89 protein-coding genes, 2 tRNA genes, 1 other RNA gene, 2 pseudogenes and 1 riboswitch are annotated in these 96,865 nt (G+C 39.7%); of the genes and pseudogenes, 65 read left to right on the top strand and 29 right to left on the bottom strand.

What is annotated here, in order from left to right; genetic code table 11:
* The 5 genes from ABJL82_RS07890 to ABJL82_RS07870 all read left to right on the top strand — a co-directional run.
* A partial coding sequence (locus ABJL82_RS07890) for a hypothetical protein (protein WP_347274182.1) occupies positions 1-243 on the top strand: 243 nt, incomplete at its 5' end.
* Between the two features lie 287 nt (positions 244-530).
* Positions 531-728, top strand: a complete 198-nt coding sequence (locus tag ABJL82_RS07885) for a PAS domain-containing protein (protein ID WP_347274181.1) — start codon at positions 531-533, stop codon at positions 726-728.
* Positions 706-1,962: an ATP-binding protein gene (locus ABJL82_RS07880; protein ID WP_347274180.1), complete on the top strand. Its 1,257-nt coding sequence runs from the start codon at positions 706-708 to the stop codon at positions 1,960-1,962. Before ABJL82_RS07885 ends, ABJL82_RS07880 begins: the two co-directional genes overlap by 23 nt.
* 1,559 nt (positions 1,963-3,521) lie before the next feature.
* Positions 3,522-4,739 (top strand): MFS transporter, encoded by a 1,218-nt coding sequence (locus ABJL82_RS07875; protein WP_347274179.1) that lies wholly within the window; start codon positions 3,522-3,524, stop codon positions 4,737-4,739.
* Between the two features lie 675 nt (positions 4,740-5,414).
* A complete protein-coding gene (locus ABJL82_RS07870; RefSeq protein ID WP_347274178.1) occupies positions 5,415-6,005 on the top strand; it encodes a TetR/AcrR family transcriptional regulator in 591 nt (196 codons plus the stop codon).
* Positions 6,006-6,018: 13 nt separating this feature from the next.
* Here the strand turns inward: ABJL82_RS07870 and ABJL82_RS07865 are convergent, their stop codons facing one another.
* Entirely contained in the window at positions 6,019-6,882 is an 864-nt protein-coding gene (locus ABJL82_RS07865; RefSeq protein WP_347274177.1) for a 2-oxoacid:ferredoxin oxidoreductase subunit beta, read from the bottom strand.
* A gap of 2 nt (positions 6,883-6,884) precedes the next feature.
* A complete protein-coding gene (locus tag ABJL82_RS07860) occupies positions 6,885-8,597 on the bottom strand; it encodes a 2-oxoacid:acceptor oxidoreductase subunit alpha (protein WP_347274176.1) in 1,713 nt (570 codons plus the stop codon).
* Positions 8,598-8,957: 360 nt separating this feature from the next.
* Here ABJL82_RS07860 and ABJL82_RS07855 point away from each other — a divergent pair, with 360 nt between their 5' ends.
* The 9 genes from ABJL82_RS07855 to ABJL82_RS07815 all read left to right on the top strand — a co-directional run bounded on the left by ABJL82_RS07855 (position 8,958) and on the right by ABJL82_RS07815 (position 19,852).
* On the top strand, positions 8,958-11,288 hold the full coding sequence (locus ABJL82_RS07855) for a diguanylate cyclase (RefSeq protein ID WP_347274175.1): 2,331 nt from the start codon (positions 8,958-8,960) through the stop codon (positions 11,286-11,288).
* A gap of 425 nt (positions 11,289-11,713) precedes the next feature.
* Positions 11,714-12,520: an AsmA family protein gene (locus tag ABJL82_RS07850; RefSeq protein WP_347274174.1), complete on the top strand. Its 807-nt coding sequence runs from the start codon at positions 11,714-11,716 to the stop codon at positions 12,518-12,520.
* 18 nt (positions 12,521-12,538) lie between these two features.
* Positions 12,539-12,934, top strand: coding sequence for a transposase (locus tag ABJL82_RS07845; protein ID WP_347274173.1), 396 nt, complete (start codon positions 12,539-12,541; stop codon positions 12,932-12,934).
* 569 nt (positions 12,935-13,503) lie between these two features.
* Positions 13,504-13,577: transfer RNA gene (locus ABJL82_RS07840), tRNA-Arg, on the top strand.
* Between the two features lie 12 nt (positions 13,578-13,589).
* The gene (locus ABJL82_RS07835) at positions 13,590-14,231 is read left to right on the top strand and encodes a histidinol phosphate phosphatase domain-containing protein (RefSeq protein WP_347274172.1); all 642 of its coding nucleotides are present in this window, start codon (positions 13,590-13,592) and stop codon (positions 14,229-14,231) included.
* A 13-nt stretch (positions 14,232-14,244) separates the two neighbouring features.
* On the top strand, positions 14,245-14,895 hold the full coding sequence (locus ABJL82_RS07830; RefSeq protein WP_347274171.1) for a tetratricopeptide repeat protein: 651 nt from the start codon (positions 14,245-14,247) through the stop codon (positions 14,893-14,895).
* Positions 14,892-15,899 (top strand): RluA family pseudouridine synthase, encoded by a 1,008-nt coding sequence (locus tag ABJL82_RS07825; protein WP_347274170.1) that lies wholly within the window; start codon positions 14,892-14,894, stop codon positions 15,897-15,899. The genes ABJL82_RS07830 and ABJL82_RS07825 overlap by 4 nt, the downstream gene beginning before the upstream one ends.
* Positions 15,900-16,043: 144 nt before the next feature.
* The gene (gene tatA / locus ABJL82_RS07820; RefSeq protein ID WP_099326339.1) at positions 16,044-16,277 is read left to right on the top strand and encodes a twin-arginine translocase TatA/TatE family subunit; all 234 of its coding nucleotides are present in this window, start codon (positions 16,044-16,046) and stop codon (positions 16,275-16,277) included.
* Between the two features lie 968 nt (positions 16,278-17,245).
* On the top strand, positions 17,246-19,852 hold the full coding sequence (locus ABJL82_RS07815) for an AsmA family protein (protein ID WP_347274169.1): 2,607 nt from the start codon (positions 17,246-17,248) through the stop codon (positions 19,850-19,852).
* A 69-nt stretch (positions 19,853-19,921) separates the two neighbouring features.
* Here ABJL82_RS07815 and larE read toward each other — a convergent pair whose 3' ends face one another.
* Both larE and nadA read right to left on the bottom strand, forming a co-directional pair.
* On the bottom strand, positions 19,922-20,731 hold the full coding sequence (gene larE, locus ABJL82_RS07810) for an ATP-dependent sacrificial sulfur transferase LarE (RefSeq protein ID WP_347274168.1): 810 nt from the start codon (positions 20,729-20,731) through the stop codon (positions 19,922-19,924).
* Between the two features lie 65 nt (positions 20,732-20,796).
* Positions 20,797-21,705 carry a quinolinate synthase NadA gene (gene nadA / locus ABJL82_RS07805; RefSeq protein WP_347274167.1) on the bottom strand — a complete coding sequence of 303 codons (909 nt, stop codon included), beginning with the start codon at positions 21,703-21,705 and terminating at the stop codon, positions 20,797-20,799.
* A 550-nt stretch (positions 21,706-22,255) separates the two neighbouring features.
* Here nadA and ABJL82_RS07800 point away from each other — a divergent pair.
* From ABJL82_RS07800 to ABJL82_RS07790, 3 genes and pseudogenes are all read left to right on the top strand, one after another.
* A complete protein-coding gene (locus ABJL82_RS07800) occupies positions 22,256-22,675 on the top strand; it encodes a hypothetical protein (protein ID WP_347274166.1) in 420 nt (139 codons plus the stop codon).
* A gap of 8 nt (positions 22,676-22,683) precedes the next feature.
* A complete protein-coding gene (locus tag ABJL82_RS07795) occupies positions 22,684-23,367 on the top strand; it encodes a hypothetical protein (RefSeq protein ID WP_347274165.1) in 684 nt (227 codons plus the stop codon).
* Positions 23,349-25,166, top strand: a pseudogene (locus ABJL82_RS07790) (DNA translocase FtsK). Before ABJL82_RS07795 ends, ABJL82_RS07790 begins: the two are co-directional and overlap by 19 nt.
* Before the next feature lie 253 nt (positions 25,167-25,419).
* Here the strand turns inward: ABJL82_RS07790 and ABJL82_RS07785 are convergent.
* The 5 genes from ABJL82_RS07785 to ABJL82_RS07765 all read right to left on the bottom strand — a co-directional run bounded on the left by ABJL82_RS07785 (position 25,420) and on the right by ABJL82_RS07765 (position 28,772).
* The gene (locus ABJL82_RS07785; protein ID WP_347274164.1) at positions 25,420-25,806 is read right to left on the bottom strand and encodes a clan AA aspartic protease; all 387 of its coding nucleotides are present in this window, start codon (positions 25,804-25,806) and stop codon (positions 25,420-25,422) included.
* 491 nt (positions 25,807-26,297) lie between these two features.
* The gene (locus ABJL82_RS07780) at positions 26,298-26,609 is read right to left on the bottom strand and encodes a type II toxin-antitoxin system RelE/ParE family toxin (protein WP_347274163.1); all 312 of its coding nucleotides are present in this window, start codon (positions 26,607-26,609) and stop codon (positions 26,298-26,300) included.
* Positions 26,606-26,812, bottom strand: coding sequence for an addiction module protein (locus tag ABJL82_RS07775; RefSeq protein ID WP_347274162.1), 207 nt, complete (start codon positions 26,810-26,812; stop codon positions 26,606-26,608). The genes ABJL82_RS07780 and ABJL82_RS07775 overlap by 4 nt, the downstream gene beginning before the upstream one ends.
* Before the next feature lie 75 nt (positions 26,813-26,887).
* Positions 26,888-27,976, bottom strand: coding sequence for a hypothetical protein (locus tag ABJL82_RS07770; protein WP_347274161.1), 1,089 nt, complete (start codon positions 27,974-27,976; stop codon positions 26,888-26,890).
* Between the two features lie 82 nt (positions 27,977-28,058).
* A complete protein-coding gene (locus ABJL82_RS07765) occupies positions 28,059-28,772 on the bottom strand; it encodes a methyltransferase domain-containing protein (protein WP_347274160.1) in 714 nt (237 codons plus the stop codon).
* Positions 28,773-29,188: 416 nt separating this feature from the next.
* On the opposite strand from ABJL82_RS07765, the gene ABJL82_RS07760 reads away from it, so the two are divergent.
* The 6 genes and pseudogenes from ABJL82_RS07760 (at position 29,189) to ABJL82_RS07735 (ending at position 35,348) form a co-directional block, all read left to right on the top strand.
* The gene (locus tag ABJL82_RS07760) at positions 29,189-29,425 is read left to right on the top strand and encodes a hypothetical protein (RefSeq protein ID WP_347274159.1); all 237 of its coding nucleotides are present in this window, start codon (positions 29,189-29,191) and stop codon (positions 29,423-29,425) included.
* Between the two features lie 183 nt (positions 29,426-29,608).
* On the top strand, positions 29,609-29,836 hold the full coding sequence (locus tag ABJL82_RS07755; RefSeq protein ID WP_347274186.1) for a phage integrase N-terminal SAM-like domain-containing protein: 228 nt from the start codon (positions 29,609-29,611) through the stop codon (positions 29,834-29,836).
* 453 nt (positions 29,837-30,289) lie between these two features.
* A complete protein-coding gene (locus tag ABJL82_RS07750) occupies positions 30,290-31,048 on the top strand; it encodes a hypothetical protein (RefSeq protein ID WP_347274158.1) in 759 nt (252 codons plus the stop codon).
* A gap of 113 nt (positions 31,049-31,161) precedes the next feature.
* Positions 31,162-31,593, top strand: coding sequence for a hypothetical protein (locus ABJL82_RS07745; protein WP_347274157.1), 432 nt, complete (start codon positions 31,162-31,164; stop codon positions 31,591-31,593).
* A gap of 332 nt (positions 31,594-31,925) precedes the next feature.
* The gene (locus ABJL82_RS07740) at positions 31,926-32,405 is read left to right on the top strand and encodes a hypothetical protein (RefSeq protein ID WP_347274156.1); all 480 of its coding nucleotides are present in this window, start codon (positions 31,926-31,928) and stop codon (positions 32,403-32,405) included.
* 46 nt (positions 32,406-32,451) lie between these two features.
* Positions 32,452-35,348: pseudogene (locus tag ABJL82_RS07735) on the top strand (DEAD/DEAH box helicase family protein).
* 72 nt (positions 35,349-35,420) lie between these two features.
* Here the strand turns inward: ABJL82_RS07735 and ABJL82_RS07730 are convergent.
* The 3 genes from ABJL82_RS07730 to ABJL82_RS07720 all read right to left on the bottom strand — a co-directional run bounded on the left by ABJL82_RS07730 (position 35,421) and on the right by ABJL82_RS07720 (position 37,669).
* On the bottom strand, positions 35,421-35,954 hold the full coding sequence (locus ABJL82_RS07730) for an intradiol ring-cleavage dioxygenase (RefSeq protein WP_347274155.1): 534 nt from the start codon (positions 35,952-35,954) through the stop codon (positions 35,421-35,423).
* A gap of 80 nt (positions 35,955-36,034) precedes the next feature.
* The gene (locus ABJL82_RS07725) at positions 36,035-36,460 is read right to left on the bottom strand and encodes a carboxypeptidase-like regulatory domain-containing protein (RefSeq protein WP_347274154.1); all 426 of its coding nucleotides are present in this window, start codon (positions 36,458-36,460) and stop codon (positions 36,035-36,037) included.
* Positions 36,461-37,201: 741 nt separating this feature from the next.
* Complete coding sequence (locus ABJL82_RS07720; RefSeq protein ID WP_347274153.1) at positions 37,202-37,669, bottom strand: glycosyltransferase family 9 protein; 468 nt, start codon at positions 37,667-37,669, stop codon at positions 37,202-37,204.
* A 675-nt stretch (positions 37,670-38,344) separates the two neighbouring features.
* Here ABJL82_RS07720 and ABJL82_RS07715 point away from each other — a divergent pair.
* Both ABJL82_RS07715 and ABJL82_RS07710 read left to right on the top strand, forming a co-directional pair.
* Positions 38,345-39,829 carry an aldehyde dehydrogenase family protein gene (locus ABJL82_RS07715; protein WP_347274152.1) on the top strand — a complete coding sequence of 495 codons (1,485 nt, stop codon included), beginning with the start codon at positions 38,345-38,347 and terminating at the stop codon, positions 39,827-39,829.
* Between the two features lie 161 nt (positions 39,830-39,990).
* Positions 39,991-40,446 carry a VanZ family protein gene (locus ABJL82_RS07710; RefSeq protein ID WP_347274151.1) on the top strand — a complete coding sequence of 152 codons (456 nt, stop codon included), beginning with the start codon at positions 39,991-39,993 and terminating at the stop codon, positions 40,444-40,446.
* A 163-nt stretch (positions 40,447-40,609) separates the two neighbouring features.
* Here ABJL82_RS07710 and ABJL82_RS07705 read toward each other — a convergent pair whose 3' ends face one another.
* From ABJL82_RS07705 to ABJL82_RS07685, 5 genes are all read right to left on the bottom strand, one after another.
* Positions 40,610-41,410, bottom strand: coding sequence for a DNA methyltransferase (locus tag ABJL82_RS07705; RefSeq protein ID WP_347274150.1), 801 nt, complete (start codon positions 41,408-41,410; stop codon positions 40,610-40,612).
* A gap of 73 nt (positions 41,411-41,483) precedes the next feature.
* On the bottom strand, positions 41,484-42,149 hold the full coding sequence (locus ABJL82_RS07700) for a transposase (RefSeq protein ID WP_347274149.1): 666 nt from the start codon (positions 42,147-42,149) through the stop codon (positions 41,484-41,486).
* Positions 42,150-42,372: 223 nt separating this feature from the next.
* Entirely contained in the window at positions 42,373-42,573 is a 201-nt protein-coding gene (locus ABJL82_RS07695) for a cold-shock protein (protein ID WP_347274148.1), read from the bottom strand.
* Positions 42,574-43,811: 1,238 nt separating this feature from the next.
* The gene (locus ABJL82_RS07690; RefSeq protein WP_347274147.1) at positions 43,812-45,287 is read right to left on the bottom strand and encodes a sigma-70 family RNA polymerase sigma factor; all 1,476 of its coding nucleotides are present in this window, start codon (positions 45,285-45,287) and stop codon (positions 43,812-43,814) included.
* A gap of 897 nt (positions 45,288-46,184) precedes the next feature.
* Positions 46,185-46,376 carry a hypothetical protein gene (locus tag ABJL82_RS07685; RefSeq protein ID WP_347274146.1) on the bottom strand — a complete coding sequence of 64 codons (192 nt, stop codon included), beginning with the start codon at positions 46,374-46,376 and terminating at the stop codon, positions 46,185-46,187.
* A gap of 223 nt (positions 46,377-46,599) precedes the next feature.
* Here ABJL82_RS07685 and ABJL82_RS07680 point away from each other — a divergent pair, with 223 nt between their 5' ends.
* From ABJL82_RS07680 to ABJL82_RS07670, 3 genes are all read left to right on the top strand, one after another.
* Positions 46,600-46,881, top strand: a complete 282-nt coding sequence (locus ABJL82_RS07680) for a hypothetical protein (protein WP_347274145.1) — start codon at positions 46,600-46,602, stop codon at positions 46,879-46,881.
* A gap of 3 nt (positions 46,882-46,884) precedes the next feature.
* Entirely contained in the window at positions 46,885-47,325 is a 441-nt protein-coding gene (locus tag ABJL82_RS07675; RefSeq protein WP_347274144.1) for a GatB/YqeY domain-containing protein, read from the top strand.
* A gap of 159 nt (positions 47,326-47,484) precedes the next feature.
* The gene (locus tag ABJL82_RS07670; protein ID WP_347274143.1) at positions 47,485-48,888 is read left to right on the top strand and encodes a response regulator; all 1,404 of its coding nucleotides are present in this window, start codon (positions 47,485-47,487) and stop codon (positions 48,886-48,888) included.
* Here the strand turns inward: ABJL82_RS07670 and ABJL82_RS07665 are convergent.
* Positions 48,860-50,629 carry an adenosylcobalamin-dependent ribonucleoside-diphosphate reductase gene (locus ABJL82_RS07665; RefSeq protein ID WP_347274142.1) on the bottom strand — a complete coding sequence of 590 codons (1,770 nt, stop codon included), beginning with the start codon at positions 50,627-50,629 and terminating at the stop codon, positions 48,860-48,862. The genes ABJL82_RS07670 and ABJL82_RS07665 overlap by 29 nt on opposite strands.
* A 120-nt stretch (positions 50,630-50,749) precedes the next feature.
* On the bottom strand, positions 50,750-51,841 hold the full coding sequence (queA, locus tag ABJL82_RS07660) for a tRNA preQ1(34) S-adenosylmethionine ribosyltransferase-isomerase QueA (RefSeq protein ID WP_347274141.1): 1,092 nt from the start codon (positions 51,839-51,841) through the stop codon (positions 50,750-50,752).
* Positions 51,842-52,309: 468 nt separating this feature from the next.
* Between queA and mraZ the strand changes: the two genes are divergently transcribed.
* The 24 genes from mraZ to mdh all read left to right on the top strand — a co-directional run bounded on the left by mraZ (position 52,310) and on the right by mdh (position 77,104).
* On the top strand, positions 52,310-52,750 hold the full coding sequence (mraZ, locus tag ABJL82_RS07655) for a division/cell wall cluster transcriptional repressor MraZ (protein ID WP_099326359.1): 441 nt from the start codon (positions 52,310-52,312) through the stop codon (positions 52,748-52,750).
* Between the two features lie 117 nt (positions 52,751-52,867).
* A complete protein-coding gene (gene rsmH / locus ABJL82_RS07650; protein WP_347274140.1) occupies positions 52,868-53,767 on the top strand; it encodes a 16S rRNA (cytosine(1402)-N(4))-methyltransferase RsmH in 900 nt (299 codons plus the stop codon).
* A 7-nt stretch (positions 53,768-53,774) separates the two neighbouring features.
* Positions 53,775-54,134: a hypothetical protein gene (locus ABJL82_RS07645; protein ID WP_347274139.1), complete on the top strand. Its 360-nt coding sequence runs from the start codon at positions 53,775-53,777 to the stop codon at positions 54,132-54,134.
* A 258-nt stretch (positions 54,135-54,392) separates the two neighbouring features.
* Positions 54,393-56,108, top strand: a complete 1,716-nt coding sequence (locus ABJL82_RS07640) for a penicillin-binding protein 2 (protein ID WP_347274138.1) — start codon at positions 54,393-54,395, stop codon at positions 56,106-56,108.
* A 207-nt stretch (positions 56,109-56,315) separates the two neighbouring features.
* The gene (locus tag ABJL82_RS07635) at positions 56,316-56,579 is read left to right on the top strand and encodes a hypothetical protein (RefSeq protein WP_347274137.1); all 264 of its coding nucleotides are present in this window, start codon (positions 56,316-56,318) and stop codon (positions 56,577-56,579) included.
* A 26-nt stretch (positions 56,580-56,605) separates the two neighbouring features.
* Entirely contained in the window at positions 56,606-58,075 is a 1,470-nt protein-coding gene (locus tag ABJL82_RS07630; protein ID WP_347274136.1) for a UDP-N-acetylmuramoyl-L-alanyl-D-glutamate--2,6-diaminopimelate ligase, read from the top strand.
* Positions 58,076-58,088: 13 nt separating this feature from the next.
* A complete protein-coding gene (locus tag ABJL82_RS07625; RefSeq protein WP_347274135.1) occupies positions 58,089-59,606 on the top strand; it encodes a Mur ligase family protein in 1,518 nt (505 codons plus the stop codon).
* Between the two features lie 21 nt (positions 59,607-59,627).
* Positions 59,628-60,704 carry a phospho-N-acetylmuramoyl-pentapeptide-transferase gene (gene mraY, locus ABJL82_RS07620; RefSeq protein ID WP_347274134.1) on the top strand — a complete coding sequence of 359 codons (1,077 nt, stop codon included), beginning with the start codon at positions 59,628-59,630 and terminating at the stop codon, positions 60,702-60,704.
* A gap of 24 nt (positions 60,705-60,728) precedes the next feature.
* The gene (gene ftsW, locus ABJL82_RS07615; protein WP_347274133.1) at positions 60,729-61,928 is read left to right on the top strand and encodes a putative lipid II flippase FtsW; all 1,200 of its coding nucleotides are present in this window, start codon (positions 60,729-60,731) and stop codon (positions 61,926-61,928) included.
* Positions 61,929-62,142: 214 nt separating this feature from the next.
* Positions 62,143-63,267, top strand: a complete 1,125-nt coding sequence (gene murG / locus ABJL82_RS07610) for an undecaprenyldiphospho-muramoylpentapeptide beta-N-acetylglucosaminyltransferase (protein ID WP_347274132.1) — start codon at positions 62,143-62,145, stop codon at positions 63,265-63,267.
* Between the two features lie 21 nt (positions 63,268-63,288).
* Positions 63,289-64,797 carry a UDP-N-acetylmuramate--L-alanine ligase gene (murC, locus tag ABJL82_RS07605; protein ID WP_347274131.1) on the top strand — a complete coding sequence of 503 codons (1,509 nt, stop codon included), beginning with the start codon at positions 63,289-63,291 and terminating at the stop codon, positions 64,795-64,797.
* Positions 64,798-64,841: 44 nt separating this feature from the next.
* Positions 64,842-65,846, top strand: coding sequence for a D-alanine--D-alanine ligase (locus ABJL82_RS07600; RefSeq protein ID WP_347274130.1), 1,005 nt, complete (start codon positions 64,842-64,844; stop codon positions 65,844-65,846).
* Entirely contained in the window at positions 65,827-66,747 is a 921-nt protein-coding gene (locus ABJL82_RS07595; RefSeq protein WP_347274129.1) for a hypothetical protein, read from the top strand. The genes ABJL82_RS07600 and ABJL82_RS07595 overlap by 20 nt, the downstream gene beginning before the upstream one ends.
* A 294-nt stretch (positions 66,748-67,041) precedes the next feature.
* Positions 67,042-67,128 (top strand) — tRNA-Leu (locus ABJL82_RS07590).
* Between the two features lie 124 nt (positions 67,129-67,252).
* Positions 67,253-69,259 carry a type II secretion system secretin GspD gene (gspD, locus tag ABJL82_RS07585; protein ID WP_347274128.1) on the top strand — a complete coding sequence of 669 codons (2,007 nt, stop codon included), beginning with the start codon at positions 67,253-67,255 and terminating at the stop codon, positions 69,257-69,259.
* Positions 69,260-69,271: 12 nt separating this feature from the next.
* Positions 69,272-69,739: a type II secretion system protein gene (locus ABJL82_RS07580; protein ID WP_347274127.1), complete on the top strand. Its 468-nt coding sequence runs from the start codon at positions 69,272-69,274 to the stop codon at positions 69,737-69,739.
* The gene (locus tag ABJL82_RS07575) at positions 69,732-70,535 is read left to right on the top strand and encodes a prepilin-type N-terminal cleavage/methylation domain-containing protein (RefSeq protein WP_347274126.1); all 804 of its coding nucleotides are present in this window, start codon (positions 69,732-69,734) and stop codon (positions 70,533-70,535) included. Before ABJL82_RS07580 ends, ABJL82_RS07575 begins: the two co-directional genes overlap by 8 nt.
* A gap of 128 nt (positions 70,536-70,663) precedes the next feature.
* Positions 70,664-71,461, top strand: coding sequence for a general secretion pathway protein GspK (locus ABJL82_RS07570; RefSeq protein WP_347274185.1), 798 nt, complete (start codon positions 70,664-70,666; stop codon positions 71,459-71,461).
* A gap of 246 nt (positions 71,462-71,707) precedes the next feature.
* Positions 71,708-72,973, top strand: a complete 1,266-nt coding sequence (locus ABJL82_RS07565; RefSeq protein WP_347274125.1) for a PilN domain-containing protein — start codon at positions 71,708-71,710, stop codon at positions 72,971-72,973.
* Positions 72,974-72,978: 5 nt separating this feature from the next.
* Complete coding sequence (gene gspM, locus ABJL82_RS07560; protein WP_347274124.1) at positions 72,979-73,581, top strand: type II secretion system protein GspM; 603 nt, start codon at positions 72,979-72,981, stop codon at positions 73,579-73,581.
* A 249-nt stretch (positions 73,582-73,830) separates the two neighbouring features.
* A complete protein-coding gene (locus tag ABJL82_RS07555; RefSeq protein ID WP_347274123.1) occupies positions 73,831-74,865 on the top strand; it encodes a tetratricopeptide repeat protein in 1,035 nt (344 codons plus the stop codon).
* A gap of 216 nt (positions 74,866-75,081) precedes the next feature.
* Positions 75,082-75,372, top strand: a complete 291-nt coding sequence (locus tag ABJL82_RS07550) for a hypothetical protein (RefSeq protein WP_347274122.1) — start codon at positions 75,082-75,084, stop codon at positions 75,370-75,372.
* Between the two features lie 3 nt (positions 75,373-75,375).
* On the top strand, positions 75,376-76,074 hold the full coding sequence (locus ABJL82_RS07545) for a class I SAM-dependent methyltransferase (protein WP_347274121.1): 699 nt from the start codon (positions 75,376-75,378) through the stop codon (positions 76,072-76,074).
* An 88-nt stretch (positions 76,075-76,162) separates the two neighbouring features.
* A complete protein-coding gene (gene mdh / locus ABJL82_RS07540; RefSeq protein ID WP_347274120.1) occupies positions 76,163-77,104 on the top strand; it encodes a malate dehydrogenase in 942 nt (313 codons plus the stop codon).
* A gap of 329 nt (positions 77,105-77,433) precedes the next feature.
* Here the strand turns inward: mdh and ABJL82_RS07535 are convergent, their stop codons facing one another.
* Positions 77,434-77,784: a hypothetical protein gene (locus ABJL82_RS07535; protein ID WP_347274119.1), complete on the bottom strand. Its 351-nt coding sequence runs from the start codon at positions 77,782-77,784 to the stop codon at positions 77,434-77,436.
* 157 nt (positions 77,785-77,941) lie between these two features.
* Between ABJL82_RS07535 and ABJL82_RS07530 the strand changes: the two genes are divergently transcribed.
* Both ABJL82_RS07530 and ABJL82_RS07525 read left to right on the top strand, forming a co-directional pair.
* Positions 77,942-78,463, top strand: a complete 522-nt coding sequence (locus ABJL82_RS07530) for a FapA family protein (protein WP_347274118.1) — start codon at positions 77,942-77,944, stop codon at positions 78,461-78,463.
* Between the two features lie 29 nt (positions 78,464-78,492).
* The gene (locus ABJL82_RS07525) at positions 78,493-79,044 is read left to right on the top strand and encodes a FapA family protein (protein ID WP_347274117.1); all 552 of its coding nucleotides are present in this window, start codon (positions 78,493-78,495) and stop codon (positions 79,042-79,044) included.
* 232 nt (positions 79,045-79,276) lie between these two features.
* On the opposite strand, the gene ABJL82_RS07520 is transcribed toward ABJL82_RS07525, so the two are convergent.
* Positions 79,277-79,666 carry a PIN domain-containing protein gene (locus tag ABJL82_RS07520; RefSeq protein WP_347274116.1) on the bottom strand — a complete coding sequence of 130 codons (390 nt, stop codon included), beginning with the start codon at positions 79,664-79,666 and terminating at the stop codon, positions 79,277-79,279.
* Entirely contained in the window at positions 79,656-79,871 is a 216-nt protein-coding gene (locus ABJL82_RS07515; protein ID WP_347274115.1) for a hypothetical protein, read from the bottom strand. Before ABJL82_RS07515 ends, ABJL82_RS07520 begins: the two co-directional genes overlap by 11 nt.
* A 468-nt stretch (positions 79,872-80,339) precedes the next feature.
* Between ABJL82_RS07515 and ABJL82_RS07510 the strand changes: the two genes are divergently transcribed.
* Positions 80,340-81,002, top strand: coding sequence for a hypothetical protein (locus tag ABJL82_RS07510; protein ID WP_347274114.1), 663 nt, complete (start codon positions 80,340-80,342; stop codon positions 81,000-81,002).
* A 75-nt stretch (positions 81,003-81,077) separates the two neighbouring features.
* Here the strand turns inward: ABJL82_RS07510 and ABJL82_RS07505 are convergent, their stop codons facing one another.
* Positions 81,078-81,359: a hypothetical protein gene (locus ABJL82_RS07505; RefSeq protein ID WP_347274113.1), complete on the bottom strand. Its 282-nt coding sequence runs from the start codon at positions 81,357-81,359 to the stop codon at positions 81,078-81,080.
* Positions 81,329-81,460 (bottom strand): hypothetical protein, encoded by a 132-nt coding sequence (locus tag ABJL82_RS07500; RefSeq protein ID WP_347274112.1) that lies wholly within the window; start codon positions 81,458-81,460, stop codon positions 81,329-81,331. Before ABJL82_RS07500 ends, ABJL82_RS07505 begins: the two co-directional genes overlap by 31 nt.
* A gap of 31 nt (positions 81,461-81,491) precedes the next feature.
* Between ABJL82_RS07500 and ABJL82_RS07495 the strand changes: the two genes are divergently transcribed.
* From ABJL82_RS07495 to ABJL82_RS07475, 5 genes are all read left to right on the top strand, one after another.
* A complete protein-coding gene (locus ABJL82_RS07495; RefSeq protein WP_347274111.1) occupies positions 81,492-82,307 on the top strand; it encodes a hypothetical protein in 816 nt (271 codons plus the stop codon).
* Between the two features lie 650 nt (positions 82,308-82,957).
* A riboswitch (cyclic di-GMP riboswitch) is annotated at positions 82,958-83,040 on the top strand.
* 264 nt (positions 83,041-83,304) lie between these two features.
* Complete coding sequence (locus ABJL82_RS07490; RefSeq protein ID WP_347274110.1) at positions 83,305-84,441, top strand: hypothetical protein; 1,137 nt, start codon at positions 83,305-83,307, stop codon at positions 84,439-84,441.
* Between the two features lie 227 nt (positions 84,442-84,668).
* Positions 84,669-84,860, top strand: a complete 192-nt coding sequence (locus tag ABJL82_RS07485; RefSeq protein ID WP_347274109.1) for a hypothetical protein — start codon at positions 84,669-84,671, stop codon at positions 84,858-84,860.
* 626 nt (positions 84,861-85,486) lie between these two features.
* The gene (locus ABJL82_RS07480; RefSeq protein ID WP_347274108.1) at positions 85,487-87,625 is read left to right on the top strand and encodes a ChaN family lipoprotein; all 2,139 of its coding nucleotides are present in this window, start codon (positions 85,487-85,489) and stop codon (positions 87,623-87,625) included.
* Between the two features lie 12 nt (positions 87,626-87,637).
* Positions 87,638-87,817 (top strand): hypothetical protein, encoded by a 180-nt coding sequence (locus ABJL82_RS07475; RefSeq protein WP_099326387.1) that lies wholly within the window; start codon positions 87,638-87,640, stop codon positions 87,815-87,817.
* A gap of 25 nt (positions 87,818-87,842) precedes the next feature.
* On the opposite strand, the gene alr is transcribed toward ABJL82_RS07475, so the two are convergent.
* From alr to ABJL82_RS07455, 4 genes are all read right to left on the bottom strand, one after another.
* The gene (alr, locus tag ABJL82_RS07470; protein WP_347274107.1) at positions 87,843-88,967 is read right to left on the bottom strand and encodes an alanine racemase; all 1,125 of its coding nucleotides are present in this window, start codon (positions 88,965-88,967) and stop codon (positions 87,843-87,845) included.
* Positions 88,968-88,981: 14 nt separating this feature from the next.
* Positions 88,982-90,157, bottom strand: coding sequence for an 8-amino-7-oxononanoate synthase (bioF, locus tag ABJL82_RS07465; RefSeq protein WP_347274106.1), 1,176 nt, complete (start codon positions 90,155-90,157; stop codon positions 88,982-88,984).
* A gap of 190 nt (positions 90,158-90,347) precedes the next feature.
* Entirely contained in the window at positions 90,348-91,349 is a 1,002-nt protein-coding gene (gene bioB / locus ABJL82_RS07460; protein WP_347274105.1) for a biotin synthase BioB, read from the bottom strand.
* 124 nt (positions 91,350-91,473) lie between these two features.
* Entirely contained in the window at positions 91,474-92,541 is a 1,068-nt protein-coding gene (locus ABJL82_RS07455) for a hypothetical protein (protein WP_347274104.1), read from the bottom strand.
* A gap of 132 nt (positions 92,542-92,673) precedes the next feature.
* Between ABJL82_RS07455 and ssrS the strand changes: the two genes are divergently transcribed.
* The 4 genes from ssrS (at position 92,674) to ABJL82_RS07435 (ending at position 95,274) form a co-directional block, all read left to right on the top strand.
* Positions 92,674-92,855: non-coding RNA, 6S RNA (gene ssrS, locus ABJL82_RS07450), on the top strand.
* Between the two features lie 352 nt (positions 92,856-93,207).
* A complete protein-coding gene (locus tag ABJL82_RS07445; RefSeq protein WP_347274103.1) occupies positions 93,208-93,798 on the top strand; it encodes a sigma-70 family RNA polymerase sigma factor in 591 nt (196 codons plus the stop codon).
* Positions 93,795-94,616, top strand: a complete 822-nt coding sequence (locus ABJL82_RS07440) for a hypothetical protein (RefSeq protein WP_347274102.1) — start codon at positions 93,795-93,797, stop codon at positions 94,614-94,616. The genes ABJL82_RS07445 and ABJL82_RS07440 overlap by 4 nt, the downstream gene beginning before the upstream one ends.
* Before the next feature lie 31 nt (positions 94,617-94,647).
* Positions 94,648-95,274 (top strand): cyclase family protein, encoded by a 627-nt coding sequence (locus tag ABJL82_RS07435; protein ID WP_347274101.1) that lies wholly within the window; start codon positions 94,648-94,650, stop codon positions 95,272-95,274.
* A 175-nt stretch (positions 95,275-95,449) separates the two neighbouring features.
* Here ABJL82_RS07435 and ABJL82_RS07430 read toward each other — a convergent pair whose 3' ends face one another.
* A complete protein-coding gene (locus ABJL82_RS07430; protein ID WP_347274184.1) occupies positions 95,450-96,418 on the bottom strand; it encodes a cation diffusion facilitator family transporter in 969 nt (322 codons plus the stop codon).
* A gap of 342 nt (positions 96,419-96,760) precedes the next feature.
* On the opposite strand from ABJL82_RS07430, the gene ABJL82_RS07425 reads away from it, so the two are divergent.
* The coding region (locus tag ABJL82_RS07425; protein WP_347274183.1) for a 2Fe-2S iron-sulfur cluster-binding protein at positions 96,761-96,865 on the top strand (105 nt) is incomplete at its 3' end.

Below are 96,865 nucleotides of genomic sequence, written 5' to 3'. Positions count from 1 at the left end.
AAGAAGATAGGTATTGGTGTTGTTATTTCAGGGGCGTTAATGTTTAGTTATTTTGGATTAAACACAGCATTCATTAGCCCAGTAATCGCAGAAGAGGAAGAGAAAGACATTGAGAAGAAGACTGATGGGTTGATGGGTAGTTATAAAACAGGAAGTGCTTCATATGTTAGTGCTGACGTTTCCAATGAGGATGTTTGTGAAAAATGCGGAAAAAAGAAAGCTGATTGCACCTGCGAGGAATAATAAGCAGTAAACAATTGATACATTCGTCATACAGGAGTATTCATTGTATGTAAGCTGACGTCGAGCTAATTGGTGACATATGAAAACAATTGGCGAAAGAAAACATTTATAGCATCTCGCTTTGCGAAGTAGCGGGCGGATGTTTCCCAATAGCGCCAGTGGCTTGCATTTATTTGTTGGATTTTCAGGATGGCATGGACAAACAGGGTTTGTCCGTGCCATCAGTCGTGTAGGGGAGGGCATTATCCGCAGAGAAATAAACAACGTGTACACGGAAGAGTGATATTTTGTTGGGTAATGCCTTGTCCTATCAGGTTCGCTTAATAGAAGTGGGATACCTTATTCTTAATGAGAAAGGGTTCATTCTGGCGGCAAACTTTGCAGGAGCTTTCATGCTGGGCATAGAGCCGCATGCGTTAACAAATAAACCTCTATCGAAATACATCGTAAAGGAGGATACAGATGCATCATACAAGGGCGTCTGAAATGGGAAACAAGGAAACCTGTGAACGGAGAATGCTTAAAGGAGATCAACCGTTTAATGCACAGCCTGAAAGCGTTGCGGTTGAGGATGCAGAGGGAAACATCATTCAATATCTTGTCACTATAACAGATATTTCTGACTACAAAGATTTGGAAATAAAATTAAATAGTTTGTTAAAGTTCCCCAGTGAGGACACTAATCCGGTGTTGCGGGTATCAAGTGAGGGAATAATTTTCTATGCCAATAATGCCGGTTCTCACATATTGAATTTGTTGGGCTGCCGTGTATATCAAATACTTCCTGAACCATGGTTGAAAATGGTTGATAACGCCCTACACAATGGCAGAACTATAACGTTTTACGGCGAATTTCCCCCCCATGTGTATTCTTTTACGTTTACGCCAGTGAAAGAGGAAGGTTATGTTAATATTTACGGGCTTGACGTCACCCAACAACGCAAGCGGATGGAACAAGAACTGCTGCATGCGCAGAAATTACAGGCAATAGGTGTTATGACAACAGGGATTGCGCATGAGTTAAACAACATGCTTGCAATCATAGACGGAAAGATACAGATGTTGATGCAGGAAAATAAAGGCAGAAAAAAATTACTTAATGAATTACGTTTAATTCAAAGTTCAATCAAGGATGGCGCTGAAATTGTCCGCCGTATGAATAAATTTACTACGGAGAAGGAAGATCGTGAAGGGTTTGTAACAATTGACTTACGGGAAGAGATAAAAAACACAATTGATTTAATTCGCCCAAAATGGAAGGAACACTCAGAGAGAAAAGGAATTACCTACACCATAAATTTGGACGGCGTTAAACACGTTTCATGCATAAATGGCAATCCTTTGGAGTTGCGGGAAGTATTGATTAACATCATCTATAATGCTCTTGACTCAATGCCAGAGGGAGGAACGCTTTCCTTTTCTACAAGGGAAGAAAACGGAAGCGTCGTTTTAGAGATTTCAGATACAGGCATTGGCATGGATGAAGAAACGCAGGCAAAAATCTTTGACCCTTTTTTTACCACCAAGGAATATGGCATGGGTTTGGGAATGAGTATTGTTTATGGGACTGTCAACCGGCATGGAGGCAAAATAACGGTGCAAAGTAAAAAGGGAAAGGGCAGTACCTTTATTCTAAGCTTTCCCATAGTGAAAGGGTCGCAAGGTATAACGAAGAATTATGCGCCTGGCAAAGGGATGTCAGATAAAAAGGGCGGGTGAAACCGCATACTTATCGTAGATAATATGGTGTCCCTTCGTTTCCTAAGACAGGGCTCTTGGGCTTATCCAGTGACTTCATGCTTATACCCTTGTTCTTGCCCTTGAAATCGTATCATGGAAACCTGAAATCTTGTTTGAAGTTTAGGAGCTTTATCCTCACCCAGCCTCACTTCAAGCTTCCCTCAAATGATTTTTTTGACGTAGCCAAGCGCGGAAGGGAGTCCTTCCGGAAGGTGGTGAAGGTTTCAGGCGTAACCACATATTACACAGATTAAAAAATTCGTTACAATCTTACAATTGACCAATGACCAATGGCCAAACAAATTCTAATGACAAAATGATTTGAAATTCTAAATGAGTGCATCTTTCGTATTTCGTGCTTTGTGCCTGCTTGCTTCTGGCTATGCCAGTTTAGGGGCAAAATGGTTTACAAAAAGATTTGAGAAGATGCCTGATCGAAACATTTTATCTAAGAAAGCAGGCGGCGAAAGGAAAAGATAAAGGTTGCTATTCCGCGTAAACATTACACGACTCCCGGCGGGTTCGGGTTTGCAACCGTTCAGGCTTCGTCGTGAGCTTAGCCGAAAGGTTGCAAACCTGAACCCGCGAATGTTAGTTTCCAGTGCTATTATATTCCCGAAAATTACAGATTGGGTCAAATGGGCATTTTTGCTTTATTTTGTAGGTGTAATTCCCCACTTTGTTACTGAAAAGTGATAAAATAGGCGTAAAAACAGGAGTTTATAGCAATTCATCCCCACTTTGGAGGCAAAAAAGTTCATTTGACCCAGTCGGCGGAGCTTGGGAACGAGCAGTTTTTTCAATCCACCATCAATATCATTATTATTGGATTCTGCCTCGTAGTGGCAAGACACGCCTTGCCACTACAATTTGCATGAAAAACCCTGACAGGGTTAAAATAAGACAGGATGCTTGCGATACAATACCCCTCTGACCACAGGCAGGTGTGAAGATTTACAAAAAATCGGGAATGCGCCTCCCCCCACCAACCCTAACAGGGTTCTAAACCACCAAAGTCTTACCCATATTCATCGTTTTGGCTTTTTAAAAGTTTTATTTGGCAATATGTTCTCATTCACGTTATTGCAGGTTTATAATAGGTAAACAATTGTATACTTATTTATTGACATATGCTGTTTCCTTAATTATTATATTTAAGTATATTGTCGGTTACTTATGCAAAGGGCCAAAAAAAATACATGCAATACTTTTGTCAAAAATGCAGTTGAAATACACAGTATTGAATTTAATTAAGATTGATAATTTGCTTAAAGAGGATTCTCGTTTTAGAAAGGACAAATTATGATAGTACTTTATGCAGTCGGCAATCGGCAATCTACAGTCGGCAAATTGCAGATTGCCGATTGCAGATTGAGGATTGCCGACTGAGGACTGAGGACTGAGGACTGAGGATTTTTTTCGTGTCAGTACAGCATGCATGTTAACAATTGTTTGAAATGTAATTATTTTTAATATCGTCAACAAAACACAATTAAATTAATCAAGACGGTAAATAGTAATTAATCAGGAGATTTTTTATGAATATGAATATGTCAGCGAATGAACAAATACAAACGCCAAATGGCAATACAAGGGTAATGATACTTGCAACCCTGGCATTTGCGCTATGCTTTGCCGGCTGGACATTATTTGCACCTTTAGCAATATATTTTCAGAGAGAATTTAATCTGTCTTCTACAATGGTGGGAGTATTACTTGCTACGCCGGTATTACTTGGTTCCCTCGCAAAAATTCCTATGGGTATTGTGACAGACAAGTATGGCGGAAGACTTGTTTTTACGATTATGCTTCTGTTTGGATTCTTATCTCTGTTTTTTACCGGTTTTGCCCGTAGTTATGGTTCTTTGTTAGTGTGCGGATTCTTTTTCGGTTTAATAGGATCTTCCTTTGCTGTTGGAATTCCGCATGTTTCAGAATGGTATCCAAAGAAAAAACAAGGCTTTGCATTAGGCGTTTATGGCGTGGGAAACGCGGGTACTGCCCTTGCTGCATTTGGAGCGCCACTTCTTGCTGAATCTTTGGGATGGAATAAGGTATTTATTATTTATTCATTTCCATTACTTCTCATGGCGTTTGTCTACTGGTTTTTTACATCCAATGCCCCAAAACCTGCCAATTTAAAGGTTTCAACCCTGAGTGACAAACTCAAACTTTATAAATCTTCCAGATTGGCCTGGATCTTTTGCCTTTTTTACTTCATGTTCTTTGGATTCTTCGTATGCTTTTCAGTATGGTTGCCGACGTATTTATATGACTTTTATCATATTTCGCCGGTAAAGGCCGGTAGCTTCACCTCTATATTTGTATTTCTCTCATCATTTACCCGAATCCTGGGTGGCTATCTGGGTGATAAGTTTGATGGAAGAAAAATAATGGTACTGCTTACAGTAACCGTACTTTTCATAGCGGTATTCCTAAATTTCAACTTATCATTAATAACCGCACTTGCGGTGTTTTATATTATGGGCACTTGTCTGGGTATTGGCAATGGTGTCGTATACAAGCTGGTAGCGGAATATTATCCAAAAGATACCGGGGCTGTGGGTGGCCTTGTAGGTGCAGCAGGAGGTCTCGGAGGCTTCTTTCTCCCTATAATTTTAGGCACAATTAAAGATTACACCAATAATTATGCTCTCGGGTTTATATTCGTATCCCTCGTTTGTCTTATGTGCCTTTCTTTTATGGAGAAAAAAACCATGGTAAATGCACATAGAAAAGTAGCAAATGCAATGTAATGTAGTGAAGGCTGGAAGCACAAAGCGGCAATGGGTAAATGGAAATGGGTGATTTTTATAGAAAGTATCTCCCTGTGACGTTTCGGTGATAGGATTCACCGAAACGTCGTGTAAATTCAAAAAAAATGTTCAAGACTGTTTTAGTACCTTAGCAGTAATTCTTTTGCATTTTTTGGCTGAATATTTAATGGTTAAATCCGAAATGCTAAATACCGATCCACCCCCTGCACCCCCGCCAGCGGGGGACATGTTCTTCCTTTGGAGGGGGTAAGGGGGAGGATTTTGGAATTTGTTTCGTGCTTTGTATTTTTTATCTCGTGCTTGTTTGGTTCTGGCTATGCCAGCATAGGGATTTCAATATTTTTGTAGAGACGCATTGCATGCGTCTCTACATTTAACGTTTAGGAATTTCAATCTTGCGAATGTAGAGCGAAGAATCTCTTCGCTCTACATGAAAAAGTCACCGAAGGCCTTATTCATCCATCAGCATTCTTAAGAAATGCTATAATTGCCGCACGGGAATGAATAGTACCGTCCCTTACATTATCTTGCCTTAAAAATTAAGTTTCATTTTCAATCTTGCATATTTTTATTTATAATTCCTTCGTTTTTGCATAGAACAATAGATAAGTTATATAGTCCTGTTGTAATTCATATACAGAAGGGGGGTCATGTGTGCAAGTAAGAAAATCTACGAAGATCAGGAGACAGCAAATTGTAGATATTATTCGGGCTATTATATCTTCAAAAGGGATTGAACATGTTACCATAAGCGAAATAGCTGAAGAAATGGGAACCACCAAAGGGGCTATTTACCGGCATTTTAAGAGTAAAAGGGATATACTGAGCTTATTGATAGATAATGTAGAAGAAACTCTTATGGATACTGTTGACAATGCAATGACGGATGAAAACCCCATTCAAAATTTAAATAATATTTTACTTGCCCAACTTACTTTAGCCAAAAATCGCCGGAAGACTTCCTTTATTGTCATTATGGGAGCCATGCAGTTTAGCGATCCAATCATACGCAAAAAGATATTAGAGCTTATCCAGAAGTACCTGCGGAAAATAGAGAAACTGCTTTTAAGCGGCGTCAAATTGGGATTAATAAAAAAGGACATCAATCCCAGGATATCTGCTATGGTTTTTATGGGGCTTATCCAGTCTACCGTAACTGTGTGGTCATATAAAGACTTTAACTTCGTACCAAAAAAAATGCATAAGCAACTATGGGATATTTATCAACATGGACTTGGACTTTAATCTTTGCACATAGTTATGTGAAATCCTCCCGTACTATGTCGCTTATATCTATATTCTCTATCTGCTCTTCCACAAGAGGGGACCTTTCAGTAAGCCCGGTCTTTTCTTCAAAGGTCTTCTTTTCTGCCCTGTAAATTATACCAATTGGGATCCTGTCTCCCCATTCACAGGACTTCTGAAAAGCAAGCATCTTGTCTTCCGGATTGTATGATTCATCATCGTTAACTTTGTAAATTCTTTTAGAGTACCACTCGAAGGTGTTCTTTTTATTAAATGATACGCAGGGCTGCAATACATCTATGAGAGCGAAACCTTTATATTTTATTCCTTCAAGGATGAGCCAGGAAAGATGTTCATAATCTGCAGCATATCCCCTTGCAACAAATCCTGCCCCAATAGCAATCGCCATTTCCAGGGGACAAAGAGGTTCTTCAATTACCCCTTCAGGTTGGAATTTTGTTTGATATCCCGGATCTGTTGTTGGTGATGCCTGCCCTTTTGTAAGGCCGTATATTTGGTTATCGTGAACTATCAACGTTATGTCTAAATTTCTTCGTATATTATGAATAAAGTGATTCCCACCCTCCCCATAACAATCACCATCTCCGGTAGTAATCACTACTGTTAATTTGTGATTTGCAATTTTTGCTGCAACGGCAACCGGCAGCGCCCTTCCATGAAGGCCGTTAAAACAGTTGCATCTGATATAGTGGGGTAGTTTTGCGGCCTGGCCTATTCCGGAAACAAATAAGACGTCTTTCAAATCCCTGCCAAGTTTGGCAACAGATTTTTTTACCGCATTAAGGATACCGAAATTACCACAACCGGGGCACCAGGCTATCTCTTCGCTGCTTTTAATATCCTTAACTTCTACCATAATTATATCTCCTGTCTGATTTGCTGGATAAGAAAGTCTAAATTAAAAGGTCTGCCGTCAAATTTTAATATAGATCTATTGGCTTGAATCCCGGTTTCCCGTTTTAATAATCTTGCAAGTTGGGCTCCGGCATTATTTTCTACAACAATGATATTTTTCGCTCCCTCCAGTAATTCAATCATATCGGCAGATGGGAAAGGCCAGACTTGAGGCAGATGAATGTACCCTATTTTTTTATCAGCGATTGATTCCTTTGTTTCTTTTAATACACCGTAGGTAGAACCGAAACCAATGAGAATACAATCGGCGCCTTCTACATCAAACGCTTTCGGCTTCTCTATTTCGTTCGAAAGGCCTGCCATCTTTTTGTAAAATCTTTTTTCAACCATCATGGTGCGTATCCCCGCATCTTCGGTTATGTGTCCTTCTTCTGTATGCTCATCACTATCTGCATAGACAGGGTCTTCTATCCACGAGGGTATTGCCCTGGGTGAAATGCCTGACTCGGTGATTTGATATCGTTTGTAATCTTTCACCTTTTTAGACTCTTCCTTTGATAAAATATATCTTTGTACTTTTATTTTATCCAAATCAAACATTTCGATATTTCTATAAGAGTCTGTTAAATGCTGGTCTGACATGATAATTACAGGTATCTGGTATTTTTCTGCCATATTAAAGGCCTTTATGGTTAAGTAAAATGCCTCTTCTATTGAACCGGGAGAGAATATTAGCCTTGCAAATTCGCCATGGCCTGCAGAAATGAGAAAATCAAGATCCCCCTGTTCTGTTCGTGTGGGAAAACCGGTTGCGGGGCCGGGTCTCTGCCCTTCATAAATTACAATGGGGGTTTCCGTCATGCCGGCAAGGCTTAAGCCTTCTACCATAAGGGCAAATCCCCCACCGGAAGTACCGGTCATTGACCGCACCCCTGCAAAGGATGCCCCTATTATCATGTTTATTGCCGCAATCTCATCTTCTGCCTGTTCGACAACTATGTTAAATCTTTTTGCATATTGTGCCATAAGGTTTGCAAGGCCGGTGGAAGGCGTCATGGGGTATGCGGAATAGAATTTACACCCTGCTTTAATTGCCCCCAATCCTATCGCATCACATGCGGTCAATAAAAGGGTGTCTTTAGCATTGCCTTTTTTTATTTTGAAGATATCCCGTTTAAAATTATTTCTGGCAAAATCATATCCGGCCTGAGCGGTTTCTCTGTTTTTATCTATGAGGTCCTTTTTCTTATCGGCGAATGCAGTTCTCAATACATTATCTACGTAACTAAAGTCCACGCCGGTCATTTCTGCCAAAAATCCACAAGCAACTGAATTAACAAATATCTCGTTCCCTCCAACCTCCTTTGCTATGTTGTACATAGGGATATCAAAAAATGCGCTATCTTCTTCAGTAATATTAAATCTCTTTTTATCGAGGACAATTACCCCATTTTCTGATATATCTTTTCTGTGGAGATTAACGCTTTTATTATCAAAGGCTACCATGATGTTGGAGTTTTGGCGGAGTGTATGGAGGTGTTTATCTGAGATTCTTATTTGATAAAAATTATTACCTCCCCGTATCCTTGACATGTAATCCTGGGCAGCAAAAATATAGAACCCGGCATTTTTGAACACATTACATAATGCCCCTCCTACAGTTTGCAATCCCTGGCCTGCTTCACCGGCAATTTTTATTGTAAGTTCATTATCCATAAATAGTTACCTCTATAGTATATTTGGTGGTCTCATCCCTTGTAGATTATTTAAAATTTCAATTTATTTTGTAATGTTGGAAGTTCAATCCTTTCATGAGAAAAGGTGAATAAGGAATGGGAAATTTGTTAAGTCAGGTATAATATGCACGCTATCAAATATGATTGTTCACTGCAAGGGTAATTGACGGCTTGGGAGTGTAATGGGGGAAAAAAAATTACGCAGAAAAAGTGACGGGTATGGGTAAATGTGAAGAATGGAGCATCGCACAAAGTTGCGCCATCGTAGGGGCGACCCCTGTGCCCTGTGGTCGCCCAACTAATATGTTACCTGGAATGTAATTTATAAGCGAGGAAGACCGTGAATTCAAAAAACCAAAAGCCGTCTATGTATGACGTATCAAATTTTACCATTCGTGATATGACGGAATGTTGTAAAGTAGTGCGCACTATTGGCAAAGGCGCAAAAAACATGGAAGAAGTTGCCAATCGCATTGTTAATCATTTATATGTCAATTTGATTGATGGGCAGAGCGGCAATAAGGCATGTTCGCTGGTTCGTTTTTTCAAAACGCATACGTTTGAAAAGCTCGACCCTGAACTTCAAAACTTTTCAAAAAATGTGTCAGGAAATAGCACTGTTTTCCCGGAGACTAAGTGCCTAACCCTCCTTGCGACAGTTGGTGAAAACCCGGCGTGGAATTCCAGAAAAACCTCAAAAGGGCACAGGGCGATTCCGCTTCTAAGCGAAGAGATGGTAGATCAGATTCCGATGATCAAAAACCTTATTACGCAGTTGGGGTTAGATACAGGCATGGTGATCAAGCCAGGCCGGCGGACTCTGTTAGATGAAAACGAGAAAATGTGTAATGTCTTTTACGTGCCAGAGGCGCATGGCAGCCCTTGTATTCCTGCACAGAAAGAATTTGTAGTACCCTACGGGATAAGATCTGTCATAGGATTTGGTGGTCTGTTTCCCTCGGGTGATGTCTTTGCGATCATTATGTTTCTGAAATGTACCATTACTAATAAAGTGGCGGATCTTTTCAAAATCCTTGCGCAAAATATAAAAATAGCGGTATTGCCGTTTGAGGATGCTGTATTTGCTCAACCTGGAAATGTTGCTGAGTATACGGCAGAAATTCAAAATCTCAGGGATCAAGTAGTTGCCATGGAGCGACTGCTGGAGGTGTACGAACAAAGTGTAATTGAGCAAACAATGAAATTCACTGAAGAAGTATCAGAGCATAAAAAGGTTGGAGAAATATTAAAGGATCGCGAACAATTCCTGCAAACACTTATGGAAGCAATGCCTGTTCCGGTATTTTACAAGGATAAAGGGGGAAAGTATATCGGATGCAACAGCGCTTTTGAGGATTTTTTAGGAATGCGTAAAGAGGAAATTATTGGCAAAACAGTCTATGAAGTTGCTCCTAAGGAACTTGCAGACCGGTATCACGAAGCTGACGCAGCTTTGTTTCAGAGCGGGGGAAGTCAGGTTTACGAAGCCATCGTGAAGCACCACAAGGGTTCAGTGCATGACGTCCTTTTCCATAAAGCTGTTTTCTGTGATCGGGAAGGCACGCTCTCCGGTTTAATAGGTGTAATTCTGGATATCACCCAACGGAAACGGACAGAGGAAACACTCAGGCACAGAACTGATTTTGAAAAAACAGTTGCAACTATTTCCAGGCGATTTGTAACCCTTTCTGATTTCGATGCTGCTGTTAACGCTTCTCTGAAAGATGCCGGCAGGTTGTGCATGGCAGGAAGGGCATACCTCTTTCAGTTCCGGGACAACGGCGCTATTATTGATAATACTCATGAGTGGTGTGATTCGGGAGTTAATCCTGAAATGAATAACCTTCAGAATATTCCTGTTATTGCATTCCCATGGTCAATAAAAAACTTGCAGGAAGGCAAAATAGTTCATGTGGCGGATATTTCTAAAATGCCGGATGAAGCAATCGCAGAAAGAACTGAATTTGAGAGACAGTCTATTAAGTCAATATTGATCCTCCCAATATATATAGAAAAAAAACTACTTGGATTTATTGGTTTTGACAACGTAAAGTCTACCGGCCAATGGTCTGAAGATGATGTGACACTGCTCAATATCATGTCGGAGATTTTGGGAAATGCAATAGCACGTATTGAGTCGGAAAAACTCATCAGCCACATGGCGTATCATGACGCCCTTACTAAATTACCCAACCGGAACCTCCTCCATGACCGGTTAAAAGTAGCCATGGCACATGCAATTCGTAGTGAAAATATGGTTGCAATTATAATGCTTGATCTGGATGGGTTTAAAATGATTAACGACTCCTTCGGGCATCAAAAGGGTGATTTATTACTCAAGGCTGTAGCAGAACGGTTAATGCAATGTTCGCGGGAAGGAGATACGATTGCCCGTATGGGTGGCGATGAATTTATAATCGTCATTCCAGACCTTGCTCAGACAGAAGATGCCGCTCTGTTTGCGCAGAAAATCCTGGATGCATTACGTCAGCCCTTTCTTATTGAGAAGCACGAAGTTCACACTACTGCCAGCATAGGCATCACCATCTTCCCCCTCTATGCAAATGATTCAGAAAGCCTGTTTAAACAGGCAGATGTTGCCCTGTATCTTTCCAAGGCAAAGGGCAAAAATACATACCAAATCTACAAGCCTGGCGTCAATCGATTTTAACCTTTCCTTTTGCTGGTTGTATTCCACAAATACTGAAGCCCATGCCCTGAGTGGCCTTCTTTTGGACAACAGTAATTCTGTCTTCCATATTTGCGATAATTTACTGAAATTATTTATCACAAGGATTAAGCTTGCAGAGGTGGTATTTTCAACCACACAGGTATTCCATATAGATTAAAGGCACACCAATCCCGGCGTTACCCTGACCTTTCGGTGGCAGCACAAGCTGGCTATGGTTGAGTTTTCAAGTGTGGTTTCGTTTGAACTGAACAATGGCGTTGTGTATAATGCACTGGGCTATTTCGTGTTACCGGTTAGAAGGTTATGGAAAAGGCATATGCGGCCGCCTACAAGGTCAAATCGCTTGGTGTTGAAGATCAAGAGGCGTTGCTGCAAAAAAACACTAATTTTACGGGAGAAAAAAAATGAAAAAGGGACCCAAAATTCTGATATCGGTTCTGGTGGTGCTGGTTGTTTTGATCGCGGTTGTTGCTCTGCTTACCAAGCTGTTCGGCGACCGCGCATTGAAGGTGGGGATCGAGGCCGGCGCCGAACGATCAATGCAGGTTGGGGTACATCTTGACGATGTAACGCTATCGATTTTCGACGGAACGTTAAATTTAAAAAAACTCATCGTCGATAACCCGGAAGGCTATCAGCATCCCAATATGCTGAAGGTTGGCAATACCTATGTTTCCGTTAATATTCGTACCCTCTTGAGCGATACGGTGGAGGTTAAAAAAATCCAACTGGATGATGTCTACCTGACCATCGAACAAAAGGGAGTGACCAACAATCTTCAGCATATCCTCAACAATCTGCCCAAGGACGACGCCCCGGACGAACCTGGCAAAAATCTTCGCATCAAGGAACTTCAGATCAACGGCGTGACTGTTGAGGCCAAACTGTTGCCGATACCCGGACAGGCCGACACTGTTAGGCTGCGTGTTGCGCCGATTATGCTGACCAATCTCGGAACTGAAGAAGATATTAATGTTGCCCAATTGACCGGTATTATTTTGGCAGCGATCGCCAGGAGTGTAATGGAACAGGGCAAAGACCTGTTGCCGCTAGATATGATCAACGACCTGGGCAAGGGCGTGCTGGGCGTGGGAACCGAACTGTTTAAGCACGGTACAGGCGTAGGTAAAGGCATACTCGAAGGGGCCGGCGACGTTGGCAAGGGTGCAACCGACGCCATTCGCGGCATTTTCCAGCGCAAGAAAGAATGACCTCCGTTCGATTGACGATTGAGTCAGTGTACAGTAAACGTCTCGGCAGTTTTCCCCTACGTTAAGCAGGTATTTTGCATTCATAGAATATTTACAGAAGTCAAGACCGGCAAAAAGACCGAGGAAATTGTTTACGGTATTACCAGCCTGACCCAACAAAAGGCAAGTCCCAAAACCATTCTTAAGTTTTCCCGCGGACACTGGTCAATAGAAAATGGACTTCATTATGTGCGTGATACCGCTTTCCGTGAAGATCATTCTCAAATACGCACGAAAAATGCCCTAAGGGCAATGGCTTCTTTGAGGAATCTTGTGGTTGGGCTTTTTCATTTTTTCCAGGTAACAAATATTGCAAAGACGCTCAGAAATTTTGCGGCAAGACCTTTTCTTTCACTTCAAATGCTTCGCTGGTAATGTAGAGAACAAAAAAGCACTTTATTTTTTACTCTCTCTCTCTCTCTCTCTCTCTCTTTCGTTATTACAGGGATAATCACGCTCCATTTTGCTTGTTTTGCTCATTTTTGTCCATTTATATGAGAACTCTATCGCCTTTTACTTTCTTCTCCACTTATTGACAGGAGCTTTTGGCACAAATTCTTGATCCGCGTCTTTCGTAGGGTGACTTTGACGTTGCCGTGATAACATGGTATTATCATGTGAAATAAGGGGAAGAAAAAGGTATATTTTCTGTTCTTTTTTGTATCATTTAAAATCTTTCAAAATCGTTTTTTTCGTGTTATTTTTGGCGTCATGCAGTAAAATTCCCTTCTGGACATTTGATATATTTTTCTACCTCATTATTTTTCAGTTTCAAATTTCATGAGTATTTTGTTAATATAACCACGATTGAAATTTTGTAGCGGCCTGGAAAGAATTATTGATAACAAATGCATGCCAAAAGCGGTAACATGCTGTAAGAAACTGCATAAAAATATTTCAATAAATACTGTAATTTATTGTTAAACTGTGACTTATATACTAATGCGCCCGTAGCTCAGAAGGATAGAGCAACGGTTTCCTAAACCGTAGGTCGGACGTTCGAATCGTCTCGGGCGCATTAAAAATACTTATGATAGATTTGCACACACATACGCTATTTTCCGATGGGGTACTCCTGCCTTCCGAGCTTATCCGCCGTTGTGAGGTAAAAGGTTTCCGCGGTCTGGCCATTACCGATCATGCAGATTACTCTAATATTGATATTGTAATACCTAATGTATTAAAAGCATGTCAGGAAATAGCATCTACTACCAGGATGAAGGTGTGCGTAGGGGTTGAATTAACGCATGTCAGGCTGGAACATATAAAATTAATGGTGCAGAGAGCCAGAGAGTTGGGTGCGTTCATTGTTTTGGTTCATGGGGAGACAATTACGGAACCCGTTATTCCGGGCACAAACAGGGCGGCAATAGAGGCTGGCGCCGATATTTTGACGCATCCCGGGCTTATTTCCGTGGATGATGCTCGTTTGGCGAAGGAGAAGGGGGTAAGGCTTGAAATATCCGGCAGGAAAGGCCATGCGTACGCAAATGGCCATGTCGCCAAAATGGCAAAAAAGGTGGGGGCAAAGCTTGTTATCGGTTCAGATTCCCATGCGCCGGGTGATTTGCTGGACCGTGCGTATGCTGAATTGATTATTCGTGCAGCAGGGTTGGATGATGATGATATTGAAAATATTTTTAGAGAAGCAGAAACTTTAATTGATTTATAAAAGAGAAAGAAAAATGACTGAAACAAAATCTGATATACTTGGGGTGTTAAATAAATATAAAATTTTTATTGGTATAGGCGTTGCGGTTGCTATTTCTATTGCAGCAGTGACGGTAACTTTAGTTAAAGCAAAGTCCAGAAAAGATGAAACCGCATGGCAGAGTATGTGGAGAATCAATAGCGATCTTGCAATGGCTGCTCAGGCAGGGAAAACCGAAAAAGATAAAAACGAGGCATTGAACAATGCCATTGAATCATTCGAATACATCGAGGAGGCTTTGGCGTCTTCCGGCACAATGCCATGGATATTATTTCAGAAGGGCAATGTTTATTATGAGTTGAAAAACTATGATGAAGCGATTCGTACTTATAATGATTTTTTGCAAAGATACAGCGGCCATCCCATTGCTTTTCTGGCGAAACAATCGCTGGGATATGCATATGAAGAAAAAGGACTTTTAGAGGAAGCCGGTAATCAATTTAATGACAAGCTGCTATCGAATAAGGTTTTTCTTTTAGCGCAACAGGGGTGGGACGCAGGCCGCTGCTACGATAAATTAGGCCAAAAGGAGAATGCCATTCTCAATTACAACAAGGCAGTGGAGATAGAACCGGATAGTATTTGGGCGTCTCTTTCGCGGTACCGTTTATCGGTAATCAAATGAATATAATGCTGCAGGAAAGCCAGGCACACGTTAAAGAAGTAACATTGGAAATAAAGAGGGTCGGTGAAAGTAAAAGAATAGACAGATTTATTTCTTCCCGCTTTCCTGACTTTTCGAGGACGTATATACAAAAACTAGTAAAAGAGGGCGCAATTGTCGTAAATGGAAACGTTGTCAAAAGCAGTTATTTCATAAAAAAAGGCGATGTGATTTCCGCTACCGTTCCTGTGCCGGAAGAGACCAAAATTACTCCGGAAGACATCCCTCTTAATATCATCTACGAAGATGATTATTTAATGCTGATTAACAAACCATATGATATGGTAGTACACCCTGCGGGAGGACATCCTTCCGGTACTCTTGTGAATGCCGTTACTTTTTATTGCCAAAATCTCTCTCAGATTAACGGACCCCTTAAAGCGGGTATTGTTCACCGGTTGGATAGAGATACAAGCGGGGTAATGCTTGTGATAAAAAGCGATGCCGTACACTCCCATATTGCAATGCAGTTTGAGAAAAGACTTGTGAAAAAGGAATATTTTGCAGTTGTAGAGGGCGAGGTGGCATTTGATTCCAATGAAATAAATATGCCGATAGGGCGGCATAGAGTGGACAGACAAAAGATGGCGGTAAGAAGGGATACCGGAAAAAACGCAACTTCCGTTTACGAGGTAATCGAGCGTTTTCGAGGCTATACGTTGGTGAAGGTAATGCCAAAGACGGGGAGAACACATCAAATTCGTGTTCATATGCAGGCAATAGGGCATCCGGTTGTTGCGGATGAAATGTACAGCAAATACGATGCTTGTTTTCGCTCGGATTTACTTGGTAAGGAAAGGGCTCCTGACGAAGAGTCAATAATTGAAAGACAGGCGCTTCATGCACACAGAATTGAATTTTTCCACCCGATTCTGAACAAACAAATGGCTTTTCAGGTAGATATGGCGGAAGATATCTCTTTTTTGGTTAGCGCACTTCGGGAATTAAGGCCATTACGGGAATGAACAAGAAAATGCGAAATGTGTTTATATGATAAAATGTTTAATAAACGATATTTCTAAAGTAATTTTGAAAATAAATATATTGATTTCTAATAGTCTGGTAGTATATTTTACTGACGTTAAATTTTTATAGAAGGAGTTATTGATATGTTTGGTATGCCAGGTGGTTGGGAGTGGATTATCATCCTGATTGTGGCAATTCTTATCTTTGGGAAAAGACTTCCCGAGGTAATGAAATCCTTGGGGAAAGGAATTGTCGAGTTTAAAAAAGGGGTAAAGGGAGTTGAAGACGACGTGGAAGACGTCAGCAGCAAGTCGCCACAGTCAAAGAAAAAAATAGACATCGAGAATGATACTGCAAAGCAGGAAAAAAATAGTTAGTTTTATTTTGAAAAAGGATAATAAAAATGCGTGATAGAAGAAGACAAAGATTAGGCTGGAAGAGTAAGCGGGCAAATCATGGAAGAATGGGTACAAAGGGAAGAAGGGTAGGCAGGTACAAGTAATCAGAAGGCGCTTGACGATGCCGGCCTTTTTGTTTGTATGAAACGTTTCAGGAACAGAAATATGTTGCAGTGTAAATTTTGATGCAGGAACAATTGATAAAGTAATAATTTTGTTTTTTGAAAAATTCCAATAATAGCGATGTTTGCTGCACAGTGAGGGGCGAAGCATTTGCCATAAATTGTCATAAAGGTGTTAATACCCAAACTGGCAAATGCTTCGCCCCTACTTTTTCAAAGAACTAAATTATTACGAAAAAAAGGTATTTGTATTTTGCCACAATAAAGTAAAGATTTATCAATAAAACCGGGAAAAGACGCTGCTTGCCTTTTTTTACTTTCTGTTCAAGATCAATTCACACCTTTAAAATCATAGAGAGGCAGGATGTGCGCCTTGCGGTTTTCTTGCTACACACCTTTGACGTTTGCTGCAAATTCACTGAAAAGCGCACAGAAATGCCAAAAATCCGATACTATTAAAAAATGCGATGTGTACCAGTTGTAACCGTTTGTAACACTTTAGTTTTTTGAAAAACTGCGACAATGTAGTTTTCCGAATAACTTTTTGAGTGAAATGTAGGGTGCGCCCTACTCGCTAAATTCAACCCCATGCTCCCCCCGCCCTGACCTTTATCCAAGTAGATTAATTTTTTGGAAATGACATATGTCTTGTCTTACGAAGCTCCAAAATGTTAAATTTTATGTCCAAATGGCAGTAAGCATTTAGTCGGGGGCGGCATCTGTCTGGAAACACATAGCATTACATAACACTGCCCCGAACATAACCTGGCTTCCTGCCGGACAGGGGTATATCTTAACGTGGTATTACGCGGGAGAATATTTATAATGCGGAAAATAATAATCATACTTTCATCTGTTTTTGTTTTTCTTTTAATAGCAGTGATTGCAGCGCCCTTTGTAATTGACCTAAATAAGTATAAAGACAGGATAATTACACTTGCAAAGCCCTATCTGAATCGGGAGTTTGATTTTGCGGATATTAAACTTACCCTAATCAGCGGCCTGGGGGTAGAAATCAATGGACTGCGTATTGCGGACAATCCGGAATTTGGAAGTGAAGATTTTCTGTCTTTGCAGAGTCTTCGCATAAAGGTGGCGCTGTTTCCGTTATTAAAGAAAAAGGTACAAATCAAAAAGTTGATCATGGATGAACCTGTTGTGCGTCTGGTTCGGAATTCAAATGGGGAGTTTAATTTTTCTGATATGGTAAGTGATGCCGAAGAAGATGAAAAGCCGCAGGCAAAGGATGAAAAGAGGAAAGAAAAAAAATCAGGGAGTGAAAAAAAACCTGATAGCGAACATAACATTTTTCTGGCGGGATTAATGGTTTCCCAATGCGCCTTACACAGTGGGCAAATACATTTTTTGGATAATTTTGTTCCTGAAGCGCCGGTGACGATGGTTTTTGACTCATTAAATATAGAATTAAAAAATGTGTCTTTGTATAAACCGATACGGATATATGTATCAGCCGGTTTACAGGGGATGACAGAGCAAAATCTTCTTATAAAGGGAATGGTTGGGCCAGTAGGAGAAAATATGGATATTGGGGGTCTTGCTATGGACATTCACGTTTCCGTACAAAATGTATTCCTCCACAAATTTGCCCCCTATATTCCCGATGGTTTAATGTTATCCCCCCTTGAAGGAATATTGTCTATGACGGCAAATATGAAGGGGTCTGTTCATTCAGGATTGGATTTAGAGTCTATGATTCAGGGCGAAAAACTTGTAATGTCCATAAAAGACTCTGATGAAAAAATACAAAACTTAAATATTACACTGAAAGAAAAGATCAAATATGATGACAGAAAAGGGGATATCGGTTTTCAGCAATTGGATTTGGCGTTGAATGATAACAATGTTTCATTGACGGGCACTATAGAAAATATAAAAACAGATCCGCAATGGGATGTAACCCTCATGGCAAAAATGAATGCACTTGACGAAGCGTTAGCACTATACCCTGTCTTTAAAGAAGCGTTGCCGCAAGATTTCCGATTCACAGGACCTTTAAACATGGAGATAACTTCAAGCGGAAGTATGGATGCTATGCAAATATCCGGGCATACGGAGATGACGGGAGCGGAAATACTCTATGGAGAGGTATTTAAGAAACAAAAAAATATCCCATTTCAAATATCGTTAAAAGCAAATAAAATTGCAGATATTACCCAACTGGAAACTTTTGTGGTTAATTTGCAAAATGCATCCCTTAATAGTTCTGGCTCGATAGAGGGTCTGGCAAACCCTCGTTTTGATTTGGAGAGTACCACGAATGAATTTTCGTTGAAGGGATGGGATGCAATTGTTCCTTTGTTGAAAGAATATGAACCGGAGGGTTCAGTTAGTATTAAGAATTATATGAAAGGCAATTTGGATGACGCATTCGTGAATCTGCACGTTTCATCCCCGAAACTTTTGTTTAAATTCCCCGCATCTTCTGAGAATAAAGAAGATGAAAATACGAAACAACGCAAAGATGTTGCCGAATCGATTCGTTTTGAACTATTGGCAAAGAAGCTAGCGGACAATATCACTGCGGACGGGGGGCTTGAAATGGGAAAGGGGACTGTATTGGATATTAATTTTGAAGAAGCGAAGGGGAAATATAGTTTTCAGGATGATATTTTGAAAATACAGAGCTTTCAAATGCGTACCTTTGAGGGAGATATTTCACTTACAGGAAACTATGACTCCAAAAGCATGCAGTGGGATGCAAGCCCTATAATAAATACAGTAAGGATAGACGGAGTTGTTGATGCTTTTACTCAATACCGCGGTATGATGAAAGGGGTTTTTTCCGGATCGTTTGACATGGGCGGTTCTCTGGGGAAAAACGATAAAATGGTAACGAATGCTAATGGGTCGTTTCGTTTGTTACAAGGAGAGATCGAAAACGTAAATTTTATGGAAACGATAATAGATTCTCTTTTGGGGATAAAAGAAATTTACAAATATGCAGGGGAAAAGAAAGATGTGCTGGAGAAATATGAGGTAACACGATTTGATTCTCTCGATGGTGAATTTTCTCTTTTAAATGATATGCTTGATTTAAAAAAGTGTTATCTGGAAAATATTTATACCCCTGATGCGCCAGGTTCAGATGCAAAGCTAAAGGGGGATATCAATGTTGATACCGGGACCCTTGATTTAAACGGCAAAGTTATATTGTCTTCGGAACATTCAGAAAAGTTGACCAAAAAAGCGAAACCATTAAAGGCGCTTCTCAATGAAAAGGGGAATATTGTCCTGCCCGTTACCATTACCGGGACGATGAGTAATCCAAAACCCTTGTTGGATACAAGTTATGTACTCAATGCGATGATGAATTATTACGGCAAGGAAGAACTCGAAAAGGGATTGGATAAGTTAAAAGAAAAACTTGGTCTGGAAAAGCTTGGTTTGGAAAAGTTGTGGCAAAAAGATTAAAGATTAACACTGATTTAAAAGAAGAGAAGAACAGACCGTTCCGCTAAGGCGGATAAAGAAGTATGCGCTTTATTGTTTAAGCACCTCATTCATACTGCCGCTACGGTATCCTTCTATATCAAGAGTGACGTACTTATATCCTATTTCCTTGAATGTATTGATTAATTCCGTCCTTTTGCCATTTTGTAATAATTTGGGAAAGTCTTCCGGCAGAATCTCAATTCTTGCTATGGTATCGTGATGCCTGACGCGAAATTGTCGCAGCCCGATGCTTCGCAAATAATCTTCTGCGGCGGCGACGAGAACTAATTTGCCTTCAGTAATAGCTTCTCCATAGGGGAAGCGGGATGACATGCAGGCGTACGATGGTTTATCCCAGTTTGAGAGATTGAGATAGTGTGATATTTCGCGTATATCAGATTTTCTGTATCCGAGATCCTTTAAAGGGCTGCGTACGCTGAGTTCCTTTGCAGCTTCAAGCCCGGGCCTGTGTTCACTTGTGTCGTCAAAATTGGCACCATCCGCAACATTTTTGAATCCCCGTGCCATTGCAATGTCTTTTAGTTTTCCAAATAATTCCGATTTGCAAAAATAGCACCGGTTCGTGGGATTTTCAGCAAAGCCCTTAATATTAAGTTCGCTGGTATGGATGGTCATATGGGAGATACCAATCTCCTTTGCTATTTTTGTCGCCTCTTCATATTCAAAGGCGGGATATGTTTCTGAACGGGCAGTGACTGCCATGGCTTTTCCGCCTAAAACATCAAAACAAACTTTTGCGACAAGCGAGCTGTCCACTCCCCCTGAAAAAGCAACGACAACACTTTCCAATGCCTCTGCATAGTCTCTTAATTTATTAAGTTTTTCTTTCGTATCCATACTATTCAACGGTGATAAAATTTTTAATTTCAGCAAGGTGTATTTGAATATATTCCACTGAAAATTTACGATAAATCCAGCATTTTTTGGATAGCGGAATGTGCCTTTTGCGCGATATCCTCAGCGACCTTGACTTCATATACAAGGTCTTCCAAAGCCCACAATACCTTTTCCAGGTTAATGAGCTTCATATTGGGACAATCGGAAAGCGGTGTAACTGCGAAAAATGATTTTTGCGGGTTCTCTTTCTTTAGACGATGTAAAAGACCGACCTCAGTTCCGATTATAAATTTGCCTGCACTGGATTCCCTGCAATATTTTGCGATTCCTGTCGTACTTGCAACATGGTCAGCCAGCTCAATAACATCAGGTGTGCATTCAGGATGCACCACGATTTTCGCCTGTGGATGTTCCTTTTTTGCCTTTACAATATGTTCTGCCAGTATCCTGTGGTGTGTTGGGCAGTAGCCCTCCCAAAGAATCATGGGGCGGTTGAGCTGTTTTGATACATACCCTCCCAGACTCTTATCCGGAACAAATAGTATTTCCTGTTCTTTGGGAAATGAAGATACGATTTTTATTGCGTTAGATGACGTGCAACAGATATCGCTCTCAGCTTTTACTGCGGCGGTACTGTTTACATAGCAAACAACTTTTGCACCGGGAAACTCCTTTTTTTTCAGAATAAGTTCCTTCCGGGTAATCATATTTGCCATCGGGCAGCCTGCATTTTCATCAGGCAAAAGCACCAATTTGCCGGGACAAAGAATTGATGCAGTTTCTGCCATGAAGTGTACCCCGCAGAAAACAATCATTTCCGCCTCAGTTTTGGCGGCCTGTTGTGATAATCCCAGGGAATCCCCGGCGAAATCGGCAATATCCTGTACTTCACCCCTTTGATAGTTGTGCGCAAGTATTATTGCATTTCTTTTTTTCTTTAATTCTTTTATTTTATCTATTATTAATGTAGTCAAACTGTAGGTGTTTTGTTGATGTTCTTGTATTGAGGTATCTTTTCATGTCAGTGTTTCTTTCTGAAAAACATTGGCGTAAACACTATGAAAATGAATAATAACACAGTATGATGCGATTTTAAATACTTTTTTTATGTGACTCTTTCGCCAAATGAAACAATTGCTCCCGATTAATAGCCGGGAGCAATTGTTTCATACGAGTGGTTATAGGCAAAAGGGAATATGTTGCGTTTTTTTTCAATTGGGCTTTCAAAGATTAAGTAAAAACAATAGAAAATACATTAATTGGATAGTAAAATACGATTATTCATTTTTACTTTAGCATCAAGTTAGGCACGTAGTTGTCCAAAAAGTACAGGTGGAGAAGTATCACCACAAAAGGTGTTTTAAACCCATTTGTGGTGATAGCCAGTTATTATACAGGCTTAATGGGGGGGATAAATTTGCAAAAACTTACTTTTTGGACAATCCCATGCCACTCCGAAAACCGCTTAAATAAAATGGTAAAAATCCGGAGCTTGTGAGGTCTTTTGGGATAGTGATTGAGAACATGGTGAGTACATGTCCAAACCAGATGACTGTAGTAACGGCAAATCAGCATGTCTGGGAAAAGACAATCCTGGCGTCTATGGAGGAGGCCCATAAACATAGATTTCATAAACGTTTTGAGCTTGCAGGAATAAATAAAGAACAGGGTAAAGAGCTTATTCAACAAAGACTGCATCTCTTTAATCCCGGCAGCGCAGAGGTACAACTTTTTGCTGATGAAAAATGGTTCAATAATTTATTTAAAGACAGTACCCAAATAGGGATTCGCCGTTTTATAAATGCGTGCAGGGATCAATGGGATATTGAAAAAAACAGAGAAGTTAAAGTATCGTCACTTGAATATTATTTTGAGAAAAGTTTAGAAGATATCAGATCACAGCCAAAAAGACATGTTTTTGTCCGGATATCCTGTATTGGATGATCTTTGAAGTGTCTAAGGGCATTACCGGAATTACGGTAAAAAAACATAAAACAGAAAAGGGATATTTTTCCATTCACTGGTTATTCAATACTCGTTCTATTATATTTGGATTAGAATCGGGTTCCAATAGTATGAGATGGCGATCAATTGTAAGGGAGGCGAAAAGATACACAAGATCTCAAACGGGATTAACAGCGGTCATGGTGCGAACGTTTGAGTTGCCGAAGATACCCAAACCAACGTGGAAAATAATCGGGTCAGAAATAGAAGAGGCTAAAAAAGAGTTTTTCAATATAGTAGATTTAAAGAAAGATATGGTGATAAATATTTATGCTGCTAATGAACTTTACAGAGATGCGGTAGAAGGTGACATACCATATTCACGCGATGAGGTTTTATCATTTATAAGAAAAAGGTTTACGTGGTTTTGGGATACAATTATTGGTGATCTCTCAGCCGGAATAGAAAAGGAAAAAAAAGATGAAGATAACATAAGTCCGGCAGAACGTGTTGTAGATGAGATTACGGCACATATCAAAAAGGAAAAGGTGTTAAGTTTAGACGAATTACTCATGAATTTGTCAAAGTCATTGGATAAAGAAAAGATTTTAGATATTTGTACGAAAACTCCGCAAATAAAGGTTTATCAAAGTCCCCGTATGACTATATTGCAATGGCAGTCAAATCGATAACAGTAACAGAATTAAAACATGCCTGTCTGGACAACGATTGGAAAGACAGATGGCTTGCAGGTGAAAATCCTCCGACAACTCCTAAGCATCCTCCAAATTCAATAGCTGTTTACGGAACCAAATTTCACAACATCGTGAAGAAATTTTTAGATTGGTTATCACTGCCAGAAAATAACACCATTACCGTGAACCTCAAAGACAGGTATTTGATCTGGGATGAAATGTATACCAGATTTGCAGAGAGCGAGATAAACGAAGAGCTGAATAATAACAAATTAGAATCTGCGCACTATCTTGCAAAGGCATTAAAGGCCTTCTGTGATCGTACTGTTACCTTACGTGATCAAATAATGAATTTTCATTCCTGGAAGGATATATATTTAACGAATGAGTTTCACATAAAGGATATCCAGTATAAGGTCGGTGATCATTCCGTTTTTGTTTCCGGCCAATTGGATTCGGTAAGGGTATATCCTGCACGAGGAATTGAAATTGTAGATTACAAACTTACGAAAGGCGACAACAGAGGGCATGACCTTTTACAGTTGGCTATTTATGCAGAATTGTTAAAAAAGCTAAAACCTGAAGTTACATGTAATGGCGCCCTTGAATATTATGAACCGGATTTTCGGGAAGTTGTTGTAACACATAAAGAGCTTACCGAACTTTTTCATAATAGTGTTTTGCCGGTTTTGCATGAGCTGGCAGGCAAGGAAATGGGCAAATGTGCACGTGTAGAAAAAAATGGCATAGATGAATTTGCCACAAAAATTAAACAAACCTATGCTGATTTCGGGCTTAAAATCGAAATAGTTGATAAACAGGAAGCGCCCCAACTGGTGCGATATAAAATAAAACCGGATTCAGGGGTGAAAGTTATTTCATTGGCAAACAGGGCTGACGATTTACAGGTCGCATTAAGTTTAAATTCAGCCCCCAGGATAGAACCTTCAGTGGGCTATGTATCCATTGATATACCAAAAGAAAGGCCTGATGTCATATATTGGAGCGACAGGGGAAAACATCCGGAAGATGCAAAAGGGAATGAATGTGTTTCTTTTCCAATAGGGGTAGGTGTGAATAACGAGATGTTTTTCGCTGATTTCGCAGATTCCAATACGGCTCATGCACTGGTTGCAGGGGCTTCAGGCAGTGGTAAAAGCGAATTTTTAAAATCACTGGTAGGCTCATTATAGAAAAAGAACAGTCCGGAAACCCTCAAACTCTCTCTAATTGACCCAAAAATTTTGACTTTTGGAGCATTAAAGGCCTCTCCTTTTTTGGCAGAACCGGTTATCCATGATGTTACAGAGGCTATTGCCTGTTTAGAGAAGGCGGTACATGAAATGGAGAACCGCTATAAACAGTTGGCGGAAGAGGGATTTAAGGATCTGGGCAGTCGCATAAAAGCAGGGAGAAAAGACATTCCCTTTTATATTATTCTTTTTGATGAATTTGCAGACCTGGTGCTTCAGGGAAAAAAGGAGAAAGAGGCATTTGAAAAACTGGTTGCCCGATTAGCGGCGAAAGGCAGGGCAGCAGGCATTCATCTAGTGCTCGCCACGCAGAGACCGGACAGAAACATCGTGACCGGCATTGTAAAGGCCAATCTGCCCTTAAAGATTTGTATGAAAGTGACCACTGCCACCAATTCAAAAATTATCCTTGACCATGCCGGTGGGGAATTATTGCTAGGCAGAGGCGACTTGCTTTGTGATCGGGGAAAAGGAATTGAACGCGCACAGTCTCTTTACATCTCACAGGACGAGCTGCTGTCTCTGGCAAAAATTTGCAAATAATGAAAATATGACCATGTTCTTACTTATACGGTTATGTGGTATGTTATATTCTAAAAATATAATGGGCAAACACGAAAAGCTTCTGATTCAAATTTTACGCGGAACTTCAGATGAAAACATTCCAAATGAGCAAATATGAAATAATTATCTACTGGGATATCTAAAGAAGATAAAATGAATAAACGATTAGAAGAACTTAAATCGCTAATCAAGGTGTGACCCGTTGTTTTATGCAGTGCAGTGCATGGCATTGTTATAATTTTTTTGCAATAGAAGTAGCTATGTTAGGACTCAAAGGATTTACGGCAACCTCCCTTGTCTTTGGAATAACAACTAAGTCCATATCTTCCATTGGAATAGCGCCTAATAAGGCTTGATCTCCCATTACCAGCGCACCACAAAAACCAGTACGATTTTTAAATTTAAGTTCTATGGGACCTACATAAGGGACAAGTTTTTCACTTCCGTCTGCAAGTGTTACATCTTTTTTATCTATCTCTTCTAGTTCAAGCTGAATTTTTAAATGTTCCGGAATACATAAGTGAACAGAACCAGTATCTGCAAGTGCATCAACTTCAATAGGAGTTAGGTCAGGTTTTCTTGGATTTTTTAATATGATTTTTGTATTTACTAATCCCATTTTTCCTTTCCTTTTTTTAATTATAACAATAATTATACAGTCTGTATAAAACGGCAAACACAGACTGTCTCGATATATAAGAGATTGCCGTATCTTCTTGTTGAGAGTTGTAACTTGTTTCACATTAAATACTTCCTACCTATTGGCCAAATAGCCCATTCCGGTTTATACAGACTGTATAAACCGACCTACAGCCCATCGACAGGACTCCGGACACCGTGACCTCCTTTTTTGATCCACAATCAGCAATAAAATCTATTCTAAACTTGCCGCAAATCGTAGCAACTTCTACTTGTTTCTGGAAAGCAATAGACGTATTTAAATATTTGATTATAGTTAAAGCAAATATGTCCTCCGGGGGACTTTCATAAGGAGGGTCATAAAATGGCCGTTCATTTATATGTGACAAAGAGATCAAAGATAGCTTCCTCATTTTAATGGCTAACATAATAATCAGGTGCGCCGCCTTTTGCGTCACCTGAATTAAATGGTTAGCTTTTTCTTTTTCCTAATTTACTTTGTATCAAAGATTGATTGCGTCTCATATCTAATATGGCAACTACTTCTACAATATCTTTATCTATTTCATAGTAAATAGCAAATGGAAATCTTTTTGAAAACATTCGATAAAACCCAAACTTTTTACTATGAATTCCACTATAAAATTTTAAACTTTCAAGATCAGAAATCAGACAATCAAAAAAATAATCACCAACACCCTTTTCTTGCAAATCATAAAAAAGCCTTCCTTCTTCCAAATCTACAGTAGCTTCTTTTAAAAGAAATACCGCCCGTTGCTTCATTTGTAATTACCTGCTTTTAAATCCTCCAAGGATATGAATTCAGCCTCCCCTTTTTCAATTTTCTTTCTTCTAGATTCAAGTATTTCTTTGTGCCATTCTGGTGATTCGATTTCATTTTCTTCATGACACAATGAATCCCATAATTCTTCCATTGCTTGTAAACGCTCAATAATAGACATCTTTTTTATTTCAGTTATCGTCATAATGTATCTCCTTATTTATAGAAAGTTAACGCTATGCATAAGCGGTTGACAGCACGTCAGTGCTGGCAATCCGTCTCAATGCAATTGTTGGGCTATTGTTTTATTATATTCTTTTACTAATGCTTTATTAAAACGTTTTGCAAATGTTAGCTGCATTTCAATATACTTTTTGTGTTCCTCTGTAAGTGAGTCCGTTATTAGGGTAATGCCCATCATATATATTTGAAAATCCAAAGTTTGATTAACAATTTCTTCCTCGATAATATCTCTATCTAATCCCTTCTTAGGAATCCATGATTTATTATGGCTCTGTGAATAGTTTATTATTTTCCCATTATGCTGCAGGTAAATACAGCCAACCCCATTATGCCAATCCAAACTGTTACTCCTAATATATTCGTTGTCATAATATTCATTTTTTAATTCATCAGAAAACTCTGGACTACTAAACATTGGTTGGTAAATTTGTTTACATGGATCCCATATTGACTTCCTGATTAAAGGGTACATTACCCTATTCCTTGAATGATCTAAATCAACAGCAACTTTTTTTATTGTAGGGTCATATAGTTGTGTCTTTGGATATGGAAATCCAACTCTTCGGGAAAATAAAAAATGACTAGATAAATTAAAAAAATAATATTTATTAATTACTAGTGTAAAACAAGAGGGATAATATTGGAATGCAGGAGTGTTAGATGCAATAAATGAAATTCTTTCCATATCATCATTTGCTTTATAAATAGCAGACATTCTATCATAAATACCCACTCTGAAAGTAATATGATAGTTTGGCTCTATGTCAGCTGCATTGTTGTCCAAGTAAAAAAAAGCTAACCATAATCCAATTCTTACTTTGTCAAGCCAATCAAAAAAAGTGTTAAAGTCTGAAGCTGATAATGGGTTGTCGTTCAGAATGTTTTCTATAATTGGCTTTGCTTTTGATTCAAGTTCACCAAATTTTGAATTACATAATTGGCATGAGGGAAATTTAAATTGATTAAACGCGTAACTCCTTAGGGGGGAGTCTGGGTTGTTAAAATCTATCCCTAAGCTAATTTTTCTTGCAGAATCACCAGTTAACTTTATGAGCCACTGGGGAATAACATGCTCCATGTTCTTCGAACGAGGAGTTTTCCCACAAAAAATACAGAATTTTTCCATATGGATTTATTTGATAAAGAAGCCCAACGTTTGAATTCACCGGCCTGCGCGGCTTTTCGCGCAGGTCCGGTGGAATGAGAGGTTAGACATCGCGGGTAGCCACCCAGCCGCCGAACAAATAGGTTTGATAGAACCGCAATGGAGTAGCAAACCCTGCTTCGCGTAACAGAGCAACCAACTCACTTTCTGGAATGAAGGCTACATCTCTTTCAACGTGGGCACGGTCTTGAACCAATTCATCGGCGGAAACACCGTGGGATGCGTAGGACAGCAGCCAAGCGTTCAACAACCTCGCAAACTCAGGAGAGTCTCTATCCCCGAAGAGATCAGCGAGGATAAGCAAGCCGCCAGGTTTTAGGTTTGCTGCGATGGAACGGAAATAGGCGAGCTTTTCTTCTCGACTCTTGATGAAGTGCGCCACGAAGACAGAGGACGCTGCATCAAACGGAGCGGACGACTGATATTCCTGCAACCGACCGTTAAAGAAGGTGACCCGGCTCGCCATCCCGGCTTTCGTCGATCTGGCCTGACAAGCGTTAAGCATGTCGGGTGAGACATCTACAGCGACAAAGCGCCAAGACGGAAAGGATTTGCCGAGAGTAACTATTTCCGCGCCAGTGCCGGCCCCGGCCGAAAGAAAACTTGAATTCTCCGGCAGTCCTTGAAGCCACGGCACGATCATTTGGTGCAAGGCGTCGTAGCTTGGACAAAACAGGCGAATCCTACGGTCGTACTTCGCCGCAAGACTTTCGTCAAAGTGTGTTGTTGCGTCGAATGGTTCGGATGGCATAGTCATGTTATGTCTAACCAGTAATTGATAAGTTTATAGATAATACCAAATTAATTTCGCCATAGCTTTCTATCTAGTGATTTTTCTTCGAAAAACAGATAGTTTTTATAGATAATTCATTATTTTTGTGTATTATTTGCAACAAGTCGAAAAAAGTAACATTTTTGTTGATATTCCGCAAGAGGTTTCTTTTGCATATTCCACAAAATATTGCGATTAAGTTTGATTCTATTCTCATCCATAAGGGAATTTCCAATTACGATTTACAATTTACAATTTACAATTTATTTTGTCTGTAAAATCTGTAAGTAAAGATACACCATGGCATGTCCCTACTTTGCGTCCTTTGTGGTTAAACTCTCTGAACGAGCATCATAACTTTAGAAAATGGCTTCGTTATTACCTTGACTTCTGTAAAGAATATGAATTTTTCTGAATCTAAAAAGGAGAGTGTTTCGCAGGTTATAAAAAAATTACAGGAAAAACATCAGTCTTCTCAACAACAGAAACAGGCAGCCCTTGCCATATCTCTTTACTACTCCATAGTCCGGTCCGATTCTGAAGACAATCTTTTAGTTAGTGAAAATGCGCAGGAAAAGTCGCAGCCTTCGCGTAAACAAAAACAAACCGCCCAACGTTTTCTCGCCACGATTCCATAAGACAGCCCGATTCTCATGATTTCATTCATGATGGTAAGAAAAGCTATCCAGATTTTCATAAAGAATTGCAGTGGAAAGATCAACCGGTTAGTCTGCAAAAACAAAGCACTCAATTCGTCCCCAACAATCATTTTATCGTAACTCCTGTTTCTGTTGATTCAAAAAAGGCGATTGCTTTTGAAAGTGCCAACGGAGGCAATACATGGGTTAAGTGCCTTAATAAAGATTAAACACTATTCTCCTAAAACCTTATGGGCTTATACACATTGGATTAAGAAATTTCAGGGATTTACCCGTAATAAGGATATTCAGTCCCTGTCGTCTGTGGAGGTGAAGGATTTTATGGAATATTTAGCGGTCAAACGTAAGGTGGCGGCGTCAACACAGCAAATCCAGGGACGCCATATTTAATTATTTCCCTTTATCCCCATAATAATCTGAAAATTAAGTATGGCGTCCCCAGATTGATCAGATAAACATTTGATTTTATTACTCCGCATTTTCCCCCATCATCCTAAAAGCAAGAGAATTTCTGACTGACCCTCTAAAGCAAAAATAGTCCTTAATTTACCCCAGAATCCTCTCTAATTAGAAAAAAATCTCTCCTTAATGTTTCGTCAACAAATTATATAAATACTCATCACTACAATAAGAAAATATTTTTCAATATGTGACTGATATCATATCCGGAGCTTGAAAATAATGATATAGTCCTCTGCTGAATACGTTTTTGCAGGATTATCAAGAGAGGAAAAATTATTTTCATTTGTGTGACATGCGTCGTAACGCAAGGTTAAGAAAACTGATATAGTCTGTTTCAGAATGTGATAATTTTCAACAACTTTTTAAAAGGAGGAAATAGTCATGAAAAGGTATTTATGCGCAGCAATGATTGGTTTGGGTATTATGGCTTTTGCAGGATATAGCGCCGAGGCCGGGAAACACAAAAAGGATTACTACGATAAAATGGAGTATACGGACGATTATGGAGACAAAGAAAGTGAATACGAAGAGCATGAAGAAGGCAACTACTACAATGAGTATAATGGAAACCATTCAGGTAAAGACGAATCCAGTAATGATGAAGAATATTTTGCTCACATGATAGATGAAGACTCTCAAGATTCTGAGAAATGTGAAGGGCATGAAAACCATGAAACCGATGAAGGCTACCAAGACTACAACGAAGGTGATAACAAAGGCGATGATGAAGGATATTTTACTCACACAGTTGAAGGCGATGATTTAACCACAACGCCGGATAACGCGGATGATATAAAGGGTAAAATAGACGAAGGAGATTCCAAAGAGTTTCAACTTGCCGCCAAGGCAATGATTTCTTCAGATCATATCGTAGTACTTATTTCCGTGGGCTATAACGGTACGCCGCTTGATTTTCTGCCGGATGATCACTTTGCCACTGATACGAACGCGCAGATTTCATACCCGGATGGCGTTATCGTAGAAATGACTGATTTTAAAAATGTAGGCAGAGGATATTATCAGCTTACACTTGAAGCCTCTGAGATGTTAGACGGAATTGACTGTATAGTATTTCCGATAGAGGTTGACTGCCCGGATTCAGGTCTTTTCGGCAGGATTATCTTGGAAATGAAAAACTGAATTTTGCCGGATATTTATTTATCTGAAGAAAGGAGGGAAGATCAGGAATCAAATAGCTTGTGTTAATGGTTTTGTAGCGTCTGTATTTTAATTTTTTTTGAAAGGAGTTTGCCATGTTGAAAAAAATATTTTTTAGTTTGATAGTCGGTCTGTTTTTAACGATCTTTACACTGTATAGCAGTAAAGTATCTGCGGAGCCAAGTGGCATTTTTGCAAATCAATTGACTGTCAAGGCCGAGGGTTCCAAGGTACCGTCTCTTGAACACGCAAATGCCGTCGTTTTCGTCAGTTTCAATGGAAACGCGGTTGATTTTTTAGAAGAAGAGCATTTTTCTACAAAGACGAACGCGCAAATTGTTCCTCCCGGCGGTGCGGCAGTGGAAATAACAGAGTTCAATAATCAGGGTTCCGGCTTTTATTATCTTAAGTTTGAAACGTTTGATGGTTCTGAATGGGGAGAAAACACCCGCATATTTCCCGTAGTAGTAGAATTTCCAGACTATAATATGATTGGAAGGGATATTTTGAAGATAAAGCAGGATTAATTACTCATAATTTAAAACCGAAAAGCCTGATATGTTTATTCATAACAAACGTATCAGGCTTTTTTTGTTATACTCAACGAGTTCACAAAATGTGAATCCTGAAATGCTATAACTATTTATGATAACAGAGGTTAAATCTAACCATAGAAATCCCTATTTGTGAACTCTTACAGTATATACGAATTTTGTGTGATATTTTTTCAGAAAAAAACGTTTGATTTAGAAAAAGAAAATTTTTACCGCCTTTTTGAATGTATGTATCTTCGACAGCTTACCACGTGCAGTAAAAATAAAAATGGTAGCTCAAGGCTATAGACCTCCGTTATGAGGATGTGGAAGAAGAGCCGCAAGAACCATGGGCAAGTTCCCTGCCGGAACTTTGCAATTGGAATAAAATTATACAAGAATCATCCTTTGATGATTCGGGATTATACCGTCAGGATTTTGAAGATGATCCGGTTTACCGTCTGTTTAAGCCTTTTGTGCATAATCTTTTTGAATGTCTGAAGCAGGACGATCTTCATCGGGTCAAAGAAAGCAAAAGCGGGGTTACTGAGATGCGTTCGCCTCTGGATCACTATTTAGTAATTCTTGCCCTCAAGGCACAGGTGCGAATATCCTCATGTGGCGTCCAGGCTGAAGACATCGGACACGAAGCGCCGAGAAAAGGTGTTTATCTGTTCGCCATGGAATGCCTGGAAAGGATTGCTGAAGCCATTGAGAGATTCCAACGTAAACATCTTTATCATCTTGCTGCCGAAGCACGAAATATCAAAAAACAGATTGAGAAGATACTTGCTGAAAACTTATAGCACCTCCGAATATTTAATATATGGGTGTACTCCACTAGAAATAATCATGAATTATGAGGAATTATATACAAAATACCAAACTCTGCTTGCTGAAAATATCGGATTAAAAACTGAGATAAAAAGATTAAAGGCGCAACTTGGTATTTCCGAACCAGAGGAGACTGTTATCAATGAAATTAACACAGGAATTGCTCAAATTCAAATCTCAGATAAACATAATAATACTAAGGAATTAAACAACAAGCTCAATAACTATTCTGAAAATAAGGCTAAAATCGAATTATTTATGTCTCTCTTTAGGGGTAGAGATGACGTATACGCCAAACGGTGGGAGAATAAAGCGGCAAAGTCAGGTTATGCGCCCGTTTGCCTGAATGAATGGAATCCGGGTGTATGTCATAAACCAAAAATAAAGTGTTCTGCGTGTTCTCAGAAGTTATATGCGAAATTTGATGAAAAGGTTGTAGAAAACCATCTGAGAGGGAATATGGTGGTTGGTATATACCCTATGTGTTTGGATGAAATGTGTTATTTTCTGGCGATTGATTTTGATGATGCAGGCTGGCAAAAAGATGTTTCTCTGTTGAGAGCGGTGTGCAACGAATTTGAGATTCCGTATGCGGTTGAACGTTCAAGGTCTGGTAACGGGGCCCATATCTGGTTTTTCTTTGAAGATAAAGTACCATCAGCTTTGGCCAGAAAATTTGGAACCGCATTACTTACTTATGCCATGAGCAAAAGGCATGAGATCAAGTTTAAGTCATACGACAGATTTTTTCCTAACCAGAATACAATGCCTAAGGGTGGTTTTGGAAATCTGATTGCACTGCCGTTGCAGATGGATGCAAGGAAGAATGGCAACAGCCTTTTCATTGATGAAAACTTCGAACCTTATGCTGACCAGTGGGAATATTTAAGTAAAATAAACAAATTTTCTGAAGATAATGTAGGGATTTTAATAAACCGTTTATGTCCGGGCAATGAACTCGGTGAATTACTGGAGTATGGTGATGAAGTTCAAAATCCCTGGAAAACAAGCAGGGTTAAATTGACGAAGTACGATTTTCCAAAAAGAGTCGGAATTGTAAAAGCAGGTATGTTGTATCTGCCTAAAGATGGATTTTATCAAAGGGCTTTAAATGCTTTGAAACGATTAGCCGCTTTCAAAAATCCTGATTTTTATAAAGCGCAAGCAATGCGAATGCCTACTTACAATAAACCAAGGGTAATATCATGTTCTGGAGACTTAGGGCAGTATTTGTGTTTGCCGAGAGGTTGTGAAGTTGAGATTCACAACCTTTTGAGTAAATTCAAGGTTGATGTTGAATGGAGAGATGAAACGAATCATGGTCGAAACATCGACGTTGAGTTTGTCGGAACCCTAAAAAAAGAGCAGCAAGAAGTAGTACAAGAGCTGTTAAATCATGATAATGGTGTATTAACAGCAACCACCGCCTTTGGGAAAACAGTTGTGGCAGCGAATATAATTGCCCGAAGAAAGGTAAATACCCTTATATTGGTGCATAGGCAGCAACTCCTTTTGCAATGGATTAAGAGATTATCTGAATTTTTAAGGATTAACGAAGATTTGCCTCTTCATGAAAAAAAGCGTGGAAGGAAAAAGAAATATGGTTTGATCGGGCAAATAGGGGCGGGGAAAGAGACCCCAAGCTCTATTATTGATGTTGCAATCATACAGTCTTTGCATTATGCCGGTGAGGTAAAGGAATGTGTTAAAAATTATGGGATGGTAATTGTTGATGAGTGCCATCATGTTCCGGCCTTGAGTTTTGAACAGATACTGAAAAAGGTTAACGCAAAATATGTATATGGATTAACTGCAACTCCAACAAGGCAGGATGGACATCATCCGATAATATTTATGCATTGTGGGCCAGAAAGATTCAGGGTTGACGCAAAAAATCAAGCAGAAAAAAGACCGTTCGATCATCAAGTTATCCCGAGATTCACAAGTTTTAGAATGCCGGTTGATAGAAATGATAAAGAATTAACCATTCAGGAATTCTATGCAGAAATAGCAGGAGATGAAATACGTAATCAGTTAATTGTAGATGATGTTGCACATAGCTATGAAAAAGGCAGGAATTCCCTGGTGTTATCTGAAAGAACTGCATATGTTGTATTGCTTGCAAAGAAGTTAAGAGAAAGGATTCCGGATGTGTTAACATTGATGGGCGGCATGGGAGCTAAGGGAACCAACGAGATGTTAAATAAAATATCTGCAATGCCTCCTGATCAGCAATTAACTTTAGTTGCCACGGGTAAGTTTGTTGGTGAAGGATTCTTGATACCCTGTTTCTGGCAATGCCGATTTCCTGGAAAGGGACGTTACAACAATATGCAGGCAGGCTGCATAGATTGTATAAGAATAAAAATGAAGTGCAAATATATGATTATGTTGATGTTCATGTAAAAATGTTCGAAAAAATGTATGGCAAAAGACTAAACGGATATGCCGCTATTTGTTATAAAACAAAAGGAGAAAATGCTGCTGCAGACTCTTCCGATATTATCTTTGACAAGAATAGTTTCTTTCCGGTTTACCGTAATGATATAGTAAGCGCATCAAGAGAAGTCATGATTGTCAGTCCGTTTGTTACCAACAAACGAGTCTCACCGATGCTTCAATATTTTAGCAGTGCAGTAAATAAGCAAGTAAAGGTTACTATTGTAACAAGGCCTTCTGAAGATTTTAAAAATGAAAGCAAGATGGCTTTAGAACGGATTTTTGACGTCTTAAAAAACATGGGGATTAAAGTGGTGTTAAGATCAAATATACATCAGAAATTCGCGATCATTGATCAAAGGATTGTTTGGTATGGCAGCATAAATCTATTAAGTTTCGGTAGTGCGGAAGAAAGCATTATGCGCCTTGTGAGTGGTAATATTGCATACGAATTGATGAAAAGTATAGAAAAGTAAACAACTATTGATTGATTTTGAAAAAGAAACGTAAACCACAAGTGCGTTTCTGAAAGCTTCAAACCAGTCATTTCAATCTTCTGGAATCAGCACTAAGTCGAATTTGCCTTCCGCCTGTCCCTTAGTAGGATAATACTGGATAACCAGTGTCCGATAGCCTTTAGCCGTGATTTTAATATGGATGTGTGAAGGCCTTCCCCTATACGGTGGTGGAAAGTTGCTTTCAAATTTATACGCACCGTCTTTATCGGAGAGTATCGTTGCACGATGATCATCGTCATATTTCCTATCTGGGCCGGCTAGCCAAAACTCGATTCGTGCTCCTATAAGAGGCGAACAGTCTGTGCTTGATCTGGCAACGCCACTCAGGATATGCCCTTTACCAACGCTTGTTCGTTCCGGTGCATTTGGCGCATAAAATGGCCCCAGAGCATCAGGAGGCGTAGGCTCGCACGGATCTGTATCGGTCATCCGGAATGGTTTGGCGCTTTCTTCGGCTTTCGCCGGTGTTAGCCCCAATAGGGGCGTTTTAATAAGGGCACCTCCTAAACAAAAAAAGGTGAGAAACAGAAAGCATAGAGCAGTGTATAGTAACAGTCGCTTCATAATCTGTCCTCCAAAATTTAACCACTTGGAATAGAGAGAATATTAAAGTATTTAAATATCAATAAACAGTCTTTATTGAGTTAATAATATCCACCACTATCATCATCACCGCCATCGCCTTCATCGCTCTTTTGTTTTTTCAATTGAAAATCGACAATCTCATTTTCCTCTTCTTCAAGTTCAATTTTTTCTTTTGCCTTCTTAAAGCCTTGCTTCTTTACCTTCAGGGTATAATTCCCTGCGCTTAAATCTGAAAATAGATAATTACCGTCATTATCGGTTTTGGTTTTTTCCTTAAATTTCAGTTCCTTGTTTTTCAAAGAAACTTTTGCACCCTTAATTGGCTTGCCGGATTTTTTGGCTGTTACTGTACCGGATACACTACCTTGTGAGACAGGTGTAGGTACTAAAGTAGGGGTAGGCGTCTGGGCGTTTATCGCTTTGTATGAAAATACATAACCGCTAACCATTATAAAGCATAAAGATAACACAATGTTTTTAAACATGTTAACCTCCGTTGAAAAATCATTTATAATGCTACCTAAATTCTGAAAATAAGACAAAGATTAACGAGAATAGCCACAGGTAAATAATGATTTCGATCCTTTTGTTTAACTCACCCTAATAGTTCACCCCAGCCTTGTCCGCCTCCATAGGAGACTGTGTTGTGTTATAATAGTAAAATAGAAATGATATAATTTGCACTTTAACAAGAAAAAAGAATAAAAGGTAAAATATTCTACTATAATTATCACTTTATATGATCAAAACGGTTGCTCTACATGCGCCTTTCTTTGTTTATAGATTTCCTGTGATTTCGGCGGTTCATAAATATTACCTCTTTAAGCCTCACTTTTCCCTCTTTCCTTTTTATCTTTGGTCATGATTTTCGAAACTATATACATTTTAACGTGAACGAAACGATATGATCAAGATAATTAGGTTTTTTCTCTTCGATCAGACTTCTGTTGGGTACTCTGTTTGCTTCACCCAACCTTACGAAAACTTTTGTTTCTTCATTGCGGCTATCTTAGCTGAGACCTAAGCGAGATATCATGTAAGGAGGGAGCTTCCGGTATTTTCAATGGTATATCAGGCACGACAATTACCATTAAATATAACCAACAGAATTAATATCAGTAAACTTGAAGGGAGGTTAATAATAAAATCAAAGTAATCAAAAGAAAAGTATATGGATTTCATTACGAAAGGTATTTTTCACTAAAAATTATACGAGCTTTTGCAAACTATATGAGGGAAGAACCGGATTTTTTTGTTGAGAGAAAGGTTGAGATTTCTTTTTGCATATTTTCTATGGTAATAGATTCCAAACACGTTTTCGGGAAACAGTCTTTTCTCGCTTCATCTGAACATGGGCTGCATTGTGTTGGGTGGTAACATATTTTAACTGATTTTCCCCTTGGTCCCCATACGTTAGAATCGGTAGAGCCAAATATTGCAAGGGTTGAGATTCCCGTGGCTGCGGCAAGGTGGGTGATGCCGGAATCATTCCCGAGAAAGAGATCGCACTGTTGTAATATCGCTGCGAGTTTTGGCAGTGGTTGATTGTCGATTATGCAGATATTGTTTTGTGGTAATTTACTAACATTATGATTAATAACGGTATCTGCCGGCCCGGTTATAAGCAATACATCGAAGATATTCCACGCCTTGACCCTGTTGCGGCGGGGGTGCATTATGGTTGCTGGGAGCATTCCCGATTTTTTGTAAAAAAGCTTATTATTTATGCAGGATGGGTCACTCGGAGCTGACCCAACAATAAACTATATGGGAAAAAATGAATATCGAATATTGAACAAGGAATAATGAATGTCGAAGTAGAGACGCACGGCCGTGCGTCTCTACGGTTGTAATTCGAAATTCCTTGTTCTGCGGTTCGATATTCTCTTTTCATCCTACTAAAATGACGGATTACAAAAAATCGGGAATGCTCCCGATGGTTGCTTATAAGTTCTTACCGGTTTTTGAAGCCTTTTATATCACAAAGGACAAACAGACGACAGCTTTTCCGCTATTTATTTTTCAAAGAACCAAAGTGTTACGTTTTTTTTCAATTTGCGAAATGGTTCCTTTTTTATTGAAATCAAATATATCGCCGGGCAAAGTGAAATTGACTCGTATTTGTCAATGTGATATAGTGGGTTTCGGCATGCCGGAAGCAGTATTCCTGCGATTATTATGGTAAAAGCGGCGGAATATCTTGCATGTTATTGATAGAATATGTTTCTTAGTTGAATGTATGCCAGGCGCAGAATGCAGACAAAAAGATTATGTTGTCGCAGAATCAGAAAATAACAATAAATTTACTTATTACCGCTATGCTCAATGGGGACGTTTCTTACTATTTTATTTGAGGAGGGAATTGCATTATGAAGGGTAAAAATTACATCAATGGCGCATTCGTTGATAGTGCTTCAGATGAAGTGTTTGAAAGCAGAAATCCGGCGCATTGTGATGAGGTGCTAGGGACTTTTCCCCTTTCTTCTGCAGATGACGTCAATAATGCTGTGCTGGCAGCAAAGGCTGCTTATGATAAATGGAGGAAAATTTCACGGATAAGACGCGGCGAATATCTGGATGAATTGGCGCAGTTGCTGAAAAAAGACAGAGAAGCCCTGTCTCAGTTGGTATCGAAAGAATGCGGGAAAGGGATTGCGGAAGGGCGTGCGGATGTAACGGAAGGCATTCACATGGTTCAATATATATTTGGCACAACAAGGATGCCGCATGGCTATATTATTGATTCGGAAATTGTTGAAAAAGACTCCTTCATGCGACGGAGGCCAAAAGGTGTTGTTGCCGCAATTACGCCATGGAATTTTCCCTTAGCTATTCCACTGTGGCTGATTTGTCCCTCTGTTGTGGAAGGGAATACCGTTGTGTTAAAACCGTCCCGGGAGACGCCTTGCGTCGCTAACAAAATTGCTGAATATGTGCGTGCGGCAGGATTTCCCCCTGGAGTAATTAATGTAATACATGGAGGTTGTGGAGATGCGTTGGTAAGACATCCCGATACGCAGGTAATATTGTTTACCGGTTCATGCGAAGTTGGCGAAGGGATAAAGAAGATTGCCGCTGAATCCTATAACAAAATGTGTGCCTGCGAGATGGGGGGGAAAAATGCGATAATAGTTCTAGATGACGCCAATATGGAGATAGCGGTGAATGCCTCTATTCTCAGCGCCTTTAAAACTTCAGGGCAGAGATGTACTTCCGCAGGCAGGTTGATTGTACATGTGAATGTGCTTGAAGAATTTGAAAAGAGGTTTGTTGAACTTGCAAAACGGATTAAGATTGGCAACCCTCTTGACGAAGAGGTATTTATGGGACCAGTTATAAATCAAGCGGCAACGGAAAAGATTATGCGATACAATGATTTGGCAAAGAAAGAGGGGGCAGCGGTACTGCTTGAAGGTTTCAGGCTTACTGGCGGGGGATATGATAAGGGGTACTTTCTGTCTCCTTTTGTATACCGAATGAAAAGCAACCCAAAGAGCCGTGTTCTCCATGAGGAAGTCTTTGGGCCTCATGTGGCGATTATCCCTGTGGAAAGTATTAATGAGGCTATTAATGTGTATAACGATACAGAATACGGCCTTTCTTGTGCGGTAATTACGGAAGATTTTCGAAAGGCGAGGCGGATAAGGGAGGATTGTGAATACGGACTTGGTTATGTTAATTTGCCTACAATAGGTGCGGAGGTACATTTGCCGTTTGGGGGGCTGAAAAAGAGCGGGACCGGCCTCCCTTCCGCAAGCACTTTGATAGATGCGGTAACACACCGCACGGCATGGACGGTGAATCATGATGTAGAAATAAAAATGGCTCAGGGTCTTAGCGCTAAATTATCTTAATACTTATCACCATTCTTGAGAGCGACACTATTAAACATCTGACGGAATTAGCAGAAAACGTATCACGAAAATGGCGATGGATAATTGCGGTTGCATATATCATTGACATCTATGCCTTCCTGCCGTTTGCCCCTGCGATTTGGAGGTTTGCATTACGAATCATGGGAGAAAAAGTAAACTATTTGGGCGGGATATTTGTAAGTATTGCGGGAGCGTATTTCCTTTTCTTTTTAGTTTGCAGGAAAAAGACAAGGAATATTTCTGTTTATGCGGCGTTTTTGGTGATATTTCTGGCATGCTTTGTTTTGTTGAAATATATGTGTGTAAATGGCGCGGAGAGATTCCATCTGCTCTTTTACGGGATTTTAAGCGGTGTTCTGTTCTGGGCGTTAAGAATAGACGTTCAAAATAAATTAATCTATGTGTATACAACCCTTTTGGTATGTTTGGTAGGCGCAGTTGATGAGTTTATTCAGGCAATTTTGCCGATGAGATGCTTTGATGAGAGGGATATAGTGATGAACTGGTTTTCCGGAGGATTGGGAATGCTCTTTATTGCGTTTGTATTAAAGCCGGTTTGGGATACTGCAAAGGGGGGAAAGAGGGTGTTGCCTTAAAAATCCTTATACGCAGCGCGTCTTCACAAGTGAGTCACATTTTATAAGAAATGCCTGTATCCACAGATTATGCAAGAAAATATCCATAGTCTGTGTAATCGGTTAAATCTGTGGTTTTTTCTCTTTTTTGCGGTCAGATGTTTTAGCCCTTGGCTAATGAATATTACTGTGGTTGGTTACAAAAACCTGCCTGGTTTTTCTTTTTGATCGTAAATGAGTCAAGCTGTTTTTGGGTTTCTTCGGAAGCTCTGCGGTCGAGCCATTTCCCGGGAGTCTCTCCCTTGCCCATCTTGTACATTATAAAAAGATAACCAAAGCCTCTCAGGAAATAGTTTCCTTCAACTGCTGCGCTGTGCCAGTGATTCCTGAGAAGTTTTGCATTGTGGCGTGTTACGGCAATAATATCCACCGGCAGGAAATAATCGCTCATGATGCTGAACAGATTGAACCCTATCGGAAGAAACGGTTTTCCTTTTTTTGCCGAATCGGATACCAGAAGCGCCATATAGCGGCTGGGCTTGAGTATGCGGTGTATTTCCCGGATTACCTGTTCCAATGCTGCGTAATATTCCCCGGAAGTGGCTTCTAATTCTCCGATACAGTTTTCTTTTCCTGAATAAGTGATGTGGGTCGAATAAGGAGGATCGATAAAAACAAAATCGGCAGTTGCCTTTTCTATGGGGATTTTCCGTGCGTCAGCCAGTTTAATATCTTTGCGTGTTGGATTCAGATCAAACCCTAATGCCTCACGGTTTAGATCCTTAGCAACATCGAGAGTTGTGCCTGCACCGCACATGGGGTCAATTACAACGTCGCCTGGTCGTGTATATCGCTGCAAAAGGTTCCAGATGATATAAGAAGGAGTGGCCCCCTTGTAGTTCTGGGCATGTTCCTGTTCACGAAGATAGTGCTGGGAAGGAAAATCCCAAAGTGTCAATGTCTGCAACCGGATTTTTTTATTCATTAATTAGAGTCTCTTGAAATGTGTTGCGCTCGCTTTAAAATATTGCATGGTTAAAACAGGAAGGGGGCAGCCGTCATTTATTTTTGCGCGGTCTTCCTGGTGGCAGCGCCTTTATTCTTCTCCCCAGGAGTTTTTCAAATTTCTTGATAAATCGGTCATCACCGCAAGGACGTCCCGTCATTGAACATTTCTTTATATTTTTAATGATTTGTTCGTCATCTTTTTCTCTTAAATATTCTGACCAATCTTCGATTTCGGCATTTAAATAGCCATCGTAAGATAAAATACCGTCTCTCTTTTGGGTTACATGACTGTATGCGCTCGACCATTTATACCTGTGTGGTTTTCTTACGATGCCGGCACGGACAGGGTTGTTTTCTATATACCGGACAGCAGCGTATGCGTGTCTTTGATCAAGAATGCAAGAATAAAATCTTCCTTGCCAGAGATGTCCTTTCTCATTTCGTTTACGATTAAAATATTGTGAATATCTCATGTGAAGCAAATTTAATGCGCGTGAAAGAGAATCCTTTTCGGCAGGTACACAAACGAGGTGAACATGGTCGGTCATAAGGCAATATGCCCATATCTTCAGAGAGTATTCACCGGCATACTCATGAAGCCATCGAATATAATGCTCATAGTCATTTTCTGTTTCAAAAACAGGTTGTTGATAGTTGCCTCTTTGCGTTACATGATGAGGGTAACGCGGGGCTGTGATTCGTGCGATTCGCGCCATGAAAAAATAGTAATCCTTTTAATTTAAAATGTCAAAGAAAAAGGGTAGCTGTCCCTGATATCACCATAATTATAAAAAAAGACCCCAATAAATTTTTACCATTATTAGGGTCTTTTGCGTCTTAATTATAACAATATTTTTAATAGTACTCTATATTTTCAATATACAACATTAATAGTATTTTATATACGGCAAAATATACGAGTATGCTTAATAAATATATTTATAATTTGACTACTTTTGTGGCTTTGTAGCCTTTTTGGTCTTTTACGACTTCAAACTCTACTTTATCTCCTTCTGCAAGAGTTCTAAAACCCTCGCATTCGATCGCAGTCTGATGTACAAATACATCTTCTCCATTATCCTGAGAAATAAAACCAAAACCCTTTGAGTCGTTAAACCATTTAACGGTCCCACGCGGCATTCTTAAAATCACCCCCTTTCATAATTAAAAAAATTAACATTAGAAACTAAAAAAGCTACAAGGTTGTAACCCCTTGTAGCCTCGTTATACACTTCCCTATATGCAGCGGTACGGTACAGTACAACCAATAATAAAGGATAATACTATCACACTTTATCATTAAAGCAAGAGAAATTATTGTTTTAATCACAGCCATTTCAATGCAGAAATAAACAACAGAAAAAGAATGGTATGTTTGTGGTATTTAAACCATCGGCGCCGGTTGCGGTTTTATAAAAAACAGCAACACTTTAATTTTTGAAAAAAGATGATTGGTAATAGGTCGCGTGGTGTGTAGAGCAATCTCCCCCGTAATCTGGACAAGCCAAAACCAATTTCTACTCTACCGTAACTGGTGATGCCAATTATTTTTTCTAAAACGTAGCTAATTTGTGAAGATAAAATCCAGAGAATTATTTTAATGATATAAATAACTTTGGTTTTGTCTGATATTTTATTGAATTTTAAACCTATTATTGGTAGAATTTCTACTTCCATTTACTTATTTAGGAATTATTTTGAACGTTTTTAAGGAGTTAGTATGGCTTGCGGTTTTGAGGGTAAGAAAAAACACCGGTTAAACAGGAGAAAATACATTTTAAAAAGACGTAGAAGAAGACGCGATAAGGTATAAAATCGCAGGTCTGTACCTGCAGGGAAGCAGTTAGTTTGTTTCGGTTAACACTCCCGGATATTTTTTAATAAATCATTTTTAAATTCATGCGCGGTATGACGTGAATCTGTTAAAAAGGTAAATGCATGACCCACTGCCAACCCATGTACAATAATGGGGAGGTAATGATACATTCCGGAAAATCTCACCTTTCCTTTTACCTGCAATCATTCCCTGTCGTTGTAGCCGTTTTCGTATAATTATTTGCCATGCGAAACGGCTTTGTTTATGACGATATGTTGACAAGAACAAATAATTATTTAATAGATTTTTGGGCTAAATCCACAGCGTTTTTCAGTATGGGATATTTTGTTGCTTCGGGGAGAGATGTTTAGCTATCGCCCAATAGCTATCTTTCCCTTTTGTTGTTGTCCTGTTCTTTTGTTTAAAGAAATTATATGTTTTGCCACCTGACCAAAGAGACAACATTAATAAGATAAAAATATGGAGAAAAAAAAGGGGATTCACCATATTTTCTCGTGAATCCCCTGTGTAAATTTTTGCAATACTGATATTTGAATTTCCTTTAATTCATCGTACCCTCAAGAAATCCTTCCAGTTTTCTACTGCGAACCGGATGTTGAAGTTTACGAAGGGCAATAGCCTCAATCTGCCGGATACGTTCGCGGGTTATATTGAATCTCTTTCCGATTTCTTCCAATGAGTGTGTGTATCCATCACTAATTCCAAAACGTAATTTGATAATCTCCCGTTCGCGGTAACTTAACGTATCAAGCACCTTTTGTATTTGCTCTTTTAATAAAGAACGCTGGGCAAGAAATATAGGGGCGTCTATTTTTTTGTCCTGAATAAAATCCTCAAACATTGTTTCACCATCACTGCCAATTGGTGTTTCTAATGATATAGGCTGTGTTGTTATCTGAAGCAATCTATATATTTCAGGCAATGGCGTATTGGTGTCCCTTGCAATGGCTTCTAACTGTGATTTTTCCGCAGATGTACCCTGTCCGGCTTTGGCCACGTAAGTAGACTTATTAATTACATCCATCATATGCACAGGGATTCGTATTGTTCTTACCTTTTCTTCTGTTGCCCTGATAATAGCTTGTTTTATCCACCATGTTGCATATGTGCTGAATTTAAAACCCATCCGGTAGTCATATTTGTCCACGGCGCGCATAAGCCCTGTATTACCTTCCTGGATAAGGTCGTGAAAGGCCATGCCACGTTTTCTATATTTTTTTGCGATACTGACTACCAGCCGCAAATTTCCCTCTGAAAACCGCTTTCTTGCCAGCACATATTCATTGTAAATGGAAGTAATAGAAAAAATAATTTTTTTCAACTCTTTTACCGGCATTGCAAACAATGCCTGTATCTCATTGATATCACAAGAAAGTTCTTTGCATAATTCCCTTTTAAAATTACGATGGACAGTGCGTTTTCTATTATAATCCACAATTGTCGATAAAACCTCTAGCAATTCCCGCATAACCGGCAGTATGGTTTCCGACCGTACACTAATGGATTCTAATTCTTTAATCGCCATTCTCTTTCTTACGAGAATACTTTTATGTACCCTCAGCTTTTTATCCCGCGCAATATTTCCCCTGCGAATCTTTTCATAATCTTTTAAATTGCTTTCTATGCTCTTTCTGATATTGCTGGTAACCGCATGAATCTGTTCAACAACTGCATCCCGGTTTTGTTCTCTTGCCGCTGATAATTCAACAAATTGAACAAGCTCTGATTCACTTTCCACTCCTTCCAGCAGTCGTATATACATTTCCAGGGCATAATCAAAACCCAGTACCTTGCGATGGAGCAGTCTGCTCATAACCCGTATCTTCTTCGCAAGGTAGATTTCCTCTGCAGGGGTAAGCAGTGGTATTTTTGCCATCTCATTTAAATATAATCTTACAGAATCATAATCGCGGCTCTTTTCTTCTTCCTGGTTCCATTCTGTTATTTCTTCCTCAACCGGGTTATTTTCGTTGTTTATTTGCTCTAAACGTTCTGGTTTTTGTTTTAATATGGTCATAGCACTATTTTATTGAGTTAAGTGAATAAAATAAAATAATCATCTACACGTATTATATAACATAATTTATTTACTAAATGTTCTCCCGGAATATATATTTTTACCATTTTACAAAATTCTAATGAAGGTTTTTTTTATTCAAATTATTAAATAAGCGCGAATTATAACATAATAATCTAATAAATCGTTACAAAATATTGCCCAGTTCTTATCTATTTTTTATTTTCGTAACATTTTCGTTTTTTTAAAATAACCCTGGAGGGGTGAAATGTTAATAGCTAAACCAAATACGATGATAAAGCTCCAAAGGATCGATGTATTGTTTATGTGCCTTATAGGCCGATCCTCACAAAGCTTTTCAGGAGTTTTTCAAAAGAATAAATTGTTCCGTAATAAGACGTAGTGTCCTTAAAGTATTACGCCAAGGGGAAAACGGCTAAAGTAGGAGTCTAAAATAAAAGATGAATGGCGGGATGGGATAAACGAGTGTCTTTGTAAAGTGTCAAAAAGATTGTCTTTTAGAAGCGATTATCCTGATGTTTGCTTCCTGAAATAAAGTATAGACGTAAGATTTTGCGTCTCTACTTTATTTAGCGACGGTGCTGTTATCCCCTTCTTAGGGATATAAAGGTGGAGGTAGCATAAAACGTGTGGTTCAGGTTACAAATAGTAAAATACCTCTTCGCAATGATGTGTTATGAAAAATAGGGAATACGCCCTGCCTATTCTCCCTCGCCGGGGTTGGCGGGTGGCTTGAGGTATTCTCTCCACGTTCTCATGCGGTGTTAATCATATTCAATCCCTTCGGCATTACACGTCTGTGCCTTATTCCTTTCTCACCATGTTTTATGGATCATACCGGGCAATCAATTGAGTGCAAGATTCACGGGTGTCAATTTAAGCATCTACCTCAACAGGTAGTTCCATATTTTGCATTGAAGCTTGTACCAAGGCTTCTCTGTCAATATCATCTTCGGGTTGCTTGATCCTTTCGGCGTTTCTTTCAACAAATCGTATGCCATCTGCCCTGTATTTTTCCTTCAACGTTTCGCACTTTGGACAATCTTCAGCCGTATATAGGTATTTCATCGACACCATCCTTTGTATAGATATATTTGCAGGTTTTCTCATTAATAAAATTTTCAAGGTATTTTACTACAGGATAAAATAGTTTCAAGGTTAATTTTCTTGTATAAAATAAAAATATAATTACAATAAATCGTTTGCCGGCACAAGATGCGGCAATGATAATTATTTGACTGCAAAAGTTTTGTGTGCTATATTTCACCCTTACAGGGAAGGGGTAATGATTATGAGATTTATTGGATTGCTTATTGCTGCTGCGGTGGCGGTTTGGGTTTACATGGATGCCAAAAGTAAAGGATATAAAACCATTTCTGCCGTCGGATGGATGTTAGGTGCGTTTTTGCTTATGATTGTGTTTTTACCGTTGTATTTGTTTACACGGCCCAGACAGTCGCAGGTGGAAATATTGACACCTTGTAAATACTGCGGGAGACATTATGAGGGCAGCCCTGCGTATTGCCCCAATTGCGGGCATAAAGTTGAAGGGTATTCATTTAACGGGGAATAAACTATGGATTTAAATGAAAAGATCAAAGAAGATTTAAAATCTTCCATGAAAGCGCAAGATAAGATGAGAACCTCAGTCTTGCGTATGATGCTTGCGGATATAAAAATTGCAGAGACGTCTGGCAAACCAAGGGATCAGATAGATTATGCTGCAGTAGTCCAGGGGTATCAGAAAAAATTAAAGAAGACGCGGGAAGAGTATGAAAGGCTTTCGTTACCGGAAAAGACAAGAGAAATAGATAATGAGCTTGCTATCGTGGAGGAATATCTTCCAAAACAGCTTTCTGATGAAGATATGCAGAAAATTGTTAATGAAGTTGTTGATGAAAACAACTTTACCGGAAAAGAATTTGGCGTTGCAATGAAGCTTATTATGAACAAATGCGGCGGAACAGCAGACGGGAAGAGGGTTCAAACGATTTTAAAACAAAAACTGGGTTGTTGAGCAGTTTTCTGTCATTGAACGCCCGAAGGTAGAGTAACACAGCGCAGCAAAGCCTCAACCAAATATAACCACCCTTCTTTCAAGGGGAAAGGGTAAAACCTTGCAAAAAAAGAATTTTTTAAACAGTAATACAAGAAAAACATTTTCTGAATATTGCTCATGCAAATTGAAAACTGGAAGGAATCGATTCGTAATTTAGCGACCGATGAACTTAGGAATATCAGGTCTTTTGTCGATGAATTAATTCAGGAATCAGAAACTAAAGTACCCATCCCTGCCGAAACTGAAACTGAAACAGAAACAGCAACAGCAACAGCAACAGCAACAGCAACAGCAACAGCAACAGCAGAAATTGCCCCTGTCATTGTTTACCCGCCAGACACACCCCAGAAATCAGGCGAAAGACGCAATGAGAAACGTTTTGATATGAAGATAAGTGGTACGTGTTCGATCCTGGATAGGAGCCTGAATGATTATTCAAATGAAGAAATACCCATTATTATTAAGGATGTTTCTCAGCACGGAATCCGGTTTATTATCAATCGTTCATTGTTGCCGTCAAACCATTTAATCATTAAATTCAGATTATCTCCTGCCGGCGCTTCCGGTAATTTGTATCGAAAGCCGCAAAAGAAAATATCTGTGGAGGTAAGGAGGGTACTAAAACGTGCCACTTCGTCCGGTGAAGAGTATGATATAGGTGCTTTATCTATCGACGAGGACTCTATGGAGAAATTGCAGGAAGAGGTTAATGGTATTGAGGTTATAAAAAAACGTTGTAAAATGAAGGAAGACCTTAAAATAATGGTGCTCTATACCAAGGAAACCCAATGCAGGGCAATTGAAAATATATTATTAAAGCAAGGGTATATTATTTTTGCGGTAAATCAAAAGCACAATGCCATGAGTATGTTACGCAAAAACAAATGCGATCTTCTTGTCACTGAATTTGAATCTGCAAAGATGAATGAGTATGAATTGTTAAAAGATGTAAAGACCGAATTTGCTGATTTGGGAATAATATTGGAAATAGACTCGATAGATACATGGATGGACCTTTTATCATTTCGTTTGGACGAATATCTCATAAAAGGTTTTAATGAAAGAGAACTTACTATTGTTATTGAAGTTGTTCTTAAAAAAATATTATATAAAAATATGTTCCGTCAATATATTGAAAACGTAAAACGGTCGAATCAAAATTTACTGATTGCCAGCCTCAGAGATACAGTGAGAAAACAGTTTTATGAGATTACAGACCAAAAGGGTTTGAAGACCATTTATGTAACTAATACGGAACACGCATGGAATGTGTTAAATATGAACAAAATTGATTTTATGCTTTTAGATACTGAAATTACCGGTGAGGGGGGATTGGATTTTATTACAAAAGTAAAAAAAGATTTCCCGCGTCTTTCAACTACGATACTGTCGGAAAACATTCAGGAACGTAGCAGTTATTTGATGGGTGGGGTGGATAATTTTATTGTGAAGCCGAATGATATGCAAAAATTAAAACAATATTGGGACTCAGCTATAACACAACGGTATTTTTGCCAATAAGATCTTTTGTGCATGCACATTCAAAGGAAAGCGCCTGTGACATTCTGCTCTTATCCCTGTAAATGGTTATTCCTTTACAACCGCTTCTGTATGCCAGCATGAAGACCTTTTCCACATCCTCAGCGGTTGATTCTTTTGGAAAATTAATAGTTTTGGAAACGGCGTTATCGATATATTTTTGGCAGACAGATTGAATTTTTACGTGATATTCCGGCGAAATGTCTCTTGCCGTTGCAAATATTCTTTTTATATCATCCGGAATAGAGGCAATATTTTGTATTGAACCCTCCCTTTTTACCTCTGCTAAAAGTTTATCAGTATACAGTCCTCTTTTTTTTGCAACGTTTTCAAAAAACGGATGAACTTCCGGCAATCCGCCTTCAACGAGAACATTTCTTGTATATGCAATGGCAAACAGAGGCTCTATGCCGCTGGAACAATTGGCAATAATGCCGATAGTGCCCGTAGGCGCTATTGTTGTTCGTGTAGCATTTCTATATTTGGGGCTATTTTGCCGTGCATAAATACTTTTTTCATAGTTGGGAAACACATCGCGTTCTGACGCCAATCTTTCAGATGCTTCATTCGCTTTTCCGGAGAAGAATCGTAAAAGTTCCTCTGTAAATCTAATGGCTTCTTCTGAATTATAAGGAATATTGAGTTTTATGAGAAGGTCTGCAAATCCCATTATCCCCAATCCTATTTTTCTGTTGCCTTTGGTTATCTCTTCAATCTGAGGTAATGGATACTTTGTTGCGTCAATAACATTGTCAAGAAAGTGCACGGCAAGATGGATTGTTTTCTCCAATGTGTGCCAATTCATTTCATAATGATCATTTTTGTATGTAGTCATTTGCGAAACATTAACCGATCCTAAAACACATGCTTCGTAAGGTAGCAGAGGCTGCTCTCCGCAGGGATTTGTTCCCTCAATACTCCCAAGCAATGGGGTAGGATTGGCGGCGTTTATGGCATCAATGAATAAAACGCCCGGCTCGCCATTTTTCCATGCGGATTGTACGATTTCCTTAAAAAGATCTTTTGCCCTTATTGTTTTGACAACCAATTTCGTTCTCGGATTAATGAGGGGAAATGTTTCGTCATTTTCCACTGCCTCCATGAACGCATTCGTAATCCCGACAGAAATGTTAAAATTTGTCAAAACACCTTCAGCATTTTTTACATGAATAAAATCAAAAATATCCGGATGATTTACGTTCAGCGCCGCCATGTTTGCGCCTCGTCTGAAACCACCCTGGTTTATGGCCTCCGTCGCTTCATTGAAAACCTTCATAAAGGAAACAGGGCCGCTTGCCATACCACATGAAGCGCTTACAATATCATTTTTCGGTCTTATGCGTGAAAAACTGAAACCGGTGCCGCCCCCGCTTTTGTGGATTAAGGCGGCTTGTTTTACGGTATCAAATATGCCTTCGATGGAATCTTCCACAGGCAATACGAAACATGCGAGCAATTGTTGCAGATGCCTGCCTGCGTTCATTAATGTGGGTGAGTTGGGCAAAAATTGCAGTGAGGTCATAAGGTGGTAAAACTCTTCTTCCAGGGAAACAATATCGGCCTTTTTATTATAAGTTAAATCAACCGAGGCGATATTTTTTGCCACTCTGCGAAACATGTCTTCAGGCGATTCTATGATCTTGCCGGAGACATTTTTTTTTAAATATCTCTTTTCAAGCGTCAGTTTAGCGTTTTGAGATAAGAAAAGGGTGTTTTTGTCCATATTTTTATTGAAAAAAGTAAATTATCACTATAGTGGCATTTTATTCTTACGTTTTGCGCAAAAATATAATAAATTTTCACTCACAAAGTGTGGATAAGCTTTATGGTTAAGTCCACAGAATTAAATGATCAGCATACAGTCACCGTAGCTGTAAAAACGATATCCCTCTTTTTTGGCAATTTCATAGGCGTTCAAAATTTGTTCCCTTCCTGCAAAGGCTGAAACTAATAAGAAAAGAGTGGTTTTCGGAAGATGAAAGTTGGTAATGAGCGCGTCAACGTATTGAAATGGATATGGCGGATAAATAAACAAATCCGTATAGCCGGAAAACTGATGTATGTTGTTATTCAATGCAATCGTTTCAAGCGTCCGGCAAGATGTGCTTCCGGTTGCAATAATGCGTCCACCCCGGTTTTTGGTGATAGTTATTTTTTTGAGCAATTCTCTTGGATATTCGTAATATTCTTTATGCATGTGGTGATTTTTTATCTCTTCCGTTTTGATAGGCAAAAACGTGCCTAATCCGACATGAAGTGTGACAAACGCTATATCTGTTCCGCTATTTCTTATTTTTCCCAAAACATCCTTGCTAAAATGTAATCCCGCCGTTGGGGCTGCGATAGCGCCTTCCTTTTGGGCGAACACAGTCTGATATCGTTCTGCATCCAGGGTGGAAAGTGTATTGTTTTTTTTAGGACGTTTTATATATGGGGGTAATGGCATTTCTCCTGTTCGATGAATAAGTTCCCTTATATTCGCCCCGTTTTCTATCCGCAATATCCACGAGTTATCTTCATGTTTTCCAAGTAAACTGGCTGAAACAGCGGTATTATCAAGATAAATCTTCTCTCCTTTTTTTAACGGTCCATTTGATTTTAGCAAAGCCTTCCAGTGATTACCTTCCAATTCTTCTATGAACAATAAATCTACATATGCCCCATGAGGCTTTTTACCGGCTATTCGTGACGGAATAACCTTCGTATTATTCAACACGAGAAGATCTTCAGGGCGGAGGTAACCGGCAATTTCACTGAATCTGCGATGCTCCATCCTGCCAGTGCGGCGATGTAAAACCAAAAGCCGCGCGTTATCCCTTTCTTCCGTAGGTTTTTGGGCAATAAGTTCTTTTGGAAGATCGAAATCATAATCGGATAATTTATGAGAAATAATAGAGGCGTCAGGCATTCCGGTATTTGGCAGTGAAACATCCATGCGCTTTAGTCATAAATGGGGATGAAAATAAATAATCCACAGATTACGCAGATTTCCACAGATTGGGAGAAGATTAAAGAAGGTTTTTATCTGCGCTAATCTGCGAAATCTGCGGATAAAAAGGTTCTTCAGGTAAAAACAGAAAATTACAGGCACTTTGGTTTCTTTGCTTCATATTAAGAGACATCTAAGAAAATAACAATTAAAAAAACAGTGTTCAATTATGGAAATTCATGAAAAAAAGAAAAACGTACGTCAAATTTCAGGAAAAACATTCTTTTTTATTACTACAACATATAGTACCTGAAGATGATAATATGACAACCATTTGGATAGATAGTTAATATTCCGCGGATTACGTAAAAACAAAGGGAAAAATATTTGTTGACAAAAGAAAAAAATAAGATAATTTCATAGCCATGCAAGTGGTATAAAGTGGTATAAAGTGGTGAAAAGTGGGGAAAACATATGTTCACCGGAGAGTACCGACACACAATAGATACTAAAAACCGCCTTGCCATTCCGGCTTCTTTGCGTGAAAGCATTAATGAAGAAGTTGAGGGGAAAGGGTTTTATATAACGCGGGGCCTCGATACATGTCTCTTCATGTATACCCCTAAAGAATGGCAAGGTGTTGTTTCCAAAATAGAACAATCCTCTTTTACGAATAAAAAGGCGCGACAATTTCAGCGTCTTTTTTTCTCTAAAGCCCAACACATTAGCGTAACGGATCCTCATGGTCGCATATTAATTCCTCAGTACCTCAAAGAAATTGCGAATATACAAAAAAATGTTGTTATTGTGGGTGTGAACAACCGGATTGAAATCTGGGATGAAAAAAACTGGAGCGACTTTGAATCGGAAACTAACGAGGAATATGAAGAAATTGCAGAAGATTTATTCCAGTAAGCATGACTTTCCTTATAACCGATGAATGGCAGGATCAGGACAAACGCATTATAATCACTGTGAAATCAATGAGATATTCCAGGATTGAACCCGCGCAGGTTTTTATGAAAATATCATATGTCTGGTAAAAAAGATAATCTGCTTCATGAGCCGGTCATGGTTGATGAGGTGTTGGAATACCTGTGTTTGCAGCCGGGCCGCATTATCTTGGATTGCACGGTGGGAGGCGGAGGGCATGCAGGTAAAATAATGGACAGGATTAAACCTGATGGTTGTTTGATTGGCATTGATAAGGATTTTGAGATGTTAAATATGACAAAAGAGTATTTATCGGACAGAGGATGTCCGTTTAAATTGTACCATGCCGATTATGTCGATGCTGATGAAGTATTGCGGCAGGCTGGCATTGACGGAGTTCATGGTGTACTTCTCGATCTGGGCGCTTCTTCATTGCAGTTTGATAACGCAGAGCGCGGATTTAGTTTTTCTAAAGAAGGCCCGCTTGATATGAGAATGGACCGAACGGCTTCCTTTATGGCGCAGGATTTATTACGGAAGATATCTGAACGGGATTTGCAGGGATTGTTAAAAAAATATGGGGAAGAACGTTGGTCAAAAAGAATTGCAAGGCGGATAATAAAAGAAAGAAGTGTATCCGGATTAAAGTCAACAATACAGTTAGCAAGGATAATAGAACGTGCTGTGCCATCTATGAGACACAGAATTCATCCTGCAACAAGGGTCTTTCAGGCATTGAGAATAGCAGTTAACAGAGAACTGGAAAGTTTGGAAAAATTTTTGAATAAGATTCATTTTTCTATGGTAAAAGGTGCGCGTATTGCCGTCATAAGCTTTCATTCACTGGAAGATAGAATTGTGAAAAACAGTTTTATAGAGATGGAAGATAAAAATATTTTTCACATAATAACCAAAAAACCTTTAAGGCCGTGTGCTTCTGAAATAGAAAGAAACGCGAGGAGCAGAAGCGCAAAACTCAGAGTTGCAGAAAGGATTTAACATGGGAATGTTCAGATGGTTGGTAATGTTTGCTATTATAATAACTATGGCGGTGTTGGTTGTATGGGAGAGAAATAAAACCATTGAAACAGGGTATCAGATTGCACAACTGCAAAAAGATTTTAATGAGATGTCTGAAAGAAACAAAAACCTCAATTATTATGTGCAGAAATTAAAATCACCCGAGGTGATTGTAGATAAGGTAAAAATCTATCAACTGGCGCTTTTACCTAAAGAATATTTTCAGAACAGTGTGGTTGCCGGGAATATAAAGGGAAATGTGGGGCGGGATGCAAAAACAATTATGGCAGGTAATTTATATACACAAAAAGAACAAATATTGAAGGGTCGTGTGCTCCATAACTAGAGATGGTTAAATGTGAGAATTTTTCAGGAGATAGTAAAACGGTAAGATGTTATTAGTATTTGTCTGTTCGGCAGTTGGCAGTCTACAATCGGCAATTGGCAAAAGTGACCATTGCCACCTGAGGATTGAGGACTGAGGATTGATATTTGAACTTATTTTATTGCCTTCCTCCCGAACGCTTTCGGGGAAAGTATTTTTTTCTCGAAAGCGTTCGTAAATTTTTAAAGGTATTTTTTTCTATTCTAAGGAAAGCCGGTTATGTATTTTAAAAACATGCACAGGTTTTGGACGAATACGATAGGTTTTATGCTTATTTTGGTCTTCATAGGGTTGGCAGTAAATTTATGCCGTATACAGGTACTTGAGCATGATAAATATTTAAAACTGGCCAAAGCACAGCAAAGCAAGAAGGTAACCTTATCCGCAAGAAGGGGGTTGATATTGGATAGAAACGGTAGGAAGCTTGCGGAATCTTTACGTGTCGGCTCTGTTTATGCAAACCCTTCTGCAATTAAAGACGTTTCTGTAGTCGCCAGCCACTTAAGCAAGGTCTTACACCTTGACCCCTCAAAAGTATCTGCAAAACTCGAAAAAGATAAAAAATTTGTCTGGATAAAGAGAAGGGTCAGCGATGAGGAATTGAAAGAGATTCGGAAGCTCTCCTTGCAAGGGGTGCATATTGAGCATGAGTATCAGCGTTTTTATCAAAATGGCCCATTAGGAAGCCATGTTATCGGGTTCACGGATATCGATGAAAATGGTCTTGAAGGTATTGAATTGTCATGCAATCAAACATTGCTCGGAGAGCCTGGTTATAAAAGGATGTACCGCGATGCCCAGCAAAGCAATATTTTAACGGCAGACACAGAGATGCGGCGCCCAAGGCATGGAAACAATGTTATGCTGACAATTGATGCGAATATTCAGCGTTTTGCCGAAGAGGAACTGGAGAATCTTGGCAAAACATGGTCGCCGGCCTCTGCTACAGCGATTGTGATGGATACAAGCACCGGAGAAATCCTTGCCATGGCGAATCTGCCTGCATATGATCCAAATAATGTTGGCAAATATCCTGCGAGTGCAAGAAAAAATCTGGCAGTCACCGATTATTATGAACCGGGTTCAATAATAAAACCGATTGTGCTGGCCGGCATATTTGAAAATAAACTTGCCAGGCCGAATGATATGATTAACTGTGAAAATGGAAGATATGTAATGGGGAAAAGAATATTACATGATTCGCACCGCTACGATACCCTTACTGTTGCAGAAATTGTTACCCATTCCAGTAATATCGGGATGGCAAAGCTGGGTATGCGCATGGGAATCGAAAGGATGTATCGTCACCTTGAACAGTTTAATTTTGGGAATAAGTCTGGTATTGAATTATCCGGAGAACAGGCGGGAATTTTTCGTCCCCTGAAAAGCTGGTCTAAGCAATTTTCTTTAGTATCGGTTTCAATAGGCCATGAAATTGCCGCAACACCGCTTCAGTTTGTCACTATATTTAGCAGTATTGCAAATGGCGGTCTGCTGTTAAAACCAGTAATAATAAAGTCGATTACCGGCAATGACGGCAAGGTTAAAGAAGAATATAATGCGCCTCAGGTTATCAGGCGTGTAATGAGCGAAGAAGTTGCCCGTGATTTGTTAAATCCTATATTAGTTGATGCCGTGAGAAATGGCACTGGGAAGAGGGCTTTTTTAGCGGAATATGAAGTTGCCGGAAAAACAGGGACGTCCCAGAAGGTTAACAAGAGCGATGGTCGTTATTCGCGAAATAAATATATCGCTTCCTTTGTCGCATATGCTCCGGCGGAGAATCCCCGTATTTGTGTGTTAATAATGGTTGATGAACCAAAGGGCGCTTATTATGGCGGCACTGTGGCAGCTCCGTCAGTGCGGGAAATTATCAGAAAAACGCTGCAGTATCTTGAGGTAGAGCCATTAAAATTAAAGATGGCGATGCACTGACTATTGGTACAATGAAAAAAGGAAAGGGGTTGTAGGGACACGCCATGGCGTGTCCTTACAAATTGAGAATTGAATATTGAACATTTTTCCCTGTCTGCGGAATTTGGGAAAGAGCATTTTGCTTCTTCAAAAAACCAAAGTGTAACAAAATAATGGTAAATATATTTGTTATAATTATAGCACTTAGCGGAAATGGGAGGAGGAATAATGATGGGGCCGAAGGATTTAAACAAGAAAAATTTTATTTTATGGTATAGTTTGTATGCTTCCCAAAAAGAATTAGAAATGGCGCGGGCGAGTAATAGAGAAACGCTGCATAGGCTTTTAAAGGAATATGCAGAGGAGGTTGACAGGGTAGACAATACGAAGCGTTTATACGAACGGATTGTTCAACCGCAGAGCCTGGGCACACAAGGCTTCGATGGCGTACTGAAAATTGATTGTTTTTCAGGTAATGAAAAAAACATTTAGTTTAATGGGTTTTTGAAGGTCGCAAAATGAAATTAAGCGAAATTTGTGCTGTTTTAGAAAAATATACGTGCAATTCCTTTACGGAAAAAGTCGTTTTAGGGCTAACACACGATTCCCGTAAAGTGAAAGAGGGGTATATTTTTGTTGCTATAAAGGGTTATAAATCTGATGGTCACGATTTTATTACAATGGCAATAGAGAAGGGAGCTATCGCCGTAGTTGCGGAGAAAGGTGTTGACTATGTTATACATGTTCCGCAAATTGTTGTGCCGAATGCCCGGCGGGCGCTTTCTCTTCTGAGTGAATGTTTTTATGGCTATCCTTCTTCAAAAATGACAATAGTAGGTATTACCGGAACGAATGGCAAGACAACTACTTCGTTTTTTACGAAGTCTATCATAGAATCTTCCGGCAATAAGGCGGGGTTAATAGGAACTATATATTATCAATTAGGGAGCAGGATTATCCCCGCAAATGAAACCACCCCTGAATCCGTTGATATACAATCACATCTTTCAGATATGCTTAACAACAATATACGATATGCGGTAATTGAGGCAAGTTCTCACGCACTTTCGCAGCACAGGCTGGACGGAGTGCATTTCCGTTCTGCTGTTTTTACCAATCTGTCTGCGGAACATCTCGATTATCATGAAAATATTAAAAATTACAGAGAAGAAAAAATTAAATTGATGAGGGGATTAGATGAAAATGCGTCTGCGGTGTTAAATGCCGACCATACTTCAAGCAAATATTTTGTAAAGAGCACTGCCGCACAAATAGTGTGGTATGGGATAAAGGATACGTCTGCACACGTAAGAGCAGAGATAATAAATATGGGGGTTAACGGAACAAGGTTTTTATTGATTTCTCCCTGGGGAAAGGAAGTTATTCACTTAAAATTAACAGGCAATCATAATGTTTATAATGCACTGGCAGCCGCAGCGACGGGGTTTTGTCTCGGTTTTGATATGGAAATAATAAGAAAAGGCCTTGAATCTTTAAATAACGTTCCCGGCAGGCTGGAAAAACTGGAATACGGTCAGGATTTCCACGTTCTTATTGATTATGCACATACGCACGATGCGTTACAGGTCGTTTTAGAGACTCTTAGAAGTATCGCAACCAGGAGGATTATTTTGGTATTTGGCTGTGGTGGAGACAGGGATAAAGGGAAAAGGGCAAAGATGGGGCATATCGCAGAAAAATATTCAGATTTATTTTGGATAACAAATGATAATCCCCGTTCTGAAGACCCGCTTGATATAATACGTGAAATACAGAAAGGAATAAAGCGGGATTCGTGCTATAAAGTTCAACCGGATAGAAAAGTTGCAATTGAAGAAGCCCTCCTTGAGGCGAAAAAGGGCGATGTTGTCGTTATTGCAGGAAAGGGTCACGAACGTTGCCAGATATTGAAAGACAAGAGTATTCTTTTTGATGACCGTGAAGTGGTAAAGCAGGTATTATCCGGCACTATGGTATCTCAAAATTAGGCGATGAATGAAAATGGACGCAATTTCTCTTGAAGAAGTGATACAAGCCGTTAACGGGAAAGCGATATCGAATGGCAGTGGTTTAATGGTGAATGGCGTTTCTGTTGACAGCAGAAACGTCCATAAGGGCAATGTGTTTTTTGCTATAAAAGGCGACCACTACGACGGGCGTCAGTTTATTGAGCAAGCCTTTGATGCGGGTGCAATTGGTGCGGTGGTATCAAAACAAGGTGGAATTGATATTAGCGGCAAGTGCCTCCCTCTGATTTTGGTAGATGATGTTAAAACCGCATTGGGCGATTTAGCGAGATATTACCGCCGGAAATTAAATGCAAAGATCATAGGTATCACAGGAAGTAATGGCAAAACCACCACCAAAGAGATGTTATATCACCTGCTTTCTCATTTTGCCCCGGTAGTAAAACCACAAAAGAGTTTTAATAATTTTATCGGTGTTCCCCTGACTATATTTGAAATTGAGTCAAAACATAAATACGGAATACTCGAAATGGGTACAAATGCTCCGGGAGAGATATTGCGTCTTTCGGAGATTGGTTTACCCGATATAGCGGTAATCCTGAATATTTCCAAAACACACCTGGAAGGATTAGGGAGTATTGAGGGCGTCGCATTGGAAAAGGGTGATATAGTAAAAAATCTGAAAGAAGACGGAGTTTTTGTATATAACGCTGATAACCCGTGGTGCTGTGAAATTGCGGACAAATTCGGAGGCAATAAGATAAGTTTTGGCTTCGGTCCGAATGCGCAAATAATAGGTACTGATGTAAAGAAAAAAGGCAATGGTTCTGTGTTTACAATCGATATTGATTACAATACCCCCCCATGCCCCCCCCACTGGGGGGTTAAAGGTGTGAAGCCCGCATCAGGAGCCCTTCCCAAAACTCTTCCCTCCCTCTGGGGGGGGCGGGGGGGTTGCCGCAGGCAATTCGAAATACAACTTCACGTTCCAGGTCATCATAACATTAGCAATTGTCTGGCTTCGTTTGCGGTCTGCTATGCGCTTGGCCTCGATATAAGTGGACTTCATAATGCCTTTCTCTCATTTAAATTGCCAGACATGAGAATCGATTCTCAGCAGATAGGCAATGTCACCTTTATTAATGATGCTTACAATGCAAACCCGGAATCCATTTTTGCCGCCTTGAAATATTTTGAAGAAATTGACGTGGTGGGGCGGAAGATATTCATTTGCGGAGATATGCTTGAACTTGGAAAAGAATCACATGCCCTGCATAAAGAAGTCGGGGAAAAGGTGTCTGCGCTTAATCTGGATTTATTATGGACGGTGGGTAAATACGCATCTGATATTGCAAGCGCTGCAAAAGATGGCGGCATGGATGTGGAAAAGGTGTTAAGTTTCCGGAGTCTTGATGGCATCACGGAATATGACATGGGTGAATTCAGGGAAAATGATGTAATACTTATTAAAGGTTCCAGGGGTATGCACATGGAAACTATCATTGATAAATATCGGGAATATTTCTCTCCGCGTGTACTTACTCATAACTGATGTTATTTAAGAGGGCATGGATTGTTATACGGTTTATTGTATTCAATGTTTTCGTTTGAAATATTCAGGTTAATCTCCTTTCGTTCCTGCCTGGCGGCATTTACGGCATTTTTAATAAGCATTATTTTCGGCTGCTGGTTTATCAGGAAATTTCGTGCCTTAAATTATGGAGAAGACACTACGAAGACGGATTCAGAAGAATTGAAAAAATTGCACTTTTCAAAAAAAAACACGCCAACAATGGGCGGGATTGTTGTTTTGGTTTCAATATTAGTCGCTACGTTATTTTGGTGTAATATTTACAATATTTACGTTTTGTTATTGATGTTTACATTGATCTGGTTTGGCGTAATCGGTTTTATTGATGATTACATCAAGCTTACACAAAAGAACTCGTCCGGCCTGACAGATATATCAAAATTATTATTCCAGTCTGCCTTAGGGCTTATCCTTGGATTGATATTATATTTTTATTCCAGCAAGTTCACATGGGGCACTCAGTTGATGATTCCGTTAATGAAGGACTTGAGGCCGGAACTGGGACCTTTTTATGTCATAATAGTCACTTTTTTTATTGTAGGCATGTCAAATGCCGTGAATATAACGGATGGCCTGGATGGATTGGCAATAGGATGCAGTATAATTGCAGGCATCTCTTTTGCCATTATTGCGTATATTTCCGGCAGGGTTGACTTTAGTGAATATTTGAGAATTCCTTACATTCCCGGCGCCGGTGAATTGAGTATTTTCTGCGCCGCACTGGTAGGGGGCGGTATGGGGTTTTTATGGTACAACAGTTATCCTGCACAAATTTTTATGGGAGATACAGGTTCTCTGACGCTGGGTGGGATGCTAGCATTAGTGAGTATTATCGTAAAACAGGAAATATTGATGATTGTTATAGGGGGTGTTTTCGTTGCGGAGGCAGTATCGGTGCTTGTTCAGATATATTTTTATAAAATTACGAAGAAAAGAATCTTCCTGTGCGCCCCTTTGCATCATCACTTTCAATTTGCGGGTTGGCCGGAATCGAAAATTACCCTTAGGTTTTGGATAATTGCAGCGTTGCTGTCAGTCTGTAGTTTTATGCTTTTGTGATTCAATTTAATCAGGAGAGATATTTTGAAATCATGGCACTGTCTCGTATATATTGTCGTTGCACTACTGGGTTTTAGTATTGTCACTGTTTATAGTACTGACACGGCAATGTTTGCGGCAGGCAGCAATGGTTATCAATTTGCCAAACATCTTTTATGGATAGTATTAAGTTTGGCGGTGTTATTTGCTATGTCGTCTGTCGATTACCGGCATTTACAGAAATTAACGTATCCGATTATTGCGGTATCAGTGATTAGCCTTATACTTGTGCTGTTGCCAGGTGTTGGAACGGTAGCCAACGGCGCTAGAAGATGGATCCGATTGGGCGGTATTGCGGGTATTCAGCCGTCTGAATTTGCAAAATTGGCTATGATTATATTTATATCGAACTATATAGCCAAAAATCATAATCACATGCATAGCTTTAAAAGAGGGTTTTTAATACCTCTGGGGTTCATAACACTGATGGGCGGGCTAATACTCCTGGAACCAGACTTTGGTACAGCGGCGTTTATCGTTATACTATTAATGTTGATGTGCATGGTGGGGGGCACGCGGATTATTTTTATCTTTTTTACTTTGCTTGCGTCGGCGCCGTTTATCTACGAATTGATTTTTAGTGTTACGTATAGAAAAATACGATTTACCTCATTTCTCGATCCGTGGCAGGACCCGCAGGGGACTGGCTATCATGTAATACAGTCATGGATTGCCCTTGGTTCCGGAGGGCTGACAGGCCTGGGACTTGGCAATAGCAAACAAAAACTGTTTTTCTTACCGGAAAGCAGCAGTGATTTTATATTTACCGTCATCGGGGAAGAATTCGGTTTTATTGGGGGAATGACAATTATTGTCCTTTTTTCATTACTGCTATGGCAGGGGTTGAAAATTGTCAGCAGGACGAAGGATGTGTTTGGTTTCTTTTTAGGACTTGGCATTACCATGATGTTTGGTTTGCAGTCAGTTATGAATATTGCAGTCGTTTCCGGTATTATACCGACAAAAGGTATTCCATTGCCGTTTCTAAGTACAGGGGGTTCTTCTTTGTTATTTTCAATGCTTGGCATAGGGATTTTGGTTAATATTGCGAAACAATCTTTCGGTTGTGACACAGACAAACTATTGAACGATGAGGTGAAAGAAAAACTATCCGTTAATGAAAGGTTTTTCCCCGTGAGAATTACCGGTAAAATAATTTCTAAGATATCCGCATTTTCATGGTAGTTGTTAAAAAAGGGGAACCACAGATTACACAGATTGCACAGAGTAGAAAATTCGTCACAAGCTTACAATTGACCAATGACTATTGACCAATGACCAATGACGAAAATCGAAATAAGAGATATTATTTCGCTTTCGTTTCCATGTTCCGGCTTGGAACTAACGTTTTTAAATGTTTTAATTACTGATGGCAATTATTGAAAATAGGGGTTGAGAAATGAGAATAATATTTGCGGGCGGCGGCACAGGCGGCCACCTTATTGCTGGAATTAGCGCTGCAGAAGAAATTCGTATGAGATTCCATAATGCAGAAATTATGTTTTGCGGCACGGAGAAAAAGTTTGAAGAGGAATATGTAGTACAACAAGGGTTTCAGTTTCAGAAAATACATGCAAAAAAATGGGAAAGATCATTTAAGGGAATTTTTGTATTTCTTAGAATGGCAATTTTGGGGGTGATTGAATCTCTTTTCCTGCAGCGAAAATTCAAGCCTGATATTGTAGTAGGGTTGGGGGGATATGCTTCTTTTGCGCCAATTATTGCGGCAAAATTACTGTGCATCCCTTCCGTATTGCTTGAACAAAATGTGGTGCCAGGCAAGGCGAATTTGTTTTTGGCAAGATGGGCGGACGAGGTATGTTGCCATTGGCGTTCTTCTCTCAAATGGTTTGCGAAGGCAAGGAAGGTAAATGTTACCGGGACGCCTATCCGTAAGGGGATAGTGTCTGGCAGGAAGAAGAATTATTATGAAAAGTTCGGTTTTGATAGCGCAAAATACACCATTGTAGTCACCGGCGGTAGCCAGGGCGCACAGGCAATTAATGAGGTTATGGTGAAAAGTCTACATAAACTGGAACCGTTTTCAGAGAAAATACAAATAATTCACTGTGCGGGCGAGCATGGATATGAATGCGTAAAAAAAGGATACGGGCAAACAAAGATTAATTCATTTGTATGTAGTTTTTTAAATGAAATGGATGCGGCGCTCAATATAGCAGATATTGTTATATGCAGGGCAGGTGCAACAACAATTGCTGAAATTACTGCAATTGGTATTCCTGCTATTCTTATACCCTATCCCTACGCCGCTGATAATCACCAATACTGGAATGCAGTCGAAGTGGAGAAAAACGGCGGTGGATATTTATTACCGCAGATTGATTTAACGCCTGAAAAGATTGTTGAAGTTATTATTGACCTTTTCAGAAACAAGGAAAAATACGAGAGAATGAAGATGTTTAGCAAAGAAATGGGGCGCCCGGATGCCTCTGTTTGTGTTGTAGATACGATAAGCAGACTAATTAGTTACAGGGAGACGCGGGTAGCATTGCTCGCCAGATAACTCATTATACAACAAAAACATATGGATATATCCTTAGCGCATACAACATCATCAGTTAATAACAGATTTTTTAATTACAAGCCTTTGCGCGGAAACCGTGTTTATTTTATCGGGATTGGCGGGAATGGGATGAGTGCGCTTGCACGTATTCTTGTGAGTGAAGGGTGTATTGTTGCCGGTTCAGATATCCTGCTATCGCCGCTTATTTCTTCACTGGAAAAAATAGGAGTGACGGTTAACTCAAAACAAGATGGCAGTATGATGTCATTGGAAACTGATATGGTAATAGTTTCTGCCGCGATTCAGGAGGGCAATCCAGAACTGAAAGTTGCCAGGCAATCGGGCATTAAGGTGGTAAAATACTCTCAAATACTTGGCTCTTTAATGCAGGAAAAGAGAGGCATTGCAATTAGCGGCACACATGGAAAAACAACCACCAGCGCAATGATTTCCACTATTTTAAAAAAAGCGGAATTGGATCCTACTTATGTTATCGGTGGAGAAGTCCCTGATATCGGAGGAAATGCTCATTTAGGAAAGGGGAATTTGTTTGTGGCGGAGGCCTGTGAGTATAATAGTTCATTCCTCGACCTGGTTCCTTCTATAGGAGTGATTACAAATATAGATGAAGATCATTTAGACTATTATGGCAATCTTGAAGAAATAGTAAATGCTTTTGGGCATTTTGCAAACCTGATAGCAAAAAATGGTTTGTTAGTAGTGAATGATGATGACAGAAATGTTGCAGTTGCTGCGAAAAGAGCCGTTTGTAAGAGAGAAACTTACTCACTACGGCATACTTCTCATTGGTATGCAAAAAAGATTCTTCCTGCTATTCAGGGTATAAATAAATTCAGGGTTTACAATAGAGGCAAAATCTTCGGTGATTTTCGGTTAAAGATTCCAGGGTCGCATAACATATTGAATGCACTTGCCGCTATTGCCGTTTGTACATCTATTGGCGTTGATAAAGAAGTTATAAAAACTTCATTGGAGTCTTTTAAAGGTGCAAAAAGGCGTTTTCAAATTGTTGCCATAAAGAATAATATTACAATAATTGATGATTATGCTCACCATCCCACGGAAATAGACGTCACACTGAAAGCGGCGCGCGAGCTTTATCCCTCAAGAAGAATATGGTGTGTATACCAACCGCATCAGTATAGCAGAACCAGGCATTTATTGAAAAAACTCTCGGAATCGTTTTATCTTGCAGATAAAGTGGCGCTGGCAGATATCTATGAGTCACGCGACAATGATTTTGAAAAAACTTCAATTAGTTCATTAAAATTGTATGAAGAAATTCGCAAAACAGGCGTCGATATACAATATTATCCGCAAATGGAACACATTACAGACATGCTTTGTTTGAATGCGAAGCCTGGAGATGTTATTATTACGATGGGTGCGGGCGATATTTGGAAAGTGGCGCATGAACTTGCGGAAAGAATAGGAACAGCACATAGCGCAGCCTTTGGCCGCAACCAAATTCGAAATACGAATATCGAAATACGAAACAAATTCAAATGACAAAAAACCCAATATTCCAAGGAACACTATAAAGCGGGTATAAAATGAGAACACGAAATATTGCAGTACTGATGGGGGGCGTTTCTTCTGAGCGTGAAATATCTTTACGGTCGGGTAATGCCGTAGCAAAGGCGCTAAAAGAAGCGGGATACAATGTTATTTGTATTGATGTAAAGGATGAAGACATAAAAGAACTTGATCATAAGGAGATTGATGTTGCATTCATTGCATTACACGGATACTTTGGAGAAGACGGGGGGGTTCAGCAGCTTTTGGAAGTAAAAGACATTCCCTATACAGGTTCAGGGGTTAACGCCAGCAGGATTGCCATGGATAAGGTGGAATCGAAACGATGTTTTTTGGATGCCGGACTCAAGACTCCGGAGTATTTCTTGCTAAAGAAACCCGTAAATCTGGCGGAGATAGAGCAAGAGATTCAAGGGTTTGGTTTGCCAGTAGTAATAAAACCAACGAACGGCGGCTCTAGCATAGGGGTATCCATAATTAAAGACGGCAGCCATTTTCATTCTCATGTTGGAGAAGCATTAATGTGCGGCGATGAAGCGTTTGTTGAAAGATATGTATCTGGCAGGGAGTTAACGATTGGGATACTGGATAACAGGGCATTGCCAATTATAGAGATTTGTGTATCAGATGCTTTTTTTGATTATAATGCGAAATACAATAGCTGTAAAACAAGATATTTTGTAATAAATAAAACCTTTGAAAACAAAACAAACAAATTGAATACGCATGGTTGCGATGTTGGTTTTCTGGATGCTGCGTTGTACGATAAAGCTCAGGAATTGGCTATTGAGGCACACAATGCTATAGGTTGCAGAGGGTTTTCCAGAGTGGATATGTTGCTGGATAATAAGAATGATTTTTACATATTGGAAGTCAATACAATACCGGGTTTTACAGAAAAAAGCTTATTGCCGATGGCGGCAAGGGCAGCAGATATTTCTTTCACATCATTATGTGAAAAAATTGTCGATCTTGCTTCACAAAAGAGTTTTGTAAGTATAGATGGGTCGATTAAAAATTAAAAAATCTCTGAACCACACATTTACATTCAAATCTCTTGTGCCTTCTATTTTTGAAAAACTTCATTGGTTCAATCGGCAGCTATACCCATTTTTATTAAAATTTGCGGGAGTGGTTTGTATTGTAATTTTTACCATTTGGGGATTAAAGGAAGTATGGAATACACTCACCGATTTAAGTATATTTAAAGTGAATCCTGCTACTTTGACATTTAATGTGCCGCCATGGATGGATAATCGTTTTTCCGAAGATATAAAACAAGTAGAGGCATTGCATGGCCATTATAGTTTATATGAAAGGGACATAGCGAATAGGATAGCAACGATATATGGCGATATGGTAGTGATTAAAAAAGTTGATGTGGTAAAGCGTGTATTCCCCAATAAACTCAACATCAGGTTTACGATGCGCAGGCCGTTTGCTTTGATAAAAAAAGGGGAGAATTTTTATCTTGTTGATGAAGAAGGGGTATTGTTGCCAAAAGAATATTATAAATTCTCTGATGTCGATTATATAAGCCCTTACATTCAAAGCAGAAAGTTATCCAGGCTGCCATTGCCGGGAAAAGAGTGGAATGATAAGAAGATAAAGGCAGGAATAGCATTGGTGAAATTTCTCAGGATAAATAACATACACAACCTCTTTGGGATTGTATCTGTGGATGTAACAAATGTGCATAGAGAGAAATATTCCCGGGGAAGTGATATTATTTTGTGGACGGAAAACAATACACAGATTCGTTGGGGATGTTCTTCATTATTCAAGCCTCCGGATGAACTCACCGACGAAGAGAAACTTCAAAATCTCTTGAGTATTGCAAAGATTGAGGGTACGAGCTTGAAACAAATGGAGTATGTTGACGTGAGATGGAGCAAACCTGTCGGCAAAAGATGGGGAAACTAAAAGGTACAAGGGGGTAAAATTATTTGACATTTCATGCTATGGTGATAAAATTTACTAGGTTTTTTAAGTGATTAGATAGATATAAGTTAAGAAAAATGTGTACACCTCTTGAAGGGGTATTGATTTTGATTGCCTGTTTTGCGAAGGTAATGAATATATTGAAAGAAAAGGGTTGTTTAATAGTATAAATGGAATAATATAATAAAGTATTAAAAGTATCATTGAAGTTGAGAAGATCGGAAGTTGTTATAAAAATAGACGGAAGTTGCCACAGTAAAAGCACATCAACAAAATGCGGAAGTGGTGGAATCGGCAGACACGCTAGCTTGAGGGGCTAGTCCCTTAACCGGGGTGGGGGTTCAAATCCCCCCTTCCGCACCATTCGATATTCCCCCGCCAGTTAAATTTGGTATGACAATGCAATTGATGACACATCTACAAACATAAATAAAGGGCACAAAGTAATGTTCGGATATTTTTCTCTTTTTGGAGCGGCAGCGTGGGAATGAATAAATGCACACGTGTTTTTATCATGATTGTTTTTGCACTTTTATCCGGGTGTAAACAAACGCAGATAAAGCAAACAGATTTTACACCTTTTAGAAAACCCATTTCACTTTCAACTACCACGGAAAAAGTAGAAAAAAAATCGTGGGAATATGAAGTGATGCCGGAGAAGGAGGTTTTAGGAGAAAAGAAAGAGGGAATACCGGATGAAATTATATATCCTTCTGAGTACAGAAGGCCTGAACCGGCGCTCTATAAACCAGCGCATACCGGGGAAAAAATTGATATTGCACTCAACTTTGATGATGCTGAAATCAAGGATGTGGTACAGGTAATATTGGGGGAAATTTTAAATGTAAATTATGTGTTGGATAAAAGAGTTGGGGGAAAAGTAAACCTTCATGCCAGCGGAGAAGTCTATCGGGAAGAATTGCTCTCTATGCTTAATTCATTACTTTATGTGTATAATTTTACGATACTGAAAGACGGGAATCTATACAATGTGCTGCCGCAGGCGGAAGCCAGACGGGAAACAAGTATCATTATACACGGAGATAAAATTCCCGAATGGAGTAAAGATATTATTATTCAAATTGTGCCATTGAGGTATGCCGACCCGAAAAAATTGAGTTCAACAGTGAAGCAATTCATGTCGAGTATTGGAAATATTGTGACCCACGAAGACTTTCCCTATTTAATGATTATCGATAATGCCTCTGTAATGGAAAAACTGCTTACCATAATAAAAATATTTGATGTGCCTTTTTTAGCAGGGAAAGCCATGAGGTTTTATGAGTTTAAATATGTTGATGCACGGAATATGTCGAAGGACCTTGGGAGTTTGGCAAAATCTTTAGGGGCAAAGGTCGGAGGGGACGGGGAATTTGATTTTGTACCATTCTCAGATACAAATAAATTGATAGTGATTACGAAACTCCCGGAACTCTTGCCTAAAATAGACATGTGGATAAAAAATATCGATGTCCCCCCCACGCAGTTAGACGAAGAAATGAGAGTATATATCTATAAAGTTCAGCACCAGAAAGCAGAGACAATTGTGCCGATTATCACTCAGATGTATAGCGAAAAGATGGCGGCGCAGCCGAAGAAGCTGGGAAGAGATATAGTAGAATCAATGAAGGTGCTTGCGGATATTGAAACCAATTCGGTCATTATCAAGACCTTTCCCAGTGATTACAAGAGCATTAAAGCTATTATAGAAGCAATTGATGCAACTCCGCAACAGGTATTTATAGAAGTATTGATTGTAGAAGTCACTCGTAACGATACTTTAGACTACGGAACGGAGTGGTTGTGGTCGGGAAGCAATTTGCAAGTATATGGGGTTGGTGATATTGCACGGGCTGCTGGTAATGCAGCGGTGCAGTTTACCAATACATTTGCGAAAGGGAGCTTTGAAATTCTTATGGATATTCTTGCTGTGAGTTCTAATGCAAAAATACTTTCTGCGCCGCATATATTAGTACGGGACGAACAACCGGCAAGTATTCAGGTGGGAGAAGAGGTGCCTATTCTTACCGGTTCCGGACAACAGACGGGCACTACGGTTACTTTTGAACAGGTACAGTATCGCGATACCGGTATTATCCTTACCGTTACTCCACATATTGCCGAAAACGGACTTATTACCCTGGAGGTAAATCAGGAGGTAAGCAACGCTCAGGAAACAACTACTGGTGTTAGTGATTCCCCGACGTTTTCTACTCGTCAGGTGCAAACTTCACTGGTGATAAAAAGCGGCCATACGATAGGTCTTGGCGGTATTATTGAACAAAAAAATGAGAAAAGTGTGAGCAAAATCCCTCTTTTGGGCGATATTCCCTATCTGGGAAATTTGTTTAAGGTGACGTCGCTTATTGATAAGAGGACTGAGTTAATAATGTTAATTACACCATATATTGCAAATAACGCAGAAGATGCCGATTCGTTAACGCAGGCATTTGAGAGAAAACTGCAGGAAATTGATTTTCTGTTAAACCAGTAGGCAGGTGAGGTGATGAAATTCATTTTGTTTCAAAAAAGAAAAGGATTTACCCTGCTTGAGGTTATGGTTGCGATGGCAATTATCGGTGTTTCCATTGGCATTTTTTTCAGCATGGTGGGTAATTCTTCGAAAATAAGAGGGAAAATCGACGATCATACAAATTCGCTGTTGCTAGCTAGGACAAAAACAGAAGAATCCTTTTTGGGAATACTTGATGGGATATACACCAGGCTGGATGAAAAAACAATATATGAGGGGGTTACCGAAAAGGGTATTAAATGGAAAATCCTGGAAATTGATAAATATAAAGAAGCGCGTATGAGCTTTGTGATGGATGGGGAGGATGAGGAGAGAGAATTACCCCCGGAAGGTTATACGGCATTAAATACACAAGTAGAAGGGATAACGATTGATACGGTAACATTTATCGAACAGAAGAAAAATGATACTATAAAGAAAAAGAAGAAGGGGAATGAATAGTAATTATTGTAGCGTATATGATGATGCGGTTGGCATACATGACAAAAAAGGCTTCACATTATTCGAGTTACTAATAGCTCTTTTTGTTGGTATGGTGCTTGTAATGTCAGGGGTGTATGCGATCAGGATTGGCTTGTTTTCTATGGAAAAAGAGGGTGTTTGGTTCAGTGATTCCACAAGGGAAAAAGCGGCCTTTGATTTCTTTTGGCAACAGGCGTCTGCCTTATATAACCAAAAACTCCCGAAAGAAAACAGACTTCTTAATGATAATGTGAAAAAAAAGAAGGATAAAATGTTTGTAGGCGAAGAAGATTTTCTTGCTTTTGTCTCGCCGCTTTCTTTAAAAAAACATTACTCACAGGGATTGGTAATTGCAAATTATAAGGTGAAAATGAATGATGAGGGCAGGTTGGATTTGATTTATGCTGAAACACGGTTGAATCCAAAATTGTTAATGGATTTGGCGGAAGGATTTAAAACGAATTTTCGTCCGGAATCTAATGCCGTTTTGTATGAAGAGTATACGGTATTTTTTAATGACTGTACATCCGTTGCATTTGAATATTTAGTTTCAGAGGAAGACGCAATGGACGATGACGTGGATATTGCAGGAGGGGAAGTGCCTCCTTCTCAACAGAGTGATAATAGTAAAGAAGGCGTGAAAGCAGTATGGAAGGGAAAAATTATAGGGAAAATCCCGAAGGCAATAAAACTAACGGTAACAAAAAATGGGGAAGAACAAACGCTTATAACTCCAATTATGGCTATGTACTCGTTTTTAGCCTATGGACAATAGTAGTTATAGGATTTATCGCATTAAGTTTTACCCGTAATACCGGTATTGCGATAAAAACCGAATTGGCGTTTACTGAGCGTATAAAAAATGTGTATGCCGCCAGAGGGGCATGTATTTATGCGATAAAAATGCTATTGCTCCCGGAAAAACAGGTTAAAAAAACAGAGGATAATAAAAAAAAGCCGCACGGGAAAGAGAAGAAGGGACAAAGTGTGCGTCAATGGGTACCAAGCAATAAACCGTATTCTGTATTGATAGGGGATAGGAATTGTGATGTGCATATTCACGATGAAAGCGGCAAAATAAACATAAATAAGATTACTGATGAGACGAAACAGGGTTTTATTAAATTCCTTTTAGCCCTGAAGATCGAAGAACATGCAGCAGAAATTATAACGGATTCTATTTTGGATTGGGTGGATGAGGATGATTTGCATCATGTAAATGGAGCGGAAAAAAATTACTACAGCTCATTACCAGAACCTTACGAACCGAAAAATGGGGCATTTGAGATAATTGAAGAGCTAACATTAGTAAAGGGCGTTACCCCGCAGGTATTTGAACTATTACGTGAGCATGTAACCATCTATGGAGCCGGCAAGATTAATGTTAATTTTGCTTCTAAAGAAGTGTTGCTTTCCGTGCCAGACATTACATCGGAATTAATTGACGCGATTATTCAATATAGATATGAAACCGGGAAAATAGAAAAATTTAGAGATTTAAAGGAATTATTCAGAGGGTATGGGGTCATAGGCAAATCCTTTCAGGAAGTGACGAAATATTTAACCGTGTACGATTCAAGTTTTTTGACAATTAATTCTCTTTCGTACCCTGAAAAAGCAGAAAACTCTTATGGCTCTTACAAGATGATTGTGCGGAAAGGCAGCGGTGATTTTACTATTATTGCGGTATACCCTGATTAATAGTAACACTTTAGTTTTTTTGAAAAATTCCAACAATAACAACCTTTGCCGCATGGTGTAGGGGCGAAGCATTTGCTATAACTGGCATACATGCGTTCATACCCAAATATGCAAATGCTTCGCCCCTACGGTTTCAAAAAACTAAAATGTTGCGAAATTTTAAAATTGTAGAACGAAGCGTCTGCTTCGTTATGAGCGAAGTGGCACTTCGCCCTACATTCAGAAAATCGCCTAAGGATTAATGCTATGAGTAGTATTCCGTTTGTTGGTGTCTTTTCCCCCAGCGGCACTGGTTTATCTTTGCATGGGGATGATCTTGTTATTACGTTTGTTTCCAGGAAATTAATCAAATTATCGTATGAAACGTTTGTAGTAAAAGATTTTTTAATTAAAGATAGCCAGCAATTAAAACCAATTTTAGTGCAACAAAAGAAATTTGCCGGAGAGATAATCCTCTCCGTGCCCAGAGAATTATGTATTATCAGAGAAATAGAATTTCCCTATGCAAATATTAAAGAATTACGGGAAGCGTTATCATATCAGTTAGATAGTTTTATTCCTTTTAATAACGAAGATGTTTATTTTGATATCCACTTGCTTTCCCGCAACCGGCACAATTCAAAGGTACTCATTGTTGCGGTAAAAAAAGAGGCATTGGATGATATATTGTTGCGTTTGAAAGCGCTCGAAATAATGCCATCTCGAGTTATTATCACACCCTTCGCATTTATTCCTCTCATAGCAGACAAACGAGGCGCTGTTGCTGTTGTTAATAAAAATAAAAAGGATTACTGCTACAGCCTGTATGAAAATAGTTTCCTGAGGTCATCGTCGATTGTGAAGAATCTGGATGAGTTGACAAAACAGGTAAAGGCGAATGCTCCCGGGGCAGTTTTTTATATAAATAACGGTGATACAATTTTGCCGGAAGACTATTCTGTTCAAACAAAACTGATGGATGAGAATGCAGAATCATATGGCGCAGCGCTTTATGGCGTTTCTGGTTATCCGTGTAATATAAGCTTAATTAAGTTAAAGAGAAAACAACGCAATCCTCAAATATCGGCAATGTGTTTTTTGACAGGCTTCTTAATATTGTTTATTTTTTTGATACCCTATATTCAGAAAATGAATAACCTTGCAAGAATAAAAACCGTGGATTCAATAATTAAATCATTAAAAAAAGAGATAAAGATTGTTGAAAATACAAAAGAGAGGCTGGAGTTGTTGGAGAATACGGTGATTAATGTTGATGAAATCAGCGAAAAATACATTCCAAGAATTGATATTATCCTGGAATTAGCGAGAATTTTGCCGAACGACGCTTGGGCTAAAACCATTAAAATAGATAATAATCTGTTTGAGATAGAGGGTGACGCGGTATCTTCCACCCATTTAATACCCATTCTGGAAAATTCACCTCTTTTATCAGCGATTGGTTTAGCATCTCCTGTTACCAAAACGCAGAGCGGGAGGGAGAAATTCCGGATAAAGGGTAAGGTTGAAAGGTAGTAGTGATGGAAAAACTAATTGCTGTATTTAGAAGATTTAAAGTACGAGAAAGAGTTCTGCTGATTGGCGCAATACTCGTTCTCTTTTATATTGTCGTCGATAGGGCAATAATTACCCCATTCTTTACGTCAATCAACGAAACGAAGCAAAGTTTAGAAACGAAAGAAAAACTGCTGGAGAAAAGTTACTCGTTTATTGCAAATAAAAAACGATACGAAGAACGATTGAGTGAGTTGGAACAATATTATGAAAAAATGAAGAAGAAGTTTTTTTATGAGGAGACGGAGGAACTTGCATCTGCAAAATTGCAGGAGATAGTAAATAATATTGCTAAAAAAAACGGTTTGGTGGTATCGAGAAGCACTGCACTAAAGAGAAATATTATCAATAAGAATCCGTATCTCATAGCATTATCAATTAATATTGAAATAAGCGATATCAAGAGTACGGAAGAATTGCGGAATTTTCTCTATGATATCGAATATGATAATGATAAAACACTTTTTATTGACAATCTTAGAATTAAAGTATTAGGTGTTACGGCAGTGAAGGGTGCGGTTCTTAACTCAACCTTAACGGCTGTTGCCTTTATAGAAAAGAAATCATAGAATAGCATAGACTGCACCAAACAAATTCAGTAATTTCTTTGCATTTTTGGGCAAAATATTTAATGGTTGTTTCTGCAGTCGGCAATCGGCGGTTGACCAATGTGACCAATGACCAGTGACTGACTGTAGTTACAGTATAATCGCCTCATAATAAGCGCTAATTTTCTTGACAATTCAACTTGTCAAACTAAAATGCCATAAGAACGGCGGTATTATTAATTATTTGAAAAGGAATTCGGGGAAAATAACATGAAAAAAACAAATTGCCATTTTGAATTTCTTTCGTGGTTAAAACCAATCTGCAGTTATACGTTTTTTTTTGCCTGTTGTTTTGTCTTGGTCAATGTGGGCTGCGGGAAAAAAGAAAGCCCTTTAACGGAAATAATTGAAATAGAACGAATAGAACCAGTTACCGTAACACCAGTTCCTTACGCGGTTACAACGGACACAAAGCCGCCTATAGACATAAATGCTATTGCAGAAGTTCAAGCGCCGGAAACAACAGAAAAATCAATTCCTCCGGAAAAGCAACAAGCCGAACAATCTATTCAGGAAAAATCACTCACGGCAAATGATTATTACAACAAAGGATATGAATTCTTTCAGCAGGGGTGGATAAACGAATCGACAGAAGCATTTAGCCTGGCGGTTAGTTTAGATCCGACGATGAAAGAAGCATTCAGGATGCTTGCTTTATCATATACTAAATCAGGTAAAACAAACGAAGCGATTGTAAACTTCAAAAAAGTGATAGAACTAGACCCTGGCGATGCAAAAGCACTTCTTGAACTGGGAACTCTTTACTACAAGAACCGCATGGCCGATGACGCCATTGCTACCTTTGAAAAATATGTCTCGCTTGATCAAGGCAATGCCAATGTTTACTATAATATGGGATGTATTTATGGTGAAAAAAACAGTTTTGACAAAGCAATAAAAGCATACCTTATGGCATTAACCATTAATCCGAATCATGTCCCAACGTATTACAATATCGGTGTAGCATATAATATGACGGAGAGATTTGATGAAGCAATCGAAGCGTTTAAAAAAGTTTTAAGCCTTGAACCTGAAAATCATGATGCGCTGTACAATCTTGGATTTGCATATAATAAAAGCGGGCTATACAATGAATCATTAGAAATTTGCCAAAGACTGACCGAATTAAACCCTGCAAATACCAATGTGCGCCTGTTGATTGGAGATTCATATAATAAACTCGGCAAACACGAAGAGGCGAAAAGAGAATTTGATATTTACAAAGAACTTGTATTTAAGAAATGAGATTATTTGTAACACTTTAGTTTTTTGAAAAATTCTAATAATAGCGATGTTTACCGCATAGTGTAGGGACGAAGCATTTGCCCGTTTGGGTATGAATGCATTTATGACAATTTGCAACAAATGCTTCGCCCCTTATTTTGCATCACGCGCTGCGTCCTGATTGTGGATTATTTACATTCGTCCCCATTTGTGACTAAAGTTTATGGATGTTTTATTATGAAAAAAATTTTGATTTTAATGTGCTTTTTTCTGTTAACAGGCAGTCTGTTCTCCTGCGGTTTCATTTGCGCCCAAACAACACCGGTAAGTAATCAAACAGAGGAAGCCAAACATACGCAACAATTTCAAAATCCCCCTCCCCTCCCGGAAATAACGCCATATCCACGGTCAAAACTTGAGATTATTCAATACATATTGCTGCCATTCGCCATTGGCGCATCGATCTGGCTCATCTTGCGGTTAGACAAAGAAGAACTGGAAGAAAAAGGCGGAGAGGAGGAAGGCTAGTTTATGTGTGGAAAAAGAACCAAAGTCCTCTCCCTCATCGCTATTTTGGGAATATTGTTTTTTTGCTGTGAAATGCATGCCCAATATACCATACAACTTGAACGTCCAGGGAAACTGTTCAGTCCTGCAAAAATTCCGCTGCTTGAGAATCCTGAACGTGATGTATGGCAAAAACCGGAATTACTATTGGATGCGCTGGAAATCAAAAAAGGGAGCGTTGTTGCTGACATTGGAGCCGGTTCCGGATACCTTGTCATGAGGCTTTTAAAACGTACCGGACCAAGCGGGACGGTTTATGCTGTTGATATACAACAAGAAATGCTTGATTACATTAAAAACAGATTAAATGCGGAAGAAGAAAAAACAGTTCATCTCGTGCTGGGCGGCATGGATGACCCTTTATTACCTGCAAACAGCATTGACACGGCAATCTTGCTAAGCACATACCATGAAATAGCGCATCCGGTTGATTTCATGAAGAAAGTGAAAGCCTCACTGAAACCCGAAGGCCGGGTAGCAATTATAGAATTTGGCAAAGAGAGTCCCATTGGCCCACCGCGCAATGTCCGCTTACCGGAAGAATTGGTTATCAACGAATTAAAACAGGCGGGGTTTACATTACAAAAGAAATATGACCAACTCCTTCCTTACCAGTATTTTCTGGTGTTTAGCCCAGAGGCATATAGTCAACCTGCTCCTTAGGCTGGCACAGCCGGAATCAAACAAACACGAAATGCGGGATTCGTAATTACACTTATTCACACATCATGAAAATCAATGGAGTCTGTTTATGGCCAGAAAAAAAATAACCATTATTGGCGCAGGAAATGTCGGGGCCACATTGTCACAACGCCTTGCAGAAAAGGAACTCGGAGATGTGGTACTTTTAGACATAGTGCAGGATATGCCACAAGGAAAGGCCTTGGACATCCTGGAGGCAGGTCCTGTTTATGGATATAATACGAAAATCACCGGTGCGAACGTTTATGAAGAAACAAAGGATTCGGATATAGTAGTTATCACCTCTGGTGTGCCGAGAAAACCAGGAATGAGCAGGGATGACTTGCTTCAAATAAATACGGGTATCGTAAAAGGAGTTACTGAAAACATAGCAAAGACCTCGCCGAATGCCATTCTCATCATAGTGTCTAATCCACTGGATGCCATGACATATGTGGCTTACAAAATCAGCAAATTTCCCAGGCGTCGCGTTATCGGAATGGCAGGCATTCTTGATGCTGCGCGTTTTAGCGCTTTTATTTCAATGGAGCTCGGCGTGTCCGTTGAAAATATCCATGCATTTGTCCTTGGAGGGCATGGGGATACTATGGTGCCCTCTACCCGGTACACCACTATCGCCGGCGTTTCTGTTGAAGAATTAATTCCACAGGAACGATTGAATGAAATTGTTGAGCGAACGAGAAATGGCGGTGCGGAAATTGTTAATTTGCTGAAAACCGGCAGCGCGTTTTACGCCCCTTCGGCAGCCGTTATGGAAATGGTTGAGGCTATTTTAAAAGACAAACGAAAGATAGCGCCATGCACCGCTTTGTGTGAAGGAGAATATGGTATAAAGAATCTTTTTGTTGGTGTGCCGGTAATACTTGGATCCAATGGAGTTGAAGATATTTTTGAAATCAAGCTCAACGAAAAAGAGTCCATTGCTTTACAAAAATCCGCTAATGAAGTAAAACAGCTATGCAATAAAGTTGACGCATTATTGGGACTTTAAGGACTCGGAATTTCCTATTATACCGTCGTAGCAGTTGGCAGTCGGCAATCTACAGTCGGCAAATTGCAGATTGAGGACTGAGGACTGATATATTAAATTCTTCTATGTCCTTTAAAGCGTATAGCTTTGTTCTACAACTTTTTACGGAAGAAAACAGGGGGGACTTTAATGCCTGAGCTAAACCGCCCGCTTTGCGCGGTGATTTAGCTCAGGCATTATGTATAGTACTCCTGAATTACCTGTGGTTGGATTCTTTACTATTGAATCAAGAAGTGAAGCGTATAAAAAACTTATCATACCCTTCACCTCCCGACCCTCTTCTTCTCTTTTTACGTCATTGTTAAGAGTTCATCAACCGCTGCAGATCTCTTTGCGAACCTTTCCTTCTGTATACCACCACCTACAGCCTTTGCTTCCTCTACTTTTCCCGCAAAAAAATTAGGAATAATCTCATTATCCCGGGTGTTCCTGAAAATATCCCACGCATCCTTCACGTCTTTTATTTTGGCCTCAACATTCGTACCTTTAGCATTTTCTATTAATTTAGGGAAAAGCGCCAGTGTTTCTTCTGTCAGCTTTTCAACCTTTGCACTGCTTTCCTTTTGCTTCGTCAGATCGCTTTCTCCGTGCATGGCAACAAGCGCCGCTCTTGCATCCAGTCTTAAAGTTATTAATATCATCTTTAGATACTGCCATATTTCATCCTCCTTATAATAAATTTTATACCTTTGCTGTTAATTTACAGACAAGCCACTTGGCTGTTACTGTGTGGCAAAGGATAACAGGTTGTCTGAAGCACAAAAATGCAAAAAACCAGCTATTGATATACGAGGACTTATGGCACGAGAAATCGCGAAACAGGAAAATGTCGATATTACTCTGGAAAACGTTTTGGAAACCCTGAAGGCAAAGGGCATCTCTTTTGGAATAAAAGACGACGCCATAAAGGCTGCCCTGGATAAGGTCAGGCAAGAAAATATCTCTGTTGAAAACACGCTTATAGCCGAAGGCGAACAACCGGTCCATGGCAAAGACGGCAGTATTGAGTTTTTATTTGATGCAAGATCAAGAACCAGACCTCTTGTGGGGAGCGACGGCAGGGTGGATTATTACAATACAAGTATAATTGAAAGTGTAAAAAAAGACCAAACACTGGCCAGGCTAATTGCTCCTGCTCCCGGAAAACCAGGAAGGAACGTCTACGGTGGAATAGTTGTCCCAATACAGGGAAAGCTGTGTGGATTGCCGGTTGGAGAAAATACAAAAATATCTGACAACGATCCGAAACTGTTGGTATCGTGTATTGATGGAAACGTAAGATATATTGGCGGCGTTGTCTCCTCACAGAGGGAGATGTGACCGTTCGCTTTGCAAGGAATCGGACCATTGTGGCAAATAATATTAAAATATTACGAGAGGCAATAGATTGTGTGATTTACGCAAAAAAAATGGTGAAGGCGGAAGGGGACAGGTTATCTATCGCAGGTGGGCTGGTAGTTGCCGGCACATTAATCGAAGTGGAATCATTAGGAAGCAAAAAGGAGATTTACACAGACGTAGAAGTCGGTGTTGACTATGCAGCGCAACAAAAGCAAATGAACACAAGGAAAGAAGCAAGTGATTTGAGATCTGCCTTGAAAAAGGTTGATAAAGAACTTGCCCTATTACATGAGATTAAGAAGTCAAAGGGGGAACTGACCGCAAAGCATGCCGATACATTCCAACAACTTCTTTCCCGGAAAGAGGAGATAGAAAAAAGATTAAGAGACCTCCCAAGCGGAGAAACAGTACCTGTTTATAAAGACGCCAAAGTGGTTGTTTACAAGGTTGTTTACCCCGGGGTGGAAATAAAGATCGGAGAGGCAACTATGTCCATTCTTGAGGAGTGTTATAATACAACATTCTATTTGTTTGAAGGCGAAATCAAACAAAGTCCATAAAATAGTTTTTATACCGATTGCCCCGTCCTTTTTTGATTCAACCTAACCTTAATTTGCAGCCCTGGAAAAATATTCAATATTCAATATTCAATTCTCAATGTTCAATTTGTAAGGACACGCCATGGCGTGTCCCTACTCATTTGCCTCTATTCTTTTACATTAAATATTGAACATTGAATATTAATTTTCAAAAAGGTGCTAACGGGGCTTTTCGCGGTGTTTTTTCAAAAATCTAAAGTGTTACCAATAATTTGATTATGCTGCATATCTTCTGAATAAAGAAACCGGCAATCGTTAAGCAATGCAGTCGCAAACACCAGGCTATCCCAATAAGAGTAGCCGGTTTTATTATTATGTCTAGCGCTTTCAAAACATTTGCCGTATAAATCTCAATTACGGGAAAGGCGGTGGTTATTTCAACTATGATATCTTTCGCATCTTCTTTTGCGCAAAAATTCTTTTTTGTCAAAACATAGTAAAGTTCTCCTATAATTTGTGCGCTGAAAATAATGTTGTTGAAATTTGTCTCCACAAGCTGTTTAACCTTGAAATATTTGATTTCAGGAGATTTTGCATATAAATAAACCCAAAGATTTGTATCAATCAAGACCTTATCGCTCATAGATTTCCTCTCGATTGAATTTGTAATCTTTGGGCAAGGTGAAGGCGTGTTTTTCTACGTATTGAAGAAATCGTTCTTTTTTTACATGGGTAGTTTCTTCTTCAACAATAATGATTTTGAATTTTTTCCCTTCTTTTTCAAGACCTAAACTTTGGTCAAGGACAAGCGTTCCTTTTTTATAAGTTGCTTTTGTGACAATGTTCATTGTTGCCTCCTTTAAAAAATGACGCTGTAAAAATAGATATTTCTGAAAGTTTGCTGAATGATGTTTGGGACGCCGACTCCTTTATTCCAAATTAACTATGTGTATAGCATGGCTTTATGCACGTGTCAAAACGGGAATTTGTAAGAATTGTAAGGATTGGTGAAGCCTGTCCTGAGCCTGTCGAAGGGCGTCAGCGCACCCATCAATAAAATGACCGGAATATAATTGATTGGTTTGCTTGCTTGCTTGCAGAACCGCAGAATATTGAACAAGGAATAACGAATATCGAAGTAAAACCTTCTCCATTCTGCGGTTCCTTGTTCGGCATTCGATATTCGATAAACATTAGCCGTAAATGTTCACTATCCGTGTTTTATCCGCGTAAATCAGCGGCTAAAAATAATTCAAAAAAAATCGTAAATCGTAAATCCTAAAAAGGGGGGTTAGACAACGAAAAAAGTTGGTGTTATGCGCAGGTTACAATGGTGTTTGCCATTGGCAATCTTCATGGGAATTCTCATGGTAAATCCGTTATGGTCGAATGCGGGCAATACAAGCACGACAGACAAATACGCCTGGTCGGAAAATAGCGGCTGGGTCAATTTCAATCCCACCCACGGCGGGGTAACGGTGTATTCTACCTATCTTGAAGGCTATACATGGGCAGAAAATATCGGGTGGATTAAACTGGGCAACGACGCCGGAGGCCCCTACAATAACACCTCTTCCGGTGACTGGGGCGTTAACCATGATGGCGCCGGAAACCTCTCAGGGTACGCATGGAGTGAAAATGCAGGCTGGATCAACTTCAACCCAACTCACAGCCAGGTGACTATCGATACAGCCACCGGCTCATTTGACGGGTATGCCTGGGGAGAGAATATCGGATGGATACACTTTAAGAACACTTTCCCTGCCTACAATGTTATTACAACCTGGGCGCCGCCATCCGGCGGCGGAGGCGGTGAAGAGCCTGTAAAAGTGGTACTCACCGTTAGTTCCACAAGTCCATCAAACGGGGGTAACAGATGTTTCGGTCGATACTACCATCTCCGCGAAATTTTCGATGCTTATCAATGGCTCAACGGTCAGCACGGACAGTATTTATGTAAGCGACGCCGATGGCAATAAAATAGAGGGAACGGCAAGCACTGATTCATATAACGCCGTATTTATTCCCTCCGGCAACCTTTCTTATGACACAACCTATACGGCAGTCGCTACAACAGGAATCCAGGCGGCAAACTGGGCAGGGACTACCCTTGATTCAAACCATTCATGGAGCTTTACCACGGAATCCGTTCCCATAGTTCCTACGCCAACTCCAACGGCAATACAGTCGCCTACCACGACAGTGGCATTGTCACCGACGCCGACGCCCACTCCGGTGGTTGTTGTGACACAGACGTCCACACCGGCTGCAACACCCACTCCACCGGCAGAGACAACTCCTACTCCTACAATAACGGCAGAGACGCCCACTCCCACGCCTTCCCCCACGCCAACACCGGCACGTTCCTTGCCACCATAAAGACGGGAACAACCACGTCCAGCGGGGCAGGTTCAACGGTACGGTCAAATACCGGCACGGTAAAGACCCAACAAGACGGTACTGTAACGGTGACGTACAGCCCGGATGCCTTTGTATCGGTCACAAAGAAGCTCTCATTCAGCAGTTATGATGCTCAGCTTTCCTTTGACCGGCCGGTATACCGCATAGGAGAGTATGCGGGGATTACACTGACGGATGCGGAGTCGAACGCCGACCACGAAACAGCGGAGACGCTTACGGATGAGGTGTATATCGACACCTCTTCATTCAACACCACCGGTGTAAGAATGTTGGAGACGGGGACAGACACAGGTATATTCAGGGGTTCAATACAAATCAGCAATGACTCAACGCTGGAATATGAACGCATACAGGCGGCGGAGGGAGACACCCTGACGGCGAGCTGTTATGATGAAACCACCACAACAGGATTCCCTCAATTAGTGACCGATACATGCTCAGTAGCGGTATTGACAGTTCCAACGGCAACGCCGCCGGCAATCCCATCTCCAACGCCAACTCAAAAGCCATCGCCTTCACCATCTGCCGTGGTATGTGATGATGCGGAGGAGGAGGTAACGGCATTGCCGGACTCACTTGAACTGGAAAAGGGAGAGGAAGGGCTGGTAATGATAACGGTTACCGGTGCGGATGGTTGTGGGGTAGAAGGGGTCAAGGTAAAGAGAAAAGTAACCACGAGTAACAATAAAAAAATAAAGGTTAAGCCTTCAAACCAGAAGACAGACGCAGAAGGTAAGGCGGTATTTACCATAACTGCAAAGAAGGATAAATGCAACCTGAAGGATAATTGTAACGCAAAGGCGCGGTTTAAGGCATCGGGGGTAAAGGAAAAGGCCGAAGTGACAGTTTGGCTGGTGAAATAGGCGTGAGGCTGTGAATGGTTATTGGTTGAGTAGTTGAGTAGTTGAGTAGTTAAACCCTGAACCATAACCGGACGTATGTTGGTCAACCCTGACAGGGTTAGGAACCCTGTCAGGGTTTTTTTGTAATAAGGGCGCTATGTGCAGGCAATGGCGGAATCAACCATATAAAACGTGTGGTTCGGGCTTCGTCGTGAGCTCAGCCGAACGGTTACAAACCCGAACCCGCAAGAAAGAGATCAATACTCAATACTCAATACTCAATACTCAATACTCAATATTCAATATTCAATATTTTCTATAGCTTTTTGTATAGCCTTTAAAGATATTGATGAAATTTGTAACACTTTAGTCTTTTGAAACTGGAAATTGTCATTTGTAGTGCGACGAACCTCGTCGCACTACATGGTAGAGACAGGTTTCAAACCTGTCTCTACTTAGATATTTCAAGCGAGGAACGAGCAGCAACCGTTTATATACTCTGCCCCTACGCTTACGGCAAGCAGCGCTATTATTGGAATTTTTCAAAAAAATAAAGTGTTACTATTCTGCATACATTTCAAACTGGCGTAACTGTTACAAATATTTTAAAATATTTTTTTTATCAAACCTCGATAATTTTCTTGACTAATTAATGCATTTTGGTAAAAGTGTGCATACAAAGGCAAACCAATCGTGAGGTTGGGACGCAAAGCCATGGGTCTTGTTTTTTGGGAAAGAATGCCAGGTTGCCACCTATAATGGTGTAAAAGCTGTTTATTGATCAGGCGCTGAGCCGGTAAGTATCTTGTTTGTAAAAGGTTTAACTATAAACATACGGTTGAATCACTTTTGCAAAATTTGATGCTTTATTGATTAAGTTCAAGATTTCAATAGGCTTTTAAGATAACCCAAAACCCAAGGCATATGTGGCATATTGTCTTGGGTTTTTTTTATTTTACAATGGGTGGGAAATTGTTGTTTTTGTTAGAGAAAATTTTTTTTGGCAAGGAGTGAGATGATGAAGAGAAAATTAGTTTTAAGTGTATGGATGATCGTATTTACAGGTATTTATTTGTCATTTGTAGTGGAGGGGGCTGGAGCGGATACCCTTTATAAAACCAGCCTTACTGTCAGTGATTCAAGCGCTTTTGATGGAGACAAATTAGATGCAAGTGTTGAAATAAACAAAAATGGAAAAGTAAAATTATCAATATCCAATTTAATACATCTTGATACACTACTGTATGCCAATAAAACATGTGCCTTAGTAATTGAAACAGAAGTGAACGATATCGCAAAGCCATATGAATTTCCATTTGAGATTGAAGAGGGGATTGCGTTAGAGGATATGGACCTTGCTCTTCAATCAGGCGATAAAGTGGAGATTGTAAGCGTGGTTATTAACGAAAAGGCTTCCCCTGCAGGAACCCCAACTCCTTCTCCCATTGTCGTTGCTTCTCCTTCACCGGCAGGTTCTTCAACTCCTGTAGCAACGGCATCTCCAATTGCAACCACATCGCCTGTTGTGACGCCTACCGCAACTGTTGCGCCAGATTCAACCCCTGTTTTGGAAGTTTCGGCAGAGATATCAGGGGATGATGTTGAATTGCTGGTTCCGGGAGGTTTGATTACTGATGCCGAAATAACGCCTACACCAACGCCATTTGCCACGCCTGCGGCAACGCCAACAGAACCTTCTGCAACTCCCACATCAACGCCAGCCGAGGCGCCTTCTGTAATAGTTGCATATGTGAGCTTCCAGTCAAAGACGATTAATCTTAATAGTAACGGTAAGTTTATTGCCAATATAAAACTACCTTCCACGCATAATATCGAAGATATAGTATGTGAAACAGTAGTGTGTGAAGGTGCTGTTGCAATTGATTGTGATAAAAAAAAGGATAAACTTAAGGTCAAGTTTAATATAAGTGATTTAGAAGTTGATTTAGATTTAAAAACAAGTGAATCACAAAGTGTAGAATTTACCATTACAGGGGAATTGTCGGATGGTACAAAATTCGAAGGAAGCGATACCGTTAAGGTGAAGGGAAGTAAGAAGGGGAAAAACGATGACAACGACGATGAAGACGAAGACGATGATGATGATGATAAGGGTAAAGGCAAGGACAATGGAAAAGGGAAAAATCGACGCTAATGAACAATCTTAGGATTGAAATTAAATTTGAATGGTTTATCAAGGATTTTATTCGGTTTAAGATATCGTAGAGAAAGGAAAAAAACTTTCCCAACCTCTTGAAAGAGAGGTTGGGAGGCTTTTTCTTTTGGGAATGTATGCAGACTATAATTAGTAATAAAAGCTGCTGTCGATAAGATAGTTTGGTCAAAATTTGATATTACTTAGGATGTGAAAAGGAGATTATTATGAATAATACGTTGGCAAATCTTGCGCAAAGCATGTCGAATAACGTGGTTATGGCAAAACAAGCCATGGAGTCAATGAAAACAGAAGGCGCTACAATTTTAAAGCTGATCGAGGATTCTGAAAGTATGCGGACAGGTAATGGAGCAACTAATCCTGATGGTGTTGGTAAAAATGTTGACGTTTTCGCTTAGGGACTTGTCCATAAATATGGTCAAACAAATAGTAACATTTTAATTTTTTGAAAAATTCCAATAATAACATTGTTTTGCCGCACGATATAGGGGCGAAGCATTTGCATGTTTGGGCATGAACGCATGTATGCCAGTTATTGCAAATGCTTCGCCCCTACAGTTTCAAAAACCTAAAGTGTTACAACAAATAAGGTTCTTGAAGGAAGATCAATAAAATTCAATATATTACGCTGAATAGTTACTCAAAAACTATCAAAAGGAATAAAAAGAAGAATGCCTTGAATACCCTGAGAATAGCGATAAAATAATATATTATTGTAAACAAAAAATAATAAACTACATGGGAATCCATAGGGAATTAGTATACGATAATTCATCACAATAAGAGCAATTTATGTAACTTTTCAATAAGTTATTTTTTTTATAATAATTTCTACCTTCCACTGTCCACAATCTGCAATTTGCCGACTGTACAGTATTCCACATTAATAAAGGGAGCTGGGGAGGCGTTTACATCAACCTATTGAGATTTAACAATTTATGAGGTATTTTATTACCTATTCTTCCGTAAATAGCGGCACAGTAACCGTTAAAAATATCCCCTCAAACTATCTAATCTTTATTTCATGGTAAATATAACAAAGGTTTCAGTTGTTCGATGCGAGGTCTATGACAAGGAAAAGATTTCTTTTGCTCTTGAGCAAACGTTTGATTTTTTTGGCGGCCTTGGCAATGTAATAAATAAAGGGGCAAAAGTACTCCTGAAACCGAACTTTTTGAAAGAAAGTAACTATGGCGATTGTACGGTCACCCACCCGCTTGTTATCGAGGGAATAGCGAGTAAACTATTAGAATTTGGAGCAACGCCAATAATTGGAGACAGTCCTGCTTTTGGGGCAGTGTCAAAGATTGCCAGACGCCTGAAGCTTGATACATTTGCGGAAAAACATGGAATCGACATTATCGAGCTTGATAATGCACGCAGGGTAAAAGCGCAATGCGGGACAAAGACCTTTAAATTAACGGTTTCCGGAAAGGCGTTAGATGTTGATGCTATTATAAATATTCCAAAACTTAAAGCGCATGTACAATTGTTATTTACCGCCGCTGTTAAAAATATGTATGGTTGTGTCTGTGGCAAAAGAAAGGTATGGAGGCATTTCCGGTCAAACAACGACATCAGATGGTATACGGAAATGTTATTGGCAAACTATCATAGGGTAAAACCATCATTTACTATTGTGGACGCTGTTATGGCGATGGAAGAGCGGGGACCTTCGGGAGGGGTTCCCAAAAACGTGTCGTTGTTAATTGGTGGAAAGGATTGCATTGCCATTGACCGCGTTATTGCAGAGGTTATTGGGGTATCTCCCTCACAGTCGCCTATTTTACAAACAGCAAAATTACATAACATAGGAGAGCAAGATTTGAACAGAATAGAAATTCAAGGTGAATCATTGTCTGCCGCAAAGGTGAACAATTTTAGGCTTCCGAAATTAACACCAATAGGGTTCGGTTTTTTTAGAGTAGTAAAAAGTCTTTTAAAACACTTGTTGATGAAAAATTTCGGGAAAACAGCATGTATTCTTTTTTTCTGTATCTTAACGTTAACCCTAAATGCTTTTTCTGAGGAAGAAAAGGTGACGAGATTAAAACATTTTCCGCAAAAAGTGAAAGTTGAAGATATTGTTCACGTGCCGACGGGGATAATAATGAACTTTACTGATGTATTAAAATTCTTTGATTCCGCCAGCATCATCTACGTGGGGGAAATACATGCCGTCGATGCTACTCATAGGGCGCAGTTAAAGGTGTTGCAGGCGTGTTATGAAAAATACGGAGAAAATCTTGCCATAGGCATGGAAATGTTTACAAGACAGTATCAACCTTTTTTGGACCAATGGGTTGCCGGAGAGATTGACGAGAAGAAATTTCTGGAATATACGGACTGGGATAAACAATGGGGATTTGACTATTACTTGTATAAAGATATATTGGACTTCGCAAGGGAAAAAAAGATCAGCGTACGTGCGTTAAATGCGCCAAAAGAAGTTGTTAAAATGGTGAGCGAAAAGGGGCTTGAATCTTTAACGGAGAAAGAAAAAGCACAACTCCCCGAAATAGATACAACAGGTTTTTTTCACCGTATTTATTTGCAGGAAGTTATCGGCGGCCATATGCACGGGAAGGAAAATCTGGAAAAATATAATAATGTGCAGTGCCTGTGGGAAGAGTATATGGCGCAATCAATTGTGGACTATTTATCCTCATGGGAAGGTAAGGATAAAAAAATGTTGGTTTTTGTGGGGAACGGCCACATAATCTACGATTTTGGCATACCGGCCAGGGTGTTCAGGCGCACTTTATTGCCGTATTATACTATCTACCCTACCGTGTTTAACGGTGGGATGCCGGGCGGGGACCATCACATGTTTCTCTCTTCAATCCCACTGGAGCCGGCGGATTTTATCTGGGTTGTAGCAACTACAACATCCCAAACAAAGAGAATATATCTTGGCGTACATATACAAAACAGGGATGATAAGAAATTAATTATACAAAAATTAAGTGAAGGCAGTCCTGCGGAGAAGGCAGGACTTATGGCAGGCGATGTTATCTTGGCGGTTGACGGCAAGGTGCTGAATACTGTTGCTGAATTGGTACACTATCTTCAAACAAAACAGTTTGGGGATTCGTGTACTGTTAATATAGACCGTGACGGCACAAAAATTACGTATGCAGTTACATTGTTTGAAATGAAATAAGGTATTGTTGATATGAAGAAAGAGCCGATTCCCATCAGGATAGAAGAAGAATTGCACCGTTGTCCTCAGTGTGGATACGAGGATGGTTTTCATATGTCATTTATAAGGAGAGAAAAGAAGAAAACCGGGATTATCCTGATATGCCCAAGCTGTCATGCAAGGTATGACCCTGATTGGAGTATCGAATATTAATGGGAAAAGAAGGGAAAATTCCGATCTAACCATTCTCGTCAATATATATCCTTGGTACCCGGTAACTCACATTGCATGTTATTTCATAGGGAATGGTTTTTCGCTGCTCTGCGACAGATTCTATTGAAATAGTTTCTTTTCCCTGTCTGCCATAGATCACGACTTCGTCTCCAACTGATACGTTTTTTATCGTGGTTACGTCAATAAAACATTGATCCATACAAATCCTTCCGATAACAGAAACCTTATTCCCCCGTACAATAACCCTTCCCTGATTTGATAATAACCGGTTGTATCCGTCATCGTAACCGAAAGGCAGCGTAGCTACACGGGTAGTCCGGGTGATTTTATATGATCCGCCATAGCCCAAAGTCTCTCCCGGTTCCATTGTTTTGATATGTATAATCCTTGTTTTTAAACTCATGACAGGTTTAACAGGCAGGTTGCGTGATTCTTTATCTGATGCGTGTAAACCGTAGAGCGAAAGGCCAGGCCTTGCCATGGTAAAATACGAGTCATTGTAACGCAATATTGATCCGGTATTTGCCATATGTCTCAGCGGAATTATTATCCCAGCCGTATCAAATTTCGCAATGATGTCCTTGAATTTTCTTATTTGCCGTTCCGTATGGGTGGAATCATTATCGTCCGCCGAAGAACAGTGTGTGTAAACCCCTTCGATAATGAGACCGTTCATTCCGGTCAGATGTTTTATGCATTCGAAAGCGGTGTCATAGCTCACTCCCGTGCCGCCCATTCCCGTATCGATATAAACGTGGACATTAACGGTTTTTCCAGCAGAATGTGCATGATGTGCAAGTTTTTCGGCAAGTGTCAGATCGTAAACGGTTGGCGTGAGGTTGTAGTGAATAATTGCATTAATTTGTTCTTCAAAGAAACCGCCAAAGAGGAGTAACGGAGAAGTGATTCCTTTTTCCCTAAGGTGGACGCCTTCTTCGAGAAGGGCGATGCCGAGCATTTCAACGCCATCTTTTACCAATAGCGCACCAACTTCATAATCACCATGACCGTACGCATTTGCCTTTACAACGCCAAGGATTTTTACGTTTGCCCCGATGCGCCTTCTTATTTCCTGCAGATTATGTCTCAGGGCGGAAAGGTCAATCTCCGCCCATGTAGGTCTGTGCATGGAAGAGTCACTCCTTATCGTGAAGAATGTTCCTTCAAAAATCCAATGTTACACAATACTCCAATTAATCTGTCAAGATGGTGTATTTTATGATTTGCCATAAGTGAGACACGCAAACGGCAGGTTCCTTCGGGAACGGTGGGCGGTCTGATTGCGGGAACCAGAATCCCGTTTTTAAATAGTTTCAGTGAAAGAGACAGTGCGTCTTTGGCTGACCCGGCAACAAAGGGGAAGATAGGGCTTTCGCTGGTAATGGCAGGGGTAAAATGAGACAAACGGGCGTTGAGATAACGGATATTTTCCCACAAGTTATTCATTAGGGATAAATCTTTCCGGATTAAGCACAGTCCGGCCAGTGACGCTGCGCATACGGCCGGCGGCAGGGCGGTGGTGTAAATAAAATGCCGTGCCTTGTTTTTTAAGAAATCAATGAGCTGCTGACTGCCGGCGATAAATCCGCCGACACTGCCAATAGCCTTGCTTAATGATCCCATGATGATTTCCACCTGTCCTTCCAGTCCGTAATGTTCAATCAATCCTCTGCCGTTTTCCCCGAATACCCCGGTAGCATGGGCGTCATCCACCATGAGCAGCGCATCGTACTTTTTTGCGGCGCTGGCAATTTCCACTAAGGGGGCAGTATCGCCATCCATACTGAATACACTGTCTGTTACTACCAGTTTTCTGCGGTACGATGAAGATCTCTGCAGCAATGACTCCAGTTTATTTATGTCTTTGTGGGGATAAACACGGAACGTTGCGCCGGAATAGCGGCATCCGTCAATAATACTTGCATGGTTCAGCTTATCGCCGATAACAATGTCTTCTTTCGAGACAAGTGTACATATTGCGCCGAGATTCGCCATATAGCCCGTGGGGAAAAGCAGTGCGGCCTCTGTTTTTTTGAATTGGGCAATGTTCTTTTCCAGTTCTGTGTGCAAGGGCATAGTGCCGGATACCAGCCGTGACGCTCCTGTTCCGCAGCCATACTGTCGTATAGCCTCTATGGCTGCCTGTTTTACTATGGGATGGTTGGCAAGTCCCAGATAATTATTTGAGCAGAAAGAGAGATAGTGTTTTCCATTTATCTGTATAGTTGGTTCCTGAGCGCTTTCAATAGTCGTATAATCACGCAGCAGGGAGCGGTCTTTTAATTCCTCTAATATGCCGGAAATAAATTCCATAGTCATAATATAAACACCTTTTGTTCTCCGGTAACACTTTCTTTGGCAAAATATTTAATGGTGGAATCCGATTATAGTGAAATCCGATGTCCTCAATACTCACGCAAAATTACGAAAGGGGAACCACAGATTACACAGATTTTCAGGTGTGTTCAAGTTTGCAAACTTGAACACACCATGAGGCTTGCTTTGAATTTCAAATCATTTTGTCATTAGAAGTTCTTTCCAATTCTAACCCCAGGTCTTTTATCATTTGCAGGTCTTCCTCACCGGGTTTACCTTTTGTCGTTAAATAATTTCCAATCATTGTGCTGTTTGCCCCGGCGTAAAACATCCATGATTGCAGGCTTCTCAGATTCTTTCCCCTGCCGCCGGCGATTTTGATTTCTTTATCAGGCAAAACAAACCGGAAGAGAGAGATAATTTTTAATATTTCCATAGGCGTCAGAACGGAGCGGTTTTCCATCGGAGTGCCGGGTATAGGATGTAGAAAATTGAGAGGCACGGAATCGACGTCTAATTTTTTCAAAGTAAACGCAAGATGAATACGATCCTCCGTTTCTTCGCCAATACCAAATATTGCACCGCAGCAAATTTCGAGTCCGGCTTGTTTTGATGCGTATATTGTGTTTAAACGGTCGGCGTAGGTATGTGTGGTGCAAATGTTGCGGAAAAATCGTTCGGAGGTTTCCAAATTGTGATTTATTCTCTTTAAACCGCTCTTAGCCAGAGCATCCGCCATTTCTCTTGTTAATACGCCGAACGAGCCGTGTGGATGTATGTGTGCATCGCGGGAGATGGTACTTATTGCGTGGCACACACGGTCAAATTCATTTTCATTGTCAATACTATATCCGCTGGTAACGATGCCAAGTGAGTTGGCGCCGGTATGTTCCGCGTACAGTGCGGCAGCGACTATCTTATTTTCTTCAATGAGATTATATTTTTCAATTGCCGTAGGGTGATATGAGGACTGGGAACAAAAGGAGCAGTCTTCTGTACACTTCCCCTGTTTGGCGCTTACAATAGAGCATGCCTTTACTGTTTGCCCGAAATATTTCTGGCGAATTCTGTTTGCCCAATAAAAAAGATCATACACTTCATCGTTTCCTACCTGCGACAGGTAATGGGCGTCTTCATGGCTGATCTCATTGTTCTGTAACGATTGTTGGGCGATTGTTTCTATCCGGTTATGCATAATTTTTGGTTATTGGTTATTCGTCCTTTTGTAGGGACATGGTGCTCAGTGTTCTTATAATTTTTTTTAATCTGTGTAATCTGTGGTTTTCCTTTCGTGCTTGTTTGGTTCTGCTTATGCCAGCTTAGGGGTGTTTCTTTCTGTATTTTAAATAGGCGTTGCGTACATTTTGCCAAACTATCTCAGGACGGTCAGACCGCACGTACGTCATGCAATCTGTGCCTTCAAAACTCCATGTGGCGATATTGCGAATCCCGGTATTGTATGCAACGTCAACCGCCGTCATTATTTCTTCTTCCCTGTTGGCAGGAACTCTATACCCCTGTATCCATATTTGAGGTTCTTTTTTGTATTTTAATGAGAGAGAGAGAACTGCTGATGAAATCTCTCTTACAAATTCCGCAACATCTTTTTTATAGGCATACCAGTAAGGATCGCTGCCGAAGATATCCATACTTTTAATCATTGCAACCTTTTCCCATTCGTATATGCCGTATCGTGGGTCAGTCGTCGGGAACAAACACACGGAATTCCTGAGTCCTTTTTGAGAAGCATTGTTTGCCAGGCATTCCAGAAAATCGACAATAGTGGATTGGCGAAATGCCTTTACCTCATCGGTAAATTCCAGTGGCATTTCATAGCCGTATTTCTGTTTGAACAGGTCGCGGCACGTGTTGCATAAACAGCCCCACACGTCTTTTTTTCTGCCCCCGAAAAGGTGGGTAAATTCCCCGAAGAAAAGGTGCGGTTCATCCCAAAAAACCCCGTCTGCGCCTGTTTTTGCCGCCAATTCAATCCAATTTGTCATGTAATCCCTGAAGGTTTTTGCGTTCAAACAGGCCTTGTATATCATCATATCGCCTTCCGTGAAGTTTAGCTTTTGTCTGCAATGCGGGTATGCCTTGACAAAGGCGGAAAAAGACTCTCCGCCAAAAACACGGCCTATGCCCCATGGATCGAGGAATACCTCAAGTCCGGCGTCATGGCTTGCTTTGACGATATCAGACATGTTTCCGGAATGGTACGTGACGTCGTGTTCGCTCATGGTGTGAACAACGAAGGTACACCCATCGTCTGCCATCTTTTCCATATCTGTTTTTACATGACGCACTATTCTGTTAGCAAAATAACTGGCTCCGAATTTCATGCATGCAATATTAAACGCAAGCAACATTTCTGTCAAGAGAATCAAATGAACATCCGAAAACAGAAAGCTATGATTGTTTTCAGGCAAAAGTACTCCATTTTTAAAAAAACTGTTACTTGCAAAACTTTTTTTCGCTTGCCAGAAAATATATTTATTGCTAACATGAGTTTACTTTTAAGGGCTCTGCCATGTACGTGGATCGAGGTATAATTTTTAAGACCTATAACAATAATTTGGGACCCCGTCTTTGTTAGTGGCGTATATAGTCTCCAGTGAGAAAAATACAAAGCTATCATTGGGAATACCACCGTAAAATACGGGTCACAAAAAAACTCACACGGCATTGCGGTGGAGCCTTTAACCTATCAATACAATTGAAACAACAAAAACAGACGTAGCTTTTCAATAAGTTGAGGTTTTTATAATAATTTCTACCTTCCACCGTCCACAGTCCACAGTCCACAATCTGCAATTTGCCGACTGTAAATTGCCGATTGCCGACTGTTACAGTATTTTCCATTAATAAAGAGGGTTGTTTCCCTCTGCTTATTGAGAAGTTAAAAATAAACCTTCCTACCTGGTGCTATCAAAGAACCACCTTTTTTGCCGGTCGCATATTTTTTAAAAATCTGAATTTAAAATTGCAGAATATGCACTTCGTTGGGAACATTATCCAGTACTTAATTGTTTGTAAGGATGTTTTGAGAAAAAATGAAGGGAAACGATACAAGAAAAGAATTCGAAGAACTTGCAATGCCGCACGTAGATTCCCTTTATAATATGGCAGTGCGTATGTCAACGAACAAAGAAGATGCGGAAGATCTCGTTCAGGAAACATACCTGAAGGCATATCGTTTTTTTAACACATTTCAAAAGGGGACAAATGTTAAAGCATGGCTTTTTAAAATCCTAAGGAATACATTTATAAATAAATACAGAAAGGCTATCAGTTCCCCAAGTGAAGTGCTTTATGAAGATATTGAATTAGTAAATTCGTATGTATCAACAAACAATAATGAACCAGATACAAAGGAATCAATTGATACATTGAAAAGCAAGGTAGAGAGCCTCGATGATATACTGGGAGATGACATAAAGAATGCGATAGATAGTTTGCCCATCGAATATCGTGAGGCAATAATATATTCTGATATTGAAGAATTAACGTATAAAGATATCGCGGAAATTATAAATGTTCCCATTGGAACAGTGAAATCAAGGATTAATCGCGCAAGAAGTTTGCTCAGAAAAAATTTGTGGAACTATGCGAAAGAAAGAGGCTTTGTTAAGAGGGAGAAATGATGTCTTGTATCGATTTTAATAAATATCTCTATGAATTTATGGACGGTGAGTTGAAGGCCGGTCTTTATCCCAAACTGCAAAAGCATTTAGAACACTGCATTCCTTGTAATCAACTATATGAATTTGAAAAACAAGCCCGTTTATTGATAAAATCTTATTGTAAAAATGTAACCGCCCCGCGCCATTTACACAGCAGAATTATAGCAAATCTTGATTCCATTGACCATGAATTGGTTTCCCGCACAGCCCTCCCCGGACGAAAACGATTAAAAATACTATTTTCACCCCATACTCTTGCGATAGCGGCTTCTCTATTATTAATGATTGCAGGCGGAATATTCTATCTGACGAACAATCGGCAGGCAGACTCGGTTTCTATTGTCGATGACGCAGTTACCAATCATGTTAAAGTGCTGAATGAGAATTTAGTCTTTAATGAAAGAACATCTGTTGTTGGGAACGCCAGCAGATATTTAAGCCAAAACATTAATACCCAGATACGCAAGTCATTAAATCCGTTAAATATAGAACAGGTGCGCGTTGTAAATGACATGCCTGTAAATCATTATGGTACAAGCAGTCCGTGTATTGTGTTTAACCACGAGGGGAATAAACTATCACTTCAAATTATTCGCAACATGCATTTCCCAATAGCAAAACTGGAACGTATTAGTTTTGGCTCCAGAGACTTTTACATCACTAACCGGCGTGGATTTAATACAGTTATTTGGATGGAAAATGATACGACCTATTTCCTTACATCAGACATTCATACCAATGAAATGCTAAGATTTGCCGCAACTCTTGCTTCGCATTAATTGTTGAGGCTATCTTGCCCGCAAAATAATAATGACTTTTTATGATGTAACCTTACCCATATCAAATGCCATGATTACCTGGCCATCCGATCCTGCGGTATCGATTACGGGAACAAGCCTGATTTCCCGGGGAGATTTTTGTAATCTTTCTGAGTTAAAAATAGGTTCGCATTGCGGCACTCATATTGACGCTCCCAGCCATTTTCTGGAAAACGGCAGGACAATTGATCAGCTTGCCCTTGAAAATCTTATAGGCGAAGCAACGGTATTTGAGTTTAAAAACAAAGAAAATATCGGCTTAAGTGATATAAAGCAATTGCGATTTGACAATGTAAAAAGGGTTCTTTTTAAAACAGTCAACTCATCCTACTGGAAACTTTCCGTCTTTAAAAAAGATTTCGTTTACTTAACAAAAGATGCGGCGCAGTACTTAGTAGACAAGGGAATAAGACTTGTTGGAGTCGATTATCTTTCCGTTGAAAAATTTGAAAGCCAACAGGCAGAAACGCATCATATTCTTTTGCGAAACGGCGTCATTATCCTCGAAGGCCTGGATTTATCAACTGTTGAGCCGGGAAGGTATGAATTAATGGCATTGCCGTTAAAAATAAAGGACGGCGATGGAAGCCCGGCACGGGTTGTTTTAAAAAATACCTAAGCTGGCATAGCCAGAACCAAACAAGCAAGATATAAAAAATACGAAATTCGAAGTACGAAATACGAAATACGAAACAAATCCGAATAACAAAGCATAAAATTCAAAACAAATCCAAAACATACAACAATTATGAAGCCCGAAATGCGAGATACGAAAAAGGCATTTGTTTAGAATTTCAAATCATTTTGTCATTAGAATTTGTTTCGTATTTAGCATTTCGGATTTCACCATTGTTATTGTTGCATTCGCAGCCATACTGTATCACAGTATGTCCTATCCTGAATTTCTCAACTAAAATACGGTTAATTTCCCTTGAAATTGCGGCAGTTTTGCTGATTGGCATATCCTTCGTGTCTATATGTACGCTCATTGCATACATGCCGGAAGTAATTGTCCAAATATGAATATCATGCGCTCCTTCAACACCGGGGATTTGTTCTAACCGTGAAATTACCTCCCCGACATTAATATCCTTTGGCGTTGCTTCAAGCAGAATATCAATCGATTCCATTATTAACTTATATGACCATATCAGGATGAGGATGCATAGCATTATACTAATGATGGGATCGACAATATACCAGTTTGCATAATAAATAATAACTGCGCCGATTATTACGCCAACGGATGAAATGGTATCTCCAAGCATATGCAAAAAAGCCGATTTGACGTTAAGACTGTGCCCATGTTCGTCTGACTTAAGAATATAAACACAGCTTATATTTGCAAACAGTCCTATAATAGCCAGGAAAAACATTTTGCCGCTCGATATTGTTTCCGGGGCTAGAAACCGATGGTATGCTTCGTAAAATATCCAGACGGTGATGAGGAGGAGTATGATGCCGTTAAGCAATGCTGCCAGTATTTCTAAACGGTAAAAACCGTAGGTCTTTCTTTGCGTAGGCGGTTTTGACGCAAACATTATGGCAAACAGACTAATCAATAATGCAAATAAATGGGTGAGCATATGCCCTGCATCACTAAGCAAGGCAAGGCTGTTTGTGATAATCCCGCCAATTACTTCAACAATAAATATGGCCCCCGTGATAGCGCTTGCCATGATAAGCTTTTTTCGCTCGTGAAGTCTATAGGTATGCTTGTGCGTATTCCCTTCTGATGAATGGTAATAATCTAAGTCATGAATGTGTTTAATGGCATGTCTCCATAATTTGTTTTCAGGATAATATTTGTAAATAATTTAATATTAAAGGATTTCAAGATGAATTATAAATACCTCTCTTATCTAAAACAAACCTTTTTTAATTTGTTTATTGTTTTTAAAATTGAAATAAAAAGGTGCATTTTTGTATAATCAAATCCTTATGATTTTTAAAATATAGTAGTATTGCTTTATGCTTTTTTAAATGTGTGGCATAGTAAATTTTAACGCGTAATTTTGCAGGCGATTCAGACTTTTTGTACGTTAATGCGAAACCTATTCTTTTACAAATTATTTGTGCGATAGTTATAAAATGCAGGAGGATACATGACAACAGTAATAATAGACGGGAAGCGTGTGGAGGCTGACGCTTCGCAGACGATATTGGAAGCAGCGCGTCGGGTTGGGATACGGATACCGACATTATGCCAT

Source organism: Candidatus Kuenenia sp. (genome assembly GCF_039794105.1).
Classification (GTDB): Bacteria; Planctomycetota; Brocadiia; order Brocadiales; family Brocadiaceae; genus Kuenenia.
Note: the sequence above shows the minus strand (reverse complement) of the source record. Positions and strands in the feature narration are given on the sequence as shown.

Excerpts from the sequence above, each read along its gene's own strand:
- ABJL82_RS07595 (WP_347274129.1), top strand. The coding sequence starts at position 65,827 with ATGGGTCGATTAAAAATTAAAAAATCTCTGAACCACACATTTACATTC.
- gspM (WP_347274124.1), top strand. The coding sequence starts at position 72,979 with ATGGAAAAACTAATTGCTGTATTTAGAAGATTTAAAGTACGAGAAAGA.
- murG (WP_347274132.1), top strand. The coding sequence starts at position 62,143 with ATGAGAATAATATTTGCGGGCGGCGGCACAGGCGGCCACCTTATTGCT.
- ABJL82_RS07645 (WP_347274139.1), top strand. The coding sequence starts at position 53,775 with ATGTTCAGATGGTTGGTAATGTTTGCTATTATAATAACTATGGCGGTG.
- ABJL82_RS07830 (WP_347274171.1), top strand. The coding sequence starts at position 14,245 with ATGACTGAAACAAAATCTGATATACTTGGGGTGTTAAATAAATATAAA.
- ABJL82_RS07630 (WP_347274136.1), top strand. The coding sequence starts at position 56,606 with ATGAAATTAAGCGAAATTTGTGCTGTTTTAGAAAAATATACGTGCAAT.
- murC (WP_347274131.1), top strand. The coding sequence starts at position 63,289 with ATGGATATATCCTTAGCGCATACAACATCATCAGTTAATAACAGATTT.
- mdh (WP_347274120.1), top strand. The coding sequence starts at position 76,163 with ATGGCCAGAAAAAAAATAACCATTATTGGCGCAGGAAATGTCGGGGCC.
- tatA (WP_099326339.1), top strand. The coding sequence starts at position 16,044 with ATGTTTGGTATGCCAGGTGGTTGGGAGTGGATTATCATCCTGATTGTG.
- ABJL82_RS07815 (WP_347274169.1), top strand. The coding sequence starts at position 17,246 with ATGCGGAAAATAATAATCATACTTTCATCTGTTTTTGTTTTTCTTTTA.
- ABJL82_RS07875 (WP_347274179.1), top strand. The coding sequence starts at position 3,522 with ATGAATATGAATATGTCAGCGAATGAACAAATACAAACGCCAAATGGC.
- ABJL82_RS07530 (WP_347274118.1), top strand. The coding sequence starts at position 77,942 with ATGGCACGAGAAATCGCGAAACAGGAAAATGTCGATATTACTCTGGAA.
- ABJL82_RS07515 (WP_347274115.1), bottom strand. The coding sequence starts at position 79,871 with ATGAACATTGTCACAAAAGCAACTTATAAAAAAGGAACGCTTGTCCTT.
- ABJL82_RS07510 (WP_347274114.1), top strand. The coding sequence starts at position 80,340 with ATGCGCAGGTTACAATGGTGTTTGCCATTGGCAATCTTCATGGGAATT.
- gspD (WP_347274128.1), top strand. The coding sequence starts at position 67,253 with ATGAATAAATGCACACGTGTTTTTATCATGATTGTTTTTGCACTTTTA.
- ABJL82_RS07780 (WP_347274163.1), bottom strand. The coding sequence starts at position 26,609 with ATGAAGCAACGGGCGGTATTTCTTTTAAAAGAAGCTACTGTAGATTTG.
- ABJL82_RS07675 (WP_347274144.1), top strand. The coding sequence starts at position 46,885 with ATGGATTTAAATGAAAAGATCAAAGAAGATTTAAAATCTTCCATGAAA.
- queA (WP_347274141.1), bottom strand. The coding sequence starts at position 51,841 with ATGGATGTTTCACTGCCAAATACCGGAATGCCTGACGCCTCTATTATT.
- ABJL82_RS07725 (WP_347274154.1), bottom strand. The coding sequence starts at position 36,460 with ATGTTTAAAAACATTGTGTTATCTTTATGCTTTATAATGGTTAGCGGT.
- mraZ (WP_099326359.1), top strand. The coding sequence starts at position 52,310 with ATGTTCACCGGAGAGTACCGACACACAATAGATACTAAAAACCGCCTT.
- bioB (WP_347274105.1), bottom strand. The coding sequence starts at position 91,349 with ATGCATAACCGGATAGAAACAATCGCCCAACAATCGTTACAGAACAAT.
- ABJL82_RS07730 (WP_347274155.1), bottom strand. The coding sequence starts at position 35,954 with ATGAAGCGACTGTTACTATACACTGCTCTATGCTTTCTGTTTCTCACC.
- ABJL82_RS07535 (WP_347274119.1), bottom strand. The coding sequence starts at position 77,784 with ATGATATTAATAACTTTAAGACTGGATGCAAGAGCGGCGCTTGTTGCC.
- ABJL82_RS07865 (WP_347274177.1), bottom strand. The coding sequence starts at position 6,882 with ATGGTAGAAGTTAAGGATATTAAAAGCAGCGAAGAGATAGCCTGGTGC.
- ABJL82_RS07785 (WP_347274164.1), bottom strand. The coding sequence starts at position 25,806 with ATGGGATTAGTAAATACAAAAATCATATTAAAAAATCCAAGAAAACCT.
- ABJL82_RS07480 (WP_347274108.1), top strand. The coding sequence starts at position 85,487 with ATGGTAAATATAACAAAGGTTTCAGTTGTTCGATGCGAGGTCTATGAC.
- ABJL82_RS07825 (WP_347274170.1), top strand. The coding sequence starts at position 14,892 with ATGAATATAATGCTGCAGGAAAGCCAGGCACACGTTAAAGAAGTAACA.
- ABJL82_RS07880 (WP_347274180.1), top strand. The coding sequence starts at position 706 with ATGCATCATACAAGGGCGTCTGAAATGGGAAACAAGGAAACCTGTGAA.
- ABJL82_RS07695 (WP_347274148.1), bottom strand. The coding sequence starts at position 42,573 with ATGCCGCGTGGGACCGTTAAATGGTTTAACGACTCAAAGGGTTTTGGT.
- ABJL82_RS07600 (WP_347274130.1), top strand. The coding sequence starts at position 64,842 with ATGAGAACACGAAATATTGCAGTACTGATGGGGGGCGTTTCTTCTGAG.
- ABJL82_RS07770 (WP_347274161.1), bottom strand. The coding sequence starts at position 27,976 with ATGGAAAAATTCTGTATTTTTTGTGGGAAAACTCCTCGTTCGAAGAAC.
- ABJL82_RS07475 (WP_099326387.1), top strand. The coding sequence starts at position 87,638 with ATGAAGAAAGAGCCGATTCCCATCAGGATAGAAGAAGAATTGCACCGT.
- bioF (WP_347274106.1), bottom strand. The coding sequence starts at position 90,157 with ATGACTATGGAATTTATTTCCGGCATATTAGAGGAATTAAAAGACCGC.
- ABJL82_RS07575 (WP_347274126.1), top strand. The coding sequence starts at position 69,732 with ATGAATAGTAATTATTGTAGCGTATATGATGATGCGGTTGGCATACAT.
- ABJL82_RS07700 (WP_347274149.1), bottom strand. The coding sequence starts at position 42,149 with ATGGCGCGAATCGCACGAATCACAGCCCCGCGTTACCCTCATCATGTA.
- ABJL82_RS07765 (WP_347274160.1), bottom strand. The coding sequence starts at position 28,772 with ATGACTATGCCATCCGAACCATTCGACGCAACAACACACTTTGACGAA.
- ABJL82_RS07640 (WP_347274138.1), top strand. The coding sequence starts at position 54,393 with ATGTATTTTAAAAACATGCACAGGTTTTGGACGAATACGATAGGTTTT.
- ABJL82_RS07435 (WP_347274101.1), top strand. The coding sequence starts at position 94,648 with ATGACTTTTTATGATGTAACCTTACCCATATCAAATGCCATGATTACC.
- ABJL82_RS07860 (WP_347274176.1), bottom strand. The coding sequence starts at position 8,597 with ATGGATAATGAACTTACAATAAAAATTGCCGGTGAAGCAGGCCAGGGA.
- larE (WP_347274168.1), bottom strand. The coding sequence starts at position 20,731 with ATGGATACGAAAGAAAAACTTAATAAATTAAGAGACTATGCAGAGGCA.
- ABJL82_RS07720 (WP_347274153.1), bottom strand. The coding sequence starts at position 37,669 with ATGCTCCCAGCAACCATAATGCACCCCCGCCGCAACAGGGTCAAGGCG.
- ABJL82_RS07715 (WP_347274152.1), top strand. The coding sequence starts at position 38,345 with ATGAAGGGTAAAAATTACATCAATGGCGCATTCGTTGATAGTGCTTCA.
- ABJL82_RS07565 (WP_347274125.1), top strand. The coding sequence starts at position 71,708 with ATGAGTAGTATTCCGTTTGTTGGTGTCTTTTCCCCCAGCGGCACTGGT.
- ABJL82_RS07550 (WP_347274122.1), top strand. The coding sequence starts at position 75,082 with ATGAAAAAAATTTTGATTTTAATGTGCTTTTTTCTGTTAACAGGCAGT.
- ABJL82_RS07570 (WP_347274185.1), top strand. The coding sequence starts at position 70,664 with ATGCTATTGCTCCCGGAAAAACAGGTTAAAAAAACAGAGGATAATAAA.
- ABJL82_RS07680 (WP_347274145.1), top strand. The coding sequence starts at position 46,600 with ATGAGATTTATTGGATTGCTTATTGCTGCTGCGGTGGCGGTTTGGGTT.
- ABJL82_RS07635 (WP_347274137.1), top strand. The coding sequence starts at position 56,316 with ATGATGGGGCCGAAGGATTTAAACAAGAAAAATTTTATTTTATGGTAT.
- ABJL82_RS07520 (WP_347274116.1), bottom strand. The coding sequence starts at position 79,666 with ATGAGCGATAAGGTCTTGATTGATACAAATCTTTGGGTTTATTTATAT.
- ABJL82_RS07760 (WP_347274159.1), top strand. The coding sequence starts at position 29,189 with ATGAATTTTTCTGAATCTAAAAAGGAGAGTGTTTCGCAGGTTATAAAA.
- ABJL82_RS07665 (WP_347274142.1), bottom strand. The coding sequence starts at position 50,629 with ATGGACAAAAACACCCTTTTCTTATCTCAAAACGCTAAACTGACGCTT.
- ABJL82_RS07670 (WP_347274143.1), top strand. The coding sequence starts at position 47,485 with ATGCAAATTGAAAACTGGAAGGAATCGATTCGTAATTTAGCGACCGAT.
- ABJL82_RS07800 (WP_347274166.1), top strand. The coding sequence starts at position 22,256 with ATGGTGAGTACATGTCCAAACCAGATGACTGTAGTAACGGCAAATCAG.
- ABJL82_RS07440 (WP_347274102.1), top strand. The coding sequence starts at position 93,795 with ATGATGTCTTGTATCGATTTTAATAAATATCTCTATGAATTTATGGAC.
- ABJL82_RS07775 (WP_347274162.1), bottom strand. The coding sequence starts at position 26,812 with ATGACGATAACTGAAATAAAAAAGATGTCTATTATTGAGCGTTTACAA.
- ABJL82_RS07445 (WP_347274103.1), top strand. The coding sequence starts at position 93,208 with ATGAAGGGAAACGATACAAGAAAAGAATTCGAAGAACTTGCAATGCCG.
- rsmH (WP_347274140.1), top strand. The coding sequence starts at position 52,868 with ATGTCTGGTAAAAAAGATAATCTGCTTCATGAGCCGGTCATGGTTGAT.
- ABJL82_RS07685 (WP_347274146.1), bottom strand. The coding sequence starts at position 46,376 with ATGAAATACCTATATACGGCTGAAGATTGTCCAAAGTGCGAAACGTTG.
- ABJL82_RS07580 (WP_347274127.1), top strand. The coding sequence starts at position 69,272 with ATGAAATTCATTTTGTTTCAAAAAAGAAAAGGATTTACCCTGCTTGAG.
- ABJL82_RS07625 (WP_347274135.1), top strand. The coding sequence starts at position 58,089 with ATGGACGCAATTTCTCTTGAAGAAGTGATACAAGCCGTTAACGGGAAA.
- ABJL82_RS07690 (WP_347274147.1), bottom strand. The coding sequence starts at position 45,287 with ATGACCATATTAAAACAAAAACCAGAACGTTTAGAGCAAATAAACAAC.
- ABJL82_RS07555 (WP_347274123.1), top strand. The coding sequence starts at position 73,831 with ATGAAAAAAACAAATTGCCATTTTGAATTTCTTTCGTGGTTAAAACCA.
- ABJL82_RS07835 (WP_347274172.1), top strand. The coding sequence starts at position 13,590 with ATGATAGATTTGCACACACATACGCTATTTTCCGATGGGGTACTCCTG.
- ABJL82_RS07745 (WP_347274157.1), top strand. The coding sequence starts at position 31,162 with ATGTTGAAAAAAATATTTTTTAGTTTGATAGTCGGTCTGTTTTTAACG.
- ABJL82_RS07850 (WP_347274174.1), top strand. The coding sequence starts at position 11,714 with ATGAAAAAGGGACCCAAAATTCTGATATCGGTTCTGGTGGTGCTGGTT.
- ABJL82_RS07485 (WP_347274109.1), top strand. The coding sequence starts at position 84,669 with ATGAATAATACGTTGGCAAATCTTGCGCAAAGCATGTCGAATAACGTG.
- ABJL82_RS07490 (WP_347274110.1), top strand. The coding sequence starts at position 83,305 with ATGAAGAGAAAATTAGTTTTAAGTGTATGGATGATCGTATTTACAGGT.
- ABJL82_RS07705 (WP_347274150.1), bottom strand. The coding sequence starts at position 41,410 with ATGAATAAAAAAATCCGGTTGCAGACATTGACACTTTGGGATTTTCCT.
- ABJL82_RS07545 (WP_347274121.1), top strand. The coding sequence starts at position 75,376 with ATGTGTGGAAAAAGAACCAAAGTCCTCTCCCTCATCGCTATTTTGGGA.
- alr (WP_347274107.1), bottom strand. The coding sequence starts at position 88,967 with ATGCACAGACCTACATGGGCGGAGATTGACCTTTCCGCCCTGAGACAT.
- ABJL82_RS07710 (WP_347274151.1), top strand. The coding sequence starts at position 39,991 with ATGGGAGAAAAAGTAAACTATTTGGGCGGGATATTTGTAAGTATTGCG.
- ABJL82_RS07750 (WP_347274158.1), top strand. The coding sequence starts at position 30,290 with ATGAAAAGGTATTTATGCGCAGCAATGATTGGTTTGGGTATTATGGCT.